This is a genomic window from Streptomyces sp. HUAS YS2 (genome assembly GCF_033343995.1).
Taxonomy (GTDB): Bacteria; Actinomycetota; Actinomycetes; order Streptomycetales; family Streptomycetaceae; genus Streptomyces; species Streptomyces solicathayae.
Genome location: NZ_CP137573.1, coordinates 4,021,041 through 4,132,913, shown reverse-complemented (window position 1 = coordinate 4,132,913; position 111,873 = coordinate 4,021,041). Strand labels below are relative to the sequence as shown.

Genomic DNA, 111,873 nt, shown 5'->3' with positions numbered 1-111,873 from the left:
AGGAGGAGGCCCGCGCCACCCTGGCCTCGGCCGCCCGCCTCACCACCCCGCCACGAACGGACCGTTGAGCGTCCGGCAGCTCGCCGGTGCCGGCCGCGCCGGTCGGGCCGCGCCGGTCCGGCCGGCACCGGGTCGACGTCCATGTCGGATTCCTGCCGGAAGTCGGTGCGGGGCCGGTGTTTCACTGCGTCCATGACCACCGCGCAGCCGAACAAGGCCCATCTCTTCCGCTCCCTGCACACCCCCGCCGCGCCCCTCCTGCTGGCCAATGTCTGGGACGTCGCGAGCGCCCGCGTCGTCGAGGCCGCGGGCGCCCCCGCGATCGCCACCACCAGCGCCGGCGTCGCGTGGTCGCTGGGCGCTCCGGACGGCGACGTCCTCACCCGGGACCGCGCGCTGGACGCGATCGCCCGCATCGTCGCGTCCGTCGCGGTTCCCGTCACCGCCGACATCGAGGGCGGCTACGGGAAGGACGCCGACGAGGTCGCCGAAACCGTCGCCGGCGTACTCGCGGCGGGCGCCGCCGGCATCAACATCGAGGACGGCACCCGGCCCCCGGAGGAGCTCGCGGCGCGGCTGGCCGCGGTCCGGCGGACCGTCGGCCGGGCCGGCACCGACCTGTTCGTCAACGCGCGGATCGACACCTACCTGTTCGAGCTCGGCGACCCGGACACCCGGCTCGCGGACACGCTGGCCCGGGCGCGCCGCTACGTCGAGGCGGGCGCGGACGGCATCTTCGTCCCCGGCGTCACCGACGCCGCCACCATCGAGGCGCTGGCCGGCGACATCTCCGTACCGCTGAACGTCATGGCGGGCCCCGGCACCCCGGCCGTCCCCGAGCTCGGCGCCCTGGGCGTGGCCCGCGTCAGTCTCGGTGCGGGCGTGGCGCAGGCCGCCTACGCCGCCGCCCGCCGCACCGCGCAGGAGTTCTACCGCACCGGTGGCTACGACTCGCTCTCCGAGGGCATCGCCTTCCCGGAACTCAACACCCTGCTCGCCGAGGCCCGCTGACCGAAGACCCGCGAACGAGGCCCACTGCCCGAGGACCCCGCGAACGGGCCGGTGGGCGCCGGTTCAGTCGCCGGAGTAGCCCCAGAAGTAGATCTCCCGCGGCTCCCCCTGCTCGTCATGGAGCACGGCGCACCGCCCGTACCAGCGCCAGTGGTCGAACTCCTCGAACCGCGGCACGTGCTCCCTGGTGAGCCGCCGCGTGCCGAGGACCCGCAGCGCCTCCTCCTCGGTCACCTGCTTGACCGTGCCGTAGTCCGGCTCCTCGTCGGACCCGATGATCCGGAAGATGTCGAGGATCGAGTGCGTCCCGTCGTGCTGGACGAGCTCGTGCCCCCACAGCTCCTCCTCGGTCTCGGGCCACGGCAGCCGCTCCTCCTCCGGCAGGTAGTCGCCGCCCGGCCCCCAGTAGTAGTCCCGCTCCGCGAAGACCTTCCGCCGCAGCCCCTCGAACGCCCCGACCAGATCCTCCTGATACGGCACCGCGTAGTCCCACCCCGACGCGCCCATACGTCCCTCCCACCCAGCTCGGCCAGATCGAACCGGACGCTAACAGCGGGCACTGACACCGCCGCTCGGCGGCCACACCCACCGGAACAGAAGCGGCCCCCGACCTGAACACCAGGTCGGGGGCCACTTCACCAGGGCGGTGGGTGTGGGATTTGAACCCACGGTGACATCGCTGCCACGACGGTTTTCAAGACCTTTCGGCGATCAAGGCCGCCGTGCGCTCCGCCACAGGTCAGACGCGCGCAGGGACACCGGCAGAGCCATCGTCATCGTCATCGTGCCCCTTGCGTGCCCCATCGGCCTTCTCGTGTCCTTCGAGCCAGGCGTCAGAAGCGGTAGCCACCTCTGCGTCACGGCCGGCCACGGGGCGAGCGTAATGCCGGGTCGTGACACTCGCGTTCGAGTGGCCGAGTCGATGAGCCGCGGTCATCACACCGTACTGATCGGCAACCCAGGTGCCATGGGACGCGCGCAGATCATGCGGGGTGACGTCCGAGAGGCCGGCCGCCGCGACCGCCGGGTCGAAGTGCGCCTTGCGCCACTGGTTGTAGCGCAGCGGCCGACCGAAGCTGTTCGTGAAGAGGAGCGCGTCATCACCGCCCGGCAGTGTGTCGAGGTACGCACCCAGCCTCTTCGCCAGCGTCGGCGCCAGGGTCAGCACACGCTTCTGATGCGACTTCGGGGTGTCGAAGACCAGGGCCCCGTTCGCTTCGGCAAGGTTCTCGTCCACCACCAGGAGGCGGCCCGCTACGTCGACGTCCACGCGACGGATTGCGAACGCCTCACCGACTCGGAGGCCGGCGAAGGCGAGCAGCGCGATCAGCAGGTCATGCGGTGCGCTGGCACTCCGAACGATCCGTGACGCCTCCACCTGCGTCAGGATGTGTGGCTCGGTCTGCGGCATCCGAGGAAGGCGCACACCGCGGCACGGAGTCTGCGCGATCAGGTCGTTGTCGACGGCCGAGGCCATGACCTGGGACAGCACCCGGTACGCCTGCCGGATCCGCGAGGCGCTGAGCCCTGCACCCTTCATGTCGGCGATCCACTCAGCCACAGTGATCGGTCGAAGACTGGACAGCTCGCGGTCACCAAGCGCGGGATTGATCCGCGACTCGATCAGCGACCGGTACGACGCCTGCGTCTTGTGCTTGAGCTGGGGCGCGACAGCAGCCAGCCAGCGAGCCGCCCAATCCCGCACGGTGGTTGCACCCTCCGCCGGATCGATCCAGCGCCCGTCCTCGATCTCCACGCGCTTCTTGGCCAGCCAGAGATCTGCGTCGGTCGTGGTGGCGAAGGTCCGGTCAGCCGGGCGAAGGACACCATCAGGGCCGGGGTAGCGCGCCTGATAGCGGCCTGAGGGCAGCTTGCGCACCCGCCCGAAGCTCCGGCGAGACTTCCTCTTGCGGGCCATCAGGCAGCCCTCCTCAGCCGAGCCACGGGCCGGATGATGACCGGCTGAACCGTGTTGGCATCGACGAACGCCGAGACGGCGCTCTCGGGAATGCGGACATGCCGGCCGACCTTCACGAACGTGATCCGACGCTCCTCGATCAGCCGCCGCGGGAACCGCACGGTGGTGCCGAGGAGTTCGGCAACCTGGTCAACGTTGAGCAGTCGGTCCATGGTCACCACTCCCCCATGGTGTCGGTGACTTCGAGTTCGGCGCGGATGTCACGGGCTTGCTCGCGTTGGTGCTGAAGGTCCCGGCGTACATTGGCGGCGAGCCAGGACTCTCCGGGCGTGTGACCGTGGCCGGCGTAGGACCAGTGGGCGAGGGTCAGCGTCGTTCCCTCTGCGTCGTCCGGGTCGGGCAGTCCGAGGGCGGCGCGTTGCTGGGCGGCGCGGTAGTCGGCGCGGACCTGTCGGAGTGCGCCGAGGGTGGTCGAGTAGCTGCGGGACTTGCTGGAGAAGTGGCCGCGGAAGCCGAGCATGTGGGCCCAGTCCCGTAACTTCCGGTCGGGGTACAGGGCGTGCAGGTCGAGGCACGCCGCGATGAGCCGGGCGGGGTGGTCGGGCACGTCGAGCAGGATCAGGGCTTCCTTATTGCCGATCCGGCGGTCAACGGTGCCGGTGGTCTCGGCCGCCTTGGTGGCGTACTTGGCCACGTAGGAGGCAACGGCCTGTTCGGTGATCTCTTCGCCGTTGCCGAAGGCCCCGATGGGCTGCACGTCGAGCTGAGTGCCCCACTGGAGGCGGCGGGCCGGTTGGTCGTCGACCGCGGGCACGTCGACTGCGACGCGGGCGGCAGCGGCCCGGATCGAGTCGTCCAGCAGGCGGAGGGTGGCCCAGGCCGGCGGAGGACTCAACGGCCCGTCGGGTCCGTCGAAGCGGATCACGGCATGGAAGTGGACGGCTCCGCGCTTCTGGTACTCGGCGACCTTGCCGAAGGACACACGGGACAGCTCACGAGCGGCCTTCTGCGTCAGGCCGGCACCGCGGGCGATCTCTCGGCGCAGGTAGATCGTGAAGTACCGCCACAGCTCGGAGGCATGGTTGTTCCACAGCACGGCACCGGCGTAGTCGTACTCGTCCGGGTCGAGCGGCGTGCCGAGTTCGGGCGCGTCCTCGGCGTGGCGGGTGCCGCAGCGGCAGGACCGCTTGCCGGGGCGGTTGTGGACCGGCCCGAACGAGGGGGCGGTGAGGGTGGCGAAGACCCGCGGGTGATCCCGGATGGTCTCGGGGGTGCCCTTGGTCGGGTCGCCGATGAGGCCGGCGCGGATGAGGTGGTACGTGTCCCCGGCGTAGGTCCATGCGCACGACGGGCACCGTGAGGCGCGGCGGTTGCCGCAGGCGACGCGGAGGAAGCCGCCCGGCTCATCGGCGGTCGAGTACGAGTGGAGGACGTGTCCGGTGCCGGCGTCGCGGGTGACGGTGGAGCCCTGAAGGCGGATCGGGTCGGTGCAGCCGCCGGTGCGGCGGATCTGCTCTTGGATGCGGTCGAAGCCGGTGGACCCGGCCAGCCTCAGCACATCGGCGAGGGTGGCCGGGTCCAGGCCCGCCGCAGTAGCGGCGTCGGTCACGTGATCACTTCCCGTGGGCGGTGCCGTGGTGGGCATTCCAGCCCGTGACGAGGGTGGCGACCTGGGTGTCTCCGGTGGCGGAGGCTGAAGCGCCGCAGTGGCAGACGGCCTTGGCCGATGCGGGGGCGGACGGAGACGGCTTGCTGATGTGCAGGCCGGGGCGGTCCGGGGTGGGGGTGAGGTCAGCCACGGCCGGTCGCCTCCGCGGCATCGGCGGTGAGGGCGTCGAGGGTGTCGGCTGCCTCAGTTGCGGCGGCGGCGAGGTCTCGCAGGGCGTCGGCGGAACCGGAGGAGGTGAGAAGCGCGATCTCGATGTCGTCCCCCTCGATGCGGAGGCTGACGAAGGGGCGGAAGTTGTCGGGGAAGGGGGTGACGCGGACGCGGGTGTCCGGCCGAAGGTGACCGTTGACGGTGATGCCATCCACTCCGATCACCGCCCGACCGAGGCGAGGGCCGCGGGGGCCGTGTGGCCGAGGCCCCGGCAGGTGGGGCACGCGACGTGGAGGGTGGCGCGGGTGCCGTCGCGGTGGCGGGTGCCGGTGGTGATGGCGGCGATGGCGAAGCCGTCGCAGGCGCGACAGACGCGCGTGTTCTGGGCGTGCTGAGGCATGATGGGGCTTCCCTTTCGGGTCTTGAGGGATCTGGAAGGTGGAAGGCACCCGGGGCGGCGGAAGTTTGGCGACGGAGGCCGCCCCGGGGGCCGTCAGCGTCGGCGGTTGCGGCGCTTGGAGTAGGCGGGCGGGATGGCGTCGTAGGAGTCGCGTCCGCTCTCGAACGAGGCGCGGTCCGTGTCGCTCATGCCGGCCGTGCCGATCTGCCGGTTGATCCGGCCGAGGCTCTTCCGGTCGCCGTGGCGCTTGGCGATGGCGTACTCGCGGCCCAGTTCGGCCATCTCCGGGTTGGACGGGGTGTCGTTGTTCTTGCGGCTGAAGAGGCCCATGTCAGTGCTTCCTTTCCTGGTTGAGCAGGGACTTGATGACGACGGCGCACACGGCCACGGAGGCGGCGGTGATGGCGACCGCGAGGAGCATGGAGACCAGGACCGTGCCGACGACCAGGACCGCGGCGGTACCGCCACCGACGAGGGCGAGCGCGGCGCCGGGGGTGATCTGCACGGTGCGGCGGTTCGGGGCGGGGGCGACCGGGGCCGGGGCCGGTGCCGGTGCCGGTGTGATGGTGGCCGGGGTGTTGTCGGTCGTGATCACGCGGGGCGGGGCCGCGGGGGCGGTGTCCAGGGGCGGGTACTTCGGGGTGAACATGGAGCTTCCTCCTGTCACGCGTTGCAGCGGTGGGTGCGGGCGGCGAGTTCGGCCGCCGAGCGGTCGCGGTGCTCCGTGGAGAAGCCGCAGCCGGGGGCGGTGCAGGCGGCGGTGTGTCGGGTCTGGCCGCGGCCGTTGTTGTAGGTGCCGACCTTGACCGGGCCGACCTTGATCACGTCGTAGAAGCGGTTCGGGCGCATCTCGTGAATCTCCTTCCTGATCAGGCGAGTTGGAGCTGAGCAGCGATCGCGTTGCAGGTCGGGCCCGGCAATCCGAGCCGCGCGGAGAGCGCATCGGCGCTGATCGGCTGCCCTGTGGAGGCTCGGTGCGCGTCTGCGATCGAGCGGGCGTGGTCGAGCAAGGCCCGCGGCACGGCCGGGGCGTCGGCGGGAAGCGCGGCCGGTGCCGGTGCCAGTTCCTCGGGCGGTGCGGGACTCTCCGCCGGTGCCGGCACCGGGTCGGGCTGGTCGATGCGCTGCACTTCGACCGCTGGCACCAGCGGCTCCGGGGTCGGTTCCGGCTCCGGGGTCGTCGGTCCGGGTGCGTGGGCGAGGAGGGTGCCGCCGAGGAAGGCCAGGGCGGGCCAGCCGGCGACGAGGATGCGCAGCCAGTCCGGGACGTCCCCCATGTCGAGCAGTCCCGCGGTGGCGACGTTGGCACCGAGCGATGCCGTGAGCGCGATGGCGAACCAGAACCACGCGTCGCGGTTGCCCGCGTCCGATCGCATCCGACGCCAGGCGGCGACCAACAGCAGGTCGACGCTGACCGGGTAGGCCCATGCCTTCCAACCGTCCTGCCCGGCAGCCGCGGCCAGGTCGTGCAGGTGCGCGAAGGACAGAGCACCGGCAATCACGGCCTGCACGAGAACGGCATCGGGTCGGATCGAGCGGTTCACGATGACCGCTCCTCACCGGCCGGCGCTTCGCCGGTGCCGAGGCAGGTGAGGCAGAGGCCGGACTGTTCGCCGACGACACGGCGCTTGCGTCCGACGCGGACGGTGTGGGAGACCTCCCCGCGGCCCTCGCACGAGGGGCAGGGCACGGGCTTCACGTTGGTGGGCGTAGCCATGGCAGTCCCCTACTCCGTGACAGGCCGCGGCTTGACCAGGGACGGGCCGCGGGCGGGAAGGTCGGCGGGCACGTGCGGGCGGTACGGGTCGAGGGCCGGCAGCTCCGGGACAAGGTGGGCGTACTCCCGGCAGACCGCCGCCGCCTCATCGCGCGACGTACGCGGAGTGCGGATCTTGACCCAGCCACCGGAGGAGTCCGCGGCGACCGCGGTTCCGGGACGTTCGGCCGGGATCAGGCCGGCAGGCATGACCGCGTCCGGGGCCACATCGGCAAGCCCCATCTCGGCGGTCTGCTTGTCGTTGACGCGGTGCACCACACGGCCGGTGAGCTGGGCACGGAGCATGGTCGCGCCCCTGCCGAGTTCGGAACCGAACCGCTGGCCGCACACCTCCAGGTAAATCCCGACCGCACGAGCCATCTGCCCGAGCCTGATCAGCGCGGTGACGATCCGCTCCCGACGCTCCTCATCCTTCTTCGAGGAGATCAAGAACAGCTCCGCCACCTCATCCACCAGGACGACAATCGGCACCGGCCGTAACCCCTCCGGCAGCTCCCAGACATCCGAGACACCGTGGAGACTCAGCAGGTCGAAGCGCGATTCCATCTGCTCGACCAGGACATCCAGCAGCGACGCAGAAGCATCCGGCGTGATCGCCAGAGCCGACAGCCGAGGCGCGTACGCCGACTGCTCGACCCCGCGCTTGCAGTCGATCCCGACCAGCGCAACCGGCACCTGCGCGAGACTCTTGATCAGGCTCCGCTGATACACGGACTTGCCCGACTGGTTGGCCCCGAGCGTCAGCGCATGCGGCACCTTCTGATAGTCCCGGACGTACGCAGTGCCATCCTCGCGAAGCGCCACCGGCACAGCCAGACCGTCAATGCGAGTCGCACGCGGCATCCGGACCCGGCGCAGCACGTCGTAGCCGGTCATCCGCAGCTCGACGAACCCGGGCTTGGTCTCGGCGACGGTCACCGAGTGCACTCCCCAGGCATGCCTCAGTCGCTCGGAGGCCGCGATCACGTCGGCCGGTTCCAGGCCGGCGGGGAGCCGCAGGGTCACCCGCAGGCCGGTCGAAGTGCCGCGGACCCGGCGCACCTTGGGCGCGACCGGCAGCACCTCACGGCGCGCGACGTTCCGGGTGAGGAACGCCCGCAGACGCGAGGGCTGAACGGTCAGCCCGCAGACGTCCATGGTCGAGCGGTACGTCAGAGTGAACCGGCCCCAGGTGACCGGCAGTCCGACCAGCGACCAGTACACGCGAGGGGCGCGTACCTTCGCGTAGCCGAGACCGCCGGCACCAGCAAGGAGGCCCGTCGCCTCAAGCACCGCGGACAGGTCGGTCATCTCAGGCCGCCGAGGTGACCGCGACCGCGCGGAACGAGATGCCGTGCCGCTTCTGGCCGTTGAACTCGTTCTCCCAGTCGCGGGCCTTGAGGCCGACCACCCGCACCGGCGCGCCGGGCGCGAGACCCGCGGGGATGCCGGTCTCCGGGACGGTCACCTGATACAGGTTGCCTTCGCCCTCGTCCGAGATCAGCAGGCCCACCGTCGACAGGCCGGCGCCGGTCTCCCGGTCCATGGCGCGCTCCCCGGTCTTCTGGCTGACGAGCTTCGGCACGGGCGCGGTCGCGACGAACACCACGGCGGTCGAAAGGTCGATCTTGAAGGACGGCATGTCCACACTCCCGGTAAGAGGGGCTTAACACCCCGGGCGTCGACCCCGCCTCTGTTAAGGGGGGGTTACCACCCCAAGATGCACCCGACTGGCGCGAGGTGTCAACCCCCCCTTAGCATGCGCCGTATGAAGAGAGATCTCTGTCAGGTTCCGCGAGGTGTTCGCCTTGATTGAAGAAGTGCGACGCGTCGCCGACATGCAAGATCACGCGCTCCGCGTGAGAGCCGCTGTGGACCTGATGGGAGAGCTGCAAGCTGCCGTCGTCGAGACCTCGCGGATGCGCAAGGAGAGCATTGCTTGGCTGCGTGATCACGGGTATTCGATGGCCGACGTGGCGAAGCTGATGGGCGTCAGTCGGGCGCGCGTCGCACAGCTCCGTGACGCCGGCCCCGCGCCGGAGCGAGTGTTCCTTGGCACCGAGCGCGCACAGGTGCTCGTCCCCATGCGTCCGGGCGAGCGCGACTACGTGGCGCTGGAGGACAGCTCCGCGGGGCAGAAGCTGGTGGCGCTGGCCCATCAGTTCCAGCTCGATGGAGACCTGGGGTACATCCCGACGACCGGCGAAGTCGACCTCAACCGCGAAGACCTCATCGTCGTTTGCGGCCCCAAGACCTCCTCCATGACTGCGGCAGCTCTCCAGGCCGACCCCCGGCTCTCGTTCGAGACGCTGCCGGACGGCCGATGGGCGCTCATCGAGCGGGCGAGCGGCAAGACGTACACCTCCCCGAGCGATGATCCGGACAACCCCGCCCCCTCAGACGTGGCGTACCTGGGTCGCCTCCCGCGGCCTGACGGGCAGGGCACGTTCCTGCTGATCGCTGGCGTGCACGCCGTTGGCTCCCTGGGAGTCGCGCACTTCCTCACCGAGCATCTGGCGAACCTCTACAAGCAGGCCGGCATGGCTCAGTTCTCGATGGTCGTCGGCTGCGACTACGAGCCGGGGACGAAGACGATCGAACACAGCCGAGCAGCCAGCGAGGTGCTTCTGCACGAGGCGAGTTGAGATGCACGTCGCCCTGTCCAGTGCCGCCCGTCCCGGGGGGTCCAACGAAGACTTCGCCGTTGGCAGTGCTGAATGCGTGGTGGTTCTCGACGGAGCCGGCACGCCCGAAGGGCTGCCCACTGGGTGTATTCACGGCGTGGCGTGGTTCGCCCGGACGCTGGGCAGCGCGCTGCACAGCGAAGCCGTCGAGGCCCGGGGGAACTTGGCCGGCTGTCTCGCCACGGCCATTCGGAACACGACGGATCTTCACCGCGGCACCTGCGACGTCGACAGCCCGTTCTCACCATCGGCGACGGTCGCCGTCCTGCGAAGCCGGGGCGCGGAGGCCGAGTGGCTCGTTCTGGGTGACGCCGCTCTCGTCCTCGACCACGGGGGAGAGCCCGAGGTCATCACTGATCAACGCCTAGCGGGGGTGGCAAGCGAAGAACGAGCGGCCCTGAGAACAGCCGTGCCGGGATCAGTCGAGGAGGGGCGCACACACACCAGACTGGTCCAGGCCGAGCGAGCAATGCGCAACACACCGGGCGGGTACTGGGTAGCCGCCGCAGACCCGGGCGCCGCGGAGGAAGCGATCACGGGCAGCACGCCCCTTGCACACGTGAGACGGGCAGCGCTTCTTACCGACGGTGCGGCCCGGTTCGTGGACACGTTCGCTCTCGGGGACTGGTCAGCCTGCCTCGACACACTGCAACAACACGGGCCGGCCGACCTCATCAAGCAGGTGCGCGACGCCGAGTTCAGCGACCCAGCCCTTGACCGATGGCCCCGCTCCAAGATGCACGACGATGCAACTGTGATCTTCGCCCGCCCCTAGGAGCGAGCTGTTACAGGTTTCTCTACCTCATCAAGGCACCCGGCTGCGCTGCCGCTCCGCCGGGCGCGCTTCCCGGCTCCGCTCCGCGCTGCGCTCCTGCCTTCGGCCCGCTCCGCGCGCACTACGCCGACGCGCGCCCCTGCAAGACGGGATAGGCCCAAGGGCATGAGTCGAGCCCCAACGCCGCGGTTCCATCTGTCACCGACATGCCTCCGGCGGGGGCCTCAGGCTCCGGGATGGCGGGGCGCCATACGCAGGTGCCGGCCGGTGGGGTGTGGCGGTGGGGACTCCCATCCCGTCTGCCATCGACCCAGGACAAGCCGAGCAGACACGGCACCGGGCGTCCAGGTCGTTCGTACAGTGGCGCGCTCCACCTGGACGCCCGGCACCGCGCCCGCTCCACATACGTGTGGGCCGACGGCAGACGGGATGGGAGTTCGAGTCGACGAAGGTTGTTTTCCGGCGGACCCGAGTCGCCCACTAGAAGCATTGCGTCGTACGCTGACAGTGCGTCTACCGAGATTCGTTCGGGTGAGGGAACTGTGGCCCTCTAGACACGGAGGCCACGATCCGGTCCAATGACACTCCTCCGGACTGCTCGACGCACGACCGCGAGGGCAAGGGAAGAGGGGTGAAAGGCCAGTGGCCCTCCACCCCTCACGGGTAAAACTGGCGCTAGATGGCGGCAACCATCAAGTGCCTCGGCTAGGCGGTACGCGCCTGGCTCAGCGTCCGGTAGGCGGCTTCGCCCTTGCGGTCGATGCACGGCGGGAACGTGGCACCAGCCTCATGGAACGTGGACACACCGTACTGATCGGTGTAGACGCCAGTGGCCGGAACCCTCTGTCCGGTCTTCCACTCGCCGTTGGGGCCCATCGGCCCATGTCGTCGGGTCATTCCGATTCTCCTTGTGAGTAGTGATTCAGTGAACGTTGTGGATCTGAGTGCACGGCGGGCCGCGACTCAAGGCGATGGGGCGAGCGCCACGTGCCCCTGCGGAAGCGGCTGGTTCGAACTTCGCGTTCCTGGCAGCGCGAAGCAGGGAGCCGTCTGCATGCGCCCGGACGGATCGATTTCGGGGTATGCGGGAGTCCCGCACTGCATGGAGTGCGGGACTCCATGGGCACCCCGATAGCCACGCAATAGCCTTCATCACCCCCCCTCACCGGCCCGAGGTTCATCGCCCGCGTCGGTATACACGGGCGTGCTTGCTACCCACGAGCGGTCAGGCATGCGATCGACAAGTCCCGCCCGCAACGCACGCTGATACGTCATGTTGATCGCGGATTTGGGCGCCTTCCAGGTCGGGTCGACCCAGCCGCGCCGGCGCCACTCATCGACGATCTCCTGCATCCGCATAGGCCGACCCGAGTCGAGCAAGACCTGCGCGGCCCTCCGCAAGGACAAGGAGGGCGCGTCCCTCCTCGACAGAGACGCCGACACAGCGGTTCCGCTCACGGGAGTGGCAGCACCGTCGGCCTGCCGCCCCTCGTGGCTCCGGACGGAGTCTCCCGGTTCGAAGATCTGCTTGAGCCCGTACACAACGGACCGCAGGTTGTGCACGCGCTCCTGTACCTCCCGAAGCTCGGATTCAGCCTCCGCGAGTTGCCGTTGCGCCACCCCCAACGCCCTCCGGAGTGCCTGGTTCTCTCCCATGGTTTAAGACCATACCACATCTGAACGCCATCGTGGGTGGCAACGTTTAAACAGGGAGTTGAAGTGTGTTCCTGGCTTTACCTCTGCAGAGCAGGAAGTCACCTTTGAATCGAAGACCCATGGGCCCGAAAGGAGCTATGAAAGGATGGATTCCACGCCGCTCGAACAAACGCCCTGCCTGCGGAAACACCGCCAGCTGAACGCCCGACTCCCATCACGAACCAGCTCGGCGAGAGCGACCAGCGCGGTAGCCCCTCGGACCTGAGCCGGCCACCGAAGGGCGCGTCCGCGATGCGCAACCATCGGACCGTGGAGGGAACCGTGCCCCTCCCGTGCCCGATCCAACGGGAACCGTCGGGGAACCACGGTGATGGGCGGGCATCAAGAATGAGAACGGCCCCTGACCGTTCATCCTGGTCAGGGGCCGCTTCACGGTGCGGTGGGTGTGGGATTTGAACCCACGGTGACTTGCGCCACGACGGTTTTCAAGACCGTTCCCTTAGGCCGCTCGGGCAACCCACCCTCGCCCCTGTTCGGGGCGTGGGGGACAGCCTAGCCCGTCAGTTGTCGCCCGTGCGCTTGCCGAGGGTGATCGTGACGGTGGTGGGCTTGCCGTCGCGTTCGTAGGTGAGCTTGACCTGGTCGCCCGGCTGGTGGGTCCAGATCTCGGAGATCAGCGTCGGGCCGCTGTCGATCTGCTTGCCGCCGAACTCGGTGATCACGTCGCCCGCCTTCAGGCCCGCCTTCGCCGCCGGGCCGTCCGCGGTGACCGCCGGGGTGCCGCCCGCGCCCTGCTGGGAGATGGTGGCGCCCTCGCCCTTGTCCGTCATGTTCACCATCGCGCCGATCACCGGGTACACCGGATCGCCGCTCTTGATCAGCTGCTCCGCGACGTTCTTCGCCTGGTTGATCGGGATCGCGAAGCCGAGGCCGATCGAGCCGGCCTGGGACTGGCCCATGCCGCTGCCGGCCGACTGGATCGCCGAGTTGATGCCGATCACCGCGCCGCTCGCGTCGAGCAGCGGGCCGCCGGAGTTGCCCGGGTTGATCGACGCGTCCGTCTGCAGCGCGCTCATGTACGAGTTGCTCCCGCCGGAGCCGTCGCCGGAGGCCACCGGCCGGTTCTTCGCGCTGATGATGCCCGTGGTGACCGTGTTCGACAGGCCGAACGGCGCGCCGATCGCGATCGTCGAGTCGCCGACGGCGACCTTGTCGGAGTTGCCCAGCGGCAGCGGGACGAGGCCGGACGGCGCGTTCTTGAGCTTCAGCACCGCCACGTCGTAGCCCTGTGCCCGGCCGACCACCTCGGCGTCGTACGTCTTGCCGTCGGAGAAGGTCGCCGAGAGGGTGCCGCCGTCCGCCGCGGAGGCGACCACGTGGTTGTTGGTGAGGATGTGGCCTTCCTTGTCGTAGACGAAGCCGGTGCCCGTGCCGCCCTCGCCGTCCGCGCCGCCGGACTTCGCCTGGATGGTGACGACGCTCGGCAGCGCCTTGTTCGCCACCGCCGCGACCGTGCCCGGCGCCCGCTTGAAGTCGGCGGGGGAGGTGCCGGACGAGACGGTCGTGGAGCCGACGGTCTCGTCGCCGCTCTGCGCCGCCCAGTAGCCGATGCCGCCGCCGACGCCGCCCGCGACGAGCGCCGCCGCGAGGACCGCCGCGACCAGTCCGCCGGTCCGCCTGCGCGGTGCCTGCGGCCCGGGCGCGGCCTCGGGCGGCGCGCCCCAGGCCGGTCCGCCACCGCCGCCGGCCTGGGCGTACGCGGGCTGGGCCGGGGGAGGCGGCGGCCAACCGCCGGCCTGGGCCGGAGCCTGCGCCGGGGCCGGGGGCTGGGCGTGCGCCGGTTCCTGGGCGTGCGCCGCGGCCGGGGCCTCGGTCGGCGCCGGAGGGGTCGGGGGCAGCGGTGCCGTGGCCGGCTCGGGCCGGGGGGAGTGCTCTGGCCGGTCCGCCGGCACCGCCGCCGTCGGAGCAGACTCGACCGGTGCGGGCGGAACGGGAGGTGCGGGAGGTGCGGACGGGGCACTCTGGTCCGCCGGAACCTCGGCGCCCTCGTTCTCGGTGCTCACAGCTCTCTCCTCGGTATCACTGCGCAGGTCATCTGTCCGTGGTCAGCTTTTCCCACCGGCCGTCAGGCCACTGTAAGCGGGACCTGTGCGTTCGCCCAGCATTCTTTATCTCCGACAGAACGGACACCCGAGGGGCCCTGGACCGGCCACCTGCCGCCACCTTTCCGCGGGTCCGCCCCGCCGCCAATGGCACCATGACGCAGTGACCCACGCACGGCAGCACACCATCCAGGTCGTCGCCCACCGCGGCGCCTCCGAGGACGCCCCCGAACACACCCTTGCCGCGTACATGAAGGCCATCGAGGACGGCGCCGACGCCCTCGAGTGCGATGTCCGGCTCACCGCCGACGGCCACCTCGTGTGCGTGCACGACCGCCGCGTCGACCGCACCTCCAACGGCCGCGGCGCCGTCTCCGCCCTGGAGCTCGCCGACCTCGCCGCGCTCGACTTCGGTACGTGGAAGGGGCGCGAGGACGCCACCGAGAGCCCCGACTGGGGAGACCGCGAGTACACCTCCGTCCTCACCCTCGAACGGCTCCTCGAGCTCGTCGCCGACGCCGGCCGCCACATCGAGCTGGCCATCGAGACCAAGCACCCCACCCGTTGGGCGGGCCAGGTGGAGGACCGGCTGCTCCAGCTGCTGCGCCGGTTCGACCTCGCCGATCCGGCGCCGGACGCCTCGCCCGTCCGGGTCATGAGCTTCTCGGCCCGCTCCCTGCAACGCATCGAGGCGGCCGCACCGACCCTCCCGACCGTCTATCTCACACAGTTCGTCACCCCGCGGCTCAAGGACGGCCGGCTGCCCGGGACCACCCGTATCGCCGGCCCGTCCATCCGCATCGTGCGCCACCACCCCACCGTCGTCCTGCGGCTCCAGCAGGCCGGCCACCAGGTGCACGTGTGGACCGTCGACGATGCCGAGGACATCGAACTGTGCGCCCGGCTCGGCGTCGAGGCGATCATCACGAACCGGCCGAAGCAGGTGCTGTCCCACCTGGGCCGCCTCTGACAACCTCCCCGCCACCGGTGTCCCACCCGTCACAGCCCTTACAGGGAGTGCACCGGCGCGTTCGGAACGTATTCGAGCGTCACGAGTGCGTCACCGGAGGCGTACTGGCCGGTTTCCGGTTCCGGCCATTGGGGCATTCACACCGTGGCGTGGGGTGAAGGAGGTCTCGGGGGTGGCGTTGGTGGTGGCACAGGAGGTGCCCACGTCGTCGAGCATGGCCGTGCCCCATGGCCCTGCGGGCGTGGGGGAAGCACGGCACCGGATGCGGGAGCAGTTGCACCGCAGCGGGGTGTCCGAATCGGTCGTCGACGACGCGGTACTGATCCTTTCCGAGCTGCTCAGCAATGCCTGCCGGCACGGCAGACCGCTGGGCCGGGCCGAGGTGGGCGACGGCGACGTACGGGCGGCGTGGCGCATTGATCCGGCGGGCGGGCTGACGGTCGAGGTGACGGACGGCGGTGGTCCGACCCGGCCGGTTCCTTCGACGCCCTCGGTCACCGCACGCGGCGGCCGCGGGCTGAACATCATCAGCGCCCTCTCCCAGGACTGGGGCGTACGGGACAGCGCGTCCGGCGAGGTGACGGTCTGGGTGCTCGTCTCGGTGGGCCACCGGCGCGAGGACTTCGCGGCCAGCGTCGCCGGCCCGGGCTTCGAACTCCTCGACGCGTACGAGGACCTGGACTGAGCCGGGGGGGCCGGGACACCGAGAGCCCGGGGGACCACCCCCCCTCTCCGCTCCGGTACGAAGTCCCTTCGACCCGCCCGATGGCGTTCCCGGTCCCGTACCGCGCACCTCGCGCGGGCCGGGCGGCTAGGCTCGCCGCGGAGAACGCACCGCCGCTATCGGGAGAAAGCCACACCATGGCCAAGAAGCGCCCCCAGACGAAGGCCGTCAAGCCGCAGCTGACCGACGGAGAGATTCCGGTCGTCGGGGCCCGCGAGCCCTGCCCGTGCGGTTCGGGTCGCCGCTACAAGGCGTGTCACGGCCGGGCCGCCGCACACGCCGAGACCGAGCTCGTCCAGCGCCCCTTCGAGGGCCTGAACGGCGAGTGCGACTGGGTCGCCCTGCGCGAGCTGGTGCCCGCCGCCACCGCGCCGCTCGCCCTGAAGGGCGGACTGCCGGAGGGCGTGCCCTCCGTGACGCTGGCGACCGTGCTGCCGATGGCGTGGCCGGCGCTGCGCCGCGACGACGGCTCCGTCCTCCTCGCGCTGCAGAACGAGTCCTCCTCCGGCGACCTCGCCCGCGACCTCGCCGACACCCTCCAGCGCGCGCTGGAGACCGAGCCCGGCAACCCGGTTCCCGCCCGGCGCGTGCCGGCCGAGGGCCCGCGGCTCCAGGATCTGCTCGACGCGGACGTCGATTTTGCGCCGGACGTGCACGAGGGATTCGAATTCTGGGTTCCGGATTCCGGCGAGAACGCCTCCGCCGAGGTCACCGCCTCGCTGGAGCGCGCCAACGCCGCCGCGATCCCGACCGTGCGACTGACCGGTGTCGACGCCGCGTACTGGTGCGAGACGCCGGTGAAGAACCACCTGCGCTGGGTCATGCCGCACGCCGAGGAGAAGCTGCTCGACGCGCTGGCCAGGCTGCACGCCGACAACGGCACCTCGCTCGGCGAAGGCACCCGTCTGGTCGGCTCGTTCCGGGCGCACGGCCTGATGGTGCCGGTGTGGGACCTGCCCAGCGGAATGACCGCGGAGGAGTGCGAGAAGCCGGCGGCCGAGTTCGCCGAGCGGCTGACCGCGGCGCTGGCCGTGGACGCTCCGCTCACTCCCGAGCAGCGCCGCGCCCGCGGCGGCCTCACGAACCGTCAGGTCACGCTCAGCTGATGTCCGGGCGGCGACGGTGACTGACAGACCGACCAGTCGGTGACCTCCGCCACAACTCGCCGCCCTCCCCCGATGAATAACCTGACTGAATTACAGAGATCGAATTTGCGAACGGCAGATCTCTTGTTACGGTTCAGGAAGCCCGGTCGCTGGTGCATCCCCCGTCGCCAGCGACCGGGCGTTCTCGTGCCCGCATGTGTTCCGGGCGTCAACTTCCTTCGGCCGCAGGCGCGTTGCTTCCCGACCGCAACAACAGTGGCGTGCTGCCACCCTCGCCCGCACCGGCGAACTCCGCCACCGCGCTGTACTTCGAAACCGACGCGCGCGAACGTTCCCGCGGCGTTTCACAGGCGCCCGGCTCGTCCTCCGCCGAAACCTCGCAATAGGTCTGCACGGTCCGCCCGCCGGGGGCCATCAGGGTGAGGACGGCCGTGAGCTCCAGGCCGGAGGCGTTGCGGTAGTACGTGCGCCCCCAGGTCTCGCCGTTCTCCGTCAGGACGCAGGTCTGCGCCTCGATGCCGTCGGGGGAGCTGAGTTCGGGACCGCAGGCGGACGACCGCCCGCCCGGCGCGGGCACCGCGGTCGGTACGGCGGAGAGAGCACCCTTCTCCGGTACGCCGCCGGGGGCCCGCTCCGGGGCCCCGACCACGGACAGCAGCCCGCCCGGCACGGCCCTGCCGCCCTTGCCGTCCCCGGCGGGGACAGTCCCGGCGGGCCCTCCGGCCGGTCCGGCGAACGCCGCCAGCGGCACGAGCACCGCGCACACGACGGCGGCCCCGAGCCCGATCACGCGCAGATTCATGGCCCCACCTGTGCCGTCGCGAAGATGCCGTCCCGACGATATCGACGGGTGGCACGCCTCCGTCCCGCCGCACGCCCGATTCCCGTACAACTCGGCCCCGCTCACACCCGTACGGGTGACGGACCCGTACGCCGACCGCGCGGCGGGGCGTGGGGTGGTGTCAGTACGCCAGCCGGCTGCCGCCGCCCGGCGCGGCGGCGCTCGCGTCGACCAGCGCGTCCACGACCGCCTCGACGTCCGGCAGCCAGGGCCGCGCGGAGCCGGCCAGCGGGGCCCGCTCCCAGCGCACCTGCCCGGTCCCGGCGACCGACGGCGGCAGGACCAGGTAGCCGCCCTCGCCGTGGAAGCGCAGCGAGCTGGGCACCGAGTCCTTCGTGTAGAGGAGCTCCCCGAGCTGCTCCATCCCGTACGGGGCGACCAGCAGCGCGAACCGCGTCGGCGTCGCCACCACCGGCCCGAGACGCATGCCCCAGCCGTCCAGCACGCTCAGCGCCCGCGCGCCCGCGACCGCGGGCAGGCTCACCGCGCACGGGGCGCGCCCGCCGGTGGCCATCACGACGGGGGCGTCCGGGCGGTTGGTCCACCACCAGCGCACCATGCGCGCGTCCGTGGTGGCTGCGAGGAGCCCGGGATCGAAGGGGTGTGCGCCGGGGACGACGCACTCGGGGTCGGGGCAGGCGCAGCCGCGCCCGCGGTCGCCACGGCTTCCGGCCGCTTTCAGCCCCACACCGGGGAGAACCGGCCACTGCCACTCGGTGGCGCAGGTGAGCGCCGCGTCGAGCTGCTCGGTCCTCCTCGTGCGCCGGAACCGGAGCCTGCGTCGCCTTCCGAGGATCTCGCGCATGAGCGCTCGTTCCTTTCCGTTGAACGCCGAGGTCCGCATCACACCACGTGCGGAACCGTTCACTGTGCGTATCAGCGCTTCGCCGCCCCTGGAAATCGGGGCCGAGTCGGGCTCGTCGTTCATCTGACGCGTGGCGAGGCGGCGCATCCTCTGCGCCCACTGTCGCCTGCGGCGGTAAGGGCCATCACCGTGTACGTACCCGACACGGCATCGACTCAACGCTCTTTCAAACGACGTCAGTCGACCGCAAAAGGTGCGCAGTGGGGGTAATTTTCAGCCAAGTTCGACTCGAGCACAACACCCTGTGCACGGCCCCACGGACACCACAAGTCCCGCGTGGACAATGCTGGACATCCCTCGCCGAGTGCGTGTACATGTGGATGCATTGCTGGCGCCGCAGATTGACATGGGGGTTTGCGATGCTGATGAGCGAGACACACCCGTCGGAAAGCCGACGGCCATGAGCGCCCCTCACCTGCCGAAAGTGGCCGGAATCGATTCCAGTGTCCCCGGCCCCGCGCACACTGCGGCCTCCACCGCGGCTTCCCTCCCCGGCGTGCCCGCGGCCCCGGCCCCACCCGGCGCGCTGATCCAGGACCGGCTGGCCGGCTGGGTCTCCGACCTCACCACCCTGCACGAACTCATCGAACGCCTGGTCAGGACCAGCACCCTCGACGACGCGCTCGCCGAACTGCTGCGCGCCGGATCCGCCCTCGTCGGCGCCCGCCGCGGCATGGTCGTCCTCGAACCCGCCGACGGTCTCGGCCCCGCCACCACCGTCGGCCTCGGCCTCGCCCACGCCGACCTCGGACACATCGAGACCGTGCCGCGCAGCGCCACCTCGTACGGCCGCATCCTCGACGGCCTGCCGGACCCCGGCGCCCACCCCGACCTGCTCGGCGAGGCCGAGCTCGACCCGCGCCACCGCGAGGTCGCCGCCCGCCTCGGCTACGCCGCCAGCTACGCGCTGCCCCTGTCCCCGGAGGACACCGGCGACGGCGCGTCCGCGGGCGCCGCGACCACGGGGCCGCTCGCTGCGGGCCGGCTCGGCGCGGTCGTCTGGCTGTACGACGAGCCCGCGGAACCCGTCGAACGGCAGCGCCACCTCATCGGCCTGTACGTCCGGTACGCCACCGAGCACCTCGCCCGCCTCGTCGAACTGCGGCGGGCCCGCGTCCAGGTCGCCACCGTCGCCGAGGAACTGCTGCCCAGCCGCCTCCCCCGGGTTCCCGGCGTCCAGCTCGCCGCGCGCCACCGCAGCCACCCCCGCGGCGGCGGCGACTGGTACGACGCGCTGCCGCTGCCCGAGGGCGCGCTCGGTCTCGCCGTCGGCTCCGTCTCCGGCAGCGGGCCCAGCGCGCTTGCCGCGATGGGGCGGCTGCGCGCCTCCCTGCGGGCGTACGCGGTGATGGAGGGCGAGGACCCGGTCGCCGTCCTGTCCGACCTGGAGCTGCTGCTGCGGCTCACCGAACCCGCCCGCACGGCGACCGCCCTCTTCGCGTACGCCGAACCCGGGCTCCGCAAGATCGTGCTGGCCGGCGCCGGGCACACCCCGCCGCTGATCATCGGCGAGCAGCGCACCGAGTTCGTCGAGACCTCGCTGTCCGCGCCACTGGGCATGCTCTCCTGCTGGGAGGCCCCGAGCGAGGAGCTGTCGCCCGCGCCCGGAGAAACGGTGCTGCTCTACACCGACGGGCTGCTCCGCCGTACCGGCGAACCGATGGACCGGGCCTTCGCACGGCTGCACGCGGCCGCCGCGAGCGTGCCGAAGGCCGACCGCCCCGACCCGGGAGCCGTCGCCGACCACATCCTGCGCACGATGCTGCCCGAGGGGCTCGACGCTCCGGTGGAGGGCGAGGACGTGGTGCTCCTGGCGGCCCGCTTCGAGTGAGCCGGGCGGCTGCGGTTCGGCCGCGCGGTGGGTGTGACGTACACGTGACTCGTCGGTAATGGGTCTTCCGGCCCTGGGCCCCCTTCCGTACGACCGTACGATGGTGGGGGTTCAGTGTCGTACCAAAAGGAGGCAGACCCGTGGCCGAAGAGCTCACTCCGGAGACCCCGGACGAGGCCGAGGAGCCGATCAAGCAGCGCAAGAACGGCCTGTACCAGGGCGTCTCCGACGAGCTGGCCGAGAACATGAAGTCCGGCTGGGCCGACACGGAGCTCACCGGCCTGGCGCCCATCGCCCAGGCCGCGCACACCGCCGACCGCCGCGCCGCGCTCTCCGCGCGCTTCCCGGGCGAGCGCCTGGTGATCCCCGCGGGCAACCTGAAGACCCGGTCGAACGACACCGAGTACAGCTTCCGCGCCTCCACCGAGTACGCCTACCTCACCGGCGACCAGACGCACGACGGCGTCCTCGTCCTGGAGCCGGTGAAGAACGGCCACGAGGCCACGATCTACCTGCTGCCGCGCTCGAACCGCGAGAACGGCGAGTTCTGGCTGGACGGCATGGGCGAGCTGTGGGTCGGCCGCCGCAACTCCCTCGCCGAGGCCGAGCAGCTGCTCGGGATCCCGGCGAAGGACGTCCGCGAGCTGCCCCAGGCCCTCAAGGACGCCACCGGCTCCGTCCGCGCCGTCCGCGGCCACGACGCCGGCATCGAGGCCGCGCTGACCGACAAGGTCACCGCCGAGCGCGACGAAGAGCTGCGCGTGTACCTCTCCGAGGCGCGGCTGATCAAGGACGCCTTCGAGGTCGCCGAGCTGCAGAAGGCCTGCGACTCCACCGCCCGCGGTTTCGAGGACGTCGTCAAGGTCCTGGACAAGGCCGAGGCGACCAGCGAGCGCTACATCGAGGGCACCTTCTTCCTGCGCGCCCGCGTCGAGGGCAACGACGTCGGCTACGGCTCCATCTGCGCCGCCGGCCCGCACGCCTGCACCCTGCACTGGGTCCGCAACGACGGCGCGGTCCGCTCCGGCGACCTGCTGCTGCTCGACGCCGGCGTGGAGACCACCGAGCTCTACACCGCCGACGTCACCCGCACCCTGCCGATCAACGGCCGGTACACGGACATCCAGCGGAAGATCTACGACGCCGTGTACGAGGCGCAGGAGGCCGGCATCGCCGCGGTGAAGCCGGGCGCCGCCTACCGCGACTTCCACGACGCCGCGCAGCGCGTGCTCGCCGAGAAGCTCGTCGAGTGGGGCCTCGTCGAGGGCCCGGCCGAGCGCGTCCTGGAGCTCGGTCTCCAGCGCCGCTGGACCCTGCACGGCACCGGCCACATGCTCGGCATGGACGTCCACGACTGCGCCGCCGCGCGCACCGAGGCGTACGTCGACACCACGCTGGAGCCGGGCATGTGCCTGACCGTCGAGCCGGGGCTGTACTTCCAGGCCGACGACCTGACCGTGCCGGAGGAGTACCGGGGCATCGGCGTCCGCATCGAGGACGACATCCTCGTCACGGAGGACGGCAACCGGAACCTGTCCGACGCGCTGCCGCGCCGCTCCGACGAGGTCGAGGCGTGGATGGCCGGCCTGAAGGGCTGACCCTTCTCGTACGGGCACGAGCCCCCGCCGACTTCGGTCGGCGGGGGCTCGTCGTCGTGCTGCCTCTTCGCCGGGCGAGCGCCGGCGGGTTCTTCGCTAGGCGAGCGCCAGCGGGGCGTCCGGGCGCCATTTGACGATCTTGTCGAAGCTGACGACCGCGCCGCCCCTGACCGATCCGTTGCCGAAGTAGACGTGGTCGGCGAGCTCCTCGATCAGCCGCAGGCCGCGGCCGTGCTCGGCGTCCGCCGCCGCGACCGGCCGGCCGGCGGCGCTGCGGGCGAAGCCCGGGCCCGCGTCGGCCACCTCGATGCGACAGGTCTCGCCGTCGAGGTACGCCGTCACGCGGTACTCCTCCGACGCCTCGGCGTCCCCGCCGTGCTCCACCGCGTTGGCGCAGGCCTCGCTCAGCGCGACCGACAGCTCGTACGAGACGTCGGGGTCGACGCCCGCCGTCTCCATCGTGCCGAGCAGAAGACGCCGGGCGAGCGGAACGCTCGCAGCCTCGCGCCGCAGATGGAGTGACCACCAGATGCTCATGCTCCAGCCTCCTGGCTGCGGCTCGACATACCCCTACGTATTGCCCCTCGGCACCCTTCGTAAGCCCCTCGGTGATGTGAGAGCGCTCATTCGGCGGATACACACACCTCCGCGGGCCGTGTATGTCCGGGTGGACGCCCGGCCGTACGTCCGGCACGTCCCGCGTCCCGGGCCGCAAAGCGTGATCTTCCGGACCTGCCGTGAGAACGGGGGGAGGCGGGTGGAATGATGAGCCCCGCCATGTCTGCCCCCACACCGGCCGCACGCGCCGGAGCCGCCCCGCGGTTCCTGAGGGCCGCGGTGTTCACCGCGGTCTGCGTCGTGCTGTCCGCACTGGGGCACGCGCTGGCGGCCTGCGAGGGCATCGCCCTGTGGACGATCGCCGCCGGACTCGTCGGCGTCTTCGTACTCATCCTGCCGTTCGCCGGCCGGGAGCGCTCACTGCCCGCGGTCGTGGGCGCGCTCGCCGTCGGCCAGCTCTCCCTGCACACCCTCTTCGGGGTCGGCCAGATCCTGCAGCAGCGGCTCGCCGTGGGACCGGAGGCCGACGCGGCCCTGATCCGCGTGGCGGCCCGGCTCGTCTGCGGGGCCGGGGCCGCCGCGGCGCTCACCCCCGCCGACGCGGCCCGCATCGTCACCGCCGCCGGTATCGACCCGGCGCGTGTGACGGCGGGCGGGGTGGCGGCGCCCGTGCACCACGGGTCCGGCGCGACGGGCGGTGCCGGTGCGCAGTTCGGCGCCGAACTCGTTCCGAACCTGCCGATGCTGCTCGGCCACCTGCTCGCCGCCCTGGCCACCGGCTGGCTGCTGCGCCGCGGCGACCTGGCCCTCGGCCGGCTCGTCCGGCTCTCCGCCGAGGGGGCGACCGGGCTCGCCGAGGCGGCGTTCGTCCGCGCCCTGCGCGCCGCGCTCACCCTCGTACGGTCCCTCCTCGCCGGCCTTCCCGGGCTGCCCGCGACCGGTCCGCGCCGCCCCGCGCGCACCGCCGGCGACTCCTCGCCGCCACCGGCGGCCGAAGCACTCCAGCACAGCGTGATCCGGCGCGGCCCGCCGGCCGGCCTCTGCGTTCTCGCGGCCTGACGCGGTCCACTCGACGGGAGTGGGACCGCGGCGTCCGCGCGCGGCCGGCTGCCCGCCGCCCGCGCGCCGGACCTCTCACCTTCTGCCGAACCTGGAGTGTCTGAACCCATGAAGCTTTCGTCGACCGTCTCCGTGAACGTCGCCCGCGCCGCCGTGGCCGGTGGCCTCGCCCTCTCCTCCGCCGTGCTGCTCTCCGGCACCGCCTTCGCGCACGTCAGCGTGCAGCCGCAGGGCGAGGCCGCCAAGGGCGGGTACGCGACGGTCAACGTCAAGGTGCCGAACGAGCGCGACAACGCGTCCACGGTCAAGGTCGAGGTCAACTTCCCGGCCGACCACCCGCTCGCCTCCGTGATGCCGCAGCCCGTGCCCGGCTGGACGCCGGTCGTCACCAAGGCCAAGCTCGCCAAGCCGCTGGAGATGCACGGCAAGAAGATCACCGAGGCCGTCACCAAGGTCACCTGGACCGCCTCCGGCGACGCGAAGATCGGCCCCGGCCAGTTCCAGCAGTTCCCGCTCTCCCTGGGGCAGCTGCCCGAGGACACCGACCAGCTCGTCCTCAAGGCCCTCCAGACGTACGACAACAACGAGGTCGTCCGCTGGATCGAGGAGCCGAAGGAGGGCGCGGCCGAGCCGCAGAACCCCGCGCCGGTCCTGAAGCTGTCGGCCGCCACCGAGGACCACCACGGCACCGGCACCGGCGCCAAGAGCGACGACAAGGCCGCCGGGCACGACGAGAAGGCGGGCGCCTCCGAGCACGCCGAGGCCGTCGGCTCCACCGACAACACCGCCCGTGTCCTCGGCGTCGTCGGCATCCTTGTCGGCCTCGCGGGGCTGGCGTTCGGCATCCTGGCCGGCCGCCGCCGCCCGACCGCCTGAACCGCCGCACCGCCTGACGAGCGGTCCTCTCGCCGCGCCATCCGAAAGAGAACCCGTACATGAACCAGCACCACCGAGCCGCTTCCGCGCGCCCGGTCCGCCGCCGGCGCCGCACCGCGCTGGCCGCCGCCGCCCTCACGGCGGCGGCCGCCCTCACCCTCAGCGCGTGCGGCGGCGGTGACGACCCGCAGGCCGGCAGCTCCGTCGCCGAGGTCTCCGGCACCGCCGACAGCGCCAAGGCCGCGACCGTCCTCGACCGGCCGTTCGCCAAGCCCGACCTCGTCCTCACCGACACCAAGGGCAAGCCGTACGACTTCAAGGCCATGACCAAGGGCAGGCCGACGCTGATCTACTTCGGCTACACGCACTGCCCTGACGTCTGCCCGCTGACGATGAGCAACATCGCCATCGCCAAGAAGAAGCTCCCCAAGGCCGACCAGGACAAGCTCCAGGTCGTCTTCGTCACCACCGACCCGGAGCGGGACACCTCCGCCGAACTCGCCAAGTGGCTGCCCGCGGCCGGAGACGCCTCCTTCACCGGGCTCACCGGCGACTTCGCGACGATCCAGGCGGGCGCACGCCAGCTCGGCATCGGCATCGACCCGCCGAAGAAGGAGAACGGCCAGGTCGTCTCCATGCACGGCGCGCAGGTCATCGCGTTCTCGCCGACGACCGACCAGGGCTACGTGCTGTACGGCGAGGACACCACGGCCGACCAGTACGCCGAGGACCTCCCGAAGATCATCAAGGGGGAGAACCCGTGAACCGCCGCACCACCTCCCTCTCCGCCGCCGTCGCCCTCGCGACCGCGCTGGCCCTGACCGGCTGCTCCTCCTCCGGGGACACCCCCGAACTCAAGGTCAGCGGTGCGTACATGCCCCAGCCCGTGATGGACATGGCCGGCGGATTCCTCACCATCACCAACGCGGGCGGCACCGCCGACAAGCTCACCTCCGTCACCAGCCCGCTGTCGGACGACGTGACCATGCACGAGACCAAGAACCAGAAGATGCAGCAGGTGAAGTCCTTCGACATCCCCGCGAACGGCGAGCTGAACCTCGAACGGGGCGGCAACCACATCATGTTCATGGCCCTCAAGCAGAAGCCGCGCCAGGGCGACAAGGTCAGCATCGAGCTGCACTTCGAGAAGTCCGACCCGATCACGGTCGAGGTGCCCGTCGAGGCGCCCAACCACAACCCGCAGAAGCACTGAGCTGGCTGAGGGACACACCTATGACGACCACCGCCCCGCGCCTCGGAGCCGCCCTCACCCGGCTGCTCCTCGTCGCCGCCACACTCCTGGGCGCCCTGCTCGCCGGCGCCGCACCGGCGTCCGCGCACGCCGCACTCACCGGCAGCGACCCCAAGGACGGGGCGGTGGTCGCCACCGCCCCCAAGGAGGTCAACCTGACCTTCTCCGAGCAGGTCGCCATGAGCGACGACTCGATCCGGGTCCTCGACCCGGCGGGCAAGCGGATCGACACCGGCGAGATCCGCGATCTGTGCAGCGGCGCCCTCGTCCGGTACGGCGTCGGCCTGCGCGCCGGCCTGCCCGAAGGCACGTACACCGTCGCCTGGCAGACCGTCTCCGCCGACAGCCACCCCATCTCCGGGGCCTTCACCTTCTCCATCGGCGCTCCCTCCACGACAAGCGTCTCCCTCCCCGACCGCGAGGCGGGCGGCGGACCCGTCGGCGTGCTCTACGGCATCGCCCGCTACCTCGCGTACGCCGGCTTCGCCGTCCTCGTCGGCGGCGCGGCCTTCGTGCTCGCCTGCTGGCCGCGCGGCGCGACCGTCCGCCCCGTGCAGCGGCTCGTCGTCCGCGGCTGGCTCACGCTCACCGCGGCCACCCTCGCGATGCTCCTGCTGCGCAACCCCTACACCGGCTCCGGCGAACTCGCCGACGCCTTCGACCTGGGCGGCCTGAAGGCCGTCCTGGAGACGAAGACCGGCGCCGCCCTCATCTCCCGGCTGATGCTGCTCGGCGCGGCCGCGCTCTTCGTCGCCGTGCTGTTCGGCGCGTACACCAAGCGCACGGACGAGAAGGAGCGCAAGGACCTCACCTTCGGACTCGCCCTCGGCGGCACCGTGGTGGCCGCCGGCATCGCGGGCACCTGGGCGCTCGCCGAGCACGCCTCCACCGGTCTCCAGCCGGGCATCGCGATGCCCGTCGACATCCTGCACCTCCTCGCCGTCGCCGCCTGGCTCGGCGGTCTCACCGCCCTTCTCGTCGCGCTGTACCGCTCCCCCGACATCGGGCGCACCGCCGTCCGGCGGTTCTCCCGCGTCGCCTTCGGCTCCGTCGTCGTCCTCGCCGCAACCGGGCTGTACCAGTCCTGGCGGCAGGTCGGCTCCTGGTCCGCGCTGACCGACACCGCGTACGGGCAGCTGTTGCTGCTCAAGGTCGGCCTGGTGGCCGTCCTCGTCGGCATCGCCTGGATCTCCCGCAGGTGGACCGCCAGGCTCACCGAACCCACCGAGGCACCGGCGGAGCCGGAGACCGAGCCGGAAGAGCCGGAGAAGACGGACGAGGCCGAGACCGAGGCGGTCGACGAGGTGGAGGCGGCCGTCGAGGTGGAGGCGGCCGTCGAGTCCGACGAGGCCGAGGCGGTCGACGGGGCGGAAGAGTCCGACGAGGCCGAGGTCCGCGAGCACGTCACCGTGCCCGACACCGGCACCGTCCCCGACACCTCCGTCCCCGCGGACCCCGTGCGCGTCGCGCAGCTCGCGCGTCAGCGCGCCGCCATGGCCACCGCCCGCGAGAAGCGGCGCCGGAACGCTGACCCCGAACGGACCGGGCTGCGCCGCTCCGTCCTCGCAGAGGCCGCCGTCGCCGTCGTCCTGCTCGCCGTCACCACCGTCCTCACCTCCACCGAGCCCGGCCGCACCGAGGAGGAGGCCGGCCGCACCCGGTCCACGGCCGGCTCCACCGCCGTGCCCGACCGGCCCGTCGACATCCGGCTGCCCTTCGACACCGGCGGCGTCGACGGCAAGGGGACCGTGCGGCTCAGCCTCGACCCCGGCCGCTCCGGCGCCAACGCCCTCCACCTCTTCGTCGACCGCCCCAACGGGCGTCCCCTCGACGTCCCGGAGATCAAGGTCGCCTTCACCCTGAAGGCCAAGGAGATCGGGCCGCTGCCCGTCACCCCCGACCGGATCCAGACCGGCCACTGGAGCGCGAGCGGCGTCCAGATCCCGATGCCCGGCGAGTGGCTGATCCAAGTGACGGTCCGCACCTCCGACATCGACCAGACCACCATCGACAAGACCGTGAAGATCGGCTGACCCGTGACTGCACAACCCGGCCCCACCCCGGACGGACCCGGCACCGCCCCCGACGACCGGCCCGACATCTCCCGCCGCCGTCTCCTGGGCACGGTCGGCGCCGCCGGCGCGACCGGCCTCGCCCTCGGCGCCGCCGGCGGCGTCGGGGTGTACGCGGCCGCCTCCGGCCCGGACTCCGGATCCGGTTCGTCACCCGCGCTGACCACCGTGGGCTCGACCGAGGCGATGTTTCACGGGAAACATCAGGCGGGCATCACCACTCCTCTCCAGTCCCGCGGCCACCTGATCGCCTTCGACCTCGCCCCCGGCGCCGGCCGCAAGGAGGCCGCCGCCCTGCTGCGCCGCTGGTCCGCAACCGCCGCCGACCTCATGGCCGGCCGCGCGCCCGCCACCGACACCGGCATCGCCCGCGATGCCGGACCCTCCTCCCTGACCGTCACCTTCGGCTTCGGACGTACCTTCTTCGACCGCACCGGCCTCACCGCCCGGCGGCCCGCCGAACTCGACCCCCTGCCTCCCTTCTCCTCCGACGCCCTCGACCCGAAGCGCTCCGAGGGCGACCTCTGGGTCCAGATCGGCGCGGACGACGCCCTCGTCGCCTTCCACGCCCTTCGCGCGCTCCAGAAGGACGCCGGCCCCGCGGCCAAGGTCCGCTGGCAGATGAACGGCTTCAACCGCTCCCCCGGCGCCACCGCCCGGCCCATGACCGCGCGCAACCTGATGGGCCAGGTCGACGGCACCAACAACCCCAAGCGCACCGACCCCGACTTCGACCGGCGGATCTTCGTCCCCTCCGGCGGGCCGCAGCCCTGGATGGCCGGCGGCTCGTACGCGGTCGTGCGCCGGATCCGGATGCTGCTCGACGACTGGGAGCAGTTGTCCCTGGCGAAGCAGGAGCAGGTCATCGGGCGGCGGAAGTCGGACGGCGCCCCGCTCACCGGCGGCACCGAGACCACTCCGCTCGACCTGGACAAGTTCGGCCCCGACGGCAAGCTCGTCATCCCCGACAATGCCCACGCCCGCATCTCCGCCCCCGAACAGAACGGCGGTGCGGCAATGCTGCGACGCCCGTTCTCCTTCCACGACGGAATCGCCCCGGACGGCACCCCGGACGCCGGTCTCCTCTTCGTCTGCTGGCAGGCCGACCCGCTCAAGGGCTTCGTACCGGTCCAGCGCAAGCTCGACCGCGGTGACGCCCTCTCCCCCTTCCTGCGTCATGAGGCGAGCGGCCTGTTCGCCGTCCCCGGCGGGCCTGCGAAGGGTGAGTACGTGGGCCAGCGGCTTCTGGAGTCGTAGCCTCCCCGCTGCCATTAGGGTGACCAATATGTCAGCCACCCGGTACACGTATCTCGGCCCCGAAGGCACCTTCACGGAGGCCGCGCTGCGGACGCTGCCCGAGGCGGCGACCCGGGAGCTCGTCCCGATGGTCTCCGTGCCCGCCGCGCTGGACGCGGTGCGCAACGGGGAGGCCGCCGCCGCCCTCGTACCGATCGAGAACTCGGTGGAGGGCGGGGTGACCGCGACCCTCGACGAGCTCGCCTCCGGCACGCCGCTGATGATCTACCGCGAAGTGGTGCTGCCGATCGCGTTCGCCCTGCTCGTCCGGCCCGGGACCAAGCTGTCCGAGGTCAAGACCGTCACCGGGCACCCGGTGGCGCAGCCGCAGGTCCGCAAGTGGCTGCGGGCTAACCTGCCGGACGCCGTGTGGGAGTCGGCGGCGTCCAACGCGGACGGGGCGCGGCTGGTCCAGGAGGGCCGGTTCGACGCCGCCTTCGCGGGCGAGTTCGCGGCGGCGACGTACGGCCTGGAGGCCCTCGTCACCGAGATCCACGACGCGGAGAACGCCGAGACCCGGTTCGTCCTGGTGGGCCGGCCCGCCCGGCCGGCGGCGCCGACGGGTGCGGACAAGACCTCGGTGGTGCTGTGGCTGGGCGACGACCACCCGGGCGCGCTGCTCGAACTCCTGCAGGAGTTCGCCGTGCGGGGCGTGAACCTGATGCTGATCCAGTCCCGCCCGACCGGCGCGGGCATCGGCAACTACTGCTTCGCGGTGGACGCCGAGGGGCATATCGCTGACCGGCGCGTGGGCGAGGCGCTCATGGGCCTGAAGCGGATCTGCCCCAACGTCCGCTTCCTCGGCTCGTACCCGCGGGCGGGTGTGGCGGTGGAGGACGTGCGACCGCTGCGGACCGGGACGTCCGACGAGGACTTCATGACTGCCTCCGACTGGCTGGCTCGGGCCCAGGACGGGCGGGCCTGACGCGAGGGGCGTCGGCCTGACCCGATCGTGCCCCGTCGGCCGGGGTGCGGCATCCGTTCATCCACAGACGCGCACACGCAGTCCTACCTGCATATTTTTCCACCACCCGCAAAGTTATCCACAGGGGAGAGGTCCAGCCTGGGGACAAGTCGACACGACAGCCCGACACGGTCGACAAATCGCCCCAGTCACTCCACACCCACCCACAGTGCGGCAGTCCATCCCGTGTCAGTCTCATTCCGTCGATCAACTCTTTAGAGCGAGCAATTCCCACTCGAAGGAGTGCCCGAAACAGGTTTGATCTAGGAATTCCCAGGCGCGCGTCCGGGAATCCCCAAGATCCCCTTCGTGATCCACAGATCTTCCGCACAGCCTGTGGATAAAGAGACCTGAGCGCCGCCCCCTGTGGAGAAGTGAATTGATCACCACTACTCACCACTCCTCAAAGGCGAATACGGAGAGTTTCCCAATAGTTGCAATTAGGGCAAACCGACACGCAAAGCCATATCGGGTGGGGTCGCCCGAGCCCGCACCGGTAGCCTGGTGGGGTGATTGACCTTCGCCTGCTCCGTGAGGACCCCGACCGTGTTCGCGCCTCCCAGCGCGCCCGTGGAGAGGACGTCGAACTCGTCGACGCCCTGCTCTCCGCCGATGAACGGCGCAGGTCGTCCGGCGTCCGCTTCGACGAACTGCGTTCCGAGCAGAAGTCGCTCGGAAAGCTGATCCCCAAGGCCACCCCGGAGGAGCGCGCCACGCTCCTGCAGAAGGCCGAGCAGCTCAAGACCGACGTCAAGGCCGCCGAGGCCGAGCAGAACGACGCCGACGACGAAACCCGTCGGCTGCTGCTCCGGCTCGGCAACATCGTCCACGCGGACGTCCCGGTCGGCGGCGAGGAGGACTTCGTCGTCCTCGAGACGCACGGCACCATCCGCGACTTCGCCGCCGAGGGCTTCGAGCCCAAGGACCACCTGGAGCTCGGCGAGGCGCTCGGCGCCATCGACGTCGAGCGCGGCGCGAAGGTCTCCGGCTCGCGCTTCTACTACCTGACCGGCATCGGCGCGCTGCTCGAGCTGGCCCTGGTCAACGCGGCGATCGCGCAGGCGACGGAGGCCGGGTTCATCCCGATGCTGACGCCCGCGCTGGTCCGCCCGAAGGCCATGGAGGGCACCGGATTCCTCGGCCAGGCCGCGGAGAACGTGTACCACCTGGAGAAGGACGACTACTACCTCGTCGGCACGTCCGAGGTCCCCCTCGCGGCGTACCACATGGACGAGATCATCGACGCGGACAAGCTCCCGCTGCGGTACGCGGGCTTCTCGCCCTGCTTCCGCCGCGAGGCCGGTACCTACGGCAAGGACACCCGAGGCATCTTCCGGGTCCACCAGTTCGACAAGGTCGAGATGTTCTCGTACGTCGCGCCGGAGGACGCCGAGGCCGAGCACAAGCGACTCCTCGACTGGGAGAAGCAGTGGCTCACCGGCCTGGAGCTGCCGTTCCAGGTGATCGACGTGGCAACCGGCGACCTGGGCGCCTCGGCCTCGCGCAAGTACGACTGCGAGGCGTGGATCCCGACGCAGGGCAAGTACCGCGAGCTGACCTCCGCCTCCAACTGCGACGGCTTCCAGGCCCGCCGGCTCTCCGTACGGATGCGCGACGGCAAGAAGGTGCAGCCGCTGGCGACGCTGAACGGCACGCTGTGCGCCGTCCCGCGGACGATCGTGGCCATCCTGGAGAACCACCAGCTGGCGGACGGTTCGGTGCGCGTCCCGGAGATGCTCCGGCCGTACCTGGGCGGGCGCGAGGTCCTGGAGCCGATCTCCAAGTGAGCACCGGCGCCTTCCCGTACCGCCTGATCGCGACGGACCTCGACGGCACGCTGCTGCGGGCCGACGAGTCCGTCTCGGACCGTACGCGTGACGCTCTGGCCGCCGCCACGGCGGCCGGGGCGGCGCACATCGTCGTCACCGGCCGGTCCGTGCCGTGGACCCGGCACATCCTCGACGACCTCGGCTACGAGGGGCTCGCGGTCTGCGGGCAGGGTGCGCAGGTGTACCACGCGGGCGAGCACCGGCTGCTGACGTCGGTGACGCTGGACCGGCAGCTGGCCGGGCTCGCGCTGTCCAAGCTGGAGGCCGAGGTCGGACCGCTGGCGCTGGCCGCGAGCCGGGACGGACTCGACGGCGAGGTGCTGGTGAGCCCGGACTACATGGTCCAGGACGGTCCGCTGCCGGTCGTGCCGCTGGACGACCCGGCGGAGCTCTGGGCGGCGCCGCTGAACAAGCTGTACGTGCAGCACGCCACGCTCACCGACGACGAGCTGGCCGCGGCCGCGCGCCGGACCGTGGGCGGTCTGGTCGACGTCGTGGTGGCGGGCCCGCGGATAGTGGAGATCCTGCCGCTCGGCCTGAGCAAGGCGACGGGTCTGTCGCTCGCGGCGCGCCGGCTGGGTCTGAAGGCGGCGGACACGCTCGCCTTCGGCGACATGCCGAACGACATCCCGATGTTCGCCTGGGCGGCGCGCAGCGTGGCGATGGCGAACGCGCACGACGCCCTCAAGGCGGTCGCGGACGACGTCACGGCCTCGAACGAGGACGACGGCATCGCGGCCTACCTGGAGCCGCTGCTCCCGGCCTAGCCGGGAGGTCCCGGCCCGGCCGGGAGGTCCCGGCCCGGCCGGGAGGGTGGTGCTGTGCGGAGGATGCGCGGATCGAACGCGCGCAGGGGGATGCCCTGACGACGGCTTAGCAAGCCGCTGCCTTACCACTCGGCCAATCCTCCGGGAGGGGCGGTCCGCGCGGTTGGGATCCGCGCGCTCGAAGCGACCGCCCCGGCGGCGCTCCGGCTCAGGAAGCGCCGCTCGGCAGGGAGCTCGACGGACTCGTACTCTCCTCGGTCAACGTCTCGCTCCTCCCCGGTCCGGTGGTGCCGCGGGTCGATCCCGCCCAACCAGTTTGTGCCCGAAGGGCGTTCGACCGCCAACGATTAAATCGCCGGCGGTCGAACACGGCCGATCTCGCGTGCGTCAGAAGTTGATCATGTGGCCGGCCAGGCCGTGGATCGCTTCCTTCACGGCCTCGCCCAGCGTCGGGTGGGCGTGCACGTTGCGGGCCACCTCGTGGACCGTCAGGTCCCACTGCTGGGCCAGCGTCAGCTCGGGCAGCAACTCGGTGACGTCCGGGCCGATCAGGTGGGCGCCGATGATCTCGCCGTACTTCGCGTCGCTGATGATCTTCACGAAGCCGGTCGAGTCGCCGAGGCCGTGCGCCTTGCCGTTCGCGGTGAACGGGAACTTGGCGACCTTGACGTCGTACCCCTTCTCCCGCGCCTGCGCCTCGGTCCAGCCGAAGCTGGCGATCTGGGGCTGGCAGTAGGTGGCGCGCGGGATCATCGGGTAGTCGAGCTCCATGGTCTCGGCGTCCCCGATGGTCTCGGCGGCGACGACACCCATGGACTCGGCGGTGTGCGCGAGCATCAGCTTCGCGGTCACGTCGCCGATGGCGTATATGTGCGGAACGCTGGTGCGGCAACGGCCGTCCACGTCGATCGCGCCGCGGTCGGTCAGGGCGACACCGGTGTTCTCCAGGCCGTAGCCTGCGACGTTCGGCGCGAAGCCGATGGCCTGCAGGACCTTGTCGGCCTCCAGTACCTTCTGCACGCCGTCCTTGCCGGTGACGGTGACGCGGACCTGCGGGCCGGACTCGTCGATCGCCTCGACCCGGGTCGAGGTGAGCACGTCGATGCCGAGCTTGCGGTACTGCTTCGCCAGCTCCTTGGAGACGTCCGCGTCCTCCAGCGGCGCGATCCGGTCGAGGAACTCGACGACCGTGACCTTCACGCCGTAGTTGTGAAGCACGTACGCGAACTCGATGCCGATCGCGCCGGCGCCCGCGATGATGATCGACTGCGGAACGTCCTCGGCGAGGATCTGCTCCTCGAAGGTGACCACGCGCTCGCTGCGGGCGGTGCCCGGGAGCAGCTTCGGGGTGGCGCCGGTGGCGATGATGCAGTTGTCGAACGTGATCGTCTGCGTGGTGCCGTCGGAGAGGGCGACCTGCAGGGTGTTCGCGTCGACGAAGGTGCCGCGGCCGTCGAACTCCGTGATGCCGTTCTTCTTCATCAGGAAGTGGACGCCCTTGACCCGGCCGTCCGCGACCGTGCGGCTGCGCCGGAACGCCTCGCCGTAGTCGAAGGAGACGGTGCCGTCGACCTTGATGCCGAAGGTCTTGGCCTCGTGGTTGAAGATGTGGGCGAGCTCGGCGTTGCGCAGCAGCGCCTTGGTGGGGATGCAGCCGACGTTCAGGCAGACACCGCCCCAGTACTTCTCCTCCACGACCGCGACCCGCTTGCCGAGCTGCGCGGCGCGGATGGCGGCGACGTAGCCGCCGGGGCCTGCTCCGAGTACGACGACGTCGAAGCGGTCTGACATGGCTGACTCCCGAAGTGGTGATGTTCGTGTCCGCGTACCCGCCCACAGTAATCCCGGCCGGTCCGGGCCGTTCGGGAGAGCGACCGGCGTCACTTGTAGGATGACTGGGCAACCGGGCGAACAGGGAGTGGGAATGGCACTGAAGGCGGCGGGGCGGGTCTCGCTGGTGGACTCGGTGGTGGAGCAGCTACGCGCCCAGCTCGCCGGCGGCGAGTGGGCGGTCGGCGACCGGATCCCGACCGAGCACGAGCTCGCCGAGCAGCTCGACGTGGGCCGCAACACCGTCCGCGAGGCCGTCCGGGTCCTGGTCCACGCCGGTCTTCTGGAGTCCCGGCAGGGCAACGGGACCTTCGTCCGGTCGACCGCCGACCCGCACGCCGTCCTGAGCGGCATGCGGCATGCCGGCGCGCTGGACGTGCTGGAGCTCCGGGTCGCCCTGGAGGCCGAGGCGGCTCGGCTGGCGGCCGTACGTCGCGACGACCACGACCTGCTCCGGCTGCGGGCCGCCCTGGCGACCCTCCGGGAGGAGGGCGACCGGGACGCGGACGCCGACATGACCTTCCATATGGCGGTCGTCGAGGCCACGCACAACGCGGCCTTCACCGAGGTGTACCGGTTCTTCTCCACGCAGGTGCACGAGGTGCTGGTGGCGGCGCTCGGCGACGCGGAGATGCCGCCGGTCGACATCGACGTGCACGAGGCGCTGGCCGGGGCGATCGAGGCGGGGGACCCTGAGGCCGCCGAGGCGCAGGCGCGCGAGCTGCTGCGGGTGCCGATGGAGACCGTCGCGCGACTGACGGGCGGGGACGCCCGATGACCGCGGAGACGGAGACCGTGGCGCAGCCGGAGGCGACGGGGATACGCACCGCGGCCGGTCCCGCGGCCGTCGGCGTGCGCCGGGCCCGGCTCGGGCTCGCGCATCCCGCGCTGCTGCTCGTCGGGATCGTGCTGGCCTCGCTCAACATGCGGGCCGCGCTGGCGAGCGTGTCCCCGCTGGTGGGGGAGATCGGCGCGTCGTTCGGGCTCTCCTCGACGGCGACCTCGCTGGTGACGTCCGTGCCGGTGCTCTTCCTCGGCCTGGGTGCGGCGGTCGCGCCGTGGCTGGCGCGCCAACTGGGCGCCGAAACGGTCCTGCTCGGCGCCCTGTTGCTGCTCGCCGCCGGAATCCTGCTGCGGGTCGTGCCGTCGGTGACCGCGCTGTACGGCGGCGGGGTCCTGGTCGGCACGGCGATCGCCCTGCTGAACGTTCTGATGCCGGGGCTGATCAAGCGCGACTTCCCGGACCGGGCCGCCTCGATGACCTCGGTCTACACGGGGGCGATGATCGGCGGCGCGACCGTCGCCGCGGCCGCTTCGGTACCGCTGGAGCAGTCGCTCGGCGGCGGCTGGGAGGCCTCGCTCGCGGTCTGGTCGCTGCTCGCGGCGCTGGCCGCGGTGGCGTGGCTGCCGCAGGTGCTCGTCGCCCGGGGCCGTACCGGGCGGAACACGCCCGCTCCGGTCGTGGCCGCGGGCCGTGACGTGTGGCGGTCGGCCCTGGCCTGGCAGGTCACCGGGTTCATGGGCCTGCAGTCACTGTGGACGTACGTGCTGGTCGCCTGGATGCCGACGATCTTCACCGACGGCGGGATGGCCCGCTCGGAGGCCGGCGCCGTCTTCGCCTTCAACAACCTGCTCCAGGTGGCCGGCGCGTTCGGCGTCCCGCTGCTGGCCGGGCGGATGCGCTCGCAGCGGCCGCTGGTGGCCCTGGTGACCGTGATGGTCGGGATCGGGTACGCGGGGCTGCTCGTCGCCCCGGTTCAGGGGGCGTGGCTGTGGGCCGCGGTCCTCGGTGTCGGGCAGGGCGGGGCGGTCGGCCTGGCGCTGACCCTGATCGTGCTGCGGTCCGGCGACGCGGCGACGGCCTCCCGCCTGTCGGGGATGGCGCAGACCGTCGGCTATCTGCTGGCCGCGGGCGGCCCGCTGGCGGCCGGCGCCGTCCACCAGGCGACCGGGAGCTGGACCGTGCCGATCCTGCTCGTCCTCGGCGCCTGCGCGGTCGCCCTCGTGGTGGGACTGCTCGCCGCACGGGACCGGAAGGTCTGAGATCGCCGCGCGGGACCGGAAGGTCTCGGGCCTCCGGTCCCGCGCGGCCCGCGGGCTCTACTCCTCGCCGGCGAGGGTGAGGGTGCGCAGCTTCTGCCCGGCGTACCAGGTGGCGCCGACGGTCACGCCGGCCAGCAGGGCCGCCGCGACCGGCAGGCCGACGTCCGAGGTGATCAGGCCCTCGCCGCTGACCTTCTCGGCCAGCGCCAGCGCCCACTGCTGGACGCTCAGCGTCCGGGCGCCGGCGATCAGCGAGCCGAACAGGGCCTCCCAGATCAGGGCGTAGACCAGACCGATGACCACGGCGTGCCGGCTGACCGTTCCGAGCAGCAGGAACAGCGCGCTGTACGCGATCGAGGCGACGAGCGCGGCCACGGTGTACGCGACGGCCACCTGCTGCCCGTTGCCGTTGAGGATCATTCCGGCGATGAAGGTGGGGATCGCCGAGAAGGCCATGGTCACGGCGATGGCCACGATCAGCTTGGTCATGATGATCGTCGGCCGCTTCACCGGCTTGGCCAGCAGATAGACGATCGAGCCGTCGTCGATCTCCGGGCCGATCGCGCCGGTGCCGGCGATGACACCGATCAGCGGCACCATCGTGGCGAGGGCGAAACCGCCGAGGACGTTGGCGGCGACCTGGTCGTCGGCGCCGGTGAACGCCCGTACGGCGGCGGCGATCAGAATCAGCAGGGCGGGCAGCGCGAACAGGACGAGCGCGCGTCGGCGGCCGAGCAGGGCCCGGTACGTGAGCCGGGCGACGGTGGGGTCGTACATGCGGGTTCAGCGCTCCTTTCAGGCCGCGACGAGGTACGAGAAGACGGATTCGAGGGACTCGTCGGACGGTGAGACCGTCAGCAGCCGGATCCCCTGGGCGCGGGCGACCTGCGGCAGCAGCTCGGTGAACCGGCCGAAGTCCACGGCCTGGATGCGCAGCGCGCCCTCGGCGACGTCGACCTCGATGCCCGCCGTGGACGGGTCGGCGATGAGCGCGGCGGCCAGCGCACGGTCGTCGGAGGAGCGGACGAGGTAGCGGTGCGGGCGGTCCGTCATCAGGCGGCGGATCCGACGGAAGTCGCCGGAGGCGGCGTGCCGGCCGGCCACGATCACCTCGATGTGCGAGGCCAGTTGCTCGACCTCCTCCAGGATGTGGGAGGAGAACAGGACCGTGCGGCCCTCCGCACCCATCCGCCGCAGCAGCTCCATCAACTGCATGCGCTGGCGCGGGTCCATGCCGTTGAACGGCTCGTCGAGCAGCAGCACCGACGGTTCGTGGACGAGGGCCGAGGCCATCTTCACGCGCTGCCTCATGCCCTTGCTGTACGTGGCGATCTTCCGGTCCTGCGCGTACTCCATCTCGACGGTGGCGAGCGCCTTCTGCGCCTCCGCCTTGCCCAGACCGTGCAACTCGGCGTTGGCGACGACGAATTCGCGGCCGGTGAGGAAGTCGTACATCGCCTCCCGCTCGGGGACGACGCCGATCTCGCGGTAGACGGACTCGTTGCGCCAGATCGTCTTCCCGTCGAGGGTGACGCTGCCGGTGGAGGGGTCGAGGAACCCGCCCATCATGTTGATCAGGGTGGACTTGCCGGCGCCGTTCGGGCCGAGCAGTCCGGTCACGCCGGGGCCGATGGTCATGGTCACGTCGTTGACGGCCACGACGTTCCCGAACCAGCGCGAGGCGTGGTCGATGTTGAGGGTCGTCACAGCCCGACCTTTCGGTAGCGGCGCATCAGCACGGCGTACGAGCCGACGATCAGCGCGAGGACGGCGACCACGTAGACCGCTCCGGCTCCGGCGCCGACGGACACCTCGCCCGGGAAGGCGGGCGGAGCACCGAGGAACGCGGTCTGGACGCCGCTGATGAGGGTGAGGGGCGAGAACAGGCCCATCCAGGCGATGGGGTCGAGGTTGTCGGTGGCGTAGGCGATGCCCTGGAGCGTGGTGACCGCGCCGTACGAGATCGTCAGCACCGCGATCACCGCGGCGACGCCGAACCCGCGGCGCGGGGTGAGCGCCGCCATGACCAGGCCGATGCCGCCGAAGAGCAGCGAGAGCAGCGCCACGGAGACCAACCCCTGGCCGAACAGCGCGGTCTGGTCGCCGAAGTCCAGCTTCGCGAGGAGCGAGCCGATGTAGAGGATCACCAGCGGCACGGCGGTGAGGATGAACAGGGCCGACGCCATCGCTCCGTACTTGGCCAGCACGTAGTCCGCCCGGTCGATCGGCCGCGAGAAGTACAGCGGAACCGTACGGAATCTCAGGTCGCGGGAGACGGACTGCGGGGCCTGGGAGGCCACGTAGATGCCGATCACGACCTGGAGGTACAGCGCGTACTGCGTGTACTCGATCGCCAGCTTCGGCGCCTTGGTGACGACCGCTACCGCGACGATGATCAGTGCCGGCACGCACATGACGCCGAACAGGAGCATCGGCAGCACCTTGGACTTGGCGCTGCGGCCCAGTCCGTACGCGCCGCGCAGCGACTGCGAGAACAGCGCCCGGCGGGCGTATCCGCGGCCGAGCCGCGGCCCGTCGTAGCTGCGGTAGCCGATGTTGTGGATCTGTGTGGTCTCGGGGGCCTGGGAGCTCATCGCGCCGGCACCTCCTCCTGCTGCGGGGAACCCTGGGGGCGGAACACCTCGGCGATGTGGTGGCGGCGCTGCTCCATCCGCACCAGGCCGAGGCCGAGACCGGCGACAGTGTCCCTGATCAGGTCGTACGTCTCGTCGCCGGTGGCCTCCAGGAGGAGGATGTGGCCGGCGCCGGGCAGGCCCTCCTCCATGCCCTCGTGGAGGGTGACGCCCGCGGCGGCGAGCGCCTTGCGCAGCGCCGCGGTGCCGTCCGGGCACGCGTCGGAGTCGGTGACCTCGACCGCGAGGGTGGTCGTGGTGCGGGTGAAGTCGCTGGTGGAGCTGGAGCGCAGCAGCCGGCCGCCGTCGATGACGACGACGTGGTCGCAGGTCCGCTCCAGCTCGCCGAGGAGGTGCGAGGTGACGAGCACCGAGATGCCGAAGTCGGTCCAGATCCGGCGGATCAGGCCGAGCATCTCGTCCCGGCCGACCGGGTCGAGGCCGTTCGTCGGCTCGTCGAGGAGGACCAGCTTGGGGTCGTGGACGAGGGCCTGGGCCAGCTTGACCCGCTGCTTCATGCCGGTCGAGTAGCCGCCGATGGGCCGGTAGCGCTCCTCGTACAGGCCGACGTGGCGCAGCGTGTCGGCGGTCCGCTCGCGCGCCGCGGCGGCGGGCAGGCCGGACATCCGGGCCATGTGGACCACGAACTCCGTCGCCGAGACGTCCGGCGGCAGGCAGTCGTGCTCGGGCATGTACCCGACCCGCTCGCGGATGGCGGCGCCGGAGGTGGCGACGTCGAGTCCGAGGACTTCGGCGCGGCCCTCCGTGGCGGGGGACAGACCCAGCAGGATCTTGATCATCGTGGACTTGCCGGCTCCGTTGGCACCCACCAGTCCGGTCACACCGGGCCCGATGTCCAGGGAGAGCCGGTCGAGAGCGGTCACCCGGGGGAACCGCTTGCTGAGGCTTTCGGTGGCGATCACAGTCACGCTTCGACGGTAGTGGCGCGCGCCACAGCAGTCGTCAGCCCAACGGCTCGATCCGTGTCCGACTCCAGGAGTACAAGCCCGTAGGGGAGCGACGACGAAAGTCGTCGTCCCGGCACGCCACCCCGCCCGCCGGCTCGTCCGCTCCCACTCCTCTTTCCACAGGCTTGCGCACACCCCTTGACGCAGACGCCAGGCATTGTCACATTCATCGGTGTCAAGTTACGCGCACGTAGCGCAATCGGCGGGACGGACGGGACGGCGGGTGGCATGACTACAGCGACGACGGGCGAACTGGCCGCGGACCTGCGCGGGTTCAGGGAGGTGCAGCGCCTCTCCTACGCGTGCGCGGAAGCCGTCGCGGCCCAGCTCAAGCCGGGCGTGACCGAGCGCGAGGCGGCGAAGATGCAGCGCGACTGGCTGCACGAGCGCGGCGTGCGGGACTGGTTCCACCGGCCCTTCGCCTGGTTCGGGGACCGCACCGCCTTCGTCGACTTCAAGATCCCGCTGCAGTTCTTCCCGACGAACCGGCGCCTCGAGGCGGGGATGCCGTTCATCCTCGACATGGCCCCGGTCTACAAGGGCCACACGGCGGACATCGGCTACTCCGGCTGCCTCGGTCTCAACCCCGTGCACGACAAACTCCTCGCGGACCTCGAGGACCACCGCGAGCTGATCCTGCGCGAGGTGCGCGAACGCCGCTCCCTCCGGGAGATCTACGAGGACGTGGACCGGCTCATGGTCCGCCAGGGCTACGCCAACCGGCACCGCGCGTATCCGTTCGGCGTCATCGCCCACAAGATCGACCGGGTGAAGGAGCGCCGCTGGTCGCCGACCCTGTTCGGGTTCGGCACACAGTCCCTGAAGGGGCTGGCGAGCGACGCGATCCACGGCCACCGGGACGGCTGGTCTCCGCTCTGGTCCCCCTACAAGTTCTCCGACCACCCGCCCCGGCCGGGGCTGTGGGCGGTCGAGCCGCACCTCGGCTTCCGGGGTACGGGCGCGAAGTTCGAGGAGATCCTGGTCGTCACCGACTCCAAGGACCCCGAACAGAGCGCGTTCTGGCTTGACGACGACCTGCCGCACGTGCGGCGCTGGGCCGAGACCGAAGCGGAAGGAAAGGCGGCGTGATGGCGGGGCTGAAGGGGGCGCGCGAGCGCTGGGTCCGCACGGGCGGGATCGAACTGTGCGTCGCCGAACTCGGCGACGAGAGCCGGCCGACGGTTCTCCTGGTGCACGGTTACCCGGACTCCAAGGAGGTCTGGACGGAGGTCGCGACGCGGCTCGCCGACCGGTTCCACGTGGTGCTGTACGACGTGCGCGGTCACGGCCGGTCGACGGCGCCGACACCGCTGCGCGGCGGGTTCACGCTGGAGAAGCTGACGGACGACTTCCTGGCTGTCGCCGACGAGGTCAGCCCGGACCGGCCGGTCCACCTGGTCGGGCACGACTGGGGCTCGGTGCAGTCCTGGGAGTTCGCGACGGTCAGCCGCACGGAGGGCCGCATCGCGTCCTTCACGTCCATGTCGGGGCCGTCCCTGGACCACTTCGGGCACTGGATCAAGCAGCGGATGACCCGGCCGACCCCGCGCCGGGTCGGCCAGCTGCTCGGCCAGGGCGCCAAGTCCTGGTACGTGTACATGCTGCACACCCCGGTGCTGCCGGAACTGGCCTGGCGCGGCCCGCTCGGCAAACAGTGGCCGAAGCTCCTGGAGCGGCTGGAGAAGGTCCCGGCCGGCGACTACCCGACGCCCTCACTGCCCTCGGACGCGGCGCACGGCGCCTGGCTCTACCGGGACAACGTCCGTTCGCGGCTGCGCCGGCCGCGCCCCGACGCGTACGCGCACACGCCGGTGCAGCTGATCACGCCGACCGGCGACGCCTTCCTGTCGGAGCGGCTGTACGACGACCTGGCGAGCTGGGTGCCCGACCTCACCCGGCGCACCCTGCCCGCCAAGCACTGGGTGCCGCGCACCCGCCCCGACCAACTGGCCGCCTGGATCTCCGAGTTCGTCACCACCCACGAGAGCCCGGAGACCAAGGCCCCGAAGCAGGCCCCGAAGAGCGACATGAACCCGGCCTACGCGGAGCGGTTCGGCGGGCAGCTGGTCCTGGTGACCGGCGCGGCCAGCGGCATCGGCCGGGCGACCGCGTTCGCGTTCGCGGAGGCCGGCGCGCGGCTGGTGGCCGTGGACCGGGACGCGGAGGGCGCGGCCCGTACGGCGGAGATGGCGCGGCTGATCGGCGCCCCGGAGGCCTGGGGCGAGGTGGCCGACGTCTCCGACGAGCAGGCGATGGAGAAGCTGGCCGCCAAGGTCGCCGACGAGTACGGCGTGGTGGACGTCCTGGTCAACAACGCAGGGATCGGGCTGAGCGGCTCGTTCTTCGACACCACCACCGAGGAGTGGAAGAAGGTCCTCGACGTCAATCTGTGGGGCGTCATCCACGGCTGCCGGGTCTTCGGTGCGCAGATGGCCGAGCGCGGGCAGGGCGGCCACATCGTCAACACCGCGTCGGCCGCCGCGTTCCAGCCGTCCCGGGCGCTGCCCGCGTACAGCACGTCGAAGGCGGCGGTGCTGATGCTGAGCGAGTGCCTGCGCGCGGAACTGGCCGGGCAGGGCATCGGCGTCACGGCGATATGCCCGGGCATCGTCAACACCAACATCACCGCGACCGCGAGGTTCGCCGGGGCGGGCGACGAGGAGCAGACCCGCCGGCAGAAGAAGGCCTCGCGGATGTACGGGCTGCGCAACTACCCACCGGAGAAGGTCGCGGACGCGATCCTGCGCGCGGTGCTGCGCAACCAGGCGGTCGTCCCGGTCACGCCGGAGGCGCACGGCGTGCGCTTCATGTCCCGCTTCACGCCGCGTACGCTGCGCGCGCTGGCCCGGTGGGAGCCGCCGGCGTAGCCGGAGCGCAGGAGACGGTACGGCCGTGCCGGTCTTCCGGCGGCGGCCGTACCATCCCTCGCAGAAAGTGCGGAGGAGCGGTCTTGTCTGAGCAGTCAGTGTCGACGCAGTCGCCGGCGGCGGAGTACCGGCCGGCCGGGTACCGGGCGCCCGAGTACCGGATCGAGGACCTGGCGCACCACAGCGGTGCCACGGTCCGGACGATCCGTGCCTACCAGGACCGCGGCCTGCTGCCGCGGCCGGAGCGCCGGGGCCGGTCCAACGTGTACGGGGACGCGCACCTGGCCCGGCTGCGGCAGATCGCGGACCTGCTGGACCGCGGCTACACGCTGGCCTCGATCAAGGAGCTCCTGGAGGCCTGGGACACCGGGCGCGGCCTGGGCGGGGTCCTCGGGCTGGTGGCCGAGGTCGACGGACCGTGGACCGACGAGGAGGCGGACCGGATCTCCCGCGCGGAGCTGGACGCGCGGTTCGGCGGCGAGCCGGACGAGGACGCGATCCAGGACGCGATGGAACTGGGCGTCCTGGTGCCGATCCCGGACCGGGCGGAGGAGTTCCTCGTCCCCAGTCCGCAAGAGCTGTCGGTGGCGGCCGAGTTGTACGCGGCGGGCGTTCCGCTGTCGGCAATCACCGGTCATCTGCGAGAACTTCGCGGCCAGGTCGAGCACATAGCGTCCCGTTTCCTGGAGTTCACGACCGAGCACGTCTTCGCGCGCTACCTGGAGCACCGGCCGCCGACCGACGCGGACGCGGCTGCCGCGGCGACGATGGTGCGCCGGCTGCGACCGCTCGCACAGCAGACGGTCGACGCGGAACTGGCGCGCGCCATGCGGCTGTTCGCGAACCGGCACCTCCAGCACCACCTGACCGCGGACACCCTTCCGCTGCGCGAGGAGGAGCCGCCTCGGGTGAACCTTCCGCCGGAGACGATCCGGGCCGTGGAGAAGCTCGTTGGGCAGGAGAACGTCGCCGCGTTCTTCGCCGCAGCCGCCGAACGTGAGGTACAGGCACGAACATTGGACGCGCTTGCCACAAGTCGCGCCAATCAGACTTGAGTTGCACAAATCAGCTTATCTTGCTGTGCAGTTGTCCACAGAATCGCCAATTCCCCTGTGGATAACTCCAGTTCGCTGTGGATCAAACCTCCTCGCCTCAATTGAATGGTCGGCCTCGCGAAGCTCGGGCATCCTGAGCCGATGAACGAACAATCCATGGACGAGCGACGCACCGTGAGGGTGTCGAAGTACCTCTCGAAGCATCTGCGCCATCAGCCGGAGCGGATCGGTCTGGTCCTCGACGCGCAGGGCTGGACAGAGATCGACACGCTGCTGCGCGCGACCGCCGCGCACGGCTTCCCGATCACCCGCGCCGAGCTGGACCACGTCGTCGCTTCCAACGACAAGAAGCGCTTCGCGGTGGAGGGGACCCGCATCCGCGCGAGCCAGGGCCACACCGTGGAGGTGGACCTCGACCTGCCTGCCGTCGAACCGCCCGCGTACCTCTACCACGGCACGGTCGCCCGATTCCTGGACGCGATCCGCGCCGAGGGGCTGCGCCCGATGGCCCGCCACCACGTCCACCTCTCGGCGGACCGGGAGACCGCGACCCGGGTCGGCGCGCGCCGCGGCCGCCCGGTGATCCTCAGCGTGGACGCCGGGGCGATGCACCGCGCCGGTCACGTCTTCCACATCAGTGCCAATGGCGTCTGGCTGACCGACGCCGTGCCTCCGGAGTTCCTCCGCTTCCCGGGCTGATGCATGATCGACTCCATGGGACACCCGCACCTGCCCACCACCGAGTCGGCCGTCACCGCGATCCGCGAGATCGCCCGCGCCGAGAACCGCGAGATGACGGTGACCGACGACATCGGCGCGGACCAGACCTCGCGCCGCACTTCCTCCGGCGCGTTCGCCGTCCTCGACTCGGACGGCTCGCTGCCGCACGAGGCCTTCGTCGAGCTGGGCGGCTCCCCAGCGGTGAGCGTCCAGCTCTTCCCCGAGGACGACGCGAAGATCCACGTCGACGGGGTGGAGTTCGCGGACGTGCCGCGCGACTCCGTCCCCGCCTTCCTCCGCTCCGTGTACGGCGGGCTCGCCCACGTGACGGCGAAGGGCCGGTTCTGGCCGTCCGGCTGGTGGCTGGTCGTGCCCCTGCCCGGCGACGAGAGCTACAAGGAGCTGGTCCTGCGCGGCACGCTCACCCCGTGGCTCAGTTCCCAGGTGCGCTGAGGCCCAGCTGGGCCAGGCCCTCCGAGGCGATCTTGTCGAAGACCGACTCGTCCGCCGCGAACTGCGAATCCGCGATCGGCATGTGGATCACGATCTCCGTGAAGCCCAGCTCGTAGTGGCGCCCGGCGAAGTCGACGAAGGCGTCGAAGGACTCCAGCGGACGGTCCGGGGTGAAGCCGGTGAGCAGGATCTTGTCCATCGCGGCCACGTCCCGGCCGGTCTCCGCGCAGGCGGCGCCGAGCTTCTCGACCTGACCGCGGATCGCCTCGAGCGACTGCTCCGGCGTGCCCTCCTCGAAGAGCTTCGGATCGCCCGTGGTCACCCATGCCTGCCCGTACCTCGCCGCCAGTCGCAGCCCGCGCGGGCCCGTCGCCGCCACCGCGAACGGCAGCCGCGGCCGCTGCACGCAGCCCGGGATGTTGCGTACCTCGTCCGCGGAGTAGAACGTGCCCTCGTACGAGACGACGTCCTCGCTGAGCAGCCGGTCGAGCAGCGGCACGAACTCGCCGAGCCGGTCCGCCCGCTCCTTCGGCGTCCACGGCTCCTGGCCCAGTGCCGTCGCGTCGAAACCGACGCCGCCGGCGCCGATGCCGAGCGTGATCCGGCCGCCGGAGACGTCGTCCAGCGTGATCAGTTCCTTGGCGAGGGTGACCGGGTGCCGGAAGTTCGGCGAGGTGACCATCGTGCCCAGGCGCAGCCGGTCGGTGACGCCCGCGGCGGCGGTCAGGGTCGGTACGGCGCCGAACCAGGGGCCGTCCCGGAAGGTCCGCCAGGACAGGTGGTCGTAGGTGTACGCGGCGTGGAAACCGAGCTGCTCGGCGCGCAGCCACTGGTCGCGGCCGCCCTCGTGCCAGCGGCGGGTCGGGAGGATCACGGTGCTCAAACGCATACCCCGACAGTACGTGGCCCCACCGACACCTGGCATCAGGGCGTCTGCGGCCCCGGCCAGAACCGCACCCGGGGCCCGGACCGACCGCGGCCTCCGTGCCGCCCCTCCGCCCCGTGCGCCCCCTGCGCCCCGCTGTCCCTCCACCCGGGCGCCGCGTGCCCCACTCAGATGTGCGGGCATCCGCACGCCCGTGCACTCGGTGCGTGAGAATGGGTCCGTGACCTCATCCCTCCCCGCGCGCGACGCCGCCCCGGTCCCCAGACTGATCGCCACCGACCTCGACGGCACCCTGCTGAGGGACGACAAGTCCGTCTCCGCGCGGACCGTCGCCGCGCTCGCCGCGGCCGAGGCCGCCGGGATCGAGGTCTTCTTCGTCACCGGGCGCCCCGCCCGCTGGATGGACGTCGTCAGCGATCACGTCCACGGGCACGGCCTCGCCATCTGCGCGAACGGCGCCGCCGTCGTCGACCTCCACTCCGGAGGAACGTTTCTGGAGGTCCGTCCGCTGGAGCGGCCGACGGCCCTGGAGGTCGTCCAGCGGCTGCGCATTGCCGCGGAGGGAACGTCCTTCGCGGTCGAGCTGACCACCGGCATCCACTACGAGCCGGCGTACCCGCCGTTCTTCTTCGACCCCGGCGCGACCGTCGCCACGGCGGAGAAACTGCTGTTCGAGGAGACGCCGGGCGCCGCGGCCCCGGTGCTCAAGCTCCTCGCCCAGCACCAGGACCTCGACCCCGACGTCTTCCTGGCGCTGGCCCGCGAGGCGGCCGGCGACCTGGCGTCGTTCACCCGGTCCAGCCCCACGGCGCTCCTGGAGATCAGCGGACTCGGCGTCTCCAAGGCCTCGACGCTCGCGCACTGCTGCGCCGAGCGCGGCATCACGGCCGCTGAGGTCGTCGCCTTCGGCGACATGCCCAACGACATCGAGATGCTCACCTGGGCCGGGCGTTCGTACGCGATGGGCAACGCGCACCCCGAGGTGATCACCGCCGCCTCCGGCCGAACCGTCGCCAACAACGAGGACGGCGTCGCCCTCGTCATCGAGGAGATCCTGGCTTCCCTGTGACCAGGGAGGGGGCGGGGGCGGGTACCGGGGGCGCGTCGGGCACCGGTACGGGAACCGCGTCCGGGACCGTCGGCCGCCCGGGGTCCGAGCCGGCCGCCCCTTCGCCCGACTCCTCGCCCGCCGGGACCGTGTCCCGCAGCCGCACCCCGCGCTCCGCGAGCCAGCGCTGCGGATCGACGCCCGACCCGAGCTGAGGCGTCAGCCGCGTCTCGAAGTGCAGGTGCGGGCCCGTCGAGTTGCCGGTCGTCCCGGACTGCCCGATCCACTGTCCGGTCAGCACCCGCTCGCCGGGGTCGACGGCCGCGGAGGCCAGGTGCGCGTACTGCGAGTACCAGCCGTCCTCGTGACCGACGACCACCTCGATGCCGAAGCCGCCGCCGCACGACACCCGGACCACCCGGCCCGCCCCCACCGACCGCACGGGCGTGCCGATCGGCACCGCGAAGTCCTGGCCGGTGTGCCGGTGCGCCCAGCGATCGCCGGCGCTGTCGAACCCCGCGGAGAGCGTGTACGCCTCCACCGGCGCCACCCAGGAACGCCCGCGCGGCGGCCCGCCGGGCTGGTCGATCCGCACCGCGCCCCGGCAGCTGCCCGCCGCGGCGCTGCGGTTCGCCTCCGCCTGGAGCTTCCACTGTGCCTCTTCGAGCCGGGTCTCGATGCCCTTCTTGATGCGGTCGAGCCGGGCGACCTTCAGATCGAGCGCCTGCCGCGCGCCGCGCGCCGCGCCCTCGGCCCGCTCCAGCCGGGTCTGCGCCCGGCGGGAGCTGTCGAGCAGCCGGTTCACGGCCGCCGCGGCCTGCGAGGCGATCTGCTGACCGCGCATCAGCTGGTCGGGGTTCTTCGAGAGCAGCATCCGGGCGGTGAGGGTGAGCGAGCCGCCGTCGCGATACTGGGCCCGGGCGACCCCGCCCACCTGGTCGTGCAGCACCGCCAGTTCGCGCCGCTGTGTGCCCAGCCGCCGCTCCAGGTCCTCGGCCTTGACGCGCTGCGCGTCGGCGGCCCGCCTGCCCTGCTCGTACGAGGCGACGGCCCGCGCGGTCTCCCGGTAGAGCCGGGCGACCTCGGGCCCGGTCCCCGGCCCGTCGGAGGCGACGGCCGGAGGCGACCCCAGCACGAGCAGGGTGGCGGCCAGGGCCGGCGCGAGCGGCGCGCAGAGCAGGGGCACGGGTCGCGGCCACCGGTCGTATGAGATGCGCATGTCCGGATCGTCACCCGGAACCGGACCCGAGCGCGGCACCCCGCCGGTGTCGTAGGGCCAGTCGGCCTACGAACATCAGACGATCGGCCCGGAGGCGGGCCGATCGGCGGCTCCGGAAGCCACGGAGGGACGGATCCCTCCGCGGCGGGCTACAGCGGCGCCTGCCACACCACCGTCGTGCCTCCGGCGTGCTCGCCGATGCCCGGGCCGCACCAGCTCGCGCCGCCCAGGGACTCGGCGCGCCGCGCCAGGTTGCGCAGACCGCTGCGCCGGCCGCCCTCCGGGATGCCCACGCCGTCGTCCGCGACGGACAGCCGGACGCCCTGCTTCCCGTCGTCCAGCGTGACCGTGGCGTCCACGACGACCTCGATCCGGGTCGCCTCCGCGTGCCGGAAGGCGTTGGAGAGCGCCTCGCGCAGCGCTGCGACGAGGTTCTTGCCGGTGAGCTCGCCGACGGCCGCGTCGACCGCACCGAGGAAGCGGTGGGCGGGCTTGAAGCCGAGCGGCACCGCCGCCATGTTGATCTCCCGCAGCACCCGGGTGCGCAGCCCCGACGGCGCCTCGGCCGGACCCTGCTGGAGCGCGAAGATCGCGGTGCGGATCTCCTGGATGGTGACGTCCAGTTCGTCGACCGCCTTCCCGACGCCGTCCCGCACCGCCGGTACGACCGACTTGCGCTGCGCGCTCTCCAGCATCATCCCGGTGGCGAACAGCCGCTGGATGACGAGGTCGTGAAGGTCGCGGGCGATGCGGTCGCGGTCCTCGTAGACGGCCAGCCGCTCCCGGTCGCGCTGAGCCTCGGCCATCATCAGCGCGAGCGCGGCCTGCGAGGCGAACTGGGTGGCCAGGGTGCGCTCGGCCTCGGTGAACTGCCGGTCCCCGCGGCTCCGGGGCGTCGCCAGCGCGCCGAGCACCCGCCCGCCGCTCTGCAGCGGCAGCAGCATGCTCGGCCCGTACTCGGCGGCCACCCGACTGAGCATGCGCGGATCGGCAGAGGCGTCGGTGACGAAGACCGCCTCGCCCTCCAGCAGCCGTTCCACCACCGGGCTCTCGGGCGGGATCACGATCCCGAGGGCCTGGGAGGGCCGGTCGGAGGAGACGGCGACGATCTCCAGGCCGCCGTCCTCGGCGGGCAGCAGCACGATGCCTGCGGCCGCGTCGGCGAGCCGGCGGGCCTGTTCGGCGACAACGGCGAGCGCGTCGTCGGCGTCCCCGCCGGAGAGCAGCGCGGTGGTGACGGCCACCGAGCCGTCGATCCAGCGTTCCCGCTGCCGGGCGGCCTCGTACAGCCGGGCGTTGCCGATGGCGATGCCGGCCTCGGTGGCGAGCACGCGCACCATGTGCACGTCGTAGTCGGTGAACTCGCCCCCGCGCTTCTCCGCGAGATAGAGGTTGCCGAAGATCTCCCCCTGGACGCGGATGGGGACGCCGAGGAACGTCCGCATCGGCGGATGGCCGGGCGGGAAGCCGGCGGCCCGCGGGTCGGCGGTCAGGTCGGCGAGGCGGATCGTCTGCGGCTCGCGGATCAGCGCGCCGAGCAGCCCGGCGCGCCCGTCGGGGCGGCGCCCGATCCGCCGGGCGGCCTCGTCCGGGACGCCGTGCGTGACGAAGTCGGAGAGCCCCTCGCCCTCGTCGTCGACCACGCCGATCGCCGCGTAGCGGGCGTCGGCCAGCTCGGCGGCGGTCTCGCAGATGCGGTCCAGCGTGGAGTGCAGCTCCAGACCGGTGCCGACGGAGCGCATGGCCTCCAGGAGCTGCGGGACGCGGGCCGTCAGTTCGGTCGACAGGCCCTGGAGGCTGCGGGTCGCCTGCGTCGCGGCTTCGAGGGGGTCCGGGGCTTCGGGCACGGTCATGCCCTTGAGCGTAGTAAGTCCCATTTGCCGAGAAAAGTCGGCGACGCGACCGGCTGCGGGGTCAGCCGCGGCGGGTGAGCAGGTCGGTCGCCCGCTCGCGCTCCAGCATCGCCCGCAGCGGCCCCTCGGTGGCGGCCAGTTCGGCGTACGGGCCGCGCTGCACGGTCCGCCCCTCGTCCAGGACCACGACCTCGTCGACGGCGTCGAGACCCCGCAGACGGTGCGTGATGAGGACGGTCGTCCGGCCCTCGGTGACACGCAGCAGGTCGTCGGTGAGCGCGTCCGCCGTGGCCAGGTCGAGGTGTTCGGCGGGCTCGTCGAGGACGAGGACGGGGAAGTCGGCGAGCAGCGCACGGGCCAGCGCGAGGCGCTGGCGCTGTCCGCCGGAAAGCCGGGCGCCGTGCTCGCCGACGAGGGTGTCGAGGCCCTCGGGCAGGCCCTCGATCCAGTCGAGCAGCCGCGCCCGGTCGAGCGCGGCACGCAGTTCGTCGTCGCTCGCGCCGGGGCGGGCCAGCCGCAGGTTCTCGCGCAGGGAGCTGTCGAAGATGTGGGCGTCCTGGGCGCACAGGCCGACGAGGCGGCGCACGTCGTCGCCGTCGAGGGTGTCTGCGGCCACCCCGCCGAGCCGGTACGTCCCGGCGTCGGCGTCCAGGAAGCGCAGCAGCACCTGGGCGAGCGTGGTCTTGCCGGAGCCGGACGCGCCGACCACGGCGACCCGGCGGCCGGCCTCCAGGGTGAGACCGAAGCCGCTGAGCGCGTCCCGGTCCTGGCCGGCGTACCGCGCACCGATCCCGTCGAGTTCCAGCGGGAACGGGCTGTCCGGCGCGGCGGCGGGCCGCTCCGGCTCGTGCACGGGAACCGGCGCGTCGAGGACCTCGTGGACCCGCTCGGCGCTCCGCTTGACGCGCTGCCGGTACTGGACCGCGAGGGGGAGCCCGGTCACCGCCTCGAACGCGGCCAGCGGGGTGAGGACGACGGCGGCGAGCGTGACCCCGTCGAGCCGGCCGTCATGGACGGCCTGGACCCCGGCGACCGCGGCGGCCACGACCGTCAGGCCGCAGGCGAGCGTGGACAGTCCCGCGCTCAGCGCGGTCGCGGCGGCCTGCCGGGAGGCGATGGAGGTCAGGGCCCGGTCGGCGGCCGCGGTCCGGCCGAGGCGGTCGCGGAGCGCGCCGGCCACGGTCAGCTCGGCGCAGCCGCGGAGCAGGTCGGCGACGGCGGTCGCGAGCGCGCCGCGGGCGGGGGCGAGCCGGTTCTCGGCGCGGCGTGCCAGCGCCCCGCCGAGGAGGGGTACGGCCACACCGGCGGCCAGCATGCCCACGGCGAGCGCCGCCCCGGCCTCCGGTACCAGCCAGGCGGTGAACCCGACGGACGCGGCACCGACGAGCACCGCGGCACCGGCCGGGAGCAGCCAGCGCAGCCAGTAGTCCTGGAGCGCGTCGACGTCCTGGACGAGCCGCGACAGCAGGTCGCCGCGGCGCGTGCGACGCAGCCCGGCGGGGGCGATCCGTTCGAGGCGGCGGTAGACGGAGACGCGGAGCTCGGCGAGCATCCGCAGCACGGCGTCGTGCGACACGAGCCGCTCGGCGTACCGGAAGACGGCCCGCCCGATGCCGAACGCGCGCGTGGCGGTGACGGCGACCATCAGATAGAGGACGGGCGGCTGTTCGGACGCCCGCGAGATGAGCCACCCGGACACGGCCATGAGCCCCACGGCCGACCCGAGCGCCAGCGTCCCGAGCAGCAGCGCGAGCCCGAGTCGCCCCCGCAGCTCACCGCCCATCCGACGCACCCGGGCGAGCGGCGACCGCTCCCGTCGGGAGCCGTCCGCCGAAACGGGCGGACCCCCGGTCGCCGCGCCGGCGCGCAGGCCGTCCTGACCGCCCCGGCCCTCCCGACCGGACCGCGCACGGTCGTCGCCGGGCTCGGCACCGCCACCGAGGCCGGCACCGAGGCCGGAATCGCCGCTACTCGCGGCCACGCCGTCCGCAGCCGCGTCCGTCGTCCGCTCGCCCACCGGCAGCACACCGGTCCAGGCGGTCTCCGCGCCGGCATCACTGTCGGCCCGTACCGCGCCCCGGCCGTCCGCCGCGGCCACGGCCGCCGTCTCCGTGGCCACCACCGTCTCCGCCGCCGCCCCGGCTCGCGGGGGCCCGGCCAGCTCCACCACGCGGTCCGCGACCGCGAGGAGGGCGGGGCGGTGCACCACCAGGAGGACGGTGCGGCCGGCGGCGAGGCGGCGGACGGAGTCGACCACGGAGGCCTCCGTCGCGCCGTCCAGCGCCGCCGTCGGCTCGTCCAGGAGCAGCAGCGGGCGGTCGGCGAGGAACGCCCGGGCGAGGGCGAGCCGTTGACGCTGACCCGCCGAGAGACCCGCGCCGTCCTCGCCGAGGTCCGTCGCCGTGCCGTCGGGCAGCCCGGCCACGAACTCCCAGGCGCCCGCGTCCCGCAGGGCCTCCCGTACGGCCTCGTCGTCCGCGTCGGGGCGGGCCAGGCGGACGTTCTCGGCGATCGTCCCGGCGAAGAAGTACGGCCGCTGCGGCACCCACGCGATCCGCTCGCGCCACGCCTCCAGGTCCAGCGACGCGAGGTCTACGCCCCCGATCCGTACCGAACCGCCGTCCGCCTCGGGCGTCGTGAAGCCGAGCACGACGTCGAGCAGCGTGGACTTGCCGGCCCCGCTGGGCCCGACCAGGGCCACCGTCTCGCCCGGCTCCAGCACCAGCGAGGCCGCGTCGAGGGAGGGCTCCGCCCGCCCCTGGTGCCGCACCGTGACATCGGTCAGCTCGATCCGCGGCACACCGGCGCCGACCGGCTCGCGGCCACCCTCCCGGACCGGGCTCTCCAGGACCGCGAAGATCTCCTCCGCCGCCGCGAGCCCCTCCGCCGCCGCGTGGTACTGCGCGCCGACCTGCCGGATCGGCAGGTACGCCTCGGGCGCGAGCACCAGGATGACCAGCCCCGTGTACAGGTCGAGGTCGCCGTGGACCAGGCGCATGCCGATGGTGACGGCGACCAGCGCCACCGACAGCGTGGACAGCAGCTCCAGCGCGAACGACGAGAGGAAGGCGATCCGCAGCGTCCTCAGCGTCGCCCGCCGGTAATCCGAGGTGATCGCGCGGATCGACTCGGCCTGCGCCTTCGCCCGCCCGAAGACCTTCAGCGTCGGCAGGCCGGCCACCACGTCGAGGAAGTGCCCGGACAGCCGGGACAGCAGCTTCCACTGCCGGTCCATCCGGGCCTGCGTCGCCCAGCCGATCAGCACCATGAAGACCGGGATCAGCGGCAGGGTGACCACGATGATCGCGGCCGACACCCAGTCCTCGGTGACGATCCGCGCGAGGACCGCGACCGGAACGACCACCGCGAGCCCGAGCTGCGGCAGGTAGCGCGCGAAGTAGTCGTCGAGCGCGTCCACCCCGCGCGTCGCCAGGGCGACCAGCGAGCCGGCCCGCTGGCCGCTGAGCCAGCCCGGTCCGAGTGCGGCCGCCCGGTCGAGCAGCCGCTCCCGCAGTTCGGACTTCACCGCCGCGCCGGTCCGGTACGCGGCGAGTTCCGTGAGCCAGGAGACGAGGCCCCGTCCCACCGCGACCCCCGCGAGCAGCAGCAGCGGCGTCGTGAGGGAGGAAACCGACAGGTCCTTCTGGAAGGCCCCCACCACCACCTCGGCGATCAGCATCGCCTGGGCGACGACCAGCGCCGCCCCGACCAGGCCGAGAGCCACCACCGCCGCAAGGAAGAAGCGGGTGGCCCGGGCGTAGCGGAGCAGGCGCGGGTCGATCGGTTTCACGTGAAACATCCCTCGCTAGTGAGCCGAGTGCGCCGCGTGGTCCGGCGCGATGTGCTGAGTGCCGATCCGCTTGCGGAACACCCAGTAGGTCCAGGCCTGGTAGGCCATCACCAGCGGCGCCGCGATGGCCGCACACCACGTCATGATCTTCAGCGTGTACGGGCTCGACGACGCGTTGGTGACCGTGAGGCTCCAGTCGGAATTGAGCGTCGACGGCATGACGTCCGGGAAGAGCGTCAGGAACAGCATCGCAACCGCCGCGGCGATCGTGACACCGGACAGTGCGAACGACCACCCCTCGCGCCCGGCGCTGTTCGCCCCGATCGCGCCGACCAGGGCCACCACGGCCACGAGCATCGCGAACAGGCTCCAGCCGTCGCCCTTGTCGACCTGCGTCCACAGCAGGAAGATCAGCGCGGCGACCGCCGCGACCAGGCCCAGCTTCGTCGCCAGGGCCCGCGCCCGCTCCCGGATGTCGCCGACCGTCTTGAGCGCCGCGAACACCGCTCCGTGGAAGGTGAACAGTGTGAGCGTGACCAGGCCGCCGAGCAGCGCGTACGGGTTGAGCAGGTCCCAGAAGTCGCCGACGTACTCGTGCCGCGCGTCGATCTTCACCCCGCGCACGATGTTGCCGAAGGCCACACCCCACAGGAACGCGGGGATGAGCGAGGTCCAGAAGATGGCCTGCTCCCAGTTGCGCTGCCAGTTCTCCTCGGGCCGCTTCGCCCGGTACTCGAAGGCGACACCGCGCACGATGAGGCAGACCAGGATGATCAGCAGCGGCAGGTAGAAGCCGGAGAACAGCGTCGCGTACCACTCGGGGAACGCGGCGAAGGTCGCTCCGCCGGCCGTCAGCAACCACACCTCGTTGCCGTCCCAGACCGGGCCGATCGTGTTGATCAGGACACGCTTCTCGGGCCGGTCACGGGCCAGCAGCTTGGTGAGGACGCCGATCCCGAAGTCGAATCCCTCCAGGAAGAAGTAGCCGATCCAGAGGACGGCGATCAGTACGAACCAGACGTCGTGGAGTTCCATGACTCGTTCTCCTCAGCCTCAGTACGAGAAGGCCATGGGCCGGTCGGGGTCACGGTCGTGGCCGCCGATCGTGGTGGGCGGGTTGAGGTCGTCCTCGGTGAGCTCCGGAGGTCCGGCCTTGACGTACTTCACCAGCAGCTTGACCTCGATCACGGCGAGGATCGCGTAGAGCGTGGTGAAGACGATCATCGAGGTGAGCACCTCGCCCTGCGAGACGCCGGGGGAGACCGCGTCCCGGGTGCGCAGCACGCCGTAGACGACCCACGGCTGGCGTCCCATCTCGGTGAAGATCCAGCCCCAGGAGTTGGCGATCAGCGGGAAGAGCATGGTCCACAGCGCCACGACCCAGTACCACTTGGTGAACCGCGCGCTGAGCGCCTTGTTCTTGAAGAGCACGAGGTTCGGCACCTCGTCGTCACCGGTCCGCAGTGCCTGCGGCAGCAGGAACTTCTTCCGGGTCAGCCAGAGCCCGAGCATGCCGATCGCCAGCGACGTCATGCCGAAGCCGATCATCCAGCGGAAGCCCCAGTAGGCGACGGGGATGTTGGGCCGGTAGTCGCCGGGCCCGTACTTCTCCTGCTCGGCCTTGTTGACGTCGTTGATGCCGGGGACGTACGAGTCGAAGTCGTCGTTGGCCAGGAAGGACAGCAGGCCCGGGATCTCTATGGCCACCGTGTTGTGGCCCTTCTCGACGTCGCCGTAGGCGAAGACCGAGAACGGGGCCGGCGCCTCGCCGTCCCAGAGCGCCTCGGCGGCGGCCATCTTCATCGGCTGCTGCTTGAACATGACCTTGCCGAGCAGGTCGCCGCTGATGGCCGTGCCGAGCCCGGCGATGATCAGCGTGATCAGGCCGATCCGCAGCGAGCTGCGCATCACCGCCACATGCCGCTTGCGGGCGAGGTGGAAGGCGGAGATACCCACCATGAACGCGCCGCCGACGAGGAACGCCGCGGTGATGGTGTGGAAGAACTGGGTGAGCGCGGTGTTCTGGGTGAGCACGTGCCAGAAGTCGGTGAGCTCGGCCCGGCCGCGCTCCTTGTTGATGCGGTACCCGACGGGGTGCTGCATCCAGGAGTTCGCGGCGAGGATGAAGTACGCGGAGAGGATGGTACCGATCGACACCATCCAGATGCAGGCGAGGTGGATCTTCTTCGGCAGCCGGTCCCAGCCGAAGATCCACAGCCCGATGAAGGTGGACTCGAAGAAGAACGCGATCAGCGCCTCGAAGGCGAGCGGCGCTCCGAAGATGTCGCCGACGAAGCGCGAGTAGGCGGACCAGTTCATGCCGAACTGGAACTCCTGGACGATGCCCGTGACGACGCCCATGGCGATGTTGATCAGGAAGAGCTTGCCCCAGAACTTCGTCGCCCTGAGGTACTTCTCCTTGCCCGTGCGGACCCAGGCGGTCTGGATGCCGGCGGTGAGCGCGGCAAGGGAGATCGTCAGGGGTACGAACAGGAAGTGGTAGACGGTCGTGATGCCGAACTGCCAACGCGCCAGAGTCTCTGGCGCAAGAGCTAGGTTCACGTCGTTTCTCCTTACGTCGACGTGGTCACAGCGGGCAGTCTGCCTGGCGGGTTCCACCCAAAGAGGGAGGAAGCAGGACACGCTTGTGAACGCGTTCACATTCACAAGCATTATTGCTCATACGAAATCCGTACGTAAGACCGGGGTGCCCCTACTCGAAGGTCACCCCTTCCCAAGACCTTCAACATATTGTTGAATCCGGGCCATGACCCTTCAGATCCGAATCTCCTGGCCCGCCGGCCACACCACGGCCACCATCGACGAAACCCCCACGAGCAAAGCGCTCGTGGGGGCTCTTCCGATCGTCTCCACCGCCCGCACCTGGGGCGAGGAGGTCTACTTCGACACTCCGGTCTCCGCCGCGCTCGAGTCCGACGCCCAGCAGGTCGTCGAGCCGGGCACGGTGGCGTTCTGGACGGAGGGCGACGCACTCGCCCTCCCCTACGGCCCGACGCCGATCTCTCGGGGCGAGGAGTGCAGGCTCGCCAGCCCGTGCAACCTGCTCGGCGAGCTCGACGACGACCCGCGCGTCCTCACGTCCGTCCGGGACGGCGACCCGATCCGCGTCGAGCTCGTCACGGGCTGACCGGCGGCTCCGCTCAGACCTTGCGGAAACCCTCCGCCACCTTCAGGAACAGGTCGTTGGCCTCGCCCTCGCCGATGGTGACGCGCACGCCCTCGCCCGCGAACGGCCGCACCACCACGCCGTGCCGCTCGCACTCCGCCGCGAAGTCCACGGTCCGCTCGCCGAGCCGCAGCCAGACGAAGTTCGCCTGGGTGTCCGGCACGGTCCAGCCCTGGGCCACAAGCCCCGCGTGGACCCGCGCGCGCTCCGACACCAGCGTGCCGACCCGGCCCAGCAGCTCGTCCTCGGCCCGCAGCGAGGCCACCGCCGCGTCCTGCGCGAGCTGGCTGACCCCGAACGGAACCGCCGTCTTGCGCAGCGCCGCCGCCACCGGCTCGTGGGCGATCGCGAAGCCGACCCGCAGGCCGGCCAGGCCGTACGCCTTGGAGAAGGTGCGCAGCACGGCCACGTTCGGCCGGTCGCGGTAGATCTCGATGCCGTCCGGGATGTCGGTGTCCCGCACGAACTCCCGGTACGCCTCGTCGAGCACGACCAGGACGTCCGAGGGCACCCGGTCCAGGAAGCGCTCCAGCTCCGCCCGGCGCACGGCCGTACCGGTGGGGTTGTTCGGGTTGCAGACGAAGATCAGTCGGGTCCGGTCGGTGATCGCCTCGGCCATCGCGTCGAGGTCGTGCACCTCGCCGTCGGTCAGCGGCACCTGCACCGAGGTCGCGCCGCTGATCTGCGTGATGATCGGGTACGCCTCGAAGGACCGCCAGGCGTAGATGACCTCGTCGCCCGGGCCCGAGGTGGACTGCAGCAGCGACTGGGCGACGCCCACCGAGCCGGTGCCGGTGGCCAGGTGCGAGACCGGGACGCCGAAGCGGTCGGCGAGCTCGTTCATCAGGCCGGTGCACGCCATGTCGGGGTAGCGGTTGAAGCCCGCGGCGGCGGCCAGCGTGCTCTCCATCACTCCCGGCAGCGGCGGGTACGGGTTCTCGTTGGAGGACAGCTTGAAGGCGACCGGGCCACCCGCGGCGGCCGGCTTGCCCGGCTTGTAGGTGGGGATGGTCTCCAGCTCGGCGCGCAGCCGGGGCCCGCCCGCGTTCGTCCCGCTGGGGCTGGTCTCGCTCACTGTGGTCCTCCTCGACCGTCCGTACCGCCAATACTCCACACCTTATGAGGATTCGCCTCCGCTGAGGAGGGGCGACCGCCCGGAACCCCCGGGGGAGCGCGCATCAAGGTGGCGCGCGCCGGTGGCGAGCGCCGTGGCGCGCATCCCCCGTAGAGGTGAGTTGAGACCTCTTCGAGACCTCGGACCCTCGCCAGGCGCATGCCGGATGAAACCCACTGCTCTCATGGAGAAGCCCTGAACAGCCTTGATTTCCAAGGGCGTTACCTCCCGTCGACCATGCAGAAACGTGCCTGTCAACGCGTGCATATGCGACCGGCCCAACCGGCCCCCTTCGCCCTACTATCGGCTCGCCATGACAGCAGCAGGGAAGCACCAGGTGAGCCGGGCACAGACCCGGGGAAGCCGGCAGGGCCGGGCGGGTATCCGGGACGTGGCCGCCGCCGCCGGGGTCTCCATCACGACTGTCTCCGACGCGCTCAACGGCAAGGGCCGGCTCCCGGACGCCACCCGCCGCCACGTCCGCGAAGTCGCCGACCGACTGGGCTACCGCCCATCAGCGGCGGCCCGCACCCTCCGTACCGGAAAGTCCGGCCTCATCGGCCTGACCGTCACCACCTACGGGGATGAACCTTTCACCTTCACCGAATTCGCCTACTTCGCCGAAATGGCCAGAGCCGCCACATCCGCCGCACTCGCCCGCGGATACGCCCTGGTCATCCTCCCCGCCACCAGCCGACACGACGTCTGGTCCAACGTCGCCCTCGACGGCACCGTCGTCATCGACCCCTCCGACCACGACCCCGTCGTCACCGAACTCGTCCGACAAGGCCTCCCCGTCGTCTCCGACGGACGCCCCGCCGGCACCCTCCCCGTCACCGCCTGGGTCGACAACGACCACGAAGCCGCCGTCCTCGACCTCCTCGACCACCTCGCCGACGCCGGCGCCCGCCGCATCGGCCTCCTCACCGGCACCACCACCGACACCTACACCCGACTCTCCACCCAGGCCTACCTCCACTGGTGCCGACGCGTCGGACAGGACCCCGTCTACGAGGCCTACCCCGCCCACGACCCCTGCGCCGGAGCCGTCGCCGCCGACCGACTCCTCGCCCGACCCGACCGACCCGACGCCGTCTACGGACTCTTCGACCCCAACGGCACCGACCTCCTCGCCGCCGCCCGACGCTACGGACTCCGCGTCCCCGACGACCTCCTCCTCGTCTGCTGCAGCGAATCCACCGTCTACGCCACCACCGAACCCCCCATCACCACCCTCTCCCTCAAACCCCGCCGCATCGGCACCGCCGTCGTCCAACTCCTCATCGACGCCATCGAAGGGATCGACACCGACGGACCCGTCGAGCAGGTGATACCGACCGAACTCATCGTCCGTACGTCGTCCCAGCGACGCTCGCCCCGGACGACGGTCAGCCCGCCTCGGTCGCCCGCGCAGGACTAGACCTTCTCAATTGGGGCGAAACAACCGGTGAACCAGGGGTGGACCCGGATTCACCACCCCTGGTGCGTCACACAGAGGGAGCCTCATTCCTATGATGGGCGCACGACACCGCGGACCTCCCCGACCAGGTCGGTCCGCGATGTGCAGGGCGTCGCGACGGTGGTGGAGGGGTCGATGACTCAGGGGGCCGGTCAGGAACCCGTGGTACGGACGGCCACATTGCGTGACTTCCGTGTGCCGCCGTACGCCCGGGTGCCCGTGCAGGGCCACTCCGACCACCCGGGGAACGTCCGTCCGGGGGACGTCCCTCCGGAGAGCGTCCATCCCGGAAACGTCCACCCCGGCAACGCCATCCCGGACGACGAGCTTCCGGACGGGTACACGCCGACCGAGCGCGACCTCCCGGTGATCAACCGCCGGGGGGACACCGTCCAGGTCCGCGTCGACCCGGCCGCCGTGCCGGCCCCCGCGCCCGCCCCGCGGCCGGACGGGCCCGGCCCGCTGTACGTCGTCGGCGACGTGCACGGCTACCTCGACGAACTCCTCGCCGCACTGCGCGAGCAGGGCCTGATCGACGCCGACGGTCGCTGGGCGGCCGGCAACGCCCGCCTGTGGTTCCTCGGCGACTTCACCGACCGCGGCCCCGACGGCATCGGCGTCATCGACCTCGTCATGCGGCTGTCCGCCGAGGCCGCCGCGGCCGGCGGCTACTGCAAGGCCCTCATGGGCAACCACGAGCTCCTGCTCATCGGCGCCAAGCGCTTCGCCGACACCCCCGTCAACTCAGGCGCCGGCACCGCCACCTTCCAGGCGGCCTGGCTGCTCAACGGCGGCCAGAAGTACGACATGGACCGCCTCCAGGACGTCCACCTGCAGTGGATGTCCCGGCTCGACGCCGTGGTGGAGGAGGACGGGCATCTGCTGATGCACTCCGACACCACCGCGTACCTCGAGTACGGCACCACCATCGAGGACGTCAACGACACCGTCCACGAGATCATCAACCGCAACGACGCGGACGAGTGCTGGGACCTGTTCCGCAAGTTCACCAAGCGCTTCGCCTTCCGCGACGAGGCCGGCCCGCAGGCCGTCCGCGAGCTGCTCGGCACGTACGGCGGCAACCGCGTCGTCCACGGGCACAGCCCCATCCCGTACCTGCTCGGCCAGGTCGGCGGCGAGGACGGCGACGGCGAGGGCGGCTCCGGACCGGTCGTCGACGGGCCGCACGTGTACGCGGACGGGCTCGCGATCGCGATGGACGGCGGCGTGACCATGGCCGGAAAGCTGCTGGTGGTCCGGCTCCCGCTGCATGACTGAACGCGGGGCCGGGAAGGCGATTTACGGAAACCCTCTGTCACCGCGTGCCGTCCCGGCTCTACGATCGGCTTATCCGTAGCAGGCTCTCCTCCGTTCCCCCGACCGCCCGTTCTCTCCGCGGACGGTCCGGCGTCACGGAGCATCGGGGGATGCACATGAATGTGGCTCCGCACCTGCTGACCGAGGACCGCGCCGAGTTCGAGCGGATCCTCGACGACGCACTGCGCACCGCGCACGAACGCCCGGATCTCGCCGAGATCGGGAAGAGGCTCAACACCGAGCAGCTCCGCACGATGGCGCTGAACGCGACGGCCCTCATAGCCGCCGCGGCGACGGCCGAGTACGACCACTTCGTGAAGGTCCGTGAGGACTTCCGCTCACCGCCGTCCCGGCCGAGCGTCATGGACGCCGTCCTGTCCCGGGGCGGCGACGAGGACCAGGACGGGCCGGGCGCGGGCTTCGCCGCGGTGGTCACCGTCCTTGCGCCGGTGCTGGCCGGGCTCGCGGCGCTGATCTTCCTGCTGTCCGGCTCGGTGCTGAAGGCGGTCGGCGCGGCACCGGAGTTCGCCGGCGCGCTGATCACCGCTGGCTGGTTCTTCGCTGCCGTCACGGCGGCCGGGCTGTTCTGCGCGGCGATCGGACTGCTCGTGACCGCCCTGCGCAACAGCTCCACCGAGGTGCCCGCGCAGGATCCCGGCGGCGAACTGCCCGACGAGGTGTCACGGGCCAGGGAGGCGTGGCGGCACGCCCTCCGGGAGCGCGGGATCGTACCGTTCCTGCGGGACGCCCTGGCCGACCCGAGCGCGGGCCCGTCCTCGTCCGGCCCCCCGCACCAGCGCAGCCGGTACCCGAAGGTGGGCTACAGCGGCCCGGACTTCTCCAGCCCGAGCGAGGGCGCGACGGAGATCCGGCCGGCCTTCACCAGCCCGGAGTTCACCAGCCCCGACTTCACGCCCCCGGACTTCAGCACGTCGACCGAGTCGGACCCGGAACCCGGCCAGTGACCGGCCGTACGGCGCAGTGACCGCCCGGCGGCCGTGACCCGCGGGCGACCGGCGGCTCCCCCGAGGTGCCGCCGCCCGCCCGTGTGCCCGAAGTCCGGTCCGAACTACTCCGCCAGCGGCAGGTAGACCCGGTTGCCGGACGCGGCGAACTCGGCGGACTTCTCCGCCATGCCCGCCTCGACCTCGTCGACCGACAGGTCGCCGCCGTGCTCGCGGCGGATGTCCTGCGAGATCTTCATCGAGTAGAACATTAGTAGACCCCCCATACGCTACGGTCGTCCCAGCAAGCCCGTTCCGCGGACCGAGGGGGCCACAGTGGGCAAGCGCGAGGAGACCATCAGCAAGTTGCGGGGAGTGCCCGAAGCCTTGCCGTCGGTCGAAGAGGTCCGGGCCATGCTGGCCGCCAATCCGCATCTGAAGTGCGTCGTCTGCTACGCACGTATCTCGTTCGACGGCCGAGTGAAGGACGCACACGGCATCGAGGACCAGCACCGTGACATGACCGACCATGCCCGTCGACTCGGGTGGCTGGTCGTCTACCGCTACACGGACAACGACAAGAGCGCCAGCAAGGAAAGCGTGGTCCGTGACGACTTCGAGCAGCTGCTCGCGGATCTCACTGCCGGAGCTACCCCCGAGGGCTACCCGATCCACGGCGTGATGGCGGTCAACGATGACCGTCTCTACCGCCGGCCCAGCGACTGGGAGCGATACCTCAAGGCGTTCACCTCGAAGGAAGACCGCGTCTACCACGACTCCAACGGCGTACAGGACCTCTATGCCGAGGGGTTCGAGATCAAGGGACTCGTGGGTGTCGCCATGTCCCTGAGCGAGACGCGCAAGAAGCAGCGCCGAAGCCGCAACAGCCACCGCAGCCGCGCGATCCGGGGGCAGTCAACTTCCGCATGGCGCCCCTTCGGGTGGGAGGACGACAAGGTCACCCTCCGTCCGAAGGAGGCTGACGCGATTCGGACGGCCGCGCACGACGTGATCGCTGGAGCCTCGATCTCGGAGATCACGAGGCAGTGGAAGGAGGCAGGGTTCATCACCAGTCGCGGTAACCCCTTCCAGTACGCGACGGTCAAGCAGGTGCTCATGAACGCGCGCCTCTGCGGATACCGCGAGATCAAGGGCGAACTCGTCCGCGACGGCGACGACCAGCCGATCGTGGGTGAGTGGGAGTCGATCGTCACGCCCAAGGAGTGGTTCGCCGTCACCGCCAAGATCAGGGAGCGGGGGCGCGGGACCGGAGTGCCGCGCGGCGGGTTGGTCCACAAGTACCTGCTCACCGGGATCCTTCGGTGCGGCAACGTGCTGGAGGACGGCACACCCTGCAACAACAAGATGATCGGGATCAAGGCGAACGACTGGCTCAAGTACCAGCACGCCTACATGTGCAAGAAGACCGTGGACGGTGGCTGCAACAAGACGTACAAGCGTGGCGACAAGACGGACGACATCATCGAGAAGCTAGTGATCGCGAAGCTGGAGAAGGAGGCCGCGAGCAGGGCTCAGGACGTACCGGACTGGGACAAGGCCGAACCGCTGGATCGAGCGATCAGAAGCCGCAACGAGCTGGAGCGTCGTTGGCACGATGATGAGGACACGGACATCGACGATGAGGCGTTCTTCCGCAACCTTCCCGTGCTGGAGCGGCGGATCAAGGATCTGCGTATCGACCAGGCCAAGCACGAAGCACTGAAGGCGGAAGCGGAAGCAGCCCAAGAGGACATCGCGAAGTCATGGAAGTCGAAGACGCTTACGCAGAAGCGTGAGGCGATCAAGAAGGTGCTGAGTGCGATCGTCGCCGTGCCCGGCGGCAAGGGAAACAAGACCTTCGATCCGGATCTACTCAAGCCCGTATGGCGGACTTCCGAGTGAGCCGGAGACCGAGGATCTCCCCCAGGCTCCGCAGTTGATCAGAGGAGAGCGGGGGAGACTCGCGCAACTGCCGCTCGATCCATACACGGACTGCCTCTTCCTCGCGCTCCACGCGGGCGGGTTTCGTGCTGGCGCTGCTCAGACGGCATCACCGCCCGCACCTCGGAACTCTTCACGGGCGAGCTCTCGATTCCGAGCCAGGTCCTCGGCAATCCCCGAAGCAATGAGGGCCGCCCCCGGAGTGTGACCCGAGCCGACATACCGCCAGCCCGCCTCTGCGACCGTGCCAGGCACGTGGTCGTGCCCCACATGCTCTGCCCGGTCGGCGCGTAGGGTCGCGTACGTCGTCGAGTAGGCACGTGACTTGGTCAGGATGTGACCGCGGTAGCCGAGGGTGTGGGCCCACGCCCGCAGGCGCAGTGGTGCGTACTCGGGCAGTCCGCCGAGTCGCCAGCAGGTCCGCATGAGCGTGCGTACGTGGTCGGTCAGCGGCGCCGCGTCGATGTCGTCCCGGGTGGTGAGCCGGTGGTCGGTGCCGGCGCCGGTCTCGCTTGCGCCCTTGGTGACGTACTTCGCGACGTACGCAGCGACCGCTTGGTCATCGGGGCCGCCACCACCGGAGCACAGGGGATGGGCGTCGACCTGAGTGCCCCAGTGCAGGGCGAGCTCTCCGACGGCGGGACTGAAGGGAGTGCGGACCACGACCCGCTGCGCGGACGCTCGTACCGCGTCGGCCATCCGATCCGCGGTGCCCCATGCCGGGGGTTCGTCGTCTGGTCCGGTCGGGCCGTCGAGGCGTACGACCGCGTGCACGTGGACGGCGGCGCGCTTCTGGTACTCAGCGACCCGGGCGAAGGACAGTCGCGCGTGATCCCGGAAGCCGGACTGCGGCAGGCCGGCCGCCGAGGCGAGGTGACGGCGGACTCCGATGACGAAGCGGTCCCAGAGTTTGCCCGCGTGCGCGTGCCAGAGGGCATGCGCCGGGTAGTCGTAACAGTCGGCACACAGCGGTTGGCCGACGAGGCAGTCGGCGGGTGCATGGACGGCGCCGCAGCCGAGGGGACGACCGTGTGCGCATGCGCCGCCGTCGCGGCGGGGGCGACAGCGGTCCCCAGCTCGGTGTACGAAGCCGAAGGACGGGGCGGTGAGCGTGACGAAGAGACGCGGTCGTTCGCGGACCGTCGCGGGGACGGTCTTGCCGCCGAGGAGGCCGGCGCGGACGAGGTGGAAGGTGTCTCCGGCGTGGAGGCGGGAGCAGGGTGCGCAGACGGTCGCGCGTCTGTTGCGGCAGCGGACGGAGAGGCGTTCGGCGGGCTCATCACGGGTGTCGTAGTGGTGCAGGATCTCGCCGGTGATCGCGTCTCGCGTGGTCGTCGAGCCGGAGAGGTGGACCGGGTGGGCGCATCCTCCGGTGGCGGTGATCTGCTCCAGCCATCGGGCGAAGTTGGGGTCTTGGGCGAGTCGTATGGCGTCGCGGTCTGCTTCGGAGAGCTGACGCAGGCGCGCCGCGCGGTCGAGGGCGGCGCGCCTGTCAGCCGAGGTGAACTCGGGTGTGATGGTGGTGACCTTCCGGGGTGGGCCGCCGAGGCGGCACGGAGGATGGTTGGTGGCGCGTTGTCGGTCATGGGTCGGGCTCCTTGCTCGGGTGGTGGTCGGTCGTGCCGGTCTCAGGTCAGCGGATGGTTCCGGTGCCTCGGCAGACGCGGCAGCGGTGCCGGCGTCCGGTCCAGGTCCTTCGGGCTCCTTCGCCCTTGCACTGGGGGCACCTCACGCGGCTCATGGGCATGTCTGTCCTTCTTCCTCAGGTGTGGGAGAAGCCGCTGATGACCCAGGTCAGTAATCCGTGGACGGTGAAGACCACGGGCGTCTGGCCGAGGTAGACCCCGAAGAGGCCGACGCAGACCGCTTCCCAGGCGCGGACGTCGCGGGAGCGGACGAGGAGGACGGTGATGATCCCGAAGATCACTGAGAACGTGAACGCCACACCTTCGTTGATCACTTGCCGTCTCCTTCCAGCGCCACAAGTGCGCGGTCTATGGCGGGCAGTTCCGGAGTCATGGCGGAGTACTTCCGGGCCGTGGCCATGGCTTCCTCGGTCGTCGTCAGGTGCGATCGGGCACGGCTCCAACCGCCGTCCGGGCCAGTGCAGACGGCCACGCCCTGTTCCTCGGAAGTGATCGACTGGGCGACCGCAACGGCGTCCTTGTTGAGGTCACCGAGGGTCATCTCCGCCGTACCGGGGTCGTTGACCCGGTGGCAGATCCGGCCGCCGAGTTGGGCCCGGAGCGCGGTGACGCCGGGGCCGAGGTCCGAGCCGACGCGCTGGCCCGCGACGACCAGGTGCAGGCCGAGTGCCGCACCGAGCTGGGCCAGGCGGAGGAGGAGTGTGGAGCACTGATCTGCCTCCGCCTTGCTCTCGCGTCGGCCGTCGGAGAGATACAGCTCCGCCAGTTCGTCGACGATCACGACGACCGGCACGGGCCGCAGCTTGTCGGGCAGTTCCCAGATGGAGCGCACCCCCGCGGCCCGGCAAGCGCGCATGCGGTTCTGCATGTCGGCCACGAGCGCGGTGAGCACGGCGACTGCCTCACGCCTACATGTCGTGAGGGCGCTCAGCCGGTCGGCGAACAGGCCGAGTTCCATCCCGCCCTTGCAGTCGATGCCGACCAGGGCGACCGGCTGCGGCGCGAGTTGGGTGATCAGCCGGGCGAGCAAGGTGGACTTGCCCGAGCGGGTGGCCCCCGCGATGAGCCAGTGCGGCACCAGCCGGAGATCCATCACCCATGCCCCACCGCTCTCCAATGCGCCGATGAGCGCGGACAACAGCGCGGCGGGAGCTGTTGCCAAGCCGGGGCGTTCCAGCGGATCAGTGGCCGTCGCGGTCAGGAGCACGAGGCCGCGTTCCGGCGAGGTGACGCGCACGGCGTGGACCTTCCACGCGTGCACGAGCGCGTCGGCCGCCTTCATGTACGTCGCCGGCGTCTGGCCCGCATGCAGCCGTACGACCACGGTGAGGCCGATGCGGGTGGCGAGCGGGAAGGTGATCCGCGGAGCCACCGGCCTCAGCGGGTCACCCTTCACCAACACGTCCCCGAGCAGCCCGCGCGGCGGACGACGGGACACCGCAAGGTCGTTGAGCATCGCGACCCTGCGCCAGGTGAGCAGCACCCGGCACGCGGTGACCGGGTAGCCGGTGACGTACCAGTGCCAGGCCGGACGCTGCCGCCGCAGCAGGTCGGCGACGACGAACACCCAGGCGAGCACGGCGAGCGATAACGCGAGCAGGATCGCGCCCATCACGCACCGCCGCCCTTGACCTGAGCCGGGGCGCCGGACACCGGCGTGATCGCGTCGGCCCGGAAGCTGATTCCGTGCCGGTCGCCCATCGACCAGGCGAACGCCACCAGGCCGGTGACCTTGACGATCTGGCCTTCCTCCACGCCCCTCGGCTCACCGGCCACGGCGATCTCGATCACGGAGATACGCCGGCGGTCCTGCCGCACCGTCACGGCCACGGTGTAGATCGTGTTGCCGTCCCGGTCCTTCTTCACCTCCTGCGTCTCGGAGTTGCTGATCTTCGCTTCAGGCGCGATGGCGCACCGCAGTACGCCCAGTCGCGCCGTGTCCACGGGAATGGACTGCATTTCTGTCGGCCTCCCTGGCCAGTCACGACGCCAGACTTCTTCTGACGTCACTTATCCTTACGAGTTACGAGTGTGGGGTCCTGTACGGCGAGGGGTCAACTACTTATGCTGACGAGTGATGTCGCGCGTGCGACGTACCTACGACTTCGACCCGAAGGTGCCGAGATGACGGAGATCCAGCGCCCCGGAGCGCTGTACCAGCAGGTTGCCGCCGCGATCCGGGAGGCGATCCTCTCGGGCGAGTACGAGCCCGGCACCCCGCTCCCTTCGGAGTCCCAGCTCATGGAGCGCTACAAGGTCTCGCGCCCGACCGTCCGCAACGCGGTCTCCGCACTGCGCGCGGAAGGACTGATCGATGTGCACCACGGGAAGGGCAGCTTCGTCCGCGCCGCCAGCGCGCCCGTGGTCGACCTCACGAGCTACGTCGGCCATACGCCGGGCGGACAGTTCGTGCTCTACGGCGTGGCCAAGTGGCAGCAGGCCGAGGAGCCGAGCACCTACCGCACCAACGCCACCGAGGCCACGGCGCATCTCCTGGAACTCCGCGCCGGCGAAGCACTCTTCGGCTGCGACCGGCTGCTCATCGACCCCGCCACCGGGACGCGGGCGATGCACCGCACACTGATCCCGTTCGCCACGGCCGAGGCCGTACCCGCCCTCGCCGAAGCGCCGGGCACCGACCCTGCCACCGCGTACGAGATGCTGACGAAGGCCGGGCACGAACTGTGGTGGTCGGAGGGTGTCCGGGCCCGCATGCCGCTCCCCGACGAACGGACCGCGCTGCGACTGCCCGATGCAACCCCGGTCCTGCACCAGTCCCGGATCACCTGTGGCACCGACGACCAGGCCCTCATGCTCGAAGAGCTCCGCGTCGGTGCGGACCGCGCCGAACTCACCTACCGGATCGAGGCCGAGCCCGTCGAGAACGCGCGCCCCTGACGGCCGTAGATCTGTCGAAACTTTCTCCACTTCCTCAAGGGCGCGCCTACGGCGCGCCGGGCCGCCCGGCCGCCCCGGCCGGGCATGCGGCGTGGCCGCCGGTCCCGGCCGGTCGCCGGACGCCCCCAGACGCAGCACACCCGAGACCGGAAGACGTCGACCGCACCACGCGGGCAGGAGCCCACGGAGCCGGGGGTCGCCAGCTTCCGAGACTTTAGGCAGCCACCATGGGGCGAGCCTCGAAGAACAGGGGGCCCATCGGGCACAACAGCGGGCAGGGCAGGTGCCTGCCCGATTCGCCGGGCCAGCGTAAGGCCCCCTGTTCACTCGCCCCATGGCAGCTCCAGCCCAAAGTCTCTCCAGCCGGTGACGTGCCCACGTGCGACGCTCAACGGGGAAAGGCCGCCTCACGACGCGCCGCCTTCGCCATCCGAGACCGACTCCAAGAGCCCGGCGATCAGACCTACGGCGTTCGTCCGGCCCGCGACGCGCACGACGCCCCGTCCGTTCTCATCCGTTGACGCGACGGCCCGCACCTCCGACAGCTCTAACCCGACACCGAGCAGCGCTCGGTTCAACCGATCCGCGGCCTCCCGCGCGTCGCGCCAGCCCGCCACGTAGTCGACGCCGGACACCCAAAGACCGGAGCCGGCGCCCAAAACATCGAGACCCTCACTCGGCCACTCCTCACCCGCGCCAGTCAACTCGCTCACCCCTGCCCCGATCGAAATGACGGATCATCAACTCCTTTTGGTCCAGGGCAGAAACGCAGCACAGCGGCCCCGGTACCATCGGCACCGGGGACCGCTGCGTCCCCTTCCGGACCACCCCGGTAGCTGCCAGGCGCGGGGGTGGTCCGGTCTCGTTTTCGGTTGTCGTCTCGGTCCGGCTCTACGTGACGGAGATCAGCTCTGGCCCTCCACCAAGGAGGCCTGCGAGAAGCTGGTGATCAGGTTCCGGAAGCCGGTGTGCCCGGTCCGCCCCGCGTGCTTGAGACTCCAGATCTCCGGGCCCTCCGTCGACTCCGAAGCGTCGGACGCCTCCCAGCACGTCGTGCACTCCGCCTCATAGACCGGCCCGCTCCCCCTGGAGGTGTCCGGGCTCAACGTCCACTCCGCGTATCGCCATACCGCCCGCGTCGTCATCGACGCCCCTTCCGGCCGGAGCCGCGCTCCCCGCGCTCCACACTCACCACGTCTGTGGCATTCACCCGACGAGCGGATCCCGACTTGAAGACCAGCACGACCGCCGGGCACCCCGCGGAACGGCGATCCGAGCGCACGGCCTTGACCTCCCGCCGCCGGCCCCGATCGCTCACCACGTCCCCGCGCCGAAGCCACAGCGCCACAACTCGCGCCATCACATCCACCGCCCCTCATGAGTGCCCACGAGCCTTCCGCCAGGGCCGCCGTCGAGGTCGAAGCGGCAGACAACGCTCTTGCCGCCGTTCTCACCGGGCGCCCACCACACGCAATCCGCCAGGGTCCGCACGATGTGCAGCCCCCGCCCGTGATCGGGCAACAGCGCCTCCGGCAGGTCCTCGGCCAAGTCCGGGCCGAAGCCGTCACCGAGTGGCAGCGTGGGCGGGTCGGGGTCTTCGTCGGCCACCTCCACGAACAGCCACCGCGGCCAGGACCGCAGGGTGAGCGTGATCACCGGCCGCTGGCCGGGCTCCAGCGGACGGCGGTCAGTGATCGCGTGGAGCACCACGTTGCCCACCAACTCCGAGACACAGAGCTCCACATCCTCCGCCAGGCCGCCGAGTTCCCAGCACTTCAGCGTCCCGACCGCCATGCGCCGCGCGGTGCGCGGGGTGTCCTGCGCACTCGCAAGGAGGGTGAGCGCACGGAAACGGCCCCCCGCCGCTACCTCGGCACGCCCGACGATTCCCACCTCTGTTGCCGGGAGTAACCCGCGTTCGACCTCTCCGGTTTCCATGACACGATCGACCGTCCTCGGTCACGACTACCGGGGCGTTCCCGGCAGGGGGACCGAGGATGCACCCCCTGTACCCGCTGTCGCTCCCCCCTCTTGGGGACCCCCCTCATGGGTACACTCGCGAGCAGGACACCGAAGAGACGTCAGGTCAATCATCACGGGGATGTGAGATGACCGAAGTTGCTCCGACGCCGGCAGCGCTCCCGCCGCACGTGCTGGAACGCGCCGATGTGCGCTCCGCGATCGCCAACCACGATTTCGGCGAGGTCTTCCGACTCGCCAGGCTCCACGGCAAGGTCAGTTACGCCAAGATTGCCGAGGCCGTCGGCTACAAGCGCGAGCACATCGGCAAGATGGCCAGGGACGAGACCGAGGGCAAGGGCGTACGCCCCCGAATCACGCAGTACCGCAAGATCCTCGAAGTGGTGGACGGGCTACGCATCCCTGGCCACCTCGCAGGACTCGCCCCACGTCCATGGGAGCTGGAGCGGCGACCGGACACGACTCAGACAGCGGACCCGAGCACGTTGCTCGCACAGGGCGGTGTGGGACTGTGGGACATAGCCGAGCTGTTACGGCAGACGGAGATGTCCAGCATCAACAGCGCCGCCCTGGAGTCGATCGAGCAGGGTATCGACCAGTTGGCCCGCGCCTACCCGTACGCCAACGCCGACTACCTGCACGAGCGCACCCGAAACGGCTTGCAGTATGTCGTCAAGCAGCTCGAAGGCAGGACGACCCTGCGCCAGCACCGGGAACTCCTCGTCGACGCCGGATGGCTGTTCCTGCTCAACGCGTGCGTCCAGTACGACCGTGGCCAGCGAGAGGCCGCCAACCTCAGCAAGGCAGCGGCCCTCCGGATCGGCGACGAGGCCGGCCACGGCGAGATCAAGGCGTGGGCATGGGAGATCGAGGCGTGGTTCGCCCTCACCCAGAGCCGATGGCAAGACATGCTCGACGCAGTAGAGGCCGGCCATGTCGCCGACCAGTCACACTCCGTCGGCGTGCAGCTCTACGCACACAAGGCCCGAGCCGCCGCCCGCATGGGAGACGCCCGGTTGGTCCGCGACTCCCTGGACGCCGGACGAGCGAGGCTGGATCGTCTGCCCCGCCCGGAACACCCCGAGCACCACTTCATCATCGACCCGGACAAGTGGGATTTCTACGAGATGGACGCCTACCGTCTCCTCGGAGACGACGAGCGCGCCGCCGACCACGCCCGGTCGGTGATCCGGATCAGCACCGGCCCCGACGGAACCGAGATCTCCCCCATGCGCGCCGCAGAAGCCCGCCTCACCCTCGGAGTCACCGCCGCCCGCACAGGCGAGATAGATGAGGCCATCGGCATGGCCAACAAGGCCCTCGACGCCGACCGGAAGTCACTCCCGTCTCTCCTCCTGGTCGCCAACGAACTCGACAAGGAACTCCGCTCCCGCTACCCCCGCGAGGCCGCCACCCGAGACTTCCACGAACGCATCCTGACCATCACACGCGGCGCAAGCACACCAGACCTTCCGTTCTGACCCGCCGCTTGTGGGCAGGCGACGAGCTGGCCCCGCATCGCCGGGAGCCAGTAGCCCTGGCCTTCGAGTCACGGCTATGGGAACTGCTCCCCCTGACATGGTGGCTCCTTGATCGAGATAGGTTGAGGGCTCCAATCCACGTTTTGAATAAGGGGTGTTAGCTGTGCGCAGGGTTGCACGGGGGACCGCAGGCGGAGTCCTGCTGATGGCGGCGCTGATTGGCTGCGGAGGCCAGGAAGACGACCTCGGCCAGACCGACCAGGGAGGTACTGACAAGCCGAAGGAGTCCACAGTGTCGCTCGCGCCCGACATGGTGCGTACGGCATTGGTGAGCGAGGCCAGCGCACCGGAAGGCTGGGGCAGCACCTTCGGTGAGGTGCTCGACGGTCAGGAGGCCGTGGGCACGTGCACCGGGCACACAGAAGCGAACTGCGGCGGCGTGATCGCCTACGGGCGGGCGAACTACTCACCCAACGGCGGCACAGGCGCGGTCACCTTTCACATCTACTCGTTCCAGGCTCCAGATGACGCGCGAGCGACCATGAAGAGCACGGCCCCCTCGGAGCAGGAACTCGCGGAGTCGGGTGCGAAGCCTCTGGAGATCTCGGCCGGCGCAGAGGAGACCACGGCATTCACCGGTCCCGAGGAGGACGAGGTCGTCATGAGGGTCGGTGGCGTCATCGTCCGCATGGTCAGCAACCACCCTGCGAAGAAGCCCGACCTCCAGGCATTTGCCAAGATCCAGATCGATCGGGTCAAGGTCGTCGCCGCGGGAGGGAATCCGGACGCCTAAACCGGAGCCGTCTCGTTGGGGCCAGCTGACCGACGACTCCCCCGGAGTACCGTCGGTCAGCCCCGTTTGCGCAGGTCAGTCAGCCAGCGGAAGGTAGACGCGGTTGCCGGCGGCCGCAAACTCCTTGGACTTCTCCAGCATCCCGGCCTCGATCTCCTCCGGCGTGGCGTCCGCTTCACCGCCGAACTGCTCTGTGATGCTTCTACTAATCTTCATCGAGCAGAACTTCGGGCCGCACATCGAGCAGAAGTGCGCCGTCTTCGCCGGCTCCGCCGGAAGCGTCTCGTCGTGGAACTCACGGGCCGTGTCCGGGTCGAGGGCCAGGTTGAACTGGTCCTCCCAGCGGAATTCGAACCGCGCGTCGGAGAGCGCGTCGTCCCACTCCTGCGCGCCCGGGTGGCCCTTGGCCAGGTCCGCCGCGTGCGCCGCGATCTTGTACGTGATCACGCCGGTCTTCACGTCGTCCCGGTTCGGCAGGCCCAGGTGCTCCTTGGGCGTGACGTAGCAGAGCATCGCGGTGCCCCACCAGGCGATCATCGCCGCGCCGATGCCCGAGGTGATGTGGTCGTACGCGGGCGCGACGTCCGTGGTCAGCGGGCCGAGCGTGTAGAACGGCGCCTCCTCGCAGATCTCCTGCTGGAGGTCGATGTTCTCCTTGATCTTGTGCATCGGGACGTGGCCCGGGCCCTCGATCATGGTCTGCACGTTGTGCCGCTTGGCGATCGTGTTCAGCTCGCCCAGCGTCTTCAGCTCGGCGAACTGCGCCGCGTCGTTGGCGTCCGCGATGGAGCCCGGGCGCAGTCCGTCGCCCAGCGAGTACGTGACGTCGTACGCCGCGAGGATCTCGCAGAGCTCCTCGAAGTTCGTGTAGAGGAAGTTCTCCTTGTGGTGCGCGAGGCACCACGCGGCCATGATCGAGCCACCGCGCGAGACGATGCCGGTCTTGCGGCGGGCGGTCAGCGGCACGTACGGCAGCAGCACGCCGGCGTGCACCGTCATGTAGTCGACGCCCTGCTCGGCCTGCTCGATGACGGTGTCCTTGTAGATCTCCCAGGTCAGCTCCTCGGCCTTGCCGTCGACCTTCTCCAGCGCCTGGTAGAGCGGCACGGTGCCGATCGGCACGGGGGAGTTGCGAAGAACCCACTCACGGGTGGTGTGGATGTTGCGGCCGGTGGAAAGGTCCATCACCGTGTCCGCGCCCCACTTGGTGGCCCAGGTCATCTTCTCCACCTCCTCCTCGATGGAGGAGGTGACCGCGGAGTTGCCGATGTTGGCGTTGACCTTCACCAGGAACCGCTTGCCGATGATCATCGGCTCGATCTCCGGGTGGTTCACGTTGGCCGGCAGCACCGCGCGCCCGGCCGCGATCTCCTCGCGGACGACCTCGGGGGAAACGTTCTCGCGGATCGCGACGTACTCCATCTCCGGGGTGATCTCGCCCCGGCGGGCGTACGCGAGCTGCGTCACCGCCTGCCCGTCGCGGCCCCGACGGGGCAGCCGCGGGCGGCCCGGGAAGACCGCGTCGAGGTTCTTCAGACCTCCGCGGGGCGAGGTGTGCTTGATGCCGTCGTCCTCGGGACGGACGGGACGGCCCGCGTACTCCTCGGTGTCGCCGCGGCCGATGATCCAGTTCTCGCGGAGCGGCGGCAGGCCGCGCCGCACATCGGTCTCCACGGTGGGGTCGGTGTACGGACCGGACGTGTCGTACAGCGTCACGTCCTTGCCGTTGGTGAGGTGCACCTGCCGGACCGGCACCCGGAGGTCGGGGCGGGAGCCCTCGACGTACCCCTTGTGCCAGCCCGGCTTCCGCTCGGACTGAACGGCGGCCTGATCGGCGGCAGGCGTGCGTGCATCCTGAATGGTCATGAGACCTACTCCCTACGCCGGCATTACCCGGTAACAGGTTCGGCGGTCGGCGCAGCCTCCTCCCGTACGTACATCAGTACGCGCGTACGGTGATCAGCGCCCTCTCAGCCCGGTGCTCCGAGCTCCCGCGTGTGCAAAGGTGTCACCACGCTAGCGTCCTCCCTGGCGTGCTGAACAGAGGGCCCCCTCCGTTCTTGCGATGATCGACCGGTGACGTCCACCCAGCGGAACCCCGAACCGAACGGCCACGGTCACGGCGAAGGCCATGCTCACGGCCACGGCCACACGCACAGCCACGGGCCTGCCGCGCCCGTCTCCCGCCATCTGCGCAGAGTCATCGCCGCGGTGCTGATCCCGTTCGCGACCGCGGTGGTGGTCGGTCTCGTGGTCCTGTGGCCGGGCGGCGCGCCGGCCCACGAGCGCACCGGTGTCGGCTTCGACCGGCAGACCGAGCAGGGCGAGGTGGTCAAGGTGGAGCACCTCGACTGCAAGGAGGTGAACGCCGGCCAGGTCCCGCCCACCGGGGACACCTCCACGCCGGAGGGCCGTGAGGCGGTCAACGCCCAGCAGGGCCAGTGCGCGAAGGCGACGGTCGAGGTCACCAGCGGTCCGGAGAAGGGGCGCACCTTCACCGAGATCGTGCAGCCGGACGCGCCCCGGCAACTCCACGAGGGCCAGGGCGTGGTGGTCGCGTACGCGCCCGACGCCCCGCGCGACCTGCAGTACTCCGTCACGGACGTGAACCGGAAGGTGCCGATCGCGGTCCTCGCCGCCATCTTCGCGCTGGCGGTCGTGGTCGTCGGCCGGATGCGCGGGGTCATGGCGCTGATCGCGCTCGCCATCAGCTTCCTGATCCTGACCTTCTTCATCCTGCCCGCGATCCTGCAGGGCTCGAACCCGCTGGTCGTGGCGGTGGTCGGATCGAGCGCGATCATGCTCATCGCGCTCTACATGTGCCACGGTGTCTCGGCCAGGACCTCCGTCGCGGTCCTGGGGACGCTGATCTCGCTGCTGCTGATCGGCCTGCTCGGCTCGGTGTTCATCGACTGGGCCGCGCTCAGCGGCAACACCGACGACAACACCGGGCTGATCCACGGCCTCTACCCGGACATCGACATGTCCGGCCTGCTGCTCGCCGGCATCATCATCGGCTCGCTGGGCGTGCTCGACGACGTGACGGTGACCCAGACCTCGGCGGTCTGGGAACTCCACCAGGCGGACCCCGGGATGGGGCCGCGCGGCCTGTACCGGGCCGCCATCCGGATCGGCCGGGACCACATCGCCTCCGTGGTCAACACCCTCGTCCTCGCCTACGCCGGTGCCGCCCTGCCCCTGCTGCTGCTGTTCTCGATCGCGCAGAGCAGTGTGGGGACGGTGGCCAACAGCGAACTGGTCGCGGAGGAGATCGTCCGGACGCTGGTCGGGTCGATCGGCCTGGTCGCCTCGGTACCGGTCACGACGGCACTGGCGGCGCTGGTCGTCTCGGCCGACCGCGCGGAGGCGGAGGCAGCGGGAGCGGGCGGAGCGGCGGGAGACGCCCGAGGCGCGGGGCGCCGGCCGGCTCGGGGCGGACGGCGCCGACGCGCGAAGTAGCGCGCCTCGGCGGTCGGTACGGGCGCTCGGCACTCAGCCGGCGTTCTCCTCCGCGAGGATCTTGCCGAGCGCCGCCTCCAGGGAGTCCTCGAACTCCCCCCAGGTCCGTTCCTGGCCGAGCGGCACCAGCTTGTCCGTCCGGTCGAGGAACGCGACGAGCGGCGGCGCGCTGGCCCGGAACAGGGCCCGATCCGCCCCCACCTGGAGCCGGATGGAGACGTCCGAGAGGTCCTCGGGGTCGGTCGGCGCGATGTGCACGTCACCGTCGCCGCTCGGCCGGTTGATCCCGTCGAGGAGCAGCTCCCGGCCGAACGCCCAGGTGACGGGAGCGTCGCCGGGCAGGTGGAAGGTCATCCGCACCGCGTAGGGATCCTTGGTCTCGTACCGCAGTTCCACCGGGATCCGGAAGGAGAGCTCCTCGGAGACGAGAAAGCTCATCAGGACCTCGGCCTGCACCGACTCGCGCATCGTGTACCCCGCAGTAGATGAAGCAGTTGTGACAAGACACCTGCTGAAAGCTGTGACGAAAACGGCCAGGAATGATCCCCGATGGCCCTCTTGACGCAATCGTGCTGTAAGCGCTAGCAGATCACAAGGAGTGATTTTTCAGATACTGATAGAGAACGCGAGTGAACTCAAGAGCCTTCCGGTCTCATTCCGTAGTCGATCGACTGCGGGCAGCAACCGATCTGCCTGGTGAAGGGGCAGGGAAATGGCCATGGCGGCCGCCGTGGAGCCCACGGTGATGGGGATGGCCGCACAGACGGTGCCAAGTGCATATTCCTGACGCTCGATGATCGGCTCCATTCGCCCCATTCCGCCCAAACGATCCAAAAGCGCACGCCGATTACGCAGCGTGTACGGAGTGAGAGCTTCCACCGGATGCCGGTCAAGGTGGTCTTGACGACTCTTCACATCCAGTTGACTGAGCAGACATTGCCCGATCGCGTGCGCGTGGGCGGTCTCGCGGAAGTCGGCCCACTCGTCGACCGCGGGGGCCGCGGGGGTGTCGGCGACGGCGACGAGTTCGATCTCGCCCTCGCGGTAGAGCGCGAAGTACACCGGGACGCCGATCTCGTCGCGCCAGAGCGCCAACGAGTCCTCCACCTTGGTGCGACGATTCTGCACGGCCCCGCCGCCGGCCAGCCGGACGGCCGCTTCGCCGATGACGAACACGCCCTTCTCGCGGCGCAGATATCCCTCGTGGGTCAGCGTGCGGAGCAGGTGGTACGCGGTGGGGAGCGGGAGACCCGCTTCCCGCGCGAGCTGTTTGGCGGGGGCTCCGTCCTCGTGGGAGCCCACGGCCTCCAGAAGTCTCAACGCCCGCTGGACCGAGCCGATCAGAGTAGGCGTGGCCGTCTGTGGAGCAATCGCCGTGGCCAAAGGTCACCCCCAGGCGTGTCGACGGGTGCGGTGCACCCGCCCGCGGGGGCCTCCCCCGCTCACCCGCCGCGCTCCGGGGACCGGATGGGTCCGTCACAGGATCCGTCCGGGTCGGCCGGTCCGTCGCGGGACCCGCCCGGGCCGGCCGCCAAATCCACTGGTCAGGGGTTCGACGACGCCTGTTCGCCCAGGGCGGCAGCGGTTTTCCACTCTAATGGCAGCCCCTGGCCCGCCGGGGGTTTCGCCCGGGGCTGTCCCCCGGCCGGGCTAATACCCGGCCAGGACGCCGTACCGATGAGTAGCTTGTGCTACCGGTCGTTACCAGTCGCTCTTCGACGTCGACGACGCCATGAACTTGCGGACGACGAAGACCAGTCCGCCGACGAGCGCGACGAACAGCAGCACCTTGAACAGCAGGCCGACGAGAAAGCCGACGACGCTGGCGATCAGCCCGCCGAACACGAACAGGGCGATGACGGGTATCGCGACCCACTTCACCCACCAGGGCATCCCCGCGAGAAACTCCCCAATCGCCGCCATTGTTCTTCCCTCTCTCCGAGTCCTCTCCTGACCGAACACCCTCGATGCTAGGGGCGGCAGGGGGGTCGGCGGAGGCCTCGCAGCCCTTGCTCTCCCCTGATCCGCCCCCTAGGGAACCCCGGGGTCCGGGCCCGCCCAAGGCAGGGGGCCGGCTCCCCGCGGGGCAGGGGTCCGGCTCAGCTCTCGGGCGGCGAGAACACCACCATCACCCGCAGGTCCTCGGTGATGTGGTGGAACTTGTGCGGCTGCCCGGCCGGCACGTAGACGACGCTGCCGCGCCCCACCTGCGTGGTCTCCGTCCCGACCGTGATCGAGGCGCGTCCGCTGACGACGAAGTAGATCTCGTCCTGCCCGTGCGGCTGCTGCGGGTCCAGCTCGCCCGCGTTCAGCGCGTACAGCCCGGCCGACATGTTCCGCTCGCGAAGGAACTGCAGATACGCCCCGTCGTTCGCGAGGCGCTCCGCCTCCAGCTCGTCCAGTCGGAATGCCTTCATCGTGCGTACGCCCCTGCCATTGGCCCGATCATGTCTGCCACGATCAGACACATGATGAATTTCGTAGTCAAGACGATCGCGAACGCGGGTGCGCTCGCCGTCGCCATCTGGTTGCTCGAAGACATAACCCTCACCGGTGACAGCACGGCGAACAAGGCATGGACCCTGCTCCTCGTCGCCCTGGTGTTCGGCCTGGTCAACTTCCTCGTGAAGCCCGTCGTGAAGCTGCTCTCGCTGCCGCTGTTCATTCTCACGCTGGGGCTGATCACGCTCGTGATCAACGCCCTGATGCTGCTGCTGACCTCGTGGCTGGCGGACAAGCTCGACCTGTCCTTCCACGTCGAGGGCTTCTGGACCGCCGTGCTCGGTGGCCTGATCATTTCGGTCGTGTCGTGGGCGCTGAACGTCGTACTCCCCGACGGCAAGGACTGATCCGGATGGAACGACGTGGAGGAGCGGGCGACATGAACGAAGAGGGATCGGGCGCCGGCGGATACGGCGACGGGACGCGAGCGGTGCGGGCCGGGCTGCCGGAGCCGGTGAAGTACGAACCGACCCTGCCCGGTCCGGTGTTCGCCGCGCACTTCCACCTGCCGGGCGACCCGACCGGCCCGTACACGTACGGCCGCGACGAGAACCCGACCTGGACCCATCTCGAACGGGCCATCGGCGAGCTGGAGGCACCGGGGGAGAGCGTCGAGACGATCGTCTTCGCCTCGGGCATGGCGGCGATCTCGGCGGTACTGCTCTCCCAGCTGAAGGCCGGCGACGTCGCGGTCCTGCCTAGCGACGGCTACCAGGCCCTGCCTCTGCTGCACGAGCAGATGCGGGCGTTCGGGATCGAGGTCCGCACCGCGCCGACCGGCGGCGACGCACAGCTCTCCGTCCTGGACGGGGCGCGGCTGCTGTGGATCGAGACGCCTTCGAACCCCGGCCTGGACGTGTGCGACGTGCGGCGCCTGGCGCGCGTGGCGCACGAGGGCGGCGCGCTCGTGGCCGTCGACAACACGCTGGCGACCCCGCTCGGGCAGCGCCCGCTCGAACTGGGCGCGGACTTCTCCGTGGCCAGCGACACCAAGGGCATGACCGGGCACGGCGACATCCTGCTGGGGCACGTGACCTGTCGCGATCCGCAGCGGGCGGCGCAGGTGCGACGCTGGCGCAAGATCGCCGGGGCGATCCCGGGCCCCATGGAGGCCTGGCTGGCGCACCGTTCGCTCGCCACACTGCGGCTGCGCATCGACCGGCAGTGCGCGACCGCATTGACCCTGGCCACGACCCTCGCCGAGCGCAGCGAGGTCACCGGTCTGCGCTACCCCGGGCTGCCGGGGGACCCCTCCCACGCGCTGGCGGCGACGCAGATGCGGCGCTTCGGACCGGTGGTCTCGTTCGTGCTGCCGGACAAGGAGTGGGCCGAGCGGTTCCTGGACGCGCTGCGGCTGGTGGACGACGCGACCAGCTTCGGCGGGGTGCGGTCCACGGCGGAGCGGCGCGGGCGCTGGGGCGGTGATGCCGTGCCGGAGGGCTTCGTCCGCTTCTCGGTCGGCGCGGAGGATCCGGAGGACCTGATCGACGACGTGCTGCGGGCACTGGACAAGGCGGCCGGCTGAGCGTCGCGCGACCCCCGCGACCTCGGAACGGGGTGCTCCGAGCCTCCCCCCTCATGGCTCGGAACACCCCGGTTCCACGCGCGGAGAACCGCGTGAACAAGGCTAGTTGACTCTGCGTCAGTGTCCAATCACGGTAGCGACAGAGGCCTATCGACTTATTTATAGTTGGACGGTCAGGCCGAGCGCCGGGGAGGGACGGACATGGACCTCGCCCTCTTACGCACCTTCGTCACCGTGCACCGCGCCGGCTCCTTCACCCGCGCCGCCGCGCTCCTCGGTCTCTCCCAGCCTGCCGTGACGAGCCAGATCCGGACACTGGAGCGGCAGTTGGGCCGGCCGCTGTTCCTGCGCCAGGCCCGCGGTGTCACCGCCACCACCATCGGCGACGAACTCGCCCACCGAGCCGCCCCGCATCTGGACGCCCTCGTCGAGATCGTCGAGACCGGCCTGGACGAGGAGAGCGGGGTACGCACCCTCCACCTCGCCGGCCCGCCGGAGTTCACCTCCGTACGCGCCCTGCCCGCCCTCACCCCCCTGGTGTCGCAGGGTCTGACCATGCGGACCTCGCTCCTGGGCAACACGGAGGAGATCCTCGACGGGCTGGCCGCCGGACATCACGACCTGGCCATCGCGACCGCCCGGCCGCGCGGCGGGCTGCTCACCGCGACGCCGCTGTGCGACGAGGAGCACGTCCTGGTCGCCGCGCCGCGCTGGGCCGCCCGGCTCTCCCCCGGCGTACTGCTCGACAAGGGCGCGGTGGTGCTCGAACAGCTCCCGGTGGTCGAGGTGCACGAATCGCTGCCGTTCGTGGCCCGCTACTGGGCGGCGGTCTTCGAGACCAAGCCGGCCGCCGCCGCGACGGTGATCGCCCCGGACCTGCGGGCCGTCCTGGAGTCGGCGGCGTCCGGCGCCGGGCTCGCCGTCCTGCCCCGCTATCTCTGCCAGGACGCGCTGGAGCGCGGCGCCCTGGTCGCGCTGCTCGATCCGCCGGTCCCGCCGCTGCGGACCTACTTCCTGGTGGTGCGGACCGGGACCCTCGCGCTGCCGCACATCGCCCGGGCCCACGAGTGTCTGCTGCGGGCCGCGGCGGACTGGTGAGTTTCAGGACGGCGGAGTCGGGCCATTTTCTTCCCATGACCGAACGACCCGTGGTCAAGCGCACCGCACGCGCCATCCTGCTCGACGGAAACGATCTCATCCTCATCAAGCGCACCAAGCCGGGGATGGATCCCTACTGGCTCACGCCCGGCGGCGGCGTGGAAGCCTCGGACTCGACCGTGGTCGAAGCCCTGCACCGCGAGGTGCACGAGGAGCTCGGCGCGAAGATCACCGACGTGGTGCCCTGCTTCGTCGACACGGTCGAGCACATCGGCACCGACGGCGGCGTGTCCGGTGTGAAGGTGCAGCACTTCTTCGTCTGCCGCCTGGAGTCGATGGACCCCGCGCAGCGGCACGGCCCCGAGATCGACGAGCCGCTGGGCGAGTACGAGATCGTCCGGGTTCCGTTCAGTCGGGTCGGGATCGCCGCCGTGCACCTCGTCCCGCTGTCGCTGCGCCACTATCTCGACGGCAACATCGAGGGCGTCCGGGCGATGCACGCGCCCGACCTCGGCTAGGGCGGGGGGGCGCCCCGGAGGGGCAGGCTCAGGGCCGGCCGGCGAGTTCCGTCGGGAAGTCGTGGCGGATCCGGTCCATGGGGATGCCCACGCCCGGTAGCACGTCCATGCTGCTGCGGACCATGGCGAGCGGCCCGGAGAGATAGGCGTCGTACTCGGCCCACGGCCCGTACCGGCGCACGGCCTCCGGGAGCCTTCCCTGCTGCTCGGTGACCGGGCGGACCGAGAGCCAGGGGAAGTTCTTCTGGAGCCGCATCATCGTGTCGATGTCGTACAGGTCCTGGTCGCTGCGCGCCCCGTAGAACACCTCGACCGGGCGCCGGTCGCCGTGTTCGGCCACGTCCTCGACGAGCGCCTTGATGGGGGCGATGCCCGTGCCGCCGCCCAGGCAGAGCAGCCCGTTGTCCTTGGAGTGGTCGACGGTCATCGAGCCGGCGGGCGGCCCCAGGCGCAGCACGTCGCCGGGGCGGGCGCGGTGGACGAGCGCGCTGGAGACCCATCCGGCCGGGACGGCCTTCACATGCAGGGAGAGCAGCCCGTCCGGGCGGGGCGCCGAGGCGAACGAGTAGTGCCGCCAGACCCGGGGCCACCAGGGCGTCTCCAGCATCGTGTACTGGCCGGCCAGGAACGGGTACGGCTGGTCGGGCCGCAGGGTGACCACGGCGATGTCCGGCGTGCGCAGGTCGTGCGAGACGACTTCCGCGTGCCACCAGGGAGGCGCGTGCTCCTCGTCCTCCGCCGCCGCGTCGATCATGATCTGCGAGATCTTCGTGTACGTGCGCACCCAGGCGGCCTGGGTCTCCTCGTTCCACGTGGTCGTGGCGTACCGGATCAGCGCCCCGATCAGGGCCTCGCCGACCGCCGGATAGTGCCCGGCCTCGGTCCCGTACTTGCGGTGCCCTCGGCCGAGGTTCTGGAGATAGGGGACGAGCACGTCGGGGTCGTCCATGTGCTCGGCGGCGGTCAGCAGCGCCTTGAGCAGGCGGTCGCGCTGGGTGTCCATCGCGGCGGGGAAGAGCCCGCGCAGCTCGGGGCGGTGTATGAAAAGCAGCGCGTAGAAGTATCCGGTGACCTTGTCGGCCACAGGGGCGATCTCCGCCAGGGTCCGCCGGACGAGCAGGGCGTCGGGGGAGGGGGCCTGCTCGGATTCGGGAGGTATCCGCGGCTCCGCGGTCTCGGTCATGGGCGCAGCATGGCAGTTCTGGTACCCGGTTCGGACAGAGAGTGGAATTCCCGACCAATCCCCCCTTCCTGTTGGCTAAGCTGCTCTCTTTCACACCCGTGTGTCCGGCATACTCCCCGCCTCGTACGCCGGCTTACTCCCCCTGTCGGACGCGGGCCGAGGGCTCCCGACGGCACGGTGTTTCACGTGAAACCACTCAAGCGGCCCGCCCGGCGGGCACTCCTCGTCGTCCATGTAGCCGTCTCCGTGGGCTGGCTCGGCCTCACCCTGGGCCTGCTGACCCTGGGCATCACCGCGTACGCGACCGCCGAGCCGTCCCTGACACAGGCGGCGTACACCGCCATGGACGTGTTCGCCGACTGGCTGCTCGCCCCGATCGCCCTGGCTGCCCTCGGCAGCGGAGTGGTGCTGTCGCTGGGCACGCCCTGGGGTCTGGCCCGGCACCGCTGGGTCTGGATCAAGTTCTGGATCACGCTGGGCACGGCCGCCGCCACCGTGTTCGCGCTGCGGCCGGAGATCTCCCACGCCGCGGCGGCGGGGGTCCCCGACATCAGCCTGGTCGCCGCGCCGAGCGTGGCCACCACCGCGTACCTGTTCATGACGGCGGTCTCCGTTCTCAAGCCCTGGGGGCTCACCCGCAGGGGACGCCGCCTTCGGAGATCGGCCGGTACGACCAGTTCTGGTAAAGCAGTGGACGGGCGATCACTCCGTCGGTCAGCCTGACCCCCATGCCGACACCGCACCCCTCGCTCCCCTCCCTCCACGAGCTCCCCATCAGGCGGCTCACCCTCGAGGATCTGACCGCCTGCGCCGACCTCTCCGAGGACCGCGGATGGCTGCGCGAGGAGCACAAGTGGGGTTTGCTCCTCGCCGCGGGCACGGGCTACGGCATCGACGACCCGTCGGGCAAGGGACTGGTGACGGCCTGCGTGGTCACCTCGTACGGCCCCGGCCTCTCCGCCGTCGGCATGGTGCTGGTCGCCGAGCGGTACGCGCGGCAGGGCGTCGGCAGGCGGCTGATGCGCCATGTCGTCGCGGAGGCCGGCAACACCCCGCTCACGCTGCACGCGACGCCGAACGGGCAGCCGCTCTACGAGGAGCTGGGCTTCGCCGTCACGGGCCGCGCGGAGATGCTCAAGGGCCGCTTCACCTTCGCCGAGCCCGCCCCCGGGATTCCCACGCGTCCGGCCACGGCGGAGGACCTTCCTGCGATCGTGCGCCTGGACACGCAGGTCTTCGGCCTGGACCGGACCCACATGATCACCCGGCTGCCGGCCTTCGCGGACCAGCTCCGGGTGGCAGAGGAGCAGGGTGTGATCACCGGCTACGCGGCAGCCTGGCCCAACATGGACACGCATGTCGTCGGCCCGCTCGTCGCCCGTGACACCGCCACGGCCCAGGCGCTCGTCGCCTCCCTGGCCCGGCACACGGACCGCCCGCTCCGGACGGACATCGACGAGCGCCACGAGAACCTGCGGGACTGGCTCAAGGCCAACGGGCTCGCGACGATCATGTTCAACGCGGTCATGAACCTCGGCATCCCCGACCTGCCGGGCGACTGGAACCGCCGGTTCGCCCCATTGACGGTGGCCGCCGGGTGATCGCCATCGGGTGACGCCTCGGGGTGGTGGCCACGAGAGACGATAGTTGCAGACGCAGACAATTGCGTGCGTCGTCTACGCTGGGAAAGGCCGCTCCGGACCGAGGAGAACCCATGACTGCGACCGACCCCGCACTCACCGCCCTCTCCCAGGGCTGGTGCGCCCTCTCGCTGCTCCACGGCAGGATCGAGTCCCACATCGAACGCGCGCTGGAGGCCGGGCACGGCCTGAGCATGCGCGAGTATTCCCTCCTCGACGTCCTCGACCGGCAGCACATGGGCCCTGGCGGCCACCTCCAGATGAAGCAGGTCGCCGACGCGGTGGTCCTGAGCCAGAGCGCCACCACTCGCCTGGTCTCCCGGCTCGAGGAGCGCGGGCTGCTCACCCGCTACATCTGCGCGACCGACCGCCGAGGCATCTACACCGACGTCACCGACGCCGGCCGCACGCTCCTGGAGGAGGCGCGCCCCACCAACGACGCCGCCCTCCGGGAGGCCCTGGACGAGGCCGCGGAGAACCCCGAGCTGGCGCCCCTGGTGCGGGTCGTCGAGGAGCTCCGCGTACCGGGCCGCCCCGCACCGGCCGAGGCGTAACCTGCGCTCTATGAGCGATCTTGAAATCAGGCCCGCCCTGCGGACGGACATCCCGGCCGTCGTGGCGATGCTCGCCGACGACCCCCTCGGCGCCCTGCGCGAGTCCCCCGACGACCTCACCCCGTACGAGACCGCCTTCGAGCGGCTCGCCGGTGATCCCCACCAACACGTGGTCGTCGCCGTCCGCTCCGGCGCGGTCGTCGGGACGCTCCAGCTCACGATCATTCCCGGACTCTCCCGCCGCGGCGCGACCCGCTCGATCATCGAGGGCGTGCGGATCCACTCCGCCGAACGCGGCAGCGGCCTCGGCACCGAGCTCATCGAGTGGGCGATCGACGAATCGCGCCGCCAGAACTGCCAGTTGGTGCAGCTGACCTCCGACGCCACCCGCACCGATGCCCACCGCTTCTACGAGCGGCTCGGGTTCGAAGCCTCCCACCTGGGCTTCAAGATAACTCTCTGAGCGCCGGAGCACCGCCCTGAGTGGCGAACAGCGCCGGGGCGGACCCGCGGCCCGCCCCGGTGCCTGTTTCACGTGAAACACGGGCTCACAGACCGCGCCAGCCGCCCTCGTCCACGCCGCCCGGTACGGCGTCCGCCGGCTGGTAAGGCTCCCGGGTGAAGACGAACGACCCCAGGTCCAGATGGCTCACCGAGCCGTCCTCCCGGCGCACCACCCGCAGGGTCTCCCCCGCGTAATACCCGTTCAGCCCGATCCAGCCGCCCTCGGGCAGCGCCCTGAAGCGCGCCCCCCGCCCCGCACCCCGCAGCGGTTCCAAGACCACCCCGCGTTCCGCCGCCAGCCGCAGCCCGTACGCGTACGTGCCCCAGTACCAGGGGCCGGTCAGCGCCAGGAGTTCCTCGTCCGCCTCCGGCAACGGCCGCCACGGCTCCGGGAACCGCGGCTCCGCCTCCGCCACGATCCGTACGAGATCGGCTGCGACCACCGAAGTCAGAGGCCCCGAGGTGGCGTTGGCGAGCGCGACCGCCGCCACCCCGTCCTCGACGCTCACCCACAGGCAGGCCACGAAGCCCGGCAGCGAACCCGTGTGACCGATCAGCGTCCGCCCGTCCCGGCGCAGCAGCTGCACCCCCAGGCCGTATCCCCCGTCCCGGTCCTCCGCCGCCGGCGGAACGGCCGGCGTACGCATCTCCGCGACCGTGGCGGCGGCGAGGACCCGGTCGTCCCCTTCCGCGAGGAACACCGCGAAGCGGCACAGGTCCGCGGCCGTCGACCACAACTGGCCGGCCGGAGCCATCAGTCCCAGGTCCTCGGCGGGCTCGGGAAGCATCACATCGGCCCAGGGGTGCACCGCCCAGCCCCCGGCGTGCGGGGCCACGGGTTGCACGGTCGTCCGGCTCAGCCCCAGCGGCTCCAGGATCTCGCCGCGCAGCGCCTCCTCCCAGGAGACTCCGCGCACCGCCTCGACCAGTGAACCGAGCAGTGTGTAGCCGGGGTTGGAGTAGTGGTGGCCGCGGCCTGCCGGATGCAGCAAGGGCTTGTCGCCGAGCACGTCGGCGAGCGTGGGCCGGTCCGTACCGGGCGTCCGCTCCCACCAGGGCGCGGGCGACTCTGCGGCCAGACCCGCGCTGTGGCCGAGCAGTTGGGCGACGGTGACCTCACCGACGCCCGTGCCCGGCAGGTGCTTCTCCAGCGGGTCGCTCAGATCCAGCAGGCCCTCGTCCCTCAGCCGCATGACCAGGACGGCGGTGAACACCTTGGTGAGCGAGCCGATGCGGTACTGCGTGTCCGCGTCCGGGGCGTGCCCGTCCACGCAGCTGCGGGAACCGCTCCACACGGTCCGACCGTCCCGGACCACGGCACCGACGAACGACGGCGCCCGCCCTTCGGACTGGGCGACGGCGACGCGGTGCAGCAGCGCCCGCTCGGTGGAGGGCAGCAGGGCTTCGAAGGATGACGTCATGGACGTGATCCAACGGTGTTCCACGGCCCGCGTCGACCACATTTCGCGCGGTGTCCCCGGCGGGAAGGGGAGGCGGCCGTCAGCCGAGCCAGGTGGTGTCCCGCATGAGGTCGCGCCCCCTCAGCTCGTTCGCCTCGCGCCAGGCCTGGACGCGCCGCGGCCTGATCAGGAAGTACTGGTAGGGGTTGTCGAGTTCGCGCGGGTCGAAGCCGGTCTTGGCGGCGAACGCGTCACCCGTGCCCGGGCCGAGGTCGGCGACGTCCACCGGCTCGGCCGTGCCGTCGACGACGACCACGTCCCGCGTGGGCCCGAGGCTGAGCCGCACGCGTGCGTCCGCGAGCAGGTTGCGGCCGGTGACGGACGCGCGCGGCGTCGAGACGAGGAACGCGGTCCCGTCCCAGAGGAACGAGAGCGGGACCATGTGGACTCCGTCCTGGGATCCCGACGACGCCAGCCAGAGGTCGACGTCGTTCTCCAGCCTCGCGCGGGTGTCCCGCAGCCTCTCGTCGAGCCCGCGCGGCGGCGCGTCCGTCATGGTTCCTCCCGTTGTTGTGTGAAGCGTTCCTGTTCCGGTGTGATCCGGTGTGATCCTGCCTGATCCCGCTTGTTCCGGGGGACCGTTCAGAGCGTGGACGCCGGCACCGCGGCCTCCCAGACGAACCCGTCCGGGTCGGTGAAGGGCTCGGCGTCGCCACCGATCACGAGCCGGCGCGCCCCCGTGCCGTCGGGAGAGACCCCGACCTCCTTGGCGAGGGCCCGGTGCCGGTACAGGGCCAGCTTCACTCGACCCGAGCCGGCCTCGAACTCGGCGTAGGCACGCCCGAAGCTCTTCCTCACGGTGAAGCCCTGCCCGACGTAGAACTGCTTGCTCGCGGCCATGTCCGCGACTCCCAGCAGGAGCACGAACTCGTCGATCCGCCGGGTGGCGGGTTCGGTGTCCTTCTTCGCCGAGGTCGCGATCTTCCAGATCGACCCGTCCGGTGCCTGGACCACGGCGCCGTAGCCCCAGAGCGACTTCGAGGCGGGCTTCAGCGCCGTGGCACCGGCCTCGAGGGCCGAGCCGACGAGGCTGTCGACGGTCGACGGCTGGGACACCGTGAGCGCGAGGGTGAACCCGCGGAAGCCGGTGCTGGGTGCCTCGGAGGCGCGCAGGCGCAGCTGCGAGTCCAGGCCGAAGGCGGCGGCGTAGAAGCGGGCGGCGGCTGCGGTGTCGGCCACCTCGAGGGTGACGGAGTCGATGATTGCCATGCCCCTCACGCTAGTTGGGGCACGGTGGCCGGGGCTTCTCGATTCCTGACCGGTCCCGCCGGCAGCTCCGCGACCCGGCTCCGGTACGTACCGGGCGACACCCCGACCAGCTCGGTGAAGCAGGCTTCGAAGGTGGCCGCCGACGGGCAGCCGACCGCCCGGCCGACCTCGTCGACGCCGAGCCCGCCATGCCGCAACAGCGCCTCTGCACGCTCGATGCGACGTCTCGTCAGGTACGCGTACGGCGATTCGCCGTACGCCAGCCGGAACTCCCGGCCGAGGTGACCGGCGGACATGCCGGCGTCGCGGGCGAGGGCCGCGAGGTCCAGTGGCCGCACGTGCTCCCGGTCGATCCGGTCGCGGACCCGGCGCAGCCGCGCGAGGTCGCCGAGGCGCTGCGCCGCGATGCGCGCACGCCCCCACGAGGGGTGACACATGAAGAACTCCTTCTCGGCCGAGCGCGTGCTCGGCGGGGTCAGCGAAGTTCCTGGATGCGGATCAGATTGCCCGCGGGGTCGCGGAAGGCGCAGTCACGGATGCCGTAGGGCTGCTCAGTCGGCTCCTGGACCACCTCGGCGTCGGCGGAGCGCACCTTCTCGAAGGTGCCGTCGAGGTCCGGGGTCGCCAGCAGGATCCAGCCGTAGGTGCCCTTGGCCATCATCTCGGCGATGGTGCGGCGCTCGGTCTCGGTGACCCCGGGGTCGGCGGCCGGCGGCGCCAGCAGGATGGACGTGTCGGGCCGGCCGACGGGGCCGACCGTGATCCAGCGCATCTTGCCCTGGCCGACGTCGCTGCGGACCTCGAAGCCGAGGGCGTCGCGGTAGAACGCCACGGAGGCGTCCGGGTCGTCGTGCGGGAGGAAGCTCGTGTGGATGGAGATGTCCATGACCATCAGGCTAGACGCGGCCCGGGGGCCGCGCTTCTCGGTTCCTGTCCGATCAGGTCTGTGCCATGTCCACGAAGCGCGAGTAGTGACCCTGGAAGGCCACGGTGATCGTCGCCGTGGGGCCGTTACGGTGCTTGCCGACGATGATGTCCGCCTCGCCGGCGCGCGGTGACTCCTTCTCGTAGGCGTCCTCGCGGTGCAGCAGGATGACCATGTCGGCGTCCTGCTCGATCGAGCCGGACTCACGCAGGTCGGAGACCATGGGCTTCTTGTCCGTGCGCTGCTCGGGGCCACGGTTCAGCTGCGAGAGCGCGATCACCGGCAGCTCCAGCTCCTTGGCCAGGAGCTTGAGGTTTCGCGACATCTCCGAGACCTCCTGCTGCCGGCTCTCGGCGCGCTTGGAGCCGCCGGACTGCATCAGCTGCAGGTAGTCGATGACCACGAGCTTCAGGCCGGCCCGCTGCTTGAGGCGGCGGCACTTGGCGCGGATCTCCATCATCGACAGGTTCGGCGAGTCGTCGATGTAGAGCGGGGCCTGGGAGACGTCCGGCATCCGGCGGGCGAGCCGGGTCCAGTCCTCGTCGGTCATGGTGCCGGAGCGCATGTGGTGCAGCGCGACCCGGGCCTCCGCCGAGAGCAGACGCATCGCGATCTCGTTGCGGCCCATTTCGAGGGAGAAGATCACGCTGGGCAGGTTGTGCTTGATGGAGCACGCCCGGGCGAAGTCCAGCGCAAGGGTGGACTTACCCATGGCGGGACGGGCCGCGATGATGATCATCTGACCGGGGTGCAGGCCGTTGGTCAGCGCGTCGAGGTCGGTGAAGCCGGTCGGCACACCGGTCATCTCGCCGCTGCGCGAGCCGATCGCCTCGATCTCGTCGAGCGCGCCCTCCATGATGTCGCCGAGCGGCAGGTAGTCCTCGGTGGTGCGCTGCTCGGTGACCGCGTAGATCTCCGCCTGGGCCGAGTTCACGATCTCGTCGACGTCGCCGTCGGCGGCGTATCCCATCTGCGTGATCTTGGTGCCGGCCTCGACCAGGCGGCGGAGCACCGCCCGCTCGTGGACGATCTCCGCGTAGTACGAGGCGTTGGCCGCCGTCGGCACGGACTGGACCAGGGTGTGCAGGTACGAGGCGCCGCCGACGCGGGTGATCTCGCCCCGCTTGGTCAGCTCCGCGCCTACCGTGATCGGGTCGGCCGGCTCGCCCTTCGCGTACAGGTCGAGGATCGCGCTGTAGACGATCTCGTGCGCCGGCTTGTAGAAGTCGTGGCCCTTGATGATCTCCACGACGTCCGCGATGGCGTCCTTGGAGAGCAACATGCCGCCGAGCACGGACTGCTCCGCGTCGAGGTCCTGCGGGGGCACCCGCTCGAAGGCCGACAGACCGCCGTCCCAGGGGCCGCTCTCGCTGCCCCGGTCGTGCTGGTCGTCGCGACCCCGGCCGCGGCCACGGCTCTCACCGCGCTGCCGTGAGACGGGCAGACGGTCGCTGGGTCCCGTGTCCGCCCAGGGGTCGTCCAAGGGCTCGGGAATGCTCACCCAGCCACCTCCTCCCGTCCGCACCGCGGACTACTCCGTGCCACTCTTTCTTACGCCACGGCTCGGACAAACAAGAGGCTTTGACTCCGCTTCTGGCGCGTCGGGCGCCGGACCACGGTAGGCCCGCGGGCACCGTCAGCCAATCTGGTTATCCACAGGGCCTGTGGGTGAACGCCCCAATGCTGTGGAGAACTCCGCGGAACCTGTGCACGGACCGGGGGACAGCCATGTGGACAAACTCATAACCTCACCCCCACCACCCCTTTGACCTGCACCTTTTCCATCCACGGGCTGTGGGGGAGAAAAAGTTTCCCCAGCGGGCCAAGATCAGAACAAACGGCGCACACCCGAAGCCCGGCTACCGCGTCATGTAAGGACCACTAAAGGATTGCATCTCTTACCTGTGGAAGATTAGATTGAGCGCATGACCCAGGCTCCCGCGACCCCCAAGGCCGTCCGACGGCAACACGACCGCGAGATCGTCTCCCTCGCCGTCCCGGCCTTCGGCGCGCTCGTCGCCGAGCCGCTCTTCGTGATGGTCGACAGCGCCGTCGTCGGCCATCTCGGCACCCCGCAACTCGCCGGTCTGGCGATCGCCGCGACCCTGCTCACCACCGCGGTGAGCGTGTTCGTCTTTCTCGCCTACGCCACCACGGCGGCCGTCGCCCGCCGCGTCGGAGCGGGCGACCTCCAGGCGGCGATACGCCAGGGCATGGACGGCATCTGGCTCGCGCTCCTCCTCGGTGTGGCCGTCATCGCCGTCACCCTGCCCACCGCCCCCTGGCTCGTCGGTCTCTTCGGCGCCTCGGACACCGCCTCCCCGTACGCGGTCACCTATCTGCGGATCTCCAGCCTGGGCATCCCGGCCATGCTCGTGGTTCTGGCCGCCACCGGTGTCCTGCGCGGCCTGCAGAACACCCGCACGCCCCTGTACGTGGCTGTCGCAGGCTTCGCCGCCAACGCGCTCCTGAACGTGGGCCTGGTCTACGGCGCGGGCCTCGGCATCGCCGGATCCGCCTGGGGCACCGTCATCGCCCAGTGCGGCATGGCCGTCGCCTACCTGGTCGTCGTGGTCCGTGGCGCCCGGCGCCATGGGGCTTCCCTCCGCCCCGACGCGGCCGGCATCCGGGCCAGCGCCCAGGCCGGCGTCCCCCTGCTGGTCCGCACGCTCTCGCTGCGCGCGGTCCTGATGATCGCCACCGCGGTCGCGGCCCGGCTCGGCGACACGGACGTCGCGGCCCACCAGGTCCTGCTCTCCCTGTGGAACCTGACAGCCTTCGCCTTGGACGCCATCGCCATAGCCGGCCAGGCGATCATCGGCCGGTACCTCGGGGCGGACGACGCCGAGGGAGCCCGGCAGGCTTGCCGACGCATGGTCCAGTGGGGCGTGGTCTCCGGAGTGGTACTCGGCCTGCTGATCATCCTGGCGCGCCCCCTCTTCATCCCGCTGTTCACCACCGACCCCGCGGTGCACGACACCCTGCTGCCCGCTCTGCTCGTGGTGGCCCTCTCGCAGCCGATCGCCGGAGTGGTGTTCGTCCTCGACGGCGTGCTGATGGGCGCGGGAGACGGACCGTACCTGGCCTGGGCGATGCTGGTGACCCTGGCGGTCTTCGCCCCCGTCGCGCTGCTGATCCCCGTCCTCGGCGGCGGGCTGACGGCACTGTGGTGGGCGATGACGCTGATGATGACCGTCCGTCTGCTGACGCTCTGGCTGCGCGCGCGTTCCGGCCGCTGGATCGTCACCGGCGCCACCCGCTGACCGAGGGCATGTTTCACGTGAAACGCCTCTGTTTCACGTGAAACATGCCAGAAGGGCCGCACCCCGAGGGGTGCGGCCCTTCTGTACTGCTGGAGCAGCGTTACGCGGCGACGACCTCGACGCCGAGCTTCGCGGCAACCTCGGGGTGCAGACGCACGGACACCTGGTGCGAGCCCAGGGTCTTGATCGGCGAACCGAGCTCGACGCGGCGCTTGTCCACGTCCGGGCCACCCGCGGCCTTGATCGCCGCAGCGACGTCACCCGGGGTCACGGAGCCGAAGAGACGGCCGGCGTCGCCGGAGCGAACGGCCAGGCGCACCTTCGTGCCCTCGAGCTGGGCCTTGATCTCGTTGGCCTGCTCGATGGTCGCGATCTCGTGGATCTTGCGGGCGCGGCGGATCTGCGCCACGTCCTTCTCGCCACCCTTGGTCCAGCGGATCGCGAAACCACGCGGGACCAGGTAGTTGCGAGCGTAGCCGTCCTTGACGTCGACGACGTCGCCGGCGGTGCCGAGGCCAGAGACCTCGTGGGTCAGGATGATCTTCATTGTTCGGTCACCCTTCCCTTATCGCGCGGTGGACGTGTAGGGCAGCAGCGCCATCTCACGGCTGTTCTTGACGGCCGTGGCGACGTCACGCTGGTGCTGCGTGCAGTTGCCGGTCACGCGGCGGGCACGGATCTTGCCGCGGTCGGAAATGAACTTCCGCAGCATGTTCGTGTCCTTGTAGTCCACGTACGCGGTCTTGTCCTTGCAGAACGCGCAGACCTTCTTCTTAGGCTTGCGCACAGGCGGCTTCGCCATGGTGTTTCTCCTGTGTGATCAAGAAGTGGGGGTACGAGCTGCTTCGAGGGCCGGGCCCTAGAAGGGAGGCTCGTCCGAGTAGCCGCCGCCGGAGTTTCCACCCCAGCCGCCGCCCCCGCCGCCCTGCTGCTGGCCACCGGAGGAAGATCCGGTCGCCCACGGGTCGTCGGAGGGAGCGCCGCCGCCCTGCTGCTGCTGGCCGCCGCCGGAGTTTCCACCCCAGCCACCGCCCTGCTGCTGCTGGCCGCCACCGCCGCCGTAGCCGCCCTGGCCGCCGCGACCGGTGGTCTTGGTGACCTTGGCCGTGGCGTTGCGAAGGCTGGGGCCGACTTCCTCGACGTCCAGCTCGAAGACCGTGCGCTTGACGCCCTCGCGGTCGTCGTACGACCGCTGCTTCAGCCGGCCCTGCACGACGACGCGCATGCCCCGCTGAAGGGACTCGGCGACGTTCTCCGCCGCCTGACGCCAGACCGAGCAGGTCAGGAACAGGCTCTCGCCGTCCTTCCACTCGTTGGTCTGACGGTCGAAGGTGCGCGGAGTGGACGCGACACGGAACTTCGCGACCGCTGCACCGGACGGGGTGAAGCGCAGCTCGGGGTCGTCGACGAGATTGCCGACGACCGTGATGACGGTCTCGCCTGCCATGGGTGAACCTCTCGGCGGGATTGCTTGGCTGCTTGCTGCTACTCGAACCCGATGACCTCTGAGCTAGAAGCTCAGTGGGTCTCGGGGCGGAGGACCTTGGTCCGGAGGACCGACTCGTTCAGGTTCATCTGGCGGTCGAGCTCCTTGACGACCGCAGGCTCGGCCTGCAGGTCGATGACCGAGTAGATGCCCTCGGGCTTCTTCTTGATCTCGTAAGCGAGACGACGACGGCCCCAGGTGTCGACCTTCTCCACCTTTCCGTTGCCCTCACGGACGACGGAGAGGAAGTTCTCGATCAGCGGGGAGACAGCACGCTCCTCGAGATCGGGGTCGAGGATGACCATCACCTCGTAGTGACGCATGTGGAACCCACCTCCTTTGGACTCAGCGGCCACGGTCGTTCCGTGGCAGGAGGGTCGTAATGCGTGAGCGACGGTATCGGCCGCCACTGACAATCGCCCTCAGCGAGTGAGGGGCGATGTCGAGGCCCGTGGACGGACCTGGGCAGACACCGGCGCAGACCGTACAGAGTACCCGCACATCGGCTTCCGGTTGAAATCCGGTGGTGAGGGGACGCAATCTGTACACATCGGATACGGGCGGCGCTAGGATGCGCCGCCTTCCGGCAGGCACACCAGGAGGTGCCCCCATGGCTCAGGCAATGCGACCCAACACCGGTCACTCCCTCTTCGCCACCGACGGAAAGCCGCACCCGCTCCAGGACACCCTCGTCGGGATCACGCTCTTTCTCGGAGTTCTCTCCTTCACCACCGCACAGTTCCACGACCTGCATGTGCTGGCTTCCTGGTCCGGGCTGATCGGCATCCTGGCGGGGGCGTACGGACAGTTCATCTCGGTGACCACAAGGGAACGCTTCGCCTTGATCGTCGGACTCGGTGCCTCGGCGGTGGGCTTCTATCTCGGCATGTTCTACGGGGGCCTCGCCTGAGGCGTCCCCGGTCGGCCGCCGGCCAAGGGACACACGCCATTCGGGGCGCTCCCCGGTCACAGTAGGCTTCGCGCGAGAGCCGGAGCCCCTGTACCCATGGGGACACACCTGCCGAGGAGCGCCCCGCATGAGCCTGACCCTGAGGACCATCAGCCGTGAGCAGCATCTGGCGTACATCCAGAGCCTGCCCGCGGCGAGCCACTGCCAGGTCCCGGCGTGGGCGGATGTGAAGACCGAGTGGCGCTCGGAGAACCTCGGCTGGTTCGACAAGAACGGTGAGCTGGTCGGTGCCGGCCTGGTGCTCTACCGCCAGCTGCCCAAGATCAAGCGCTACCTGGCGTACCTGCCCGAGGGCCCGGTCATCAACTGGTACGCGCCCAACCTCGACGACTGGCTCCAGCCGATGCTGGCGCACCTGAAGCAGCAGGGCGCGTTCTCGGTGAAGATGGGCCCGCCGGTCGTCATCCGCCGCTGGGACTCGGCCGCCATCAAGTCCGGGATCCAGGACCCGGAGGTGAAGCGCCTCAAGGACGTCGAGGCCAGCCACATCGAGCCGCGCGCGTTCGAGGTCGCCGACCGGCTCCGCAAGATGGGCTGGCAGCAGGGCGAGGACGGCGGCGCGGGCTTCGGCGACGTCCAGCCCCGCTACGTCTTCCAGGTCCCGCTGGCCAACCGCTCCCTGGACGACGTCCTCAAGGGCTTCAACCAGCTGTGGCGACGCAACATCAAGAAGGCCGACAAGGCGGGCGTCGAGGTCGTCCAGGGCGGCTACGAGGACCTCGCCGAGTGGCAGCGGCTCTACGAGATCACCGCGGTGCGCGACCACTTCCGGCCGCGTCCGCTGTCGTACTTCCAGCGCATGTGGAAGGTCCTCAACAGCGAGGACCCGAACCGTATGCGGCTCTACTTCGCCCGGCACGAGGGCGTGAACCTGTCCGCGGCGACCATGCTCGTCGTCGGCGGCCACGTCTGGTACTCGTACGGTGCCTCCGACAACATCGGCCGTGAGGTCCGGCCCTCGAACGCGATGCAGTGGCGCATGCTGCGCGACGCGTACGCGATGGGCGCCACCGTCTACGACCTGCGCGGCATCTCTGACTCGCTGGACGAGACCGACCACCTCTTCGGTCTGATCCAGTTCAAGGTCGGCACCGGCGGCGAGGCCGTCGAGTACGTCGGCGAGTGGGACTTCCCGCTGAACAAGCTCCTCCACAAGGCCCTCGACATCTACATGTCGCGGCGCTGAGGGTTGCGTAGTCTCGTAGCTCTCGTGCACCTCGCTCGTACACGTATCTGATCCACCGCACCCACCAGGAAGGTTCCGGGCCGGCCATGGCGCTCTCCCTCTACGTCGACACCGCTCGCTGGCGGGCGCACCAGAAGTCCGTGATCGAGCAGTTCCCCGGGCTGGTTCCGGTCTGCAAGGGCAACGGGTACGGCTTCGGCCACGAGCGCCTCGCGGACGAGGCCGCCCGCTTCGGCTCGGACATGCTGGCCGTCGGCACGACGTACGAGGCCGCGAGCATCAAGGACTGGTTCGGTGGCGACCTGCTCGTCCTCACCCCGTTCCGGCGGGGCGAGGAGCCGGTGCCGCTGCCGGACCGGGTCATCCGCTCGGTCTCCTCGGTGGACGGCGTGCACGCCCTGGTGGGCGCCCGCGTCGTCATCGAGTGCATGAGCTCCATGAAGCGGCACGGCATCCGCGAGGAGGAGCTGGGACAGCTCCACGCCGCCATCGAGGACGTGCGCCTCGAGGGCTTCGCGCTGCACCTTCCGCTGGACCGCACCGACGGCACGGACGCCGTCGAGGAGGTCATCGGGTGGATGGACCGGCTCCGTGCCGCCCGGCTGCCGCTGCACACCATGTTCGTCAGCCATCTGCGGGCCGAGGAGCAGCAGCGGTTGCAGCAGCAGTTCCCGCAGACCCGGTTCCGCGCCCGGATCGGCACCCGGCTCTGGCTGGGCGACCACGAGGCGACCGAGTACCGCGGCGCGGTGCTCGACGTCACCCGCGTCGCCAAGGGGGACCGGTTCGGCTACCGGCAGCAGAAGGCCGCCTCGGACGGCTGGCTGGTCGTCGTCGCGGGCGGCACCTCGCACGGTGTGGGCCTGGAGGCCCCGAAGGCCATGCACGGCGTGATGCCGCGAGCCAAGGGCGTGGCCCGCGCGGGCCTGGCCACCGTCAACCGGAACCTGTCGCCGTTCGTCTGGGCCGGCAAGCAGCGCTGGTTCGCCGAGCCCCCGCACATGCAGGTGTCGATCCTGTTCGTTCCCTCGGACGCCCAGGAGCCGCAGGTCGGCGACGAGCTGGTCGCCCACCTGCGCCACACGACGACCCAGTTCGACCGGATCGTCGACCGCTAGTCGCGCGCTTCCCGCTCGCCCTGCACGTCCCGCTCGCCCCACTCGTCCTGCGGGACGCCCCACTCCACCCTCGGCCCCTCCACGGCGTGCGCCGCGTGCCGGGCCGGGTGCGCCGCCCTGCCCCGTACGAAGACGTCCTCCGCGCCGTCGAGGACGCCGCCCGAGGGGTCGTCCGAGCCGTCGCGCCGCACCCCGTCCCGCTCGGGCATCAGGATGTCGCGGACGATCACCGCGCACAGGAACAGCGTGCCCAGCAGGTGCAGCAGGATCGCGAACTGGTAGCCCTCGGTCGGCAGTCCCTGCTTGTTGCCGCTGGTCGTGTACGCGAGGTACAGCCAGATGCCGAGGAAGTACATGACCTCGCAGGCCTGCCAGATCAGGAAGTCCCGCCAACGCGGCCGGGCGAGGGCCGCCAGCGGGATCAGCCAGAGCACGTACTGCGGTGAGTACACCTTGTTGGTCAGGATGAACGCGGCCACGACCAGGAAGGCCAGCTGGGCGAACCGCGGCCGGCGCGGTGCGGTCAGAGCCAGCGCGGCGATCCCGGCGCAGGCCAGCAGCATCAGCACGATCGCCCAGGTGTTGGCGGTCTCCGGCTCGATCGGCTCACCGGTGCGCTGGGTGATGATCAGCCAGAAGGACCCGAAGTCGACGTTCCGTTCCTGGCTGAAGGTGTAGAACTTCTTCCACCCCACCGGGGCCAGCACCATCACCGGAAGGTTCACGACCAGCCAGGCGCCCGCGGCGCCCAGCAGCGCCGCACCGAACTCCCGCCACTTCCCGGCCCGCCAGCACAGCAGCAGCAGCGGTCCGAGCAGCAGCACCGGATAGAGCTTGGCGGCCGTGGCGAGGCCGATCAGGATACCGAAGGCGAGCGCCCGGCCGCGGGACCACATCAGCATGGCGGCGGCCGTGAGGGCCACGGCGAGCAGGTCCCAGTTGATGGTGGCGGTCAGCGCGAAGGCGGGCGCGAGGGCCACCAGAAGGCCGTCCCAGGGGCGCCGGCGATGCGTGCGGGCGACGCAGACGGCCATGACCGCGGCACAGATCAGCAGCATGGCCGCGTTGACCATCCAGTACATCTGCTCACGGTGCATCAGGTCGTCACCGCCGGGCGTCAGCCAGGACGCGACCTCCATGAACAGGCCGGTGAGGACGGGGTACTCGAGGTACTCCATGTCGCCGTCGAGCCGGTCGAAGTAGGGGATCAGACCGTCGGCGAAGCCCCGCCCGACGAACAGGTGCGGGATGTCGGAGTAGCAGGCGTGCGTGTACTGCGAGGTGGCGCCGCGGAACCAGGCCCAGTCGTAGCAGGGGATCTTCTGCACCATGCCGAGCGCGAACATCCCGATGGCCACCAGGGCGACGACGCGCACCGGGGTGAGAGGGCCATCGCCGAGCCGGGCCCAGCGGCCGATCGGCCCCCCGATCAGCTCGCTGCCCGCGGCGGCGACCTCGTCCTGTCGGGTCGGCTGCACCACGGGCCGGTCCTGCTGCGCGCGCGTCTTCTGGTGGCTCGGCATGGGGGACATCCTGCCGTACGCGCCCCGGAACACGGCGAGGGCCGCCGTGGCCGGGAGCGTACGGGGTGTACGTCCCGGGCACGGCGGCCCTCGAAGGTGCTGCCGGAGGCGGTGCGGCCGCTAGCCGTCCGTCCCGCCGAAGAAGGTGCCTCCGTCGGTCTTCCCGCCGTTTCCGTTGCCTCCGTTGCCGCCGGTGGTCGACGTGGGGCTACTGGTGGGCAGCCCACCGGTCGTCCCGCCACTGTCCGTCGTCCCTCCGTCGGTGGCACCGCCGTCGGTCGTGCCACCGTCCTGACCGCCGGTGTCGCAGGGCCACTCCCACACCTCGCAGGTCTTGCCGGGCTTGGGCCGGCCGGTCGGACGCTGCGAGGGCTCGGTGGACGGCTGGCCGGACGGGGACTGGGACGGCTGCTCCGTCGGCGTCGGCTTCGGGCTGGCGGCGCCGCCGCCGAACACGGCCTCGGCGTCCTCCAGCTTCTCCGGCTCCGGGAACCTCATGACCTCGGTGCCCTCGAGCGCCTGCGTCATGTAGTCCTTCCAGATCCGGGACGGGAACGACGAACCGTGGATCGACGTCTGGCCACCCGTGTTGTACATCGGGAGGAACTCGCGCTTCGTGTTCTTCTCGTTGTCGTCGAAGCGGAACATGTCGATCGCGGTCGACAGCTGCGGGGTGTAGCCGACGAACCAGGCCGACATGTTGTCGTCGGTGGTACCGGTCTTGCCGGCGACGTCGCGGCCCGGGATGGCGGCGTTGTTACCGGTGCCCTCGGGGTCCTCGACGACGGACTTGAGGACGTCGGTGACGTTGCTCGCGATGGCCGTCGGGAAGGCCTGCTTCGACTTGTCCTCGTGCTTGTACTTGGACAGGCCGCCCTTCTTCACCTCCTTGACCGAGAACGGCTCGCGCTGCTCGCCGTTGGTCGCGAAGGTGGCGTAGGCGCCGGCCATGCGGATGGCGCTCGGCTCGGAGATACCAAGGGAGAACGACGGCACGTCGGCCTGGATGAGCGAGTCCTTCTTCAGACCCGCGTCCATGGCAGCCTGGCGCACCTTGTCGATGCCGACGTCCATGCCCAGCTGCACGAACGGCGAGTTGGCGGAGACGACCATCGCACGGCGCAGGCTGACGGGCCCGTAGCTCTGGTCACCCTCGTTGTCCTGCTTCCACTCCTTGCCCTTCTCGTCGTGCCAGATCGACCCGTCGTACCTCTTGATCACGAGGTCGTCCTTGCCGTTGTAGCGGCTCTTGTCCGGGTCGAGTTTCCTGCGGGTGGACCCGTCCTGCTCCTCCGGCCCGTCCTTGGCTCGGACGCCGTCCTCCATGGCCGCCGCCAGGACGAAGGGCTTGAACGTCGATCCGACCTGGGCACCGGTCTTGTCGGCGTTGTTGGTGAAGTGCTTGGTCGCGTCCTCGCCGCCGTAGATCGCCACGATCGCCCCCGTCGCGGTGTCGACGGACGCGCCGCCGAACTGCACGTGGGTGTCGTACTGGGGGCGCTTCTTGACGTCGATGTACTCCTTGGTGATCTTCTTGACGGACTTCTCCAGCGCCTCAACCTTGGGCTTCTCGAAGGTCGTGAAGATCTGGTAGCCGCCCTGGGCGAGCTGCTCGGCCGTGATGTCGCTGTTGTTCAGCACGTAACTCTTGGCGAGGCCCACCAGGTAACCGGTCTGGCCACTGAGCGCCGCATTCCGCTTGGGCGGGTCGGGCATCGGGAACTTCTTGGAGAACTCGGCCTGCTGCGCGGAGGTCAGGTAGCCGTCCTTGGTCATCTCGCCGAGGATCCAGCTCCAGCGCTTGACGGCGCGATCGGTGTTCGCCTCCGGGGTCGCGGAGGTGTCGACGTCGGTGGTGCCGGCCGGGTCGTAGTACGTGGCGCCCTTGAGCAGGGCGGCCAGGAAGGCGCACTCGCTGGGGGTGAGCTTGCTCGCGTCCTTGTCGTAGTACGTGCGCGCCGCGGCCTGGAGGCCGTAGGCGCCGCGGCCGTAGTACGCGGTGTTGAGGTAGCCCGCCATGATGTCGGGCTTCTCCAGCTCGTTGCCGACGCGCATCGAGATGAAGAGTTCCTTCACCTTGCGGCTCAGCGTCTGCGACTGGTCGGCCAGCCGGTTGTTCTTCACGTACTGCTGGGTGATCGTCGAACCACCCTGGGTCTGACCGCCTCGCGCCATGTTGAAGACGGCGCGGCCGATGCCCCTCGGGTCGATGCCCGAGTCGGTCCAGAAGGTCTTGTTCTCGGCCGAGACCACGGCGTCCTGCATGGCCTTCGGAATGGCGTCGAAGTCGAGGATCTGCCGGTTCACCTCGCCACCGGTGGCGGCCAGCTGGGTCTTTCCGTCCGCGTAGTAGTAGACGTTGTTCTGCGCCTTCGCGGAGTCGTCCACGTTGGGGATGCCCACCATCGCGTACGCGATCGTCCCCGCGCCCATCAGGGCGCCGAGGAAGGTCAGGGTCAGGCCGGAGACGAGCTTCCAGGACGGTACCCAGCGGCGCCAGCCGTACTTCCCGTAGCGCGGGTAGTCGATCATCCGCTTCCGGCCCGGAGGACGACCGCCCCCGCGGCCCCGGCCGCCGTCGTAGCCGCCACCACCGCCACCGCGACGGCCACCGCCGTCGTGACCGCCTGCGCCTCCGCCCGGGCCGGCGCCGCGCCTCCCCCCGCGCTGCGCGGCACGCCGTGCCTCCGCACGGCCGCCGTAGGGACGGTCCTCACCGTAGGAAGAGGACGGAGATCCCATGCTGACATCACGCGCCTGGGGCCGGCGGCCCGTGGGCTGCTGGGCGGCGCGCCGGGCCGCTGCCCGTCCGCCCGCGGGCGGCTGCGGCTGCGGCGATTTGCGACGGTGCTCGCTCATCGAACGACTACTCCTCGGGCAGGCGCGTAGGCCTGGAAGCGGCAAATGAGTTCCGGTCCCCCGAAATGAATACGGACAGGCCCCATGGGGGGCTCATCCGCACTGCAGCCGGTACATCGAGAGCACTGACGTGCATCGGCTGCCCGCGGTTCCCGGTGGTCTGCATGCCGCACAGACTACGCACGGCCAAAACCTGCCTAGGCCTGAAGTTCACCTCAAATCAGGCAAGTCGATTGCGGCGAATTGGTGATGTGATGCCGGTCACGTTGACCCCACTTGTCGCGGCGGAGCGGCCGTTCTATCGTCAGGATGTATCGAGTCGATACATCAGTGCGGCATAAAGACCGGCGACAGAGGAGGCGATGGATGAGCAGGCGCTCCGGAATCCTCGAGTTCGCCGTCCTCGGGCTGCTCCGCGAAGCCCCGATGCACGGGTACGAGCTCCGCAAGCGGCTCAACACCTCGCTGGGGATCTTCCGCGCGTTCAGCTACGGGACCCTCTACCCCTGCCTCAAGACGCTGGTCGCCAACGGCTGGTTGATCGAGGAACCCGGCAGTGCCCCCGAGGACGCCCTGGCGGCGTCACTCGCAGGACGCCGTGCCAAGATCGTCTACCGGTTGACGGCGGAAGGTAAGGAGCACTTCGAGGAGCTCCTCTCCCACACCGGGCCGGACACCTGGGAGGACGAGCACTTCGCCGCCCGCTTCGCCTTCTTCGGGCAGACGGAGCGCGAGGTGCGGATGCGGGTCCTCGAAGGCCGACGCAGCCGGCTGGAGGAGCGCCTGGAGAAGATGCGGGCCTCCCTCGTCAGGACGCGTGAACGTCTCGACGACTACACACTTGAGCTGCAGCGCCACGGCATGGAGTCCGTGGAGCGCGAAGTGCGCTGGCTGAACGAGCTCATCGAGAGCGAGCGGGCGGGACGGGACCGGCGAACCGGCCCCGAGACCACCGAAGAACCCGCTCGGCAGGACGACAAGACTTCTGGAGAAACGGGCGGCCTGCCCCGGCACGGGGGCAGTACCCGGCCGGATCCGTCCGACGACACCACCAAGTGAGGGTCTGCGACCAGCAGGGCCTCCGAGATCACACAGGGAGCAACCGGAATGGGTTCGGTTCGCGTAGCCATCGTCGGCGTGGGCAACTGCGCCGCCTCGCTGGTGCAGGGCGTCGAGTACTACAAGGACGCCGACCCGGCGACCAAGGTGCCGGGTCTGATGCACGTCCAGTTCGGCGACTACCACGTCGGCGACGTGGAGTTCGTGGCCGCCTTCGACGTGGACGCGAAGAAGGTCGGCCTCGACCTCGCGGACGCCATCGGCGCCAGCGAGAACAACACCATCAAGATCTGCGACGTCCCCGCCTCGGGCGTCACCGTCCAGCGCGGCCACACGCTCGACGGTCTGGGCAAGTACTACCGCCAGACCATCGAGGAGTCCGCCGAGGCCCCGGTCGACGTCGTCCAGGTCCTCAAGGACAAGCAGGTCGACGTGCTCGTCTGCTACCTGCCCGTGGGCTCCGAGGACGCTGCGAAGTTCTACGCGCAGTGCGCCATCGACGCCAAGGTCGCGTTCGTCAACGCCCTCCCGGTCTTCATCGCCGGCACCAAGGAGTGGGCGGACAAGTTCACCGAGGCCGGTGTCCCGATCGTCGGCGACGACATCAAGTCCCAGGTCGGTGCCACCATCACGCACCGCGTGATGGCGAAGCTCTTCGAGGACCGCGGTGTCCGCCTGGAGCGCACCATGCAGCTGAACGTCGGCGGCAACATGGACTTCAAGAACATGCTCGAGCGCGACCGCCTCGAGTCCAAGAAGATCTCCAAGACGCAGGCCGTCACCTCGCAGATCCCGGACCGCGACCTGGGCGAGAAGAACGTCCACATCGGCCCGTCGGACTACGTGGCCTGGCTGGACGACCGCAAGTGGGCGTACGTCCGCCTGGAGGGCCGTGCGTTCGGCGACGTCCCGCTGAACCTGGAGTACAAGCTCGAGGTCTGGGACTCCCCGAACTCGGCGGGTGTCATCATCGACGCCCTGCGCGCCGCGAAGATCGCCAAGGACCGCGGCATCGGCGGCCCGATCCTCTCCGCCTCCTCGTACTTCATGAAGTCCCCGCCGGTGCAGTACTTCGACGACGAGGCCTTCGAGAACGTCGAGAAGTTCATCAAGGGCGAGGTCGAGCGCTGAGCACTCCCCTGGAGCGCTGAGTCGTGATCGACGGCAGAGGGTCCCCGCGGCAATCGCCCGGGGACCCTCTGCCGTATGCGGGTCACCGTATGTGAGTCTTGCTGCCATGTCCGTCGTACGTGATCTGCGCGTACTCCTGCGCCTGACGAACTTCCGTCGTCTGCTCGCCGTCCGGCTGCTGTCGCAGTGCGCCGACGGCGTCTACCAGGTAGCTCTCGCCACGTACGTCGTCTTCTCCCCCGAGAAAGAGACGTCGCCCGCCGCCATCGCCTCGGCGATGGCGGTGCTGCTGCTGCCGTACTCGCTCGTCGGCCCGTTCGCCGGTGTCCTCCTGGACCGCTGGCAGCGCCGCCAGGTCTTCCTGTACGGGAACCTGCTGCGGGCCGTCCTCGCCTCCGGCACGGCCGTCCTCATCCTCGCCGCCGTTCCGGACTGGCTCTTCTACGCCTCGGCGCTGTCGGTGACCGCCGTCAACCGCTTCGTCCTCGCGGGCCTCTCGGCCGCCCTGCCCCGCGTCGTGGATGAGGAGCGGCTGGTCCTGGCGAACTCCCTCTCGCCGACCGCCGGCACCCTGGCCGCGACGGTGGGCGGCGGGCTCGCCTTCGGCGTGCGACTGATCGCCTCGGACTCCGACGTCGCCGTGGTGGCCTTGGGCGCTCTCCTCTATCTCTGCTCCGCGCTCGCCGCGCTGCGCATGCCCCGCACCCTGCTCGGGCCCGACCCCACGCCGGTGCAGCCACGGCTCGGCGCCGCCGTCGTGTCGACGGCCCGCGGCCTCGTCGAGGGACTGCTCCATCTGGCCGAACGGCGCCCTGCTGCGCGCGCTTTGACCGCGATGACGCTGATGCGCTTCTGCTACGGGGCCCTCACGGTGACCGTGCTGATGCTCGCCCGATACGCCTGGGGCACGGACGACTCGGACGGCCTGGCTCTCCTCGGCCTCGCGGTCGCCGTCTCCGGCGCGGGCTTCTTCGCCGCTGCGGCGATCTCTCCCTGGGCGGTCGGCCGCCTCGGCCCGTCCGGCTGGATGACCATGTGCGCCGGATCCGCCGCCATCCTGGAGCCGGCGCTGGGGCTGACCTTCGCTCCGGCGCCGTTCATGATCGCGGCGTTCGTCCTGGGCCTCGCCACCCAGGGAGCGAAGATCGCGACGGACACCGTGGTGCAGACGTCCGTGGACGACTCCTACCGCGGTCGGGTCTTCTCTCTCTACGACGTGTTGTTCAACGTCGCCTTCGTCGCCGCGGCCGGCGTGGCGGCACTCATGCTCCCGCCCGACGGCAGGTCCGTTCCCCTGATCCTCGTCGTCGCCGCCCTCTACCTTGCGGTGGCGCTGGGGCTGCGCAACCGAACGACGTGAGGGGCGATGTTTCACGTGAAACATCGCCCCTCGGTCGCTCCGCCGCGTCGATGTTTCACGTGAAACATCGACGCGTTCCCACTCAGTCCTGGGTCGCCCACCACTCCTTGAGCGCCGCGACCGCCTGGTCGCGCTCCATCGGCCCGTTCTCCAGCCGCAGCTCCAGCAGGAACTTGTACGCCTTGCCGACGGCCGGCCCCGGGCGGATACCGAGGATCTCCTGGATCTCGTTGCCGTCCAGGTCGGGCCGGATCGAGTCCAGCTCCTCCTGCTCCTGGAGCTGGGCGATCCGCTCCTCCAGGCCGTCGTACGTCCGCGACAGGGCGGCGGCCTTGCGCTTGTTCCGCGTGGTGCAGTCCGAGCGGGTCAGCTTGTGCAGCCTCGACAGCAGCGGGCCGCCGTCGCGGACGTAGCGCCGCACCGCGGAGTCCGTCCACTCGCCGCCGCCGTAGCCGTGGAAGCGCAGGTGCAGCTCCACGAGACGCGAAACGTCCTTGATCATCTCGTTGGAGTACTTGAGCGCCGTCATGCGCTTCTTCGTCATCTTTGCCCCCACCACCTCGTGGTGGTGGAACGAGACCCGACCGTCCTTCTCGAAGCGGCGGGTGCGCGGCTTGCCGATGTCGTGCAGCAGCGCCGAGAGCCGCAGCACGAGGTCGGGTCCGTCCTCCTCGAGCGCGATCGCCTGGTCGAGGACGGTCAGCGAGTGCTCGTAGACATCCTTGTGCCGGTGGTGCTCGTCACTCTCCAGCCGCAGGGCCGGCAGCTCCGGCAGCACGTGGTCGGCGAGACCTGTGTCCACGAGCAGCCCGAGTCCCTTGCGCGGGTGGGCGGCGAGCAGCAGCTTGTTGAGCTCGTCCCGGACGCGCTCGGCGGAAACGATCTCGATGCGCTCGGACATCTCCTTCATGGCCACGACGACTTCGGGAGCCACCTCGAAGTCGAGCTGCGCAGCGAAGCGCGCGGCCCGCATCATGCGCAGCGGGTCGTCGGAGAAGGACTCCTCGGGTGTGCCCGGCGTGTGCAGCACCCGCGCCGCGAGGTCCTCCAGGCCGCCGTACGGGTCGATGAACTCCTTCTCGGGGAGCGCGACCGCCATCGCGTTCACCGTGAAGTCGCGACGCACCAGGTCCTGCTCGATGGAGTCGCCGTAGGAGACCTCGGGCTTGCGCGAGGTGCGGTCGTACGCCTCGGAGCGGTACGTGGTGATCTCGATCTCGAAGCGCTGGACGGCGTCCCCGACGCGGGCGTCCTTCTGGCAGCCGACCGTCCCGAAGGCGATCCCGACCTCCCAGACCGCGTCCGCCCACGGACGGACGATCTTCAGTACGTCCTCGGGGCGGGCGTCGGTGGTGAAGTCCAGGTCGTTGCCGAGCCGCCCGAGCAACGCGTCCCGTACCGAGCCGCCGACCAGGGCGAGGCGGAAACCGGCCTCCTGGAAACGGCGGGCGAGATCATCGGCGGCAGGGGAGACGCGCAGCAGTTCGCTGACCGCGCGGCGCTGCACCTGGCTCAGGGCAGTCGGGGTGTCTTCGTTGGCGTTCGGCACAACAGAAGAGGGTACGTGCCCCGGCCGCCCGGAGCGTCCTCGTTTCCGCCCGGCCGCGGGGGGCCGATCGCATCTGCTGGAGCAGTCCCCAGCACTTCGCCACAGCGTGCATCGTTACCATGCGTGGACACAGCAACCGGCAAGCACCGACACCACTGACTACAACGAGGACGGGCGAACGCGTGGCCGAGGCGGCAGACATCCAGGGGCCCTCTCCCTCACCTGCCCGCCGGTGGCTGCGGCGCACGGTATCTCTCGCGGCCGCGGTGCCTCTGCTCGCCGGCCTCGTCCAGGTGCCCGCAGCCCCTGCGGCCGTCGCCGACGACGCCACCGGTTCGCGGACCGTGGACGTGTCACTCGACACACTGACGCCCAGCACTCCGGTGGAGGGCGACACCCTCAAGATCAGCGGCACGGTGACGAACAACGGCCGGCAGGCCGTCTCCGCCGCCACGGTGGACCTCAGGGTCGGCCCGCGGCTCTCCAGCCGCAGCTCGATCGACGAGGCGGCGGGGCGCACCGGCTACCGGGCGGACAGCGACCCGGCCGCCCTGGGCGGCACCTACACGTTCAAGATCCCGCAGCTGGCCTCCGGGCTCAGCGCGGACTTCACCCTCGCCGTCCCGGTCGCCAAGCTGGGCCTGGACGACCCGGGCGTCTACCAGCTCGGTGTCTCGCTCTCCGGCCGGACCTCGTCCCAGAACTACGACCGGGTCCTCGGCATCGAGCGGACCTTCCTGCCCTGGCAGCCCGAGGCCACCGCGAAGAAGACCCAGGTGACCTACCTGTGGCCGCTGATCTCCTCCGCCCGTGTCTCCGCCGAGACCGGTTCGGACGACCAGCAGACGCCGGTCTTCGAGAACGACGACCTGGCCGCCGAGCTGGCCCCGGGCGGCCGGCTTGAGCAGCTGGTCTCGCTCGGCAAGGAACTCCCCGTCACCTGGGTCATCGACCCGGACCTGCTCGCCACCGTCGACGCCATGACGCGGAACTACAACGTCAAGAGCGGTACGGAGACGGTCCCCGGCCGCAACCAGGCGGTCGCCGAGCAGTGGCTCAGCTCCCTGGAGAAGGCGGTGGCCGGCCACCAGGTCGTCGCGCTGCCCTTCGCCGACCCCGACCTCGCCTCCCTGGCCCACCGCGGCAAGGACGTCTCCGGTTCCCTCGGGCAGCTGAAGCCCGCCACCGAGGTGGCCGGGACGACCGTGGAGACGATCCTCCATGTGACGCCGTCGACCGACTTCGCCTGGCCCGTCGAGGGCGCGGTGGACCCGGCGATCGTGAAGGTCGCCACGTCGGCCGGCGCCCACAAGGTCATCGCCCGCAGCGACAGCCTCCGCGACGACCTCAGCTACACCCCCACGGCCGCCCGGCCGATCGGCGGCGGCACCACGGCGGTCGTCGCCGACGCCTCGCTCTCCACGCTCTTCCAGGGCGACATGACCCGGGCGGAGACCTCCACGCTCGCGGTGCAGCGCTTCCTCGCTCACACGCTGGCCGTCACCCAGCAGGCGCCGGACAAGGCGCGGAGCATCGTCGTGGCCCCCCAGCGCATGCCCACGGCCTCGCAGGCGCAGACGATGGCGACCGCCCTGCGCGGCCTCGCGCCGCAGCGCTGGACCCAGTCGCTCGACCTGATCGCGGCCTCCGCCGTGCGCCCGGACCCCCGTGCCACGACGAGGGTGCCCAGCACCGCGCAGTACTCGAAGCAGCTGCGCAAGAACGAGCTGCCCGTCCAGGCCTTCCGCGACATGAAGGCCACCCGGGAGAAGCTGGACGACTTCGAGGTCATCCTCACCATGCCGTACCGCGTCGTGACGCCCATGGGCAACGCGATCAGCCGCATGATGTCGACGTCCTGGCGCGGCCAGGCCCCGGCCGCCGCGCTGTACCGGATCGAGGTCCTCGACTATCTGCAGGGCCTGACCGAGGAGGTCCGACTGATCGAGAAGTCCGACCTCACCCTCTCCGGCCGCAGCGCGACCATCCCGGTCACCGTGCAGAACAAGCTGCTGCAGGGCGTGCACAACCTGGAGCTGCGGCTCGAGTCCACCAAGCCGACCCGTCTCAAGCTCAACGACGACGAGGCCGTCGCCGCGCAGCCCGTGAAGATCGACGGCGGACACAGCCAGTCCGTGAAGTTCACCGCCTCGGCGAACGCCAACGGCAAGGTCCCGATGACCGCCCAGCTGTACACGGAGGACGGCAAGCCGTACGGCAAGCCGATGAGCTTCACCGTGAAGGTCTCCGAGATCACCCCGACCGTGATGCTCGTCATCGCCGGCGGTGTCCTGCTCCTGGTCCTCGCGGGCGTCCGGATGTACAGCCAGCGCAAGCGCGCGGCGGCCAGGAACGCCGAGGCCGAGGCCGAGGCCCAGGAAGAGACGCAGGACGAGACCCAGGAAGGGGCCGGCGCGGCGGACGGGACGGAGGCCGCGGAGGACGACGATCCCGAGCAGCCGAGTGACCCGACGCCGGACACCGGTCCCGAAAGCGGCGGCGGGTCCGGCCCGGGTGAGAAGGTGGACCGTTGAGCGATGTCGTGGCCGGTCGGCCGGGGACGATGAGGTGGGGTAAGCATGAACGCGCCGTACGACGGTGACCGCGGCCAGGGCGCGGGCAGCGCAGCTGCGCCGTCCGGCGGAACGCCCGCGCCGCCGCCCGGGACCGGCCCGGCCCCGGTGCCGCCGGCGCAGCAGGGCGCCCCGGACCCGCAGGCCCAGGACCAGTACGCACAGGACCCCTACGTCCAGGACTCGTACACCCACGACCCGTACCAGTCGCAGGACCTGTCCGCCCAGGACCCGGTGACGGAGGCGCTGTACGACCGTGCCGCGCACCCGCCGCCTCCGCCGGGCACCTACGCCGAGCCGCAGCCGCTGTACCAGCAGCCGGAGACGCCCCAGCACGCCCCGGACCCCCGGGTGTGGGCGCAGACCCCCGCCCCCGAGCCCGAGGGCCCCTCGCGCCACCTGCCGTACGGCGACGACGCCCGCACGGTCCAGTTCACCGGCGTCGACGACCTGGTGACCCGGGCCGGTGAGGACGACCCCGAGCCCGACGCCTTCGCGCACCTGTACCGGGACCAACAGACCCCCGGCCAGGTGCCTTCCCCCGCCCCGGAGCCGGTTCCCATGCCCGCCCCCGCCCCGAAGAAGTCGGGAGGCCGCGCCTCCGGGCTGCTCAAGTCCAGCGCCGTCATGGCCGCCGGCACCCTCGTCTCCCGGCTGACCGGCTTCGTCCGCAGCCTCGTGATCACCGGCGCGCTCGGCGCCGCCCTGCTCGGTGACACCTTCACCGTCGCGTACACCCTGCCGACGATGATCTACATCCTCACCGTCGGTGGCGGTCTCAACTCGGTCTTCGTACCGCAGCTGGTCCGCTCCATGAAGAACGACGACGACGGCGGCGAGGCCTACGCCAACCGGCTGCTCACGCTCGTCATGGTGGCGCTCGGCGCGATCGTGGCCGTCGCCGTCTTCGCGGCCCCGCTGCTCATCCGGCTGATGTCGAACACCATCGCCGACAACCCCGACGCCAACAGCGTCGCCGTCACGTTCGCCCGCTACTGCCTGCCCACCATCTTCTTCATGGGTGTGCACGTGGTGATGGGTCAGATCCTCAACGCCCGCGGCAAGTTCGGTGCGATGATGTGGACCCCGGTCCTCAACAACATCGTCATGATCGTGACGTTCGGCCTGTTCATCTGGGTCTACGGCACGTCCGCCGAGTCCCACATGGGCGTGACCACCATCCCTGACGAGGGCGTCCGGCTGCTCGGCATCGGCACCCTCCTCGGCCTGGTCGTCCAGGCCCTGGCAATGATCCCCTACCTGCGCGAGACGGGCTTCCGCTTCAGGCCCCGCTTCGACTGGAAGGGCCACGGCCTCGGCAAGACCGTCAAACTGGCCAAGTGGACCGTCCTGTTCGTCCTCGCCAACCAGGCCGGCGTCCTGGTCGTCACCCAGCTGGCCACCGCCGCGGGCGAGTCGTCCGGCAAGGACGGCGCGGGCTTCCTCGCCTACTCCAACGCCCAGCTGATCTGGGGCATGCCGCAGGCGATCATCACCGTCTCCGTGATGGCGGCCCTGCTGCCCCGCATCTCCCGCGCCGCCCACGACGACGACCCCGGGGCCGTCCGTGACGACATCTCGCAGGGCCTGCGGAACTCCGCCGTGGCGATCGTCCCGGTCTCCTTCGCCTTCCTGGCGCTCGGCGTTCCGATGTGCACCCTGCTCTACGCGTCCAGCGGCGTCGAGGCCGCCCAGGGCATGGGCTTCATCCTGATGGCCTTCGGCCTCGGCCTGATCCCGTACTCGGTCCAGTACGTCGTCCTGCGCGGCTTCTACGCCTACGAGGACACCCGGACGCCGTTCTACAACACCGTCATCGTGGCGGGCGTCAACGCCGCAGCCTCGGCCGCCTGTTACTTCGTGCTCCCCGCCCAGTGGGCCGTGGTCGGCATGGCCGCCTCCTACGGTCTGGCGTACGCCGTCGGCGTCGGCGTGGCGTGGCGCCGGCTGCGCAACCGGCTCGGCGGCGACCTGGACGGCGGGCACGTCCTGCGCACCTACGCCCGGCTGTGCCTGGCGTCGCTGCCCGCAGCGGTGGTGGCCGGAGCCGTCGGGTTCGGCATCATGAAGGCGCTCGGCGAAGGCGCGTTCGGCTCTCTCGTCGCCCTCGTCGCCGGCTCCGTCGTACTGTTCGGCGTGTTCTTCGTCGCGGCCCGGCGACTGCGGATCGCGGAGCTCAACTCCATGGTCGGCATGGTGCGCGGCCGCCTCGGGCGCTAGACGACCGGGCCCGCACAACCATCGTCCGCCGCCGCGTGTCGTGCATAGCGCCGGACTGTGGGCACAATTGGCATGGCTGTTGGATGTGTCGCAACGGATGGGGAGGCAGGAACGACGGTGGCGGAACGTAGCACGGCTGCCGTCG

At 70.7% G+C, this 111,873-nt stretch carries 112 protein-coding genes, 2 tRNA genes and 1 pseudogene (2 of these 115 running past the window's edge); 53 read left to right on the top strand and 62 right to left on the bottom strand.

Annotation, left to right across the window (positions count from 1 at the left end):
- Positions 1–68, top strand: partial view of a bifunctional DNA primase/polymerase gene (locus R2D22_RS19010; RefSeq protein WP_318105119.1) — the 3' end only. 811 nt of this gene lie to the left of the window's left edge; 68 of the gene's 879 nt are visible here — the last part of the coding sequence; its start codon lies off the left edge, out of view; its stop codon occupies positions 66–68.
- 124 nt (positions 69–192) lie between these two features.
- Entirely contained in the window at positions 193–1,011 is an 819-nt protein-coding gene (locus R2D22_RS19005) for an isocitrate lyase/PEP mutase family protein (protein WP_318105117.1), read from the top strand.
- A 63-nt stretch (positions 1,012–1,074) separates the two neighbouring features.
- Here the strand turns inward: R2D22_RS19005 and R2D22_RS19000 are convergent, their stop codons facing one another.
- The 14 genes from R2D22_RS19000 to R2D22_RS18935 form a co-directional block, all read right to left on the bottom strand.
- Entirely contained in the window at positions 1,075–1,518 is a 444-nt protein-coding gene (locus R2D22_RS19000) for a hypothetical protein (RefSeq protein WP_318105115.1), read from the bottom strand.
- A gap of 232 nt (positions 1,519–1,750) precedes the next feature.
- Positions 1,751–2,929 carry a tyrosine-type recombinase/integrase gene (locus R2D22_RS18995; RefSeq protein ID WP_318105113.1) on the bottom strand — a complete coding sequence of 393 codons (1,179 nt, stop codon included), beginning with the start codon at positions 2,927–2,929 and terminating at the stop codon, positions 1,751–1,753.
- Entirely contained in the window at positions 2,929–3,141 is a 213-nt protein-coding gene (locus R2D22_RS18990) for an excisionase family DNA-binding protein (protein ID WP_318105111.1), read from the bottom strand. The genes R2D22_RS18995 and R2D22_RS18990 overlap by 1 nt, the downstream gene beginning before the upstream one ends.
- 2 nt (positions 3,142–3,143) lie before the next feature.
- Entirely contained in the window at positions 3,144–4,538 is a 1,395-nt protein-coding gene (gene repSA, locus R2D22_RS18985; RefSeq protein ID WP_318105109.1) for a replication initiator protein RepSA, read from the bottom strand.
- A 4-nt stretch (positions 4,539–4,542) separates the two neighbouring features.
- Positions 4,543–4,728: a hypothetical protein gene (locus R2D22_RS18980; RefSeq protein ID WP_318105108.1), complete on the bottom strand. Its 186-nt coding sequence runs from the start codon at positions 4,726–4,728 to the stop codon at positions 4,543–4,545.
- Complete coding sequence (locus R2D22_RS18975) at positions 4,721–4,972, bottom strand: hypothetical protein (protein WP_318105107.1); 252 nt, start codon at positions 4,970–4,972, stop codon at positions 4,721–4,723. Before R2D22_RS18975 ends, R2D22_RS18980 begins: the two co-directional genes overlap by 8 nt.
- Positions 4,969–5,148, bottom strand: coding sequence for a hypothetical protein (locus R2D22_RS18970; RefSeq protein ID WP_318105105.1), 180 nt, complete (start codon positions 5,146–5,148; stop codon positions 4,969–4,971). The genes R2D22_RS18975 and R2D22_RS18970 overlap by 4 nt, the downstream gene beginning before the upstream one ends.
- A gap of 93 nt (positions 5,149–5,241) precedes the next feature.
- Positions 5,242–5,478 (bottom strand): hypothetical protein, encoded by a 237-nt coding sequence (locus tag R2D22_RS18965; protein WP_318105104.1) that lies wholly within the window; start codon positions 5,476–5,478, stop codon positions 5,242–5,244.
- A 1-nt stretch (position 5,479) separates the two neighbouring features.
- The gene (locus R2D22_RS18960) at positions 5,480–5,797 is read right to left on the bottom strand and encodes a SpdD protein (RefSeq protein ID WP_318105103.1); all 318 of its coding nucleotides are present in this window, start codon (positions 5,795–5,797) and stop codon (positions 5,480–5,482) included.
- A gap of 14 nt (positions 5,798–5,811) precedes the next feature.
- Complete coding sequence (locus tag R2D22_RS18955; RefSeq protein ID WP_318105101.1) at positions 5,812–5,997, bottom strand: mobile element transfer protein; 186 nt, start codon at positions 5,995–5,997, stop codon at positions 5,812–5,814.
- Positions 5,998–6,017: 20 nt separating this feature from the next.
- The gene (locus tag R2D22_RS18950; RefSeq protein ID WP_318105100.1) at positions 6,018–6,692 is read right to left on the bottom strand and encodes a DUF2637 domain-containing protein; all 675 of its coding nucleotides are present in this window, start codon (positions 6,690–6,692) and stop codon (positions 6,018–6,020) included.
- Positions 6,689–6,865 carry a hypothetical protein gene (locus R2D22_RS18945; RefSeq protein ID WP_318105099.1) on the bottom strand — a complete coding sequence of 59 codons (177 nt, stop codon included), beginning with the start codon at positions 6,863–6,865 and terminating at the stop codon, positions 6,689–6,691. Before R2D22_RS18945 ends, R2D22_RS18950 begins: the two co-directional genes overlap by 4 nt.
- Positions 6,866–6,874: 9 nt before the next feature.
- The gene (locus R2D22_RS18940) at positions 6,875–8,215 is read right to left on the bottom strand and encodes an FtsK/SpoIIIE domain-containing protein (protein WP_318105098.1); all 1,341 of its coding nucleotides are present in this window, start codon (positions 8,213–8,215) and stop codon (positions 6,875–6,877) included.
- 1 nt (position 8,216) lies between these two features.
- Positions 8,217–8,546: an SCO3933 family regulatory protein gene (locus R2D22_RS18935; protein ID WP_318105097.1), complete on the bottom strand. Its 330-nt coding sequence runs from the start codon at positions 8,544–8,546 to the stop codon at positions 8,217–8,219.
- Between the two features lie 157 nt (positions 8,547–8,703).
- On the opposite strand from R2D22_RS18935, the gene R2D22_RS18930 reads away from it, so the two are divergent.
- Together R2D22_RS18930 and R2D22_RS18925 are read left to right on the top strand one after the other, a co-directional pair.
- Positions 8,704–9,549, top strand: a complete 846-nt coding sequence (locus R2D22_RS18930; RefSeq protein ID WP_318105096.1) for a sigma-70 family RNA polymerase sigma factor — start codon at positions 8,704–8,706, stop codon at positions 9,547–9,549.
- Between the two features lies 1 nt (position 9,550).
- Positions 9,551–10,363 (top strand): protein phosphatase 2C domain-containing protein, encoded by an 813-nt coding sequence (locus tag R2D22_RS18925; protein ID WP_318105094.1) that lies wholly within the window; start codon positions 9,551–9,553, stop codon positions 10,361–10,363.
- Positions 10,364–11,068: 705 nt separating this feature from the next.
- On the opposite strand, the gene R2D22_RS18920 is transcribed toward R2D22_RS18925, so the two are convergent.
- The 4 genes from R2D22_RS18920 to R2D22_RS18905 form a co-directional block, all read right to left on the bottom strand.
- A complete protein-coding gene (locus R2D22_RS18920) occupies positions 11,069–11,260 on the bottom strand; it encodes a hypothetical protein (RefSeq protein WP_318105093.1) in 192 nt (63 codons plus the stop codon).
- Positions 11,261–11,515: 255 nt separating this feature from the next.
- Positions 11,516–12,019, bottom strand: coding sequence for a hypothetical protein (locus R2D22_RS18915; protein WP_318105092.1), 504 nt, complete (start codon positions 12,017–12,019; stop codon positions 11,516–11,518).
- A gap of 437 nt (positions 12,020–12,456) precedes the next feature.
- Positions 12,457–12,541 (bottom strand) — tRNA-Ser (locus tag R2D22_RS18910).
- 38 nt (positions 12,542–12,579) lie between these two features.
- Positions 12,580–14,082 (bottom strand): S1C family serine protease, encoded by a 1,503-nt coding sequence (locus tag R2D22_RS18905; protein WP_318105090.1) that lies wholly within the window; start codon positions 14,080–14,082, stop codon positions 12,580–12,582.
- Between the two features lie 202 nt (positions 14,083–14,284).
- Here R2D22_RS18905 and R2D22_RS18900 point away from each other — a divergent pair, with 202 nt between their 5' ends.
- The 3 genes from R2D22_RS18900 to R2D22_RS18890 all read left to right on the top strand — a co-directional run bounded on the left by R2D22_RS18900 (position 14,285) and on the right by R2D22_RS18890 (position 16,921).
- Positions 14,285–15,091, top strand: coding sequence for a glycerophosphodiester phosphodiesterase (locus R2D22_RS18900; protein ID WP_318105088.1), 807 nt, complete (start codon positions 14,285–14,287; stop codon positions 15,089–15,091).
- 85 nt (positions 15,092–15,176) lie between these two features.
- Entirely contained in the window at positions 15,177–15,776 is a 600-nt protein-coding gene (locus R2D22_RS18895; RefSeq protein ID WP_318105086.1) for an ATP-binding protein, read from the top strand.
- A gap of 176 nt (positions 15,777–15,952) precedes the next feature.
- Complete coding sequence (locus tag R2D22_RS18890) at positions 15,953–16,921, top strand: DUF5926 family protein (RefSeq protein WP_318105085.1); 969 nt, start codon at positions 15,953–15,955, stop codon at positions 16,919–16,921.
- Between the two features lie 208 nt (positions 16,922–17,129).
- Here R2D22_RS18890 and R2D22_RS18885 read toward each other — a convergent pair whose 3' ends face one another.
- Positions 17,130–17,723, bottom strand: a complete 594-nt coding sequence (locus tag R2D22_RS18885; protein ID WP_318105083.1) for a hypothetical protein — start codon at positions 17,721–17,723, stop codon at positions 17,130–17,132.
- Positions 17,724–17,883: 160 nt separating this feature from the next.
- A complete protein-coding gene (locus R2D22_RS18880; protein ID WP_318105081.1) occupies positions 17,884–18,567 on the bottom strand; it encodes a bifunctional DNA primase/polymerase in 684 nt (227 codons plus the stop codon).
- A 343-nt stretch (positions 18,568–18,910) separates the two neighbouring features.
- On the opposite strand from R2D22_RS18880, the gene R2D22_RS18875 reads away from it, so the two are divergent.
- Entirely contained in the window at positions 18,911–20,458 is a 1,548-nt protein-coding gene (locus R2D22_RS18875; protein ID WP_318105079.1) for a PP2C family protein-serine/threonine phosphatase, read from the top strand.
- A 140-nt stretch (positions 20,459–20,598) separates the two neighbouring features.
- On the top strand, positions 20,599–22,056 hold the full coding sequence (locus R2D22_RS18870; protein WP_318105077.1) for an aminopeptidase P family protein: 1,458 nt from the start codon (positions 20,599–20,601) through the stop codon (positions 22,054–22,056).
- Positions 22,057–22,152: 96 nt separating this feature from the next.
- On the opposite strand, the gene R2D22_RS18865 is transcribed toward R2D22_RS18870, so the two are convergent.
- Positions 22,153–22,593 carry an ATP-binding protein gene (locus tag R2D22_RS18865; protein WP_318105076.1) on the bottom strand — a complete coding sequence of 147 codons (441 nt, stop codon included), beginning with the start codon at positions 22,591–22,593 and terminating at the stop codon, positions 22,153–22,155.
- Positions 22,594–22,833: 240 nt separating this feature from the next.
- On the opposite strand from R2D22_RS18865, the gene R2D22_RS18860 reads away from it, so the two are divergent.
- From R2D22_RS18860 to R2D22_RS18820, 9 genes are all read left to right on the top strand, one after another.
- Entirely contained in the window at positions 22,834–23,673 is an 840-nt protein-coding gene (locus R2D22_RS18860) for a hypothetical protein (RefSeq protein WP_318105075.1), read from the top strand.
- 108 nt (positions 23,674–23,781) lie between these two features.
- Positions 23,782–24,549: a YcnI family copper-binding membrane protein gene (locus R2D22_RS18855; protein WP_318105074.1), complete on the top strand. Its 768-nt coding sequence runs from the start codon at positions 23,782–23,784 to the stop codon at positions 24,547–24,549.
- A gap of 59 nt (positions 24,550–24,608) precedes the next feature.
- Positions 24,609–25,313, top strand: a complete 705-nt coding sequence (locus R2D22_RS18850; RefSeq protein ID WP_318105073.1) for an SCO family protein — start codon at positions 24,609–24,611, stop codon at positions 25,311–25,313.
- Complete coding sequence (locus R2D22_RS18845; protein WP_318105072.1) at positions 25,310–25,762, top strand: copper chaperone PCu(A)C; 453 nt, start codon at positions 25,310–25,312, stop codon at positions 25,760–25,762. Before R2D22_RS18850 ends, R2D22_RS18845 begins: the two co-directional genes overlap by 4 nt.
- 20 nt (positions 25,763–25,782) lie before the next feature.
- Complete coding sequence (locus R2D22_RS18840) at positions 25,783–27,834, top strand: copper resistance CopC/CopD family protein (RefSeq protein ID WP_318105071.1); 2,052 nt, start codon at positions 25,783–25,785, stop codon at positions 27,832–27,834.
- 3 nt (positions 27,835–27,837) lie between these two features.
- Positions 27,838–29,130 carry an iron uptake transporter deferrochelatase/peroxidase subunit gene (efeB, locus tag R2D22_RS18835; RefSeq protein ID WP_411977043.1) on the top strand — a complete coding sequence of 431 codons (1,293 nt, stop codon included), beginning with the start codon at positions 27,838–27,840 and terminating at the stop codon, positions 29,128–29,130.
- A 28-nt stretch (positions 29,131–29,158) separates the two neighbouring features.
- Entirely contained in the window at positions 29,159–30,094 is a 936-nt protein-coding gene (pheA, locus tag R2D22_RS18830; RefSeq protein WP_318105070.1) for a prephenate dehydratase, read from the top strand.
- 548 nt (positions 30,095–30,642) lie between these two features.
- Entirely contained in the window at positions 30,643–31,920 is a 1,278-nt protein-coding gene (gene serS, locus R2D22_RS18825; RefSeq protein WP_318105069.1) for a serine--tRNA ligase, read from the top strand.
- Positions 31,917–32,729: an HAD family hydrolase gene (locus tag R2D22_RS18820; protein ID WP_318105067.1), complete on the top strand. Its 813-nt coding sequence runs from the start codon at positions 31,917–31,919 to the stop codon at positions 32,727–32,729. The genes serS and R2D22_RS18820 overlap by 4 nt, the downstream gene beginning before the upstream one ends.
- A 57-nt stretch (positions 32,730–32,786) precedes the next feature.
- Here R2D22_RS18820 and R2D22_RS18815 read toward each other — a convergent pair.
- Both R2D22_RS18815 and lpdA read right to left on the bottom strand, forming a co-directional pair.
- Positions 32,787–32,872 (bottom strand) — tRNA-Ser (locus tag R2D22_RS18815).
- Between the two features lie 244 nt (positions 32,873–33,116).
- Positions 33,117–34,520: a dihydrolipoyl dehydrogenase gene (gene lpdA, locus R2D22_RS18810; RefSeq protein WP_318105066.1), complete on the bottom strand. Its 1,404-nt coding sequence runs from the start codon at positions 34,518–34,520 to the stop codon at positions 33,117–33,119.
- 133 nt (positions 34,521–34,653) lie between these two features.
- On the opposite strand from lpdA, the gene R2D22_RS18805 reads away from it, so the two are divergent.
- Both R2D22_RS18805 and R2D22_RS18800 read left to right on the top strand, forming a co-directional pair.
- A complete protein-coding gene (locus R2D22_RS18805) occupies positions 34,654–35,337 on the top strand; it encodes a FadR/GntR family transcriptional regulator (RefSeq protein ID WP_318105064.1) in 684 nt (227 codons plus the stop codon).
- Positions 35,334–36,602, top strand: coding sequence for a CynX/NimT family MFS transporter (locus tag R2D22_RS18800; RefSeq protein WP_318105062.1), 1,269 nt, complete (start codon positions 35,334–35,336; stop codon positions 36,600–36,602). The genes R2D22_RS18805 and R2D22_RS18800 overlap by 4 nt, the downstream gene beginning before the upstream one ends.
- A gap of 57 nt (positions 36,603–36,659) precedes the next feature.
- Here R2D22_RS18800 and R2D22_RS18795 read toward each other — a convergent pair whose 3' ends face one another.
- The 4 genes from R2D22_RS18795 to R2D22_RS18780 are packed head-to-tail and all read right to left on the bottom strand — an operon-like array spanning position 36,660 to position 40,158.
- A complete protein-coding gene (locus tag R2D22_RS18795; RefSeq protein ID WP_318105061.1) occupies positions 36,660–37,379 on the bottom strand; it encodes an ABC transporter permease in 720 nt (239 codons plus the stop codon).
- 18 nt (positions 37,380–37,397) lie between these two features.
- Positions 37,398–38,309: an ABC transporter ATP-binding protein gene (locus tag R2D22_RS18790; protein WP_318105060.1), complete on the bottom strand. Its 912-nt coding sequence runs from the start codon at positions 38,307–38,309 to the stop codon at positions 37,398–37,400.
- Entirely contained in the window at positions 38,306–39,196 is an 891-nt protein-coding gene (locus R2D22_RS18785; protein WP_318105059.1) for an ABC transporter permease, read from the bottom strand. The genes R2D22_RS18790 and R2D22_RS18785 overlap by 4 nt, the downstream gene beginning before the upstream one ends.
- Entirely contained in the window at positions 39,193–40,158 is a 966-nt protein-coding gene (locus tag R2D22_RS18780; protein ID WP_318109865.1) for an ABC transporter ATP-binding protein, read from the bottom strand. The genes R2D22_RS18785 and R2D22_RS18780 overlap by 4 nt, the downstream gene beginning before the upstream one ends.
- A gap of 273 nt (positions 40,159–40,431) precedes the next feature.
- Here R2D22_RS18780 and R2D22_RS18775 point away from each other — a divergent pair, with 273 nt between their 5' ends.
- From R2D22_RS18775 to R2D22_RS18755, 5 genes are all read left to right on the top strand, one after another.
- Positions 40,432–41,292, top strand: a complete 861-nt coding sequence (locus R2D22_RS18775) for a M24 family metallopeptidase (RefSeq protein ID WP_318105057.1) — start codon at positions 40,432–40,434, stop codon at positions 41,290–41,292.
- Positions 41,292–43,070: an SDR family oxidoreductase gene (locus R2D22_RS18770; RefSeq protein WP_318105056.1), complete on the top strand. Its 1,779-nt coding sequence runs from the start codon at positions 41,292–41,294 to the stop codon at positions 43,068–43,070. The genes R2D22_RS18775 and R2D22_RS18770 overlap by 1 nt, the downstream gene beginning before the upstream one ends.
- 98 nt (positions 43,071–43,168) lie before the next feature.
- A complete protein-coding gene (locus tag R2D22_RS18765) occupies positions 43,169–44,125 on the top strand; it encodes a MerR family transcriptional regulator (protein ID WP_318109863.1) in 957 nt (318 codons plus the stop codon).
- Positions 44,126–44,281: 156 nt separating this feature from the next.
- Positions 44,282–44,824 (top strand): RNA 2'-phosphotransferase, encoded by a 543-nt coding sequence (locus tag R2D22_RS18760; protein ID WP_318109861.1) that lies wholly within the window; start codon positions 44,282–44,284, stop codon positions 44,822–44,824.
- Positions 44,825–44,839: 15 nt separating this feature from the next.
- Positions 44,840–45,298: a hypothetical protein gene (locus R2D22_RS18755; protein WP_318105055.1), complete on the top strand. Its 459-nt coding sequence runs from the start codon at positions 44,840–44,842 to the stop codon at positions 45,296–45,298.
- Here R2D22_RS18755 and R2D22_RS18750 read toward each other — a convergent pair.
- Entirely contained in the window at positions 45,279–46,187 is a 909-nt protein-coding gene (locus R2D22_RS18750; protein ID WP_318105054.1) for an LLM class flavin-dependent oxidoreductase, read from the bottom strand. The genes R2D22_RS18755 and R2D22_RS18750 overlap by 20 nt on opposite strands.
- Before the next feature lie 217 nt (positions 46,188–46,404).
- Here R2D22_RS18750 and R2D22_RS18745 point away from each other — a divergent pair, with 217 nt between their 5' ends.
- Positions 46,405–47,253, top strand: a complete 849-nt coding sequence (locus R2D22_RS18745) for a Cof-type HAD-IIB family hydrolase (protein WP_318105052.1) — start codon at positions 46,405–46,407, stop codon at positions 47,251–47,253.
- Here R2D22_RS18745 and R2D22_RS18740 read toward each other — a convergent pair.
- From R2D22_RS18740 to R2D22_RS18720, 5 genes are all read right to left on the bottom strand, one after another.
- A complete protein-coding gene (locus tag R2D22_RS18740) occupies positions 47,225–48,451 on the bottom strand; it encodes a M23 family metallopeptidase (RefSeq protein WP_318105051.1) in 1,227 nt (408 codons plus the stop codon). The genes R2D22_RS18745 and R2D22_RS18740 overlap by 29 nt on opposite strands.
- Before the next feature lie 149 nt (positions 48,452–48,600).
- Entirely contained in the window at positions 48,601–50,304 is a 1,704-nt protein-coding gene (locus R2D22_RS18735; RefSeq protein WP_318105049.1) for a sensor histidine kinase, read from the bottom strand.
- 61 nt (positions 50,305–50,365) lie between these two features.
- Entirely contained in the window at positions 50,366–54,103 is a 3,738-nt protein-coding gene (gene cydD / locus R2D22_RS18730) for a thiol reductant ABC exporter subunit CydD (RefSeq protein WP_318105047.1), read from the bottom strand.
- A gap of 6 nt (positions 54,104–54,109) precedes the next feature.
- The gene (gene cydB, locus R2D22_RS18725; RefSeq protein WP_318105046.1) at positions 54,110–55,129 is read right to left on the bottom strand and encodes a cytochrome d ubiquinol oxidase subunit II; all 1,020 of its coding nucleotides are present in this window, start codon (positions 55,127–55,129) and stop codon (positions 54,110–54,112) included.
- 18 nt (positions 55,130–55,147) lie between these two features.
- Positions 55,148–56,656: a cytochrome ubiquinol oxidase subunit I gene (locus R2D22_RS18720; RefSeq protein WP_318105044.1), complete on the bottom strand. Its 1,509-nt coding sequence runs from the start codon at positions 56,654–56,656 to the stop codon at positions 55,148–55,150.
- Positions 56,657–56,861: 205 nt separating this feature from the next.
- Between R2D22_RS18720 and R2D22_RS18715 the strand changes: the two genes are divergently transcribed.
- A complete protein-coding gene (locus R2D22_RS18715) occupies positions 56,862–57,242 on the top strand; it encodes a cyclophilin-like fold protein (RefSeq protein ID WP_318105043.1) in 381 nt (126 codons plus the stop codon).
- A gap of 13 nt (positions 57,243–57,255) precedes the next feature.
- On the opposite strand, the gene hisC is transcribed toward R2D22_RS18715, so the two are convergent.
- Positions 57,256–58,356: a histidinol-phosphate transaminase gene (hisC, locus tag R2D22_RS18710; RefSeq protein ID WP_318105042.1), complete on the bottom strand. Its 1,101-nt coding sequence runs from the start codon at positions 58,354–58,356 to the stop codon at positions 57,256–57,258.
- A 352-nt stretch (positions 58,357–58,708) separates the two neighbouring features.
- Between hisC and R2D22_RS18705 the strand changes: the two genes are divergently transcribed.
- From R2D22_RS18705 to R2D22_RS18695, 3 genes are all read left to right on the top strand, one after another.
- Positions 58,709–59,815: a LacI family DNA-binding transcriptional regulator gene (locus R2D22_RS18705; RefSeq protein ID WP_318105040.1), complete on the top strand. Its 1,107-nt coding sequence runs from the start codon at positions 58,709–58,711 to the stop codon at positions 59,813–59,815.
- Between the two features lie 159 nt (positions 59,816–59,974).
- Positions 59,975–61,132, top strand: coding sequence for a metallophosphoesterase (locus R2D22_RS18700; RefSeq protein ID WP_411977148.1), 1,158 nt, complete (start codon positions 59,975–59,977; stop codon positions 61,130–61,132).
- 149 nt (positions 61,133–61,281) lie between these two features.
- Positions 61,282–62,136 carry an ABC transporter permease gene (locus R2D22_RS18695; RefSeq protein ID WP_318105036.1) on the top strand — a complete coding sequence of 285 codons (855 nt, stop codon included), beginning with the start codon at positions 61,282–61,284 and terminating at the stop codon, positions 62,134–62,136.
- A 104-nt stretch (positions 62,137–62,240) separates the two neighbouring features.
- On the opposite strand, the pseudogene R2D22_RS18690 reads toward R2D22_RS18695, so the two are convergent.
- Positions 62,241–62,384, bottom strand: a pseudogene (locus R2D22_RS18690) (thiamine biosynthesis protein ThiC); the annotation flags it as partial.
- 67 nt (positions 62,385–62,451) lie between these two features.
- On the opposite strand from R2D22_RS18690, the gene R2D22_RS18685 reads away from it, so the two are divergent.
- Positions 62,452–64,017 (top strand): recombinase family protein, encoded by a 1,566-nt coding sequence (locus tag R2D22_RS18685; RefSeq protein WP_318105032.1) that lies wholly within the window; start codon positions 62,452–62,454, stop codon positions 64,015–64,017.
- Between the two features lie 138 nt (positions 64,018–64,155).
- Here the strand turns inward: R2D22_RS18685 and R2D22_RS18680 are convergent, their stop codons facing one another.
- The 4 genes from R2D22_RS18680 to R2D22_RS18665 all read right to left on the bottom strand — a co-directional run bounded on the left by R2D22_RS18680 (position 64,156) and on the right by R2D22_RS18665 (position 67,661).
- Positions 64,156–65,517: a replication initiator gene (locus tag R2D22_RS18680; RefSeq protein WP_318109859.1), complete on the bottom strand. Its 1,362-nt coding sequence runs from the start codon at positions 65,515–65,517 to the stop codon at positions 64,156–64,158.
- 301 nt (positions 65,518–65,818) lie between these two features.
- Positions 65,819–66,016 (bottom strand): hypothetical protein, encoded by a 198-nt coding sequence (locus R2D22_RS18675; RefSeq protein WP_318105031.1) that lies wholly within the window; start codon positions 66,014–66,016, stop codon positions 65,819–65,821.
- The gene (locus R2D22_RS18670) at positions 66,013–67,314 is read right to left on the bottom strand and encodes an FtsK/SpoIIIE domain-containing protein (RefSeq protein ID WP_318109858.1); all 1,302 of its coding nucleotides are present in this window, start codon (positions 67,312–67,314) and stop codon (positions 66,013–66,015) included. Before R2D22_RS18670 ends, R2D22_RS18675 begins: the two co-directional genes overlap by 4 nt.
- Positions 67,314–67,661 (bottom strand): SCO3933 family regulatory protein, encoded by a 348-nt coding sequence (locus R2D22_RS18665; RefSeq protein ID WP_318105030.1) that lies wholly within the window; start codon positions 67,659–67,661, stop codon positions 67,314–67,316. Before R2D22_RS18665 ends, R2D22_RS18670 begins: the two co-directional genes overlap by 1 nt.
- A 165-nt stretch (positions 67,662–67,826) precedes the next feature.
- Between R2D22_RS18665 and R2D22_RS18660 the strand changes: the two genes are divergently transcribed.
- The gene (locus R2D22_RS18660) at positions 67,827–68,600 is read left to right on the top strand and encodes a GntR family transcriptional regulator (protein ID WP_318105027.1); all 774 of its coding nucleotides are present in this window, start codon (positions 67,827–67,829) and stop codon (positions 68,598–68,600) included.
- A gap of 407 nt (positions 68,601–69,007) precedes the next feature.
- On the opposite strand, the gene R2D22_RS18655 is transcribed toward R2D22_RS18660, so the two are convergent.
- The 3 genes from R2D22_RS18655 to R2D22_RS18645 all read right to left on the bottom strand — a co-directional run bounded on the left by R2D22_RS18655 (position 69,008) and on the right by R2D22_RS18645 (position 70,538).
- Positions 69,008–69,313, bottom strand: coding sequence for a hypothetical protein (locus R2D22_RS18655; RefSeq protein ID WP_411977041.1), 306 nt, complete (start codon positions 69,311–69,313; stop codon positions 69,008–69,010).
- Between the two features lie 192 nt (positions 69,314–69,505).
- On the bottom strand, positions 69,506–69,745 hold the full coding sequence (locus tag R2D22_RS18650; RefSeq protein WP_318105025.1) for a DUF7848 domain-containing protein: 240 nt from the start codon (positions 69,743–69,745) through the stop codon (positions 69,506–69,508).
- A gap of 214 nt (positions 69,746–69,959) precedes the next feature.
- Positions 69,960–70,538: an ATP-binding protein gene (locus R2D22_RS18645; RefSeq protein ID WP_318105024.1), complete on the bottom strand. Its 579-nt coding sequence runs from the start codon at positions 70,536–70,538 to the stop codon at positions 69,960–69,962.
- 170 nt (positions 70,539–70,708) lie between these two features.
- Here R2D22_RS18645 and R2D22_RS18640 point away from each other — a divergent pair, with 170 nt between their 5' ends.
- Both R2D22_RS18640 and R2D22_RS18635 read left to right on the top strand, forming a co-directional pair.
- Positions 70,709–72,061: an NsdA family TPR-like regulatory protein gene (locus tag R2D22_RS18640; protein ID WP_318105023.1), complete on the top strand. Its 1,353-nt coding sequence runs from the start codon at positions 70,709–70,711 to the stop codon at positions 72,059–72,061.
- Positions 72,062–72,266: 205 nt separating this feature from the next.
- Positions 72,267–72,854, top strand: a complete 588-nt coding sequence (locus R2D22_RS18635) for a hypothetical protein (RefSeq protein WP_318105020.1) — start codon at positions 72,267–72,269, stop codon at positions 72,852–72,854.
- Positions 72,855–72,929: 75 nt separating this feature from the next.
- Here the strand turns inward: R2D22_RS18635 and thiC are convergent, their stop codons facing one another.
- Complete coding sequence (gene thiC, locus R2D22_RS18630) at positions 72,930–74,720, bottom strand: phosphomethylpyrimidine synthase ThiC (protein ID WP_318105019.1); 1,791 nt, start codon at positions 74,718–74,720, stop codon at positions 72,930–72,932.
- Between the two features lie 210 nt (positions 74,721–74,930).
- On the opposite strand from thiC, the gene R2D22_RS18625 reads away from it, so the two are divergent.
- On the top strand, positions 74,931–76,313 hold the full coding sequence (locus R2D22_RS18625) for a YibE/F family protein (protein ID WP_318105017.1): 1,383 nt from the start codon (positions 74,931–74,933) through the stop codon (positions 76,311–76,313).
- 33 nt (positions 76,314–76,346) lie between these two features.
- Here R2D22_RS18625 and R2D22_RS18620 read toward each other — a convergent pair whose 3' ends face one another.
- The 4 genes from R2D22_RS18620 to R2D22_RS18605 form a co-directional block, all read right to left on the bottom strand.
- Positions 76,347–76,781 (bottom strand): SsgA family sporulation/cell division regulator, encoded by a 435-nt coding sequence (locus R2D22_RS18620; RefSeq protein WP_318105015.1) that lies wholly within the window; start codon positions 76,779–76,781, stop codon positions 76,347–76,349.
- A gap of 138 nt (positions 76,782–76,919) precedes the next feature.
- Positions 76,920–77,657, bottom strand: coding sequence for an IclR family transcriptional regulator (locus R2D22_RS18615; protein ID WP_318109855.1), 738 nt, complete (start codon positions 77,655–77,657; stop codon positions 76,920–76,922).
- A gap of 357 nt (positions 77,658–78,014) precedes the next feature.
- On the bottom strand, positions 78,015–78,227 hold the full coding sequence (locus tag R2D22_RS18610; RefSeq protein ID WP_318109853.1) for a DUF5326 family protein: 213 nt from the start codon (positions 78,225–78,227) through the stop codon (positions 78,015–78,017).
- 185 nt (positions 78,228–78,412) lie between these two features.
- Entirely contained in the window at positions 78,413–78,730 is a 318-nt protein-coding gene (locus tag R2D22_RS18605; RefSeq protein ID WP_318105013.1) for a cupin domain-containing protein, read from the bottom strand.
- A 51-nt stretch (positions 78,731–78,781) separates the two neighbouring features.
- Between R2D22_RS18605 and R2D22_RS18600 the strand changes: the two genes are divergently transcribed.
- The 4 genes from R2D22_RS18600 (at position 78,782) to R2D22_RS18585 (ending at position 81,956) form a co-directional block, all read left to right on the top strand.
- Positions 78,782–79,162 carry a phage holin family protein gene (locus R2D22_RS18600; protein ID WP_318105011.1) on the top strand — a complete coding sequence of 127 codons (381 nt, stop codon included), beginning with the start codon at positions 78,782–78,784 and terminating at the stop codon, positions 79,160–79,162.
- Positions 79,163–79,194: 32 nt separating this feature from the next.
- Positions 79,195–80,340: a cystathionine gamma-lyase gene (locus R2D22_RS18595; protein WP_318105010.1), complete on the top strand. Its 1,146-nt coding sequence runs from the start codon at positions 79,195–79,197 to the stop codon at positions 80,338–80,340.
- Positions 80,341–80,541: 201 nt separating this feature from the next.
- Positions 80,542–81,438, top strand: coding sequence for a LysR family transcriptional regulator (locus R2D22_RS18590; RefSeq protein ID WP_318105007.1), 897 nt, complete (start codon positions 80,542–80,544; stop codon positions 81,436–81,438).
- A gap of 35 nt (positions 81,439–81,473) precedes the next feature.
- Complete coding sequence (locus tag R2D22_RS18585) at positions 81,474–81,956, top strand: NUDIX domain-containing protein (protein WP_318105006.1); 483 nt, start codon at positions 81,474–81,476, stop codon at positions 81,954–81,956.
- A gap of 28 nt (positions 81,957–81,984) precedes the next feature.
- Here R2D22_RS18585 and R2D22_RS18580 read toward each other — a convergent pair whose 3' ends face one another.
- The gene (locus R2D22_RS18580; protein WP_318105004.1) at positions 81,985–83,139 is read right to left on the bottom strand and encodes a globin domain-containing protein; all 1,155 of its coding nucleotides are present in this window, start codon (positions 83,137–83,139) and stop codon (positions 81,985–81,987) included.
- Between the two features lie 186 nt (positions 83,140–83,325).
- Here R2D22_RS18580 and R2D22_RS18575 point away from each other — a divergent pair, with 186 nt between their 5' ends.
- The 4 genes from R2D22_RS18575 to R2D22_RS18560 all read left to right on the top strand — a co-directional run bounded on the left by R2D22_RS18575 (position 83,326) and on the right by R2D22_RS18560 (position 85,796).
- A complete protein-coding gene (locus R2D22_RS18575) occupies positions 83,326–83,862 on the top strand; it encodes a DUF2269 domain-containing protein (RefSeq protein WP_318105001.1) in 537 nt (178 codons plus the stop codon).
- Positions 83,863–83,867: 5 nt separating this feature from the next.
- Positions 83,868–84,740, top strand: coding sequence for a GNAT family N-acetyltransferase (locus tag R2D22_RS18570; RefSeq protein WP_318104999.1), 873 nt, complete (start codon positions 83,868–83,870; stop codon positions 84,738–84,740).
- Between the two features lie 113 nt (positions 84,741–84,853).
- Positions 84,854–85,333: a MarR family winged helix-turn-helix transcriptional regulator gene (locus R2D22_RS18565; protein WP_318104996.1), complete on the top strand. Its 480-nt coding sequence runs from the start codon at positions 84,854–84,856 to the stop codon at positions 85,331–85,333.
- 10 nt (positions 85,334–85,343) lie between these two features.
- Positions 85,344–85,796: a GNAT family N-acetyltransferase gene (locus R2D22_RS18560; protein WP_318104994.1), complete on the top strand. Its 453-nt coding sequence runs from the start codon at positions 85,344–85,346 to the stop codon at positions 85,794–85,796.
- An 85-nt stretch (positions 85,797–85,881) separates the two neighbouring features.
- Here R2D22_RS18560 and R2D22_RS18555 read toward each other — a convergent pair whose 3' ends face one another.
- The 6 genes from R2D22_RS18555 to dnaB all read right to left on the bottom strand — a co-directional run bounded on the left by R2D22_RS18555 (position 85,882) and on the right by dnaB (position 90,932).
- Positions 85,882–87,258 carry a serine hydrolase domain-containing protein gene (locus tag R2D22_RS18555; RefSeq protein ID WP_318104992.1) on the bottom strand — a complete coding sequence of 459 codons (1,377 nt, stop codon included), beginning with the start codon at positions 87,256–87,258 and terminating at the stop codon, positions 85,882–85,884.
- Positions 87,259–87,337: 79 nt separating this feature from the next.
- Positions 87,338–87,793, bottom strand: coding sequence for a pyridoxamine 5'-phosphate oxidase family protein (locus R2D22_RS18550; protein ID WP_318104991.1), 456 nt, complete (start codon positions 87,791–87,793; stop codon positions 87,338–87,340).
- A gap of 86 nt (positions 87,794–87,879) precedes the next feature.
- Positions 87,880–88,506, bottom strand: coding sequence for a glyoxalase (locus R2D22_RS18545; RefSeq protein WP_318104989.1), 627 nt, complete (start codon positions 88,504–88,506; stop codon positions 87,880–87,882).
- 5 nt (positions 88,507–88,511) lie between these two features.
- Positions 88,512–88,943, bottom strand: a complete 432-nt coding sequence (locus tag R2D22_RS18540) for a helix-turn-helix transcriptional regulator (protein ID WP_318104988.1) — start codon at positions 88,941–88,943, stop codon at positions 88,512–88,514.
- A 38-nt stretch (positions 88,944–88,981) separates the two neighbouring features.
- Positions 88,982–89,392, bottom strand: a complete 411-nt coding sequence (locus R2D22_RS18535) for a VOC family protein (protein ID WP_318104987.1) — start codon at positions 89,390–89,392, stop codon at positions 88,982–88,984.
- A 52-nt stretch (positions 89,393–89,444) separates the two neighbouring features.
- Entirely contained in the window at positions 89,445–90,932 is a 1,488-nt protein-coding gene (gene dnaB, locus R2D22_RS18530) for a replicative DNA helicase (protein ID WP_318104986.1), read from the bottom strand.
- Between the two features lie 424 nt (positions 90,933–91,356).
- On the opposite strand from dnaB, the gene R2D22_RS18525 reads away from it, so the two are divergent.
- Entirely contained in the window at positions 91,357–92,694 is a 1,338-nt protein-coding gene (locus R2D22_RS18525) for an MATE family efflux transporter (RefSeq protein ID WP_318104984.1), read from the top strand.
- A 100-nt stretch (positions 92,695–92,794) separates the two neighbouring features.
- Here R2D22_RS18525 and rplI read toward each other — a convergent pair whose 3' ends face one another.
- The 4 genes from rplI to rpsF all read right to left on the bottom strand — a co-directional run bounded on the left by rplI (position 92,795) and on the right by rpsF (position 94,503).
- Entirely contained in the window at positions 92,795–93,241 is a 447-nt protein-coding gene (gene rplI, locus R2D22_RS18520; RefSeq protein ID WP_318104983.1) for a 50S ribosomal protein L9, read from the bottom strand.
- A gap of 18 nt (positions 93,242–93,259) precedes the next feature.
- Positions 93,260–93,496 carry a 30S ribosomal protein S18 gene (gene rpsR, locus R2D22_RS18515; protein WP_005315025.1) on the bottom strand — a complete coding sequence of 79 codons (237 nt, stop codon included), beginning with the start codon at positions 93,494–93,496 and terminating at the stop codon, positions 93,260–93,262.
- Between the two features lie 57 nt (positions 93,497–93,553).
- On the bottom strand, positions 93,554–94,141 hold the full coding sequence (locus R2D22_RS18510) for a single-stranded DNA-binding protein (protein WP_318104962.1): 588 nt from the start codon (positions 94,139–94,141) through the stop codon (positions 93,554–93,556).
- Positions 94,142–94,212: 71 nt separating this feature from the next.
- On the bottom strand, positions 94,213–94,503 hold the full coding sequence (gene rpsF / locus R2D22_RS18505) for a 30S ribosomal protein S6 (RefSeq protein ID WP_004950685.1): 291 nt from the start codon (positions 94,501–94,503) through the stop codon (positions 94,213–94,215).
- A gap of 287 nt (positions 94,504–94,790) precedes the next feature.
- On the opposite strand from rpsF, the gene R2D22_RS18500 reads away from it, so the two are divergent.
- From R2D22_RS18500 to R2D22_RS18490, 3 genes are all read left to right on the top strand, one after another.
- Entirely contained in the window at positions 94,791–95,090 is a 300-nt protein-coding gene (locus tag R2D22_RS18500; protein WP_318104919.1) for a hypothetical protein, read from the top strand.
- Positions 95,091–95,217: 127 nt separating this feature from the next.
- On the top strand, positions 95,218–96,336 hold the full coding sequence (locus R2D22_RS18495; protein ID WP_318104918.1) for a lipid II:glycine glycyltransferase FemX: 1,119 nt from the start codon (positions 95,218–95,220) through the stop codon (positions 96,334–96,336).
- 86 nt (positions 96,337–96,422) lie between these two features.
- The gene (locus tag R2D22_RS18490; RefSeq protein WP_318104917.1) at positions 96,423–97,454 is read left to right on the top strand and encodes an alanine racemase; all 1,032 of its coding nucleotides are present in this window, start codon (positions 96,423–96,425) and stop codon (positions 97,452–97,454) included.
- Here the strand turns inward: R2D22_RS18490 and R2D22_RS18485 are convergent.
- From R2D22_RS18485 to R2D22_RS18475, 3 genes are all read right to left on the bottom strand, one after another.
- Positions 97,451–98,977 (bottom strand): glycosyltransferase family 87 protein, encoded by a 1,527-nt coding sequence (locus tag R2D22_RS18485; RefSeq protein WP_318104915.1) that lies wholly within the window; start codon positions 98,975–98,977, stop codon positions 97,451–97,453. The two genes, R2D22_RS18490 and R2D22_RS18485, sit on opposite strands and share 4 nt — an antisense overlap.
- Before the next feature lie 120 nt (positions 98,978–99,097).
- On the bottom strand, positions 99,098–101,509 hold the full coding sequence (locus R2D22_RS18480; RefSeq protein ID WP_318104914.1) for a transglycosylase domain-containing protein: 2,412 nt from the start codon (positions 101,507–101,509) through the stop codon (positions 99,098–99,100).
- The gene (locus R2D22_RS18475; RefSeq protein ID WP_318104913.1) at positions 101,506–101,655 is read right to left on the bottom strand and encodes a hypothetical protein; all 150 of its coding nucleotides are present in this window, start codon (positions 101,653–101,655) and stop codon (positions 101,506–101,508) included. Before R2D22_RS18475 ends, R2D22_RS18480 begins: the two co-directional genes overlap by 4 nt.
- A 547-nt stretch (positions 101,656–102,202) precedes the next feature.
- Here R2D22_RS18475 and R2D22_RS18470 point away from each other — a divergent pair.
- The 3 genes from R2D22_RS18470 to R2D22_RS18460 all read left to right on the top strand — a co-directional run bounded on the left by R2D22_RS18470 (position 102,203) and on the right by R2D22_RS18460 (position 105,386).
- Entirely contained in the window at positions 102,203–102,895 is a 693-nt protein-coding gene (locus R2D22_RS18470; protein WP_318104912.1) for a PadR family transcriptional regulator, read from the top strand.
- Between the two features lie 48 nt (positions 102,896–102,943).
- On the top strand, positions 102,944–104,026 hold the full coding sequence (locus tag R2D22_RS18465; protein WP_318104911.1) for an inositol-3-phosphate synthase: 1,083 nt from the start codon (positions 102,944–102,946) through the stop codon (positions 104,024–104,026).
- A gap of 106 nt (positions 104,027–104,132) precedes the next feature.
- On the top strand, positions 104,133–105,386 hold the full coding sequence (locus R2D22_RS18460) for an MFS transporter (protein WP_318104909.1): 1,254 nt from the start codon (positions 104,133–104,135) through the stop codon (positions 105,384–105,386).
- Between the two features lie 82 nt (positions 105,387–105,468).
- On the opposite strand, the gene R2D22_RS18455 is transcribed toward R2D22_RS18460, so the two are convergent.
- Positions 105,469–106,935, bottom strand: coding sequence for a CCA tRNA nucleotidyltransferase (locus tag R2D22_RS18455; protein ID WP_318104908.1), 1,467 nt, complete (start codon positions 106,933–106,935; stop codon positions 105,469–105,471).
- A 182-nt stretch (positions 106,936–107,117) separates the two neighbouring features.
- Between R2D22_RS18455 and R2D22_RS18450 the strand changes: the two genes are divergently transcribed.
- The 3 genes from R2D22_RS18450 to R2D22_RS18440 form a co-directional block, all read left to right on the top strand.
- Complete coding sequence (locus R2D22_RS18450; protein WP_318104907.1) at positions 107,118–109,469, top strand: DUF6049 family protein; 2,352 nt, start codon at positions 107,118–107,120, stop codon at positions 109,467–109,469.
- 45 nt (positions 109,470–109,514) lie between these two features.
- Entirely contained in the window at positions 109,515–111,728 is a 2,214-nt protein-coding gene (gene murJ, locus R2D22_RS18445; protein WP_318104905.1) for a murein biosynthesis integral membrane protein MurJ, read from the top strand.
- Between the two features lie 117 nt (positions 111,729–111,845).
- Positions 111,846–111,873, top strand: partial view of a protein kinase family protein gene (locus R2D22_RS18440; RefSeq protein WP_318104903.1) — the 5' end (the start) only. 1,673 nt of this gene lie beyond the right edge of the window; 28 of the gene's 1,701 nt are visible here — the first part of the coding sequence; it begins with the start codon at positions 111,846–111,848; its stop codon lies beyond the right edge, outside the window.

Excerpts from the sequence above, each read along its gene's own strand:
- R2D22_RS19005 (WP_318105117.1), top strand. The coding sequence starts at position 193 with ATGACCACCGCGCAGCCGAACAAGGCCCATCTCTTCCGCTCCCTGCAC.
- R2D22_RS19000 (WP_318105115.1), bottom strand. The coding sequence starts at position 1,518 with ATGGGCGCGTCGGGGTGGGACTACGCGGTGCCGTATCAGGAGGATCTG.
- R2D22_RS18995 (WP_318105113.1), bottom strand. The coding sequence starts at position 2,929 with ATGGCCCGCAAGAGGAAGTCTCGCCGGAGCTTCGGGCGGGTGCGCAAG.
- R2D22_RS18990 (WP_318105111.1), bottom strand. The coding sequence starts at position 3,141 with ATGGACCGACTGCTCAACGTTGACCAGGTTGCCGAACTCCTCGGCACC.
- R2D22_RS18970 (WP_318105105.1), bottom strand. The coding sequence starts at position 5,148 with ATGCCTCAGCACGCCCAGAACACGCGCGTCTGTCGCGCCTGCGACGGC.
- R2D22_RS18965 (WP_318105104.1), bottom strand. The coding sequence starts at position 5,478 with ATGGGCCTCTTCAGCCGCAAGAACAACGACACCCCGTCCAACCCGGAG.
- R2D22_RS18960 (WP_318105103.1), bottom strand. The coding sequence starts at position 5,797 with ATGTTCACCCCGAAGTACCCGCCCCTGGACACCGCCCCCGCGGCCCCG.
- R2D22_RS18955 (WP_318105101.1), bottom strand. The coding sequence starts at position 5,997 with ATGCGCCCGAACCGCTTCTACGACGTGATCAAGGTCGGCCCGGTCAAG.
- R2D22_RS18945 (WP_318105099.1), bottom strand. The coding sequence starts at position 6,865 with ATGGCTACGCCCACCAACGTGAAGCCCGTGCCCTGCCCCTCGTGCGAG.
- R2D22_RS18940 (WP_318105098.1), bottom strand. The coding sequence starts at position 8,215 with ATGACCGACCTGTCCGCGGTGCTTGAGGCGACGGGCCTCCTTGCTGGT.
- R2D22_RS18935 (WP_318105097.1), bottom strand. The coding sequence starts at position 8,546 with ATGCCGTCCTTCAAGATCGACCTTTCGACCGCCGTGGTGTTCGTCGCG.
- R2D22_RS18925 (WP_318105094.1), top strand. The coding sequence starts at position 9,551 with ATGCACGTCGCCCTGTCCAGTGCCGCCCGTCCCGGGGGGTCCAACGAA.
- R2D22_RS18920 (WP_318105093.1), bottom strand. The coding sequence starts at position 11,260 with ATGACCCGACGACATGGGCCGATGGGCCCCAACGGCGAGTGGAAGACC.
- R2D22_RS18915 (WP_318105092.1), bottom strand. The coding sequence starts at position 12,019 with ATGGGAGAGAACCAGGCACTCCGGAGGGCGTTGGGGGTGGCGCAACGG.
- R2D22_RS18890 (WP_318105085.1), top strand. The coding sequence starts at position 15,953 with ATGGCCAAGAAGCGCCCCCAGACGAAGGCCGTCAAGCCGCAGCTGACC.
- R2D22_RS18885 (WP_318105083.1), bottom strand. The coding sequence starts at position 17,723 with ATGAATCTGCGCGTGATCGGGCTCGGGGCCGCCGTCGTGTGCGCGGTG.
- R2D22_RS18880 (WP_318105081.1), bottom strand. The coding sequence starts at position 18,567 with ATGCGCGAGATCCTCGGAAGGCGACGCAGGCTCCGGTTCCGGCGCACG.
- R2D22_RS18875 (WP_318105079.1), top strand. The coding sequence starts at position 18,911 with ATGCTGGACATCCCTCGCCGAGTGCGTGTACATGTGGATGCATTGCTG.
- R2D22_RS18865 (WP_318105076.1), bottom strand. The coding sequence starts at position 22,593 with ATGAGCATCTGGTGGTCACTCCATCTGCGGCGCGAGGCTGCGAGCGTT.
- R2D22_RS18860 (WP_318105075.1), top strand. The coding sequence starts at position 22,834 with ATGTCTGCCCCCACACCGGCCGCACGCGCCGGAGCCGCCCCGCGGTTC.
- R2D22_RS18855 (WP_318105074.1), top strand. The coding sequence starts at position 23,782 with ATGAAGCTTTCGTCGACCGTCTCCGTGAACGTCGCCCGCGCCGCCGTG.
- R2D22_RS18850 (WP_318105073.1), top strand. The coding sequence starts at position 24,609 with ATGAACCAGCACCACCGAGCCGCTTCCGCGCGCCCGGTCCGCCGCCGG.
- R2D22_RS18840 (WP_318105071.1), top strand. The coding sequence starts at position 25,783 with ATGACGACCACCGCCCCGCGCCTCGGAGCCGCCCTCACCCGGCTGCTC.
- pheA (WP_318105070.1), top strand. The coding sequence starts at position 29,159 with ATGTCAGCCACCCGGTACACGTATCTCGGCCCCGAAGGCACCTTCACG.
- lpdA (WP_318105066.1), bottom strand. The coding sequence starts at position 34,520 with ATGTCAGACCGCTTCGACGTCGTCGTACTCGGAGCAGGCCCCGGCGGC.
- R2D22_RS18805 (WP_318105064.1), top strand. The coding sequence starts at position 34,654 with ATGGCACTGAAGGCGGCGGGGCGGGTCTCGCTGGTGGACTCGGTGGTG.
- R2D22_RS18800 (WP_318105062.1), top strand. The coding sequence starts at position 35,334 with ATGACCGCGGAGACGGAGACCGTGGCGCAGCCGGAGGCGACGGGGATA.
- R2D22_RS18795 (WP_318105061.1), bottom strand. The coding sequence starts at position 37,379 with ATGTACGACCCCACCGTCGCCCGGCTCACGTACCGGGCCCTGCTCGGC.
- R2D22_RS18785 (WP_318105059.1), bottom strand. The coding sequence starts at position 39,196 with ATGAGCTCCCAGGCCCCCGAGACCACACAGATCCACAACATCGGCTAC.
- R2D22_RS18775 (WP_318105057.1), top strand. The coding sequence starts at position 40,432 with ATGACTACAGCGACGACGGGCGAACTGGCCGCGGACCTGCGCGGGTTC.
- R2D22_RS18770 (WP_318105056.1), top strand. The coding sequence starts at position 41,292 with ATGGCGGGGCTGAAGGGGGCGCGCGAGCGCTGGGTCCGCACGGGCGGG.
- R2D22_RS18760 (WP_318109861.1), top strand. The coding sequence starts at position 44,282 with ATGGACGAGCGACGCACCGTGAGGGTGTCGAAGTACCTCTCGAAGCAT.
- R2D22_RS18755 (WP_318105055.1), top strand. The coding sequence starts at position 44,840 with ATGGGACACCCGCACCTGCCCACCACCGAGTCGGCCGTCACCGCGATC.
- R2D22_RS18750 (WP_318105054.1), bottom strand. The coding sequence starts at position 46,187 with ATGCGTTTGAGCACCGTGATCCTCCCGACCCGCCGCTGGCACGAGGGC.
- R2D22_RS18740 (WP_318105051.1), bottom strand. The coding sequence starts at position 48,451 with ATGCGCATCTCATACGACCGGTGGCCGCGACCCGTGCCCCTGCTCTGC.
- R2D22_RS18735 (WP_318105049.1), bottom strand. The coding sequence starts at position 50,304 with ATGACCGTGCCCGAAGCCCCGGACCCCCTCGAAGCCGCGACGCAGGCG.
- cydD (WP_318105047.1), bottom strand. The coding sequence starts at position 54,103 with ATGTTTCACGTGAAACCGATCGACCCGCGCCTGCTCCGCTACGCCCGG.
- cydB (WP_318105046.1), bottom strand. The coding sequence starts at position 55,129 with ATGGAACTCCACGACGTCTGGTTCGTACTGATCGCCGTCCTCTGGATC.
- R2D22_RS18715 (WP_318105043.1), top strand. The coding sequence starts at position 56,862 with ATGACCCTTCAGATCCGAATCTCCTGGCCCGCCGGCCACACCACGGCC.
- R2D22_RS18705 (WP_318105040.1), top strand. The coding sequence starts at position 58,709 with ATGACAGCAGCAGGGAAGCACCAGGTGAGCCGGGCACAGACCCGGGGA.
- R2D22_RS18695 (WP_318105036.1), top strand. The coding sequence starts at position 61,282 with ATGCACATGAATGTGGCTCCGCACCTGCTGACCGAGGACCGCGCCGAG.
- R2D22_RS18670 (WP_318109858.1), bottom strand. The coding sequence starts at position 67,314 with ATGGGCGCGATCCTGCTCGCGTTATCGCTCGCCGTGCTCGCCTGGGTG.
- R2D22_RS18665 (WP_318105030.1), bottom strand. The coding sequence starts at position 67,661 with ATGCAGTCCATTCCCGTGGACACGGCGCGACTGGGCGTACTGCGGTGC.
- R2D22_RS18660 (WP_318105027.1), top strand. The coding sequence starts at position 67,827 with ATGACGGAGATCCAGCGCCCCGGAGCGCTGTACCAGCAGGTTGCCGCC.
- R2D22_RS18650 (WP_318105025.1), bottom strand. The coding sequence starts at position 69,745 with ATGACGACGCGGGCGGTATGGCGATACGCGGAGTGGACGTTGAGCCCG.
- R2D22_RS18645 (WP_318105024.1), bottom strand. The coding sequence starts at position 70,538 with ATGGAAACCGGAGAGGTCGAACGCGGGTTACTCCCGGCAACAGAGGTG.
- R2D22_RS18640 (WP_318105023.1), top strand. The coding sequence starts at position 70,709 with ATGACCGAAGTTGCTCCGACGCCGGCAGCGCTCCCGCCGCACGTGCTG.
- R2D22_RS18635 (WP_318105020.1), top strand. The coding sequence starts at position 72,267 with ATGGCGGCGCTGATTGGCTGCGGAGGCCAGGAAGACGACCTCGGCCAG.
- thiC (WP_318105019.1), bottom strand. The coding sequence starts at position 74,720 with ATGACCATTCAGGATGCACGCACGCCTGCCGCCGATCAGGCCGCCGTT.
- R2D22_RS18620 (WP_318105015.1), bottom strand. The coding sequence starts at position 76,781 with ATGCGCGAGTCGGTGCAGGCCGAGGTCCTGATGAGCTTTCTCGTCTCC.
- R2D22_RS18605 (WP_318105013.1), bottom strand. The coding sequence starts at position 78,730 with ATGAAGGCATTCCGACTGGACGAGCTGGAGGCGGAGCGCCTCGCGAAC.
- R2D22_RS18600 (WP_318105011.1), top strand. The coding sequence starts at position 78,782 with ATGATGAATTTCGTAGTCAAGACGATCGCGAACGCGGGTGCGCTCGCC.
- R2D22_RS18595 (WP_318105010.1), top strand. The coding sequence starts at position 79,195 with ATGAACGAAGAGGGATCGGGCGCCGGCGGATACGGCGACGGGACGCGA.
- R2D22_RS18590 (WP_318105007.1), top strand. The coding sequence starts at position 80,542 with ATGGACCTCGCCCTCTTACGCACCTTCGTCACCGTGCACCGCGCCGGC.
- R2D22_RS18585 (WP_318105006.1), top strand. The coding sequence starts at position 81,474 with ATGACCGAACGACCCGTGGTCAAGCGCACCGCACGCGCCATCCTGCTC.
- R2D22_RS18580 (WP_318105004.1), bottom strand. The coding sequence starts at position 83,139 with ATGACCGAGACCGCGGAGCCGCGGATACCTCCCGAATCCGAGCAGGCC.
- R2D22_RS18570 (WP_318104999.1), top strand. The coding sequence starts at position 83,868 with ATGCCGACACCGCACCCCTCGCTCCCCTCCCTCCACGAGCTCCCCATC.
- R2D22_RS18565 (WP_318104996.1), top strand. The coding sequence starts at position 84,854 with ATGACTGCGACCGACCCCGCACTCACCGCCCTCTCCCAGGGCTGGTGC.
- R2D22_RS18560 (WP_318104994.1), top strand. The coding sequence starts at position 85,344 with ATGAGCGATCTTGAAATCAGGCCCGCCCTGCGGACGGACATCCCGGCC.
- R2D22_RS18555 (WP_318104992.1), bottom strand. The coding sequence starts at position 87,258 with ATGACGTCATCCTTCGAAGCCCTGCTGCCCTCCACCGAGCGGGCGCTG.
- R2D22_RS18550 (WP_318104991.1), bottom strand. The coding sequence starts at position 87,793 with ATGACGGACGCGCCGCCGCGCGGGCTCGACGAGAGGCTGCGGGACACC.
- R2D22_RS18545 (WP_318104989.1), bottom strand. The coding sequence starts at position 88,506 with ATGGCAATCATCGACTCCGTCACCCTCGAGGTGGCCGACACCGCAGCC.
- R2D22_RS18540 (WP_318104988.1), bottom strand. The coding sequence starts at position 88,943 with ATGTGTCACCCCTCGTGGGGGCGTGCGCGCATCGCGGCGCAGCGCCTC.
- R2D22_RS18535 (WP_318104987.1), bottom strand. The coding sequence starts at position 89,392 with ATGGACATCTCCATCCACACGAGCTTCCTCCCGCACGACGACCCGGAC.
- R2D22_RS18525 (WP_318104984.1), top strand. The coding sequence starts at position 91,357 with ATGACCCAGGCTCCCGCGACCCCCAAGGCCGTCCGACGGCAACACGAC.
- rplI (WP_318104983.1), bottom strand. The coding sequence starts at position 93,241 with ATGAAGATCATCCTGACCCACGAGGTCTCTGGCCTCGGCACCGCCGGC.
- rpsR (WP_005315025.1), bottom strand. The coding sequence starts at position 93,496 with ATGGCGAAGCCGCCTGTGCGCAAGCCTAAGAAGAAGGTCTGCGCGTTC.
- R2D22_RS18510 (WP_318104962.1), bottom strand. The coding sequence starts at position 94,141 with ATGGCAGGCGAGACCGTCATCACGGTCGTCGGCAATCTCGTCGACGAC.
- rpsF (WP_004950685.1), bottom strand. The coding sequence starts at position 94,503 with ATGCGTCACTACGAGGTGATGGTCATCCTCGACCCCGATCTCGAGGAG.
- R2D22_RS18500 (WP_318104919.1), top strand. The coding sequence starts at position 94,791 with ATGGCTCAGGCAATGCGACCCAACACCGGTCACTCCCTCTTCGCCACC.
- R2D22_RS18495 (WP_318104918.1), top strand. The coding sequence starts at position 95,218 with ATGAGCCTGACCCTGAGGACCATCAGCCGTGAGCAGCATCTGGCGTAC.
- R2D22_RS18490 (WP_318104917.1), top strand. The coding sequence starts at position 96,423 with ATGGCGCTCTCCCTCTACGTCGACACCGCTCGCTGGCGGGCGCACCAG.
- R2D22_RS18485 (WP_318104915.1), bottom strand. The coding sequence starts at position 98,977 with ATGCCGAGCCACCAGAAGACGCGCGCGCAGCAGGACCGGCCCGTGGTG.
- R2D22_RS18480 (WP_318104914.1), bottom strand. The coding sequence starts at position 101,509 with ATGATCGACTACCCGCGCTACGGGAAGTACGGCTGGCGCCGCTGGGTA.
- R2D22_RS18470 (WP_318104912.1), top strand. The coding sequence starts at position 102,203 with ATGAGCAGGCGCTCCGGAATCCTCGAGTTCGCCGTCCTCGGGCTGCTC.
- R2D22_RS18465 (WP_318104911.1), top strand. The coding sequence starts at position 102,944 with ATGGGTTCGGTTCGCGTAGCCATCGTCGGCGTGGGCAACTGCGCCGCC.
- R2D22_RS18460 (WP_318104909.1), top strand. The coding sequence starts at position 104,133 with ATGTCCGTCGTACGTGATCTGCGCGTACTCCTGCGCCTGACGAACTTC.
- murJ (WP_318104905.1), top strand. The coding sequence starts at position 109,515 with ATGAACGCGCCGTACGACGGTGACCGCGGCCAGGGCGCGGGCAGCGCA.